The 113,995-nt window shown below is 68.1% G+C and carries 108 protein-coding genes and 1 pseudogene (1 of these 109 only partly in view); 69 read left to right on the forward strand and 40 right to left on the reverse strand.

All coding sequences use genetic code 11. The annotated features are described in order from the left end of the window. Positions 1-148 precede the first annotated feature (148 nt). Entirely contained in the window at positions 149-3,145 is a 2,997-nt protein-coding gene (locus ABD719_RS01090) for a TonB-dependent receptor (RefSeq protein WP_344691439.1), read from the forward strand. 223 nt (positions 3,146-3,368) lie between these two features. After that, the gene (locus tag ABD719_RS01095; protein ID WP_344691441.1) at positions 3,369-6,410 is read left to right on the forward strand and encodes a TonB-dependent receptor; all 3,042 of its coding nucleotides are present in this window, start codon (positions 3,369-3,371) and stop codon (positions 6,408-6,410) included. Positions 6,411-6,558: 148 nt separating this feature from the next. Here ABD719_RS01095 and ABD719_RS01100 read toward each other — a convergent pair whose 3' ends face one another. Next, positions 6,559-8,418 (reverse strand): ABC-F family ATP-binding cassette domain-containing protein, encoded by a 1,860-nt coding sequence (locus tag ABD719_RS01100; protein WP_344691443.1) that lies wholly within the window; start codon positions 8,416-8,418, stop codon positions 6,559-6,561. Between the two features lie 272 nt (positions 8,419-8,690). On the opposite strand from ABD719_RS01100, the gene ABD719_RS01105 reads away from it, so the two are divergent. The 23 genes and pseudogenes from ABD719_RS01105 (at position 8,691) to ABD719_RS01215 (ending at position 28,200) form a co-directional block, all read left to right on the forward strand. Continuing rightward, positions 8,691-9,914 (forward strand): acyltransferase family protein, encoded by a 1,224-nt coding sequence (locus ABD719_RS01105; RefSeq protein ID WP_344691446.1) that lies wholly within the window; start codon positions 8,691-8,693, stop codon positions 9,912-9,914. 69 nt (positions 9,915-9,983) lie between these two features. Beyond that, a complete protein-coding gene (locus ABD719_RS01110; protein ID WP_344691448.1) occupies positions 9,984-11,102 on the forward strand; it encodes an 8-amino-7-oxononanoate synthase in 1,119 nt (372 codons plus the stop codon). Continuing rightward, positions 11,099-11,716 carry a dethiobiotin synthase gene (bioD, locus tag ABD719_RS01115; RefSeq protein ID WP_344691450.1) on the forward strand — a complete coding sequence of 206 codons (618 nt, stop codon included), beginning with the start codon at positions 11,099-11,101 and terminating at the stop codon, positions 11,714-11,716. The genes ABD719_RS01110 and bioD overlap by 4 nt, the downstream gene beginning before the upstream one ends. Next, positions 11,713-12,975 (forward strand): adenosylmethionine--8-amino-7-oxononanoate transaminase, encoded by a 1,263-nt coding sequence (locus ABD719_RS01120; protein WP_344691452.1) that lies wholly within the window; start codon positions 11,713-11,715, stop codon positions 12,973-12,975. Before bioD ends, ABD719_RS01120 begins: the two co-directional genes overlap by 4 nt. 424 nt (positions 12,976-13,399) lie before the next feature. Next, positions 13,400-13,825, forward strand: coding sequence for a hypothetical protein (locus ABD719_RS01125; RefSeq protein ID WP_344691454.1), 426 nt, complete (start codon positions 13,400-13,402; stop codon positions 13,823-13,825). Positions 13,826-13,828: 3 nt separating this feature from the next. Next, positions 13,829-15,139, forward strand: coding sequence for a DNA-packaging protein (locus ABD719_RS01130; RefSeq protein WP_344691456.1), 1,311 nt, complete (start codon positions 13,829-13,831; stop codon positions 15,137-15,139). 60 nt (positions 15,140-15,199) lie between these two features. After that, positions 15,200-16,306 carry a phage portal protein gene (locus ABD719_RS01135; RefSeq protein ID WP_344691458.1) on the forward strand — a complete coding sequence of 369 codons (1,107 nt, stop codon included), beginning with the start codon at positions 15,200-15,202 and terminating at the stop codon, positions 16,304-16,306. Positions 16,307-16,471: 165 nt separating this feature from the next. Next, positions 16,472-16,777, forward strand: coding sequence for a DUF6127 family protein (locus ABD719_RS01140; RefSeq protein ID WP_344691460.1), 306 nt, complete (start codon positions 16,472-16,474; stop codon positions 16,775-16,777). Positions 16,778-16,788: 11 nt separating this feature from the next. Beyond that, positions 16,789-17,172, forward strand: coding sequence for an HK97 family phage prohead protease (locus ABD719_RS01145; protein ID WP_344691462.1), 384 nt, complete (start codon positions 16,789-16,791; stop codon positions 17,170-17,172). Positions 17,173-17,302: 130 nt separating this feature from the next. Then, positions 17,303-18,304, forward strand: a complete 1,002-nt coding sequence (locus ABD719_RS01150) for a phage major capsid protein (RefSeq protein ID WP_344691464.1) — start codon at positions 17,303-17,305, stop codon at positions 18,302-18,304. Between the two features lie 54 nt (positions 18,305-18,358). Then, positions 18,359-18,892, forward strand: coding sequence for a head-tail connector protein (locus ABD719_RS01155; RefSeq protein WP_344691466.1), 534 nt, complete (start codon positions 18,359-18,361; stop codon positions 18,890-18,892). Continuing rightward, positions 18,889-19,038, forward strand: coding sequence for a hypothetical protein (locus ABD719_RS01160; protein ID WP_344691468.1), 150 nt, complete (start codon positions 18,889-18,891; stop codon positions 19,036-19,038). Before ABD719_RS01155 ends, ABD719_RS01160 begins: the two co-directional genes overlap by 4 nt. Further along, positions 19,035-19,436: a DUF3168 domain-containing protein gene (locus ABD719_RS01165; protein WP_344691470.1), complete on the forward strand. Its 402-nt coding sequence runs from the start codon at positions 19,035-19,037 to the stop codon at positions 19,434-19,436. Before ABD719_RS01160 ends, ABD719_RS01165 begins: the two co-directional genes overlap by 4 nt. Beyond that, complete coding sequence (locus ABD719_RS01170; RefSeq protein WP_344691472.1) at positions 19,433-19,837, forward strand: phage major tail protein, TP901-1 family; 405 nt, start codon at positions 19,433-19,435, stop codon at positions 19,835-19,837. The genes ABD719_RS01165 and ABD719_RS01170 overlap by 4 nt, the downstream gene beginning before the upstream one ends. Then, complete coding sequence (locus tag ABD719_RS01175) at positions 19,834-20,148, forward strand: gene transfer agent family protein (RefSeq protein ID WP_344691474.1); 315 nt, start codon at positions 19,834-19,836, stop codon at positions 20,146-20,148. Before ABD719_RS01170 ends, ABD719_RS01175 begins: the two co-directional genes overlap by 4 nt. Beyond that, positions 20,145-20,339 carry a phage tail assembly chaperone gene (locus ABD719_RS01180; protein ID WP_344691476.1) on the forward strand — a complete coding sequence of 65 codons (195 nt, stop codon included), beginning with the start codon at positions 20,145-20,147 and terminating at the stop codon, positions 20,337-20,339. The genes ABD719_RS01175 and ABD719_RS01180 overlap by 4 nt, the downstream gene beginning before the upstream one ends. Continuing rightward, the gene (locus tag ABD719_RS01185; RefSeq protein ID WP_344691477.1) at positions 20,332-20,877 is read left to right on the forward strand and encodes a tail tape measure protein; all 546 of its coding nucleotides are present in this window, start codon (positions 20,332-20,334) and stop codon (positions 20,875-20,877) included. Before ABD719_RS01180 ends, ABD719_RS01185 begins: the two co-directional genes overlap by 8 nt. A 9-nt stretch (positions 20,878-20,886) precedes the next feature. Next, entirely contained in the window at positions 20,887-23,181 is a 2,295-nt protein-coding gene (locus ABD719_RS01190) for a DUF2460 domain-containing protein (RefSeq protein ID WP_344691479.1), read from the forward strand. Beyond that, a pseudogene (locus tag ABD719_RS01195) lies at positions 23,178-23,986 on the forward strand (DUF2163 domain-containing protein). Before ABD719_RS01190 ends, ABD719_RS01195 begins: the two are co-directional and overlap by 4 nt. After that, positions 23,983-24,348 carry an NlpC/P60 family protein gene (locus ABD719_RS01200; RefSeq protein WP_425567097.1) on the forward strand — a complete coding sequence of 122 codons (366 nt, stop codon included), beginning with the start codon at positions 23,983-23,985 and terminating at the stop codon, positions 24,346-24,348. The pseudogene ABD719_RS01195 and the gene ABD719_RS01200 overlap by 4 nt, the downstream one beginning before the upstream one ends. A gap of 23 nt (positions 24,349-24,371) precedes the next feature. Continuing rightward, a complete protein-coding gene (locus tag ABD719_RS01205; RefSeq protein WP_344691483.1) occupies positions 24,372-26,498 on the forward strand; it encodes a GTA baseplate fiber-binding domain-containing protein in 2,127 nt (708 codons plus the stop codon). Between the two features lie 12 nt (positions 26,499-26,510). Next, positions 26,511-26,948 (forward strand): DUF2793 domain-containing protein, encoded by a 438-nt coding sequence (locus tag ABD719_RS01210; protein WP_344691485.1) that lies wholly within the window; start codon positions 26,511-26,513, stop codon positions 26,946-26,948. 112 nt (positions 26,949-27,060) lie between these two features. Continuing rightward, a complete protein-coding gene (locus ABD719_RS01215; RefSeq protein ID WP_344691487.1) occupies positions 27,061-28,200 on the forward strand; it encodes an OmpA family protein in 1,140 nt (379 codons plus the stop codon). Between the two features lie 215 nt (positions 28,201-28,415). Here the strand turns inward: ABD719_RS01215 and ABD719_RS01220 are convergent, their stop codons facing one another. From ABD719_RS01220 to map, 5 genes are all read right to left on the reverse strand, one after another. Beyond that, positions 28,416-29,672 carry a DUF418 domain-containing protein gene (locus tag ABD719_RS01220; RefSeq protein ID WP_344691489.1) on the reverse strand — a complete coding sequence of 419 codons (1,257 nt, stop codon included), beginning with the start codon at positions 29,670-29,672 and terminating at the stop codon, positions 28,416-28,418. Positions 29,673-29,764: 92 nt separating this feature from the next. Beyond that, a complete protein-coding gene (locus ABD719_RS01225; RefSeq protein ID WP_344691491.1) occupies positions 29,765-30,895 on the reverse strand; it encodes a trypsin-like serine protease in 1,131 nt (376 codons plus the stop codon). A 104-nt stretch (positions 30,896-30,999) separates the two neighbouring features. After that, a complete protein-coding gene (locus ABD719_RS01230) occupies positions 31,000-31,245 on the reverse strand; it encodes a hypothetical protein (RefSeq protein ID WP_344691493.1) in 246 nt (81 codons plus the stop codon). A 35-nt stretch (positions 31,246-31,280) separates the two neighbouring features. After that, positions 31,281-33,512 (reverse strand): phosphoribosylformylglycinamidine synthase subunit PurL, encoded by a 2,232-nt coding sequence (purL, locus tag ABD719_RS01235; protein ID WP_344691495.1) that lies wholly within the window; start codon positions 33,510-33,512, stop codon positions 31,281-31,283. A 210-nt stretch (positions 33,513-33,722) separates the two neighbouring features. Continuing rightward, complete coding sequence (map, locus tag ABD719_RS01240; protein WP_344691497.1) at positions 33,723-34,550, reverse strand: type I methionyl aminopeptidase; 828 nt, start codon at positions 34,548-34,550, stop codon at positions 33,723-33,725. A 66-nt stretch (positions 34,551-34,616) separates the two neighbouring features. Between map and ABD719_RS01245 the strand changes: the two genes are divergently transcribed. Further along, positions 34,617-35,372: a competence/damage-inducible protein A gene (locus ABD719_RS01245; protein ID WP_344691942.1), complete on the forward strand. Its 756-nt coding sequence runs from the start codon at positions 34,617-34,619 to the stop codon at positions 35,370-35,372. A 31-nt stretch (positions 35,373-35,403) separates the two neighbouring features. Here ABD719_RS01245 and ABD719_RS01250 read toward each other — a convergent pair whose 3' ends face one another. From ABD719_RS01250 to ABD719_RS01275, 6 genes are read right to left on the reverse strand one after another with little or no spacing between them, the layout of a single operon-like run. Next, the gene (locus tag ABD719_RS01250; RefSeq protein ID WP_344691499.1) at positions 35,404-36,426 is read right to left on the reverse strand and encodes a patatin-like phospholipase family protein; all 1,023 of its coding nucleotides are present in this window, start codon (positions 36,424-36,426) and stop codon (positions 35,404-35,406) included. Then, entirely contained in the window at positions 36,423-37,481 is a 1,059-nt protein-coding gene (locus ABD719_RS01255; protein ID WP_344691500.1) for an SDR family oxidoreductase, read from the reverse strand. The genes ABD719_RS01250 and ABD719_RS01255 overlap by 4 nt, the downstream gene beginning before the upstream one ends. Before the next feature lie 40 nt (positions 37,482-37,521). Continuing rightward, the gene (locus ABD719_RS01260; RefSeq protein ID WP_344691502.1) at positions 37,522-38,673 is read right to left on the reverse strand and encodes a DUF885 family protein; all 1,152 of its coding nucleotides are present in this window, start codon (positions 38,671-38,673) and stop codon (positions 37,522-37,524) included. Continuing rightward, positions 38,670-42,428, reverse strand: coding sequence for a LamG-like jellyroll fold domain-containing protein (locus ABD719_RS01265; RefSeq protein ID WP_344691504.1), 3,759 nt, complete (start codon positions 42,426-42,428; stop codon positions 38,670-38,672). The genes ABD719_RS01260 and ABD719_RS01265 overlap by 4 nt, the downstream gene beginning before the upstream one ends. After that, positions 42,418-43,713 carry an MFS transporter gene (locus tag ABD719_RS01270; protein WP_344691506.1) on the reverse strand — a complete coding sequence of 432 codons (1,296 nt, stop codon included), beginning with the start codon at positions 43,711-43,713 and terminating at the stop codon, positions 42,418-42,420. Before ABD719_RS01270 ends, ABD719_RS01265 begins: the two co-directional genes overlap by 11 nt. 44 nt (positions 43,714-43,757) lie before the next feature. Then, positions 43,758-44,552, reverse strand: a complete 795-nt coding sequence (locus ABD719_RS01275) for a 2-keto-4-pentenoate hydratase (protein ID WP_425567098.1) — start codon at positions 44,550-44,552, stop codon at positions 43,758-43,760. 145 nt (positions 44,553-44,697) lie between these two features. Between ABD719_RS01275 and ABD719_RS01280 the strand changes: the two genes are divergently transcribed. The 3 genes from ABD719_RS01280 (at position 44,698) to ABD719_RS01290 (ending at position 50,648) form a co-directional block, all read left to right on the forward strand. After that, the gene (locus ABD719_RS01280) at positions 44,698-45,717 is read left to right on the forward strand and encodes a LacI family DNA-binding transcriptional regulator (RefSeq protein ID WP_344691510.1); all 1,020 of its coding nucleotides are present in this window, start codon (positions 44,698-44,700) and stop codon (positions 45,715-45,717) included. A 78-nt stretch (positions 45,718-45,795) separates the two neighbouring features. Continuing rightward, entirely contained in the window at positions 45,796-47,400 is a 1,605-nt protein-coding gene (locus tag ABD719_RS01285) for a carboxylesterase/lipase family protein (protein ID WP_344691512.1), read from the forward strand. 254 nt (positions 47,401-47,654) lie between these two features. Next, positions 47,655-50,648, forward strand: a complete 2,994-nt coding sequence (locus ABD719_RS01290; protein ID WP_344691514.1) for a TonB-dependent receptor — start codon at positions 47,655-47,657, stop codon at positions 50,646-50,648. Positions 50,649-50,695: 47 nt separating this feature from the next. On the opposite strand, the gene ABD719_RS01295 is transcribed toward ABD719_RS01290, so the two are convergent. The 4 genes from ABD719_RS01295 to ABD719_RS01310 form a co-directional block, all read right to left on the reverse strand. Continuing rightward, complete coding sequence (locus ABD719_RS01295; RefSeq protein ID WP_344691516.1) at positions 50,696-52,855, reverse strand: TonB-dependent siderophore receptor; 2,160 nt, start codon at positions 52,853-52,855, stop codon at positions 50,696-50,698. Positions 52,856-53,022: 167 nt separating this feature from the next. Continuing rightward, positions 53,023-53,538: a Ros/MucR family transcriptional regulator gene (locus ABD719_RS01300; RefSeq protein WP_192125568.1), complete on the reverse strand. Its 516-nt coding sequence runs from the start codon at positions 53,536-53,538 to the stop codon at positions 53,023-53,025. 156 nt (positions 53,539-53,694) lie between these two features. Next, positions 53,695-53,901, reverse strand: coding sequence for a hypothetical protein (locus tag ABD719_RS01305; protein WP_344691519.1), 207 nt, complete (start codon positions 53,899-53,901; stop codon positions 53,695-53,697). Positions 53,902-53,972: 71 nt separating this feature from the next. Next, entirely contained in the window at positions 53,973-55,232 is a 1,260-nt protein-coding gene (locus ABD719_RS01310) for an MFS transporter (RefSeq protein WP_344691521.1), read from the reverse strand. A 45-nt stretch (positions 55,233-55,277) separates the two neighbouring features. Here ABD719_RS01310 and ABD719_RS01315 point away from each other — a divergent pair, with 45 nt between their 5' ends. The 7 genes from ABD719_RS01315 to ABD719_RS01345 all read left to right on the forward strand — a co-directional run bounded on the left by ABD719_RS01315 (position 55,278) and on the right by ABD719_RS01345 (position 62,387). Then, positions 55,278-55,646, forward strand: coding sequence for a hypothetical protein (locus ABD719_RS01315; protein ID WP_344691523.1), 369 nt, complete (start codon positions 55,278-55,280; stop codon positions 55,644-55,646). A gap of 75 nt (positions 55,647-55,721) precedes the next feature. Next, positions 55,722-57,521, forward strand: a complete 1,800-nt coding sequence (locus tag ABD719_RS01320; protein WP_344691525.1) for a DUF885 domain-containing protein — start codon at positions 55,722-55,724, stop codon at positions 57,519-57,521. A 74-nt stretch (positions 57,522-57,595) separates the two neighbouring features. After that, positions 57,596-58,141 (forward strand): 2Fe-2S iron-sulfur cluster-binding protein, encoded by a 546-nt coding sequence (locus tag ABD719_RS01325; RefSeq protein WP_344691527.1) that lies wholly within the window; start codon positions 57,596-57,598, stop codon positions 58,139-58,141. Continuing rightward, a complete protein-coding gene (locus ABD719_RS01330) occupies positions 58,138-59,124 on the forward strand; it encodes an FAD binding domain-containing protein (protein ID WP_344691528.1) in 987 nt (328 codons plus the stop codon). Before ABD719_RS01325 ends, ABD719_RS01330 begins: the two co-directional genes overlap by 4 nt. Next, positions 59,121-61,454 (forward strand): xanthine dehydrogenase family protein molybdopterin-binding subunit, encoded by a 2,334-nt coding sequence (locus ABD719_RS01335; protein WP_344691530.1) that lies wholly within the window; start codon positions 59,121-59,123, stop codon positions 61,452-61,454. Before ABD719_RS01330 ends, ABD719_RS01335 begins: the two co-directional genes overlap by 4 nt. Before the next feature lie 97 nt (positions 61,455-61,551). Further along, complete coding sequence (locus ABD719_RS01340; protein WP_344691532.1) at positions 61,552-61,716, forward strand: hypothetical protein; 165 nt, start codon at positions 61,552-61,554, stop codon at positions 61,714-61,716. Positions 61,717-61,736: 20 nt separating this feature from the next. Beyond that, complete coding sequence (locus ABD719_RS01345) at positions 61,737-62,387, forward strand: UPF0149 family protein (RefSeq protein ID WP_344691534.1); 651 nt, start codon at positions 61,737-61,739, stop codon at positions 62,385-62,387. A gap of 19 nt (positions 62,388-62,406) precedes the next feature. Here ABD719_RS01345 and ABD719_RS01350 read toward each other — a convergent pair whose 3' ends face one another. Beyond that, a complete protein-coding gene (locus tag ABD719_RS01350; protein ID WP_344691536.1) occupies positions 62,407-62,787 on the reverse strand; it encodes a hypothetical protein in 381 nt (126 codons plus the stop codon). 137 nt (positions 62,788-62,924) lie between these two features. Between ABD719_RS01350 and ABD719_RS01355 the strand changes: the two genes are divergently transcribed. Next, the gene (locus tag ABD719_RS01355; protein ID WP_344691538.1) at positions 62,925-63,425 is read left to right on the forward strand and encodes a GAF domain-containing protein; all 501 of its coding nucleotides are present in this window, start codon (positions 62,925-62,927) and stop codon (positions 63,423-63,425) included. Here the strand turns inward: ABD719_RS01355 and ABD719_RS01360 are convergent. Beyond that, a complete protein-coding gene (locus ABD719_RS01360) occupies positions 63,422-63,811 on the reverse strand; it encodes an acyl-CoA thioesterase (RefSeq protein ID WP_192125578.1) in 390 nt (129 codons plus the stop codon). The genes ABD719_RS01355 and ABD719_RS01360 overlap by 4 nt on opposite strands. Before the next feature lie 90 nt (positions 63,812-63,901). On the opposite strand from ABD719_RS01360, the gene coxB reads away from it, so the two are divergent. Genes coxB through ABD719_RS01395 form a run of 7 tightly spaced genes read left to right on the forward strand, consistent with a single transcriptional unit; the run spans position 63,902 to position 70,226 of the window. Next, the gene (gene coxB, locus ABD719_RS01365; RefSeq protein ID WP_344691541.1) at positions 63,902-64,963 is read left to right on the forward strand and encodes a cytochrome c oxidase subunit II; all 1,062 of its coding nucleotides are present in this window, start codon (positions 63,902-63,904) and stop codon (positions 64,961-64,963) included. Beyond that, the gene (gene ctaD / locus ABD719_RS01370; protein WP_344691543.1) at positions 64,960-67,524 is read left to right on the forward strand and encodes a cytochrome c oxidase subunit I; all 2,565 of its coding nucleotides are present in this window, start codon (positions 64,960-64,962) and stop codon (positions 67,522-67,524) included. The genes coxB and ctaD overlap by 4 nt, the downstream gene beginning before the upstream one ends. Next, positions 67,521-67,898, forward strand: a complete 378-nt coding sequence (locus tag ABD719_RS01375; RefSeq protein WP_344691545.1) for a hypothetical protein — start codon at positions 67,521-67,523, stop codon at positions 67,896-67,898. Before ctaD ends, ABD719_RS01375 begins: the two co-directional genes overlap by 4 nt. Beyond that, complete coding sequence (locus ABD719_RS01380) at positions 67,895-68,473, forward strand: cytochrome c oxidase assembly protein (RefSeq protein WP_344691547.1); 579 nt, start codon at positions 67,895-67,897, stop codon at positions 68,471-68,473. The genes ABD719_RS01375 and ABD719_RS01380 overlap by 4 nt, the downstream gene beginning before the upstream one ends. Continuing rightward, a complete protein-coding gene (locus ABD719_RS01385) occupies positions 68,470-69,531 on the forward strand; it encodes a c-type cytochrome (protein ID WP_344691549.1) in 1,062 nt (353 codons plus the stop codon). The genes ABD719_RS01380 and ABD719_RS01385 overlap by 4 nt, the downstream gene beginning before the upstream one ends. Before the next feature lie 60 nt (positions 69,532-69,591). Continuing rightward, positions 69,592-70,047 carry a GreA/GreB family elongation factor gene (locus tag ABD719_RS01390; protein ID WP_344691551.1) on the forward strand — a complete coding sequence of 152 codons (456 nt, stop codon included), beginning with the start codon at positions 69,592-69,594 and terminating at the stop codon, positions 70,045-70,047. Continuing rightward, positions 70,047-70,226: a hypothetical protein gene (locus ABD719_RS01395; RefSeq protein ID WP_344691553.1), complete on the forward strand. Its 180-nt coding sequence runs from the start codon at positions 70,047-70,049 to the stop codon at positions 70,224-70,226. Before ABD719_RS01390 ends, ABD719_RS01395 begins: the two co-directional genes overlap by 1 nt. A gap of 170 nt (positions 70,227-70,396) precedes the next feature. On the opposite strand, the gene ABD719_RS01400 is transcribed toward ABD719_RS01395, so the two are convergent. The 4 genes from ABD719_RS01400 to ABD719_RS01415 all read right to left on the reverse strand — a co-directional run bounded on the left by ABD719_RS01400 (position 70,397) and on the right by ABD719_RS01415 (position 75,465). After that, entirely contained in the window at positions 70,397-72,496 is a 2,100-nt protein-coding gene (locus ABD719_RS01400; RefSeq protein WP_344691554.1) for a RelA/SpoT family protein, read from the reverse strand. Between the two features lie 68 nt (positions 72,497-72,564). Beyond that, positions 72,565-73,701: a TonB family protein gene (locus ABD719_RS01405; protein ID WP_344691556.1), complete on the reverse strand. Its 1,137-nt coding sequence runs from the start codon at positions 73,699-73,701 to the stop codon at positions 72,565-72,567. A gap of 37 nt (positions 73,702-73,738) precedes the next feature. Then, entirely contained in the window at positions 73,739-74,008 is a 270-nt protein-coding gene (locus ABD719_RS01410; RefSeq protein WP_344691558.1) for a DUF2061 domain-containing protein, read from the reverse strand. A 248-nt stretch (positions 74,009-74,256) separates the two neighbouring features. Continuing rightward, positions 74,257-75,465: an LL-diaminopimelate aminotransferase gene (locus tag ABD719_RS01415; RefSeq protein ID WP_192125587.1), complete on the reverse strand. Its 1,209-nt coding sequence runs from the start codon at positions 75,463-75,465 to the stop codon at positions 74,257-74,259. A gap of 128 nt (positions 75,466-75,593) precedes the next feature. On the opposite strand from ABD719_RS01415, the gene ABD719_RS01420 reads away from it, so the two are divergent. The 3 genes from ABD719_RS01420 (at position 75,594) to clpS (ending at position 78,657) form a co-directional block, all read left to right on the forward strand. Then, the gene (locus ABD719_RS01420; protein ID WP_344691561.1) at positions 75,594-77,303 is read left to right on the forward strand and encodes a PHA/PHB synthase family protein; all 1,710 of its coding nucleotides are present in this window, start codon (positions 75,594-75,596) and stop codon (positions 77,301-77,303) included. Positions 77,304-77,392: 89 nt separating this feature from the next. Further along, positions 77,393-78,130, forward strand: a complete 738-nt coding sequence (locus tag ABD719_RS01425; RefSeq protein WP_344691563.1) for a phasin family protein — start codon at positions 77,393-77,395, stop codon at positions 78,128-78,130. 185 nt (positions 78,131-78,315) lie between these two features. Beyond that, on the forward strand, positions 78,316-78,657 hold the full coding sequence (gene clpS / locus ABD719_RS01430) for an ATP-dependent Clp protease adapter ClpS (RefSeq protein WP_192125768.1): 342 nt from the start codon (positions 78,316-78,318) through the stop codon (positions 78,655-78,657). Between the two features lie 35 nt (positions 78,658-78,692). Here the strand turns inward: clpS and ABD719_RS01435 are convergent, their stop codons facing one another. Then, a complete protein-coding gene (locus tag ABD719_RS01435) occupies positions 78,693-79,739 on the reverse strand; it encodes an SPL family radical SAM protein (RefSeq protein WP_344691565.1) in 1,047 nt (348 codons plus the stop codon). Positions 79,740-79,901: 162 nt separating this feature from the next. On the opposite strand from ABD719_RS01435, the gene ABD719_RS01440 reads away from it, so the two are divergent. From ABD719_RS01440 to ABD719_RS01465, 6 genes are all read left to right on the forward strand, one after another. Continuing rightward, on the forward strand, positions 79,902-80,354 hold the full coding sequence (locus tag ABD719_RS01440; protein WP_344691567.1) for a DUF4126 family protein: 453 nt from the start codon (positions 79,902-79,904) through the stop codon (positions 80,352-80,354). Positions 80,355-80,368: 14 nt separating this feature from the next. Then, complete coding sequence (locus ABD719_RS01445) at positions 80,369-80,878, forward strand: CinA family protein (protein WP_344691569.1); 510 nt, start codon at positions 80,369-80,371, stop codon at positions 80,876-80,878. A 65-nt stretch (positions 80,879-80,943) separates the two neighbouring features. Beyond that, positions 80,944-81,738, forward strand: coding sequence for a glutaminyl-peptide cyclotransferase (locus ABD719_RS01450; RefSeq protein WP_344691571.1), 795 nt, complete (start codon positions 80,944-80,946; stop codon positions 81,736-81,738). A gap of 78 nt (positions 81,739-81,816) precedes the next feature. Then, entirely contained in the window at positions 81,817-82,791 is a 975-nt protein-coding gene (locus ABD719_RS01455; protein WP_344691573.1) for a glutathione S-transferase family protein, read from the forward strand. 13 nt (positions 82,792-82,804) lie between these two features. Further along, positions 82,805-84,367, forward strand: coding sequence for an alpha-amylase family glycosyl hydrolase (locus ABD719_RS01460; RefSeq protein WP_344691575.1), 1,563 nt, complete (start codon positions 82,805-82,807; stop codon positions 84,365-84,367). Further along, positions 84,364-85,377, forward strand: a complete 1,014-nt coding sequence (locus ABD719_RS01465; protein ID WP_344691577.1) for a glycosyltransferase family 4 protein — start codon at positions 84,364-84,366, stop codon at positions 85,375-85,377. The genes ABD719_RS01460 and ABD719_RS01465 overlap by 4 nt, the downstream gene beginning before the upstream one ends. Before the next feature lie 16 nt (positions 85,378-85,393). On the opposite strand, the gene dnaN is transcribed toward ABD719_RS01465, so the two are convergent. After that, positions 85,394-86,512 carry a DNA polymerase III subunit beta gene (gene dnaN, locus ABD719_RS01470; protein ID WP_344691579.1) on the reverse strand — a complete coding sequence of 373 codons (1,119 nt, stop codon included), beginning with the start codon at positions 86,510-86,512 and terminating at the stop codon, positions 85,394-85,396. Between the two features lie 154 nt (positions 86,513-86,666). Between dnaN and rlmN the strand changes: the two genes are divergently transcribed. The 3 genes from rlmN (at position 86,667) to ABD719_RS01485 (ending at position 89,267) form a co-directional block, all read left to right on the forward strand. Beyond that, positions 86,667-87,866, forward strand: a complete 1,200-nt coding sequence (gene rlmN / locus ABD719_RS01475; RefSeq protein WP_344691581.1) for a dual-specificity RNA methyltransferase RlmN — start codon at positions 86,667-86,669, stop codon at positions 87,864-87,866. Further along, positions 87,859-88,626: a sulfite exporter TauE/SafE family protein gene (locus ABD719_RS01480; RefSeq protein WP_344691583.1), complete on the forward strand. Its 768-nt coding sequence runs from the start codon at positions 87,859-87,861 to the stop codon at positions 88,624-88,626. The genes rlmN and ABD719_RS01480 overlap by 8 nt, the downstream gene beginning before the upstream one ends. An 80-nt stretch (positions 88,627-88,706) precedes the next feature. After that, positions 88,707-89,267, forward strand: a complete 561-nt coding sequence (locus ABD719_RS01485) for a type II secretion system protein N (protein ID WP_344691585.1) — start codon at positions 88,707-88,709, stop codon at positions 89,265-89,267. Between the two features lie 42 nt (positions 89,268-89,309). Here ABD719_RS01485 and ABD719_RS01490 read toward each other — a convergent pair whose 3' ends face one another. From ABD719_RS01490 to ABD719_RS01500, 3 genes are all read right to left on the reverse strand, one after another. Next, on the reverse strand, positions 89,310-89,960 hold the full coding sequence (locus tag ABD719_RS01490; protein WP_344691587.1) for a PEPxxWA-CTERM sorting domain-containing protein: 651 nt from the start codon (positions 89,958-89,960) through the stop codon (positions 89,310-89,312). Between the two features lie 87 nt (positions 89,961-90,047). Further along, positions 90,048-91,919, reverse strand: coding sequence for a rhamnogalacturonan lyase (locus ABD719_RS01495; protein WP_344691589.1), 1,872 nt, complete (start codon positions 91,917-91,919; stop codon positions 90,048-90,050). Positions 91,920-92,192: 273 nt separating this feature from the next. Further along, positions 92,193-92,804, reverse strand: a complete 612-nt coding sequence (locus ABD719_RS01500) for a flavin reductase family protein (RefSeq protein ID WP_344691591.1) — start codon at positions 92,802-92,804, stop codon at positions 92,193-92,195. Between the two features lie 26 nt (positions 92,805-92,830). On the opposite strand from ABD719_RS01500, the gene ABD719_RS01505 reads away from it, so the two are divergent. Genes ABD719_RS01505 through ABD719_RS01515 form a run of 3 tightly spaced genes read left to right on the forward strand, consistent with a single transcriptional unit; the run spans position 92,831 to position 95,600 of the window. Continuing rightward, entirely contained in the window at positions 92,831-93,586 is a 756-nt protein-coding gene (locus ABD719_RS01505; protein WP_344691593.1) for a cytochrome b/b6 domain-containing protein, read from the forward strand. Further along, positions 93,583-94,326: a molybdopterin-dependent oxidoreductase gene (locus tag ABD719_RS01510; RefSeq protein ID WP_344691595.1), complete on the forward strand. Its 744-nt coding sequence runs from the start codon at positions 93,583-93,585 to the stop codon at positions 94,324-94,326. The genes ABD719_RS01505 and ABD719_RS01510 overlap by 4 nt, the downstream gene beginning before the upstream one ends. A 47-nt stretch (positions 94,327-94,373) precedes the next feature. Further along, the gene (locus ABD719_RS01515; RefSeq protein ID WP_344691597.1) at positions 94,374-95,600 is read left to right on the forward strand and encodes a class I SAM-dependent methyltransferase; all 1,227 of its coding nucleotides are present in this window, start codon (positions 94,374-94,376) and stop codon (positions 95,598-95,600) included. Between the two features lie 3 nt (positions 95,601-95,603). Here the strand turns inward: ABD719_RS01515 and ABD719_RS01520 are convergent, their stop codons facing one another. Next, positions 95,604-95,966, reverse strand: a complete 363-nt coding sequence (locus ABD719_RS01520) for a hypothetical protein (RefSeq protein ID WP_344691598.1) — start codon at positions 95,964-95,966, stop codon at positions 95,604-95,606. A gap of 113 nt (positions 95,967-96,079) precedes the next feature. On the opposite strand from ABD719_RS01520, the gene ABD719_RS01525 reads away from it, so the two are divergent. Both ABD719_RS01525 and ABD719_RS01530 read left to right on the forward strand, forming a co-directional pair. Continuing rightward, positions 96,080-97,303: an argininosuccinate synthase gene (locus tag ABD719_RS01525; RefSeq protein ID WP_344691600.1), complete on the forward strand. Its 1,224-nt coding sequence runs from the start codon at positions 96,080-96,082 to the stop codon at positions 97,301-97,303. A gap of 68 nt (positions 97,304-97,371) precedes the next feature. Then, the gene (locus ABD719_RS01530) at positions 97,372-98,952 is read left to right on the forward strand and encodes a hypothetical protein (RefSeq protein WP_344691602.1); all 1,581 of its coding nucleotides are present in this window, start codon (positions 97,372-97,374) and stop codon (positions 98,950-98,952) included. Here ABD719_RS01530 and ABD719_RS01535 read toward each other — a convergent pair. The 4 genes from ABD719_RS01535 to ABD719_RS01550 all read right to left on the reverse strand — a co-directional run bounded on the left by ABD719_RS01535 (position 98,936) and on the right by ABD719_RS01550 (position 101,560). Continuing rightward, the gene (locus ABD719_RS01535) at positions 98,936-100,069 is read right to left on the reverse strand and encodes a GNAT family N-acetyltransferase (protein ID WP_344691604.1); all 1,134 of its coding nucleotides are present in this window, start codon (positions 100,067-100,069) and stop codon (positions 98,936-98,938) included. The genes ABD719_RS01530 and ABD719_RS01535 overlap by 17 nt on opposite strands. Positions 100,070-100,142: 73 nt before the next feature. Beyond that, the gene (locus tag ABD719_RS01540) at positions 100,143-100,619 is read right to left on the reverse strand and encodes a RidA family protein (RefSeq protein ID WP_344691606.1); all 477 of its coding nucleotides are present in this window, start codon (positions 100,617-100,619) and stop codon (positions 100,143-100,145) included. A 39-nt stretch (positions 100,620-100,658) separates the two neighbouring features. Then, a complete protein-coding gene (locus tag ABD719_RS01545; protein WP_344691608.1) occupies positions 100,659-101,291 on the reverse strand; it encodes an HAD family hydrolase in 633 nt (210 codons plus the stop codon). Continuing rightward, positions 101,288-101,560: a DUF3572 domain-containing protein gene (locus tag ABD719_RS01550; RefSeq protein ID WP_192125611.1), complete on the reverse strand. Its 273-nt coding sequence runs from the start codon at positions 101,558-101,560 to the stop codon at positions 101,288-101,290. The genes ABD719_RS01545 and ABD719_RS01550 overlap by 4 nt, the downstream gene beginning before the upstream one ends. A gap of 37 nt (positions 101,561-101,597) precedes the next feature. Here ABD719_RS01550 and ABD719_RS01555 point away from each other — a divergent pair, with 37 nt between their 5' ends. After that, a complete protein-coding gene (locus tag ABD719_RS01555) occupies positions 101,598-101,960 on the forward strand; it encodes a response regulator (RefSeq protein ID WP_192125612.1) in 363 nt (120 codons plus the stop codon). Between the two features lie 289 nt (positions 101,961-102,249). Here ABD719_RS01555 and rpmG read toward each other — a convergent pair whose 3' ends face one another. Then, positions 102,250-102,417 carry a 50S ribosomal protein L33 gene (rpmG, locus tag ABD719_RS01560; protein ID WP_017977469.1) on the reverse strand — a complete coding sequence of 56 codons (168 nt, stop codon included), beginning with the start codon at positions 102,415-102,417 and terminating at the stop codon, positions 102,250-102,252. A gap of 210 nt (positions 102,418-102,627) precedes the next feature. Here rpmG and ABD719_RS01565 point away from each other — a divergent pair, with 210 nt between their 5' ends. From ABD719_RS01565 to ABD719_RS01575, 3 genes are all read left to right on the forward strand, one after another. Further along, positions 102,628-102,948, forward strand: a complete 321-nt coding sequence (locus ABD719_RS01565) for a hypothetical protein (protein ID WP_192125613.1) — start codon at positions 102,628-102,630, stop codon at positions 102,946-102,948. Between the two features lie 61 nt (positions 102,949-103,009). After that, positions 103,010-103,507 carry a Dps family protein gene (locus ABD719_RS01570; protein ID WP_344691614.1) on the forward strand — a complete coding sequence of 166 codons (498 nt, stop codon included), beginning with the start codon at positions 103,010-103,012 and terminating at the stop codon, positions 103,505-103,507. 25 nt (positions 103,508-103,532) lie between these two features. Then, positions 103,533-103,718 carry a DUF1328 family protein gene (locus ABD719_RS01575; RefSeq protein WP_344691616.1) on the forward strand — a complete coding sequence of 62 codons (186 nt, stop codon included), beginning with the start codon at positions 103,533-103,535 and terminating at the stop codon, positions 103,716-103,718. On the opposite strand, the gene ABD719_RS01580 is transcribed toward ABD719_RS01575, so the two are convergent. After that, positions 103,699-104,427: a metallophosphoesterase gene (locus ABD719_RS01580; RefSeq protein WP_344691943.1), complete on the reverse strand. Its 729-nt coding sequence runs from the start codon at positions 104,425-104,427 to the stop codon at positions 103,699-103,701. The genes ABD719_RS01575 and ABD719_RS01580 overlap by 20 nt on opposite strands. Positions 104,428-104,626: 199 nt before the next feature. Here ABD719_RS01580 and ABD719_RS01585 point away from each other — a divergent pair, with 199 nt between their 5' ends. After that, the gene (locus ABD719_RS01585; protein ID WP_344691618.1) at positions 104,627-106,222 is read left to right on the forward strand and encodes a cisplatin damage response ATP-dependent DNA ligase; all 1,596 of its coding nucleotides are present in this window, start codon (positions 104,627-104,629) and stop codon (positions 106,220-106,222) included. Positions 106,223-106,283: 61 nt separating this feature from the next. On the opposite strand, the gene ABD719_RS01590 is transcribed toward ABD719_RS01585, so the two are convergent. Genes ABD719_RS01590 through recQ form a run of 4 tightly spaced genes read right to left on the reverse strand, consistent with a single transcriptional unit; the run spans position 106,284 to position 109,387 of the window. Beyond that, positions 106,284-106,631 carry a hypothetical protein gene (locus ABD719_RS01590; protein WP_344691620.1) on the reverse strand — a complete coding sequence of 116 codons (348 nt, stop codon included), beginning with the start codon at positions 106,629-106,631 and terminating at the stop codon, positions 106,284-106,286. After that, positions 106,628-107,137, reverse strand: coding sequence for a hypothetical protein (locus tag ABD719_RS01595; RefSeq protein ID WP_344691621.1), 510 nt, complete (start codon positions 107,135-107,137; stop codon positions 106,628-106,630). Before ABD719_RS01595 ends, ABD719_RS01590 begins: the two co-directional genes overlap by 4 nt. A gap of 2 nt (positions 107,138-107,139) precedes the next feature. After that, on the reverse strand, positions 107,140-107,580 hold the full coding sequence (locus tag ABD719_RS01600) for a protein tyrosine phosphatase family protein (protein WP_192125619.1): 441 nt from the start codon (positions 107,578-107,580) through the stop codon (positions 107,140-107,142). A 34-nt stretch (positions 107,581-107,614) separates the two neighbouring features. Continuing rightward, positions 107,615-109,387 (reverse strand): DNA helicase RecQ, encoded by a 1,773-nt coding sequence (gene recQ, locus ABD719_RS01605; RefSeq protein ID WP_344691624.1) that lies wholly within the window; start codon positions 109,385-109,387, stop codon positions 107,615-107,617. A 116-nt stretch (positions 109,388-109,503) separates the two neighbouring features. Here recQ and ABD719_RS01610 point away from each other — a divergent pair, with 116 nt between their 5' ends. Together ABD719_RS01610 and ABD719_RS01615 are read left to right on the forward strand one after the other, a co-directional pair. Then, the gene (locus ABD719_RS01610) at positions 109,504-110,415 is read left to right on the forward strand and encodes a hypothetical protein (RefSeq protein ID WP_344691626.1); all 912 of its coding nucleotides are present in this window, start codon (positions 109,504-109,506) and stop codon (positions 110,413-110,415) included. Between the two features lie 52 nt (positions 110,416-110,467). Then, the gene (locus tag ABD719_RS01615; protein ID WP_344691628.1) at positions 110,468-111,379 is read left to right on the forward strand and encodes a hypothetical protein; all 912 of its coding nucleotides are present in this window, start codon (positions 110,468-110,470) and stop codon (positions 111,377-111,379) included. A gap of 3 nt (positions 111,380-111,382) precedes the next feature. Here the strand turns inward: ABD719_RS01615 and ABD719_RS01620 are convergent, their stop codons facing one another. Beyond that, on the reverse strand, positions 111,383-113,200 hold the full coding sequence (locus tag ABD719_RS01620) for an ABCB family ABC transporter ATP-binding protein/permease (RefSeq protein ID WP_344691630.1): 1,818 nt from the start codon (positions 113,198-113,200) through the stop codon (positions 111,383-111,385). A 134-nt stretch (positions 113,201-113,334) separates the two neighbouring features. On the opposite strand from ABD719_RS01620, the gene ABD719_RS01625 reads away from it, so the two are divergent. After that, a complete protein-coding gene (locus ABD719_RS01625) occupies positions 113,335-113,568 on the forward strand; it encodes a hypothetical protein (RefSeq protein WP_344691632.1) in 234 nt (77 codons plus the stop codon). An 11-nt stretch (positions 113,569-113,579) separates the two neighbouring features. On the opposite strand, the gene ABD719_RS01630 is transcribed toward ABD719_RS01625, so the two are convergent. After that, a protein-coding gene (locus ABD719_RS01630) for a sensor histidine kinase (protein ID WP_344691634.1) crosses the window boundary here: on the reverse strand, positions 113,580-113,995 show its 3' portion. 937 nt of this gene lie beyond the right edge of the window; 416 of the gene's 1,353 nt are visible here — the last part of the coding sequence; its start codon lies beyond the right edge, outside the window; the stop codon is at positions 113,580-113,582.

The raw sequence follows: 113,995 nt of genomic DNA on the forward strand, positions 1-113,995 counted from the left end.
CTGCCCGGACGATAGTGGCAGGATAACGACAGTCGGACCGAAACAGGACCGTTTCGGTTCCCTATATCTTGACACCCTTCAATAGTCGGACAAGAATGTCCGACATCGATTGTACCGGTAGGAGCCGGCGATCATGGAGGGGATAGAAATGACACGTCACCTGTTGCTGATGTCGGCCGCGCCGTTCGCGCTGACCATCACGCCGGCCAGCGCGCAGGTCGCCACGCCGACGCCGCAGGAACGCCAGCAGGCCGCTGCGCCCGATGCCACCGTCGACGAGCAGGCACCCGTCGCGCAGGAGCGCGCCACCGAGGCGGCACAGGGGCGCAGCCCCGGCACCGCGGCGACCGAGAACCTGACCGACGACACCGCTGCCGCCGCCACGCCGGCCACCGACGAGGACCGCGACGTCCGCGACATCGTGGTCACCGGGTATCGCGCCAGCTTGGGCAGCGCGCAGGCGATCAAGCGCAATTCCGATGCGATCCTGGACGCGGTGGTCGCGCAGGACATCGGCAAGTTGCCCGACAATACCGCCGCCGAGTCGCTGGCGCGCATCACCGGTATCCAGGTCGGCCGGTCCGGCGACGAGGTGAACCAGGTGCTGGTCCGTGGCCTGCCCGACCTGACCACGACCTTCAACGGCCGCGAATTGTTCACCGCCGAAGGACGCGGCGTCGCGTTGCAGGATTTCCCCGCCGGCGCGCTGGCGGGACTGGAAGTCTATAAATCCGGCACCGCCGACCTGCTGGAACCGGGGCTGGCGGGCCTGATCAACGTCCGGTCGCGCCGGCCGTTCGACTTCAGCGAAAAGCTGGTCGTCGCCGGCGGTGTCCGCGGCTCCTACAACGACCAGAGCAAGAAGTACGACCCGCAGGGCAACGTGCTCATCAGCGCGCGGCAGGATACCCCGATCGGCGAGATCGGCGTGTTGCTGAACGCGTCCTATATCCGGACCAAATATCGCAACGCGGTGCGCTTCGCGGTCGGCAACGTGCCCGAGCGGCTGAACGACGGACAGGTCGTCCTGCCCGCCTCGGTCGGGCGCGCGTTCCGCATTCCCGAGCGGGTCGGCGTCTATAACGACAGCGGGACGCGATCGCGCCCGGCGTTCAACGCCAGCGTCCAGTGGAAGCCGGCGTCGAACCTCGAACTCTATTACGACTTCCTCTATCAGGGATATCGCGGACGTGGTGCCAACGACCTGTTCGAGGCGTCGCTGCTGAACAACAATCCGACGCTGAGCAACGTCGTGCTGCGCGACGGCAAGCCCGATCAGGTGCAGACGCTGACCAAGACGGGCGGCGAGCGCGCCCAGATGTATCGCAGCACCAACGTCAACAACACCGATACCTATCAGGCCGCGGGCGGCGCGAAATGGGATACGGGCCGGGCGCACCTGTCGACCGACTTCGCCTATACGCGCAGCCAGTACGACGCGAACGAGTACAGCTTTGACGCCGCGCTGACCACCGCACCGACGATGGACGTCAATTTCTTCATCGACGGCGGATCGGCGTTCAGCCTGCCCGGCTATGACAATGCCAACCCGGCCAATTACAAATGGCGCGGCTATTACGAGAGCAAATATCTGGTGAAGGGGTCCGGCTGGCAATGGCGGGGCGATGTCGATCTCGACACCGATCTCGACTTCCTGCCCAAGTTCCAGTTCGGCGCCCGCGCCACCGATCGCGATGCCTCGCAGGAGCGCGGCAACCGTTATGCCTATACGGAAACGCTGAACATCCCGCTGGCGAACACCCCGGCGGGCACGCTGGAACTCACCCCCAACGCGTTCCGGGGCGATGCACAGGGCTGGACCAGCTGGCTGATGCCGACGCGCAGCGGCATCGCCGGCAATGCGGAGGCATTACGCGTCTTCTCCGTCCAGGCGTTGCAGCAGATCGTTGCCGCCAACCCCAGCGATGGCGGCTATCGCGATGCGCTCACCCGGTTTTCGCAGCCGACGCTCGAACTCGATCCGTTTCAGGGCTTCTCGGCCAAGGAACAGAGCTATGCGTTTTACGGACAGGCCAAATACCAGTTCGATATCGGATCGGTCGGGATCGACGGCCTGATCGGCGCGCGCGTGGTGAACACGGTGGGTGAATATAGCGGCCGGGGGCAGACCCCGGTGGTGGTGAACGGCGTGATCCAGCGCGATGCGAATGGCATCCCCGTGCTGGCCGGACAGATCATCACCACCCGGTCGAACTATCTGGACATCCTGCCCAATGCCAGCCTGCGCATCCGGCCGACCGACAAGCTGCAGATCCGTTTCGGCTTCACCGAAACGCGCACCCGGCCCAGTTTCGGGGCGCTGAACCCCGCAGTGCAGATCACGCCGAACCAGTCGCCGCTGACCAATCCCGATGGTTCGCCGGTCATCATCCCCAACGATCCGCGCTTCGCCGCCGATCTGCAGGGACGGCCCGACTATACCGGCAGCGGCGGCAATCCCAATCTGGTACCGCTGACGTCGACCAACTACGATGCGACGATCGAATATTACTTCTCGAACAACGGGTCGATCACGGCGGCCTTCTTCTATCGCGAACTGTCCGGTTTCCTGTCGCGCTACACGCAGCGGTTCCGCGATCCGGTGTTCGGCCTGCTCCAGATCGATGCCGACGCCAATGCCGGCGCGGGCAAGATCAAGGGTATCGAGGTCGGTGGCCAGACGTTCCTCGATTTCCTGCCCGGACTGCTGAGCGGGTTCGGCGTCCAGGCCAACGTCACCTATCTCGACGGCAAGCAGCGGTTCCCGGTCGATCTGAGCCCCGCCAACACGACCCCGCCCTTTGTCAGCATTCCGGGCCTGTCGAAGTGGAGCTACAACGCCGCACTATTCTATGAAAAGGGAACGGTATCGACCCGGTTGTCGTACAATGGCCGCTCGCGGTTCCTGAACGGCAATACCGTGCGCGATGGCGTGTATTTCGGCGAAGGTACCGAGAAGATCACGCGGCTGGATTATTCGTTCAACTACACGCCGATCAAGCAGATCACGTTGACGTTCGACGTGGCGAATATTCTGGCGCAGCCGTTCCGCAACTTCGCGCAATATGGCGATGACCGTTCCTATCCGCGCGATGTGCGCGACGAGGGACGTTATTATGGACTGGGTGCCCGCTTCCGGTTCTGATCGCCGGAGATGGGATGAGGCCACAGCGCCCGGATGCCACCGGTGGGGTGGCATCCGTGCCTTGTCGTTCCGGTCGGGCGTGCCGCCATGCGGGGCCGGGGTGTCACCGGTTGGCCACAGCCGGCCGGGGATTTCCTGTGCTTGTGTAAGCACGGTTGACGCATCGCTGATATGTATGACAACTATCTGCAGGCCGGTAACAGGCAGGCAAGAGGGGATGGTTGTGAGGAAGTCGATTCTGAAGGGCGCAGTCGCATCCGGTGCGATGGCGGTCATGCTGACGGCGACGGGCGCCGCGGCCCGGACGACCGGCGAACCCGCCGGTCAGGCGGCCCAGTCGGCGACCCAGCCGACGACATCCTCACCGCAAGGCGCGGTACCCACCGGCGTTACCCCCGACAACAGCGCGGCCCCGGCCCAGGCGGCCGATGTGCCGACCGCCACCGGTCCCTCGCCCGGCCCCACCGCGACCGACGGCGCGGATCAGGCGGCGGAGGGAGGCGAGGATATCGTCGTCACCGGTTTCCGCCGCAGTCTGGCCGAAGGGCTGGCCCTGAAGCGCGAGGCGGTCGGCGTGCGCGATTCGATCGTCGCGGAGGATATCGGCAAGTTCCCCGAGGCGAACGTCGCCGATTCGCTGCAGCGCATCCCCGGCGTGATCCTGAGCCGCGACGGCGCGTCCAACGAGGGGCAGCGGATCAGCATCCGCGGCCTGCCGTCCGACTTCGTGGTGACGACGATCAACATGGCGCCGGTGCGCTCCACCTCCTCGCTCGACGCGGGCGGATCGTCGCGCAACTTCAACTACGACGTGTTCCCCTCCGAACTGTTCGGCCGCGTCGACGTGTACAAGACGCCGCTCGCCAATCTGGAAGAGGGCGGGATCGGCGGCAATGTCGACCTGCAGACGCCGCGTCCGTTCGACAGCAAGGGGCGGGTGATCCGCTATACCGGCCAGGCGAACTACAACACCCAGTCGAAGAAATGGGGGCCGCGCGGCTCGCTGTTGCTGAGCGACACGATCGGCAATTTCGGCGCGCTGCTGGGCGTCGCCTATTCGAAGACGGTCAACGAGCGGTCGGGCTTCCAGTCGACCGGTGGCTACAACTCGTCGGAGATCGGGTCGCGCGGCTATCGCACCCCGGCCGGGCAGGCCCGACCGCTGGTCGGCCCGTTCGAGTTCCAGCTGGATACCAGCAATCCGCGCGCCAATCTGGGTGGGCTGACCGCCGCGCAGGTCAATAACGGGCTGCTGCCGCGCTTCTACCGCGTGTTCGCATCGGACAATGATCGCGAGCGGCTGGGACTGGTCGGCTCGCTCCAGTACAAGACCGACCGGCTCGATGTCAGCGTCGACGGCATCTATTCGCAGCTGAAGGATATCGGCGACGAATATACCTGGGGCGTGGCGGTGCGGAACAGCCGCACCACCGCGACCACCACCGACCTGCCGGGGCGCGGCACCAATTCGGGCATCATCCCGCTAGGCGTGCAACTGGACGAGTACAACAATCTGTACGGCACGTTCGGCAACACCAACATCGTCACCGAAAGCCTGTACCGCACCAGCGAGACCAAGTTCCGCTACGGCATCGTGCGGGCCGCCTATGACGTGACCGACCGGTTGAAGGTGTCCGCGCAAGGGAATCTGAGCGACAGCCGGGCCTACAAGGAAGGCAACCGGATCGCGAGCAACATCTATGGCGCGACGACGACGTTCGATCCGACCGGCAACGTCACCTATCCGACGATCACCTCCACGATCGATCCGACCAACCCGCGCAACTATGTGGTGCCGACGCTGGGCTTCGGCCGCGACGACGAACTGGACAAGCAGCGCACCGCGCGGGCGATGGCCGACTGGCGGCTGGTCGACGATAACGACCGGCTGTTCACGCTGCGGCTGGGCGGCAGCTACGTCTCCACGATCAAGCAGATCGAGCGGCGCGACGGCAGCGCCATCGCCCAGGCCCGCACCCTGCCGGGTGGCGGCACGTTCCGCACGATCGACGTATTCGCCAACATGAATCCGACGATCCCGATCGGGCCGCTGCGCAACGGCGGCAACAGCGGTTTCCCGTCGCAGTTCGCCACCTTCCCGCGCAACTTCATCGAGGGAACGCTGGACGCGCACGGATCGAACATCGCGTCGCCGGTGCAGTTGAACGGTGCGTTCAAGGCGGAGGAGCAGGTGGCGACCGGCTTCTTCGAAGTGGATTTCAAGATGCCGCTGCTGGGCAGCGAACTGCGCGGCAATGCCGGTCTGCGGTATTCGGATACGAAGACCGTCGTCGACAATTTCGTGGCGAACGGGCGGGGCGGTTTCAGCCCCGCGACACGGCGCGGCGGGTATGACAATTTCCTGCCGTCTGCCAGCCTGGCGTTCGACCTGCGCGAGAACCTGACGCTGCGCGCCTCGGCGGGGCAGACGATCACGCGCAACGCGCTGTCGACGATCGCGGGCAGCACGCTGATCCCCAACCCGTTCAACGCCGACGTGACGCAGGGCAATCCCGACCTGCGCCCGCAGCTCGCCTCGCAATATGATGCGGTGGTGGAATGGTATTTCGCGCCGGGCGCGCTGTTCAGCGTCGGCGTGTTCAAGAAGGACATCACCGACCGGCCGTTCGCGGTGCAGGATTTCGTGACGTTCGGCTCGCTGGGCGTACCGCCGACGGTGTTCAACGCGGTGTCGCTGGGCTTCCCGAACGGCCAGATCCCCGATGACTTCCTCGTGCGCCGCACGATCATCGTCAACCAGAACCAGCTGTCGCTGAAGGGGCTGGAAGTCGCGTACCAGCAGAACTTCACCTTCCTGCCCAAGCCGTTCGACGGGCTGGGCGTGACGAGCAGCTTCACGCTGATCGACCAGACCGGCACCGATTTCGTCTCGTCGTCGGGCAAGCGGGTGGGCATCCAGGCCGGCGTGCCCGATTATTCGTACAGCATCACCGGTTTCTACGAGAAGGGACCGTTCTCGCTGCGCGGATCGTATAATTACCGCGCAAAGACCGGGCAGACCGACGTCAACCAGGGTAACGACCAGATTCCCTATACCGCGCCGCAGGGGTTCCTGGATGCGACCGCCAGTTTCCGTCTGAACGACTATATCGAGTTCCGGGTCGATGCGCTGAACATCACCAACACCAACGTCTACACCTATTACGACAATCCCGATCAGCCGAACGGCAACGGCAAGACGCGGCGGGACAATTCGTTCTTCAACGGCACCACGATCTCGTTCGGGGTGCGGGGGAAGTTCTGAGGAGCTGACGGTACAGGTTCGACCTGATCCGTCGTTGCGAACGTAGCGAAGCAATCCGGAGCGCCGTGCGCGCGGCCTTTGGATTGCCGCGTCGCTGCGCTCCTCGCAATGACGGATCGGGGGGACGGATCGGGGGGCGGTAGAGCGGTTACGCCGCCTCCAGCGCCTCGGTCGCTTCCAGCCATTTCGCCTCGACCGCGTCGATCCTGGCCTGCACCTCGGCGCGGCGCTTGTTCAGGTCGCCCATGCCCATCTTCGCGAACCGGGGTTCGGCCCCGGCGGGGTCGAACATCGCGCGGTCGATCGCGTTGCGCTCGGTGGTCAGGCGGGCGGTGTCGGCCTCCAGATCGCGGATCGTCTTGCGCAGCGCGGTCTCGCGGTCGCGGGCGTCGGCCACCGCCTTCTTGTTCGCCTTGCGATCCGCCTTGGTCGCGCCCGCCGCGGGCGCATCGCCCTTGAGGACGAAGGCGATGTAATCGTCGAGGCTGCCGTCGAATTCCTTCGCGGTGCCGTTGTCGACCAGCACGAGGCGGTCGGCGGTCAGTTCCAGCATGTGGCGATCGTGGCTGACCAGCACGACGGCGCCGGTATAGGCGTTGAGCGCCTGCACCAGCGCCTCGCGCGCGTCGACGTCGAGGTGGTTGGTCGGTTCGTCGAGGATCAGGAGGTGCGGCGCGTCGCGGGTGATGAGCGCCAGCGCGAGCCGCGCCTTCTCGCCGCCGGACATCTTGCCGACCTTGCCGATCGCCTTGTCGCCGGAAAAGCCGAAACGCCCGAGCTGGCTGCGCACCGCGGCGGGGCTGGACCCCTTCATGATGCGGGTCATGTGTTCGAGCGGGGTATCGTCGGCGTCCAGCTCCTCGACCTGATACTGGGTGAAATAGCCGACCTTCATCTTGCCCGACGCATTCATCTCGCCGTCGATCGGCGTCAGCTGCGCGGCGAGCAGGCGGGCGAGCGTGGTCTTGCCGTTGCCGTTGCGGCCGAGCAGCGCGACGCGGTCGTCCGGGTCGAGACGCATGTTGAGCCGCTTGAGGATCGGGGTTTCGCTGTAACCGACCGACGCCATGTCGAGCGTGATGAGCGGGGGCCTGAGTTCGCTGGGATCGGGGAAGTCGAACGACAGCGAGGGATCGTTGGCGAGTTCGGCGATCGGCTGCATCTTCGCCAGCATCTTCTGCCGGCTCTGCGCCTGCTTGGCGGTGGAGGCGCGGGCGGAATTGCGCGCGACGTAATCCTGCAGCTTGGCGCGCTGCACGTCCTGATTGGCCTTGGCCGCGGCGAGCTGCGCCATGCGTTCGGCGCGCTGACGCTCGAACGCGTCGTAGCCGCCGGGATAGAGCGTGATCTTGCCGCCCTGGAGGTGGAGGATGTGATCGACGACGTTGTTGAGGAAATCGCGTTCGTGGCTGACGACGACGATCGTCGCCTGATAGGATTTCAGGAAATCCTCCAGCCACATGACGGCTTCGAGATCGAGGTGGTTCGACGGTTCGTCGAGCAGCAGCACGTCGGGCTGCGAGAACAGCAGCGCGGCGAGCGCGACGCGCATCTTCCAGCCGCCCGAGAAGCTGTCGAGCGGCTGCGCCTGCATCCCCTCGTCGAAGCCGAGGCCGAGCAGGATCTGCGCGGCGCGGGCGGGGGCGGTATAGGCGTCGATCGCGATCAGCCGCTCGTACACGTCGCCGAGGCGATCGGGGTCCTCGCACGTCTCGCTCTCGATCATCAGCGCGGCGCGTTCCTTGTCGGCGGCCAGCACCGTGTCGAACGGCGTCTCCTGACCGGCCGGTGCCTCCTGCGCGATGTAGCCGAGGCGACTGCCGCGCGGCATTTCGGCCGTGCCCTCGTCGGGTTCGAGCAGGCCGGCGATGACGCGGACCATGGTCGACTTGCCGGCGCCGTTGCGGCCGATCAGGCCGACCCGGCTGCCGGGAGGAAGCGCCGCCGACGCGCCGTCGAGGATCGTGCGGCCGCCGAGGCGCACGGTGATGCCGTTCAGGTTGAGCATGGGCAGGGCCGGTAGCAGATTTGTGCTGCAGGTGCGAGCGGGGATGGGAAAGGGAGCGTCCATCAAGCTGTCAGAATTATTTTCAAGCAGGACAGTGTGTTGGGAACAAAAACGCGAATGCCCCAAAATGGCTTCAAAAAGGTGGTTACTTTATGATAACCATTCGTCATTAAGATGATTAATCAGGCTGCCGGACATCGTCGTTCCCGATCAACGACTCAGTAGCGATAGCCGCCAGGTCATTGTGCGCTGCACCGAAAAAGGGGGTTGGGGTGGACTACAGGAAATGGATCACCGGGCTGGACATGATGCCGGGCTTTACCGCCCGGCGTTCCGGGTATCGCATTGCCGACCTCCCCGATGTGCGACCGCAATTGGCCCGGGCCGATGCAGCTAAGCCATGGCAGCAGCCGATGGAGAGCGACGCCGGCGTCAAGCAGCGAATCCCCTATTTCGATTTCATGCGTGGTCTGACCGTCATCCTCGTGGTGATGTTTCACGCCTGCTGCTGGGGCTATCTTTCGGAAAGCCAGGTTCCGGCGTTGTATGTTCATTTCAACGCCTTCCTCGCCAATATCCGTATGCCGGTCCTGATGATGATCAGCGGCTATCTGATTAAGAACATCGCCCGGAAAGAGCGCCGCGAGGTGATGGGCCGGATCGCGCAGCTCATGTGGCTGTATGCCCTGTGGATGCCGGTGAATCTGGTGGCGCATGTGGTCGCGGCCGGCGATCAGACCGGTATTGCCGATCTTTGCGGGAAGATGATCCTGGAATGGATCAATCCGACATCCGAAATGTGGTTCATCTGGTCGCTGGTGATTTTCACGGGGCTGGCATACGCGCTTCGCGACGTCCCCAAGCATGTCATCATTATCCTTTTGGTCGTCGGCAATGGCCTGACGTATCAATTCGAATGGTTCGCCAACCAGTTGGCGGCCGCCAGTATGCCGCGCATGGCGATGTTCTTCTTCGGTGGGATATTCTTCCATCAGCAGATCAATCGCCTGGTCGCATCCCCCTTTCGTTGGGGCACGCTGTTGACGTTGATGACGGGCACGGTTGGGTTTCATTACTCCGAATCAGTAATTCACGAAGGTCTGGGCATCTATGTGTTCCAGGGCCTGGAAACCGTACTGGTGTCCCTGACGATCATGTACCTGTGCCGTATGCTGACGTGGTCGCATCATCTGGTGGCTGTTTTCGGCAAGATCGGTCGCAATACGCTGCCGATCTATCTCGCCCATGTGCCGATGATCCTGCTGGCGCGCGGCGCCGTGCTGGGCTGGGAGGGGGCAGGCGCCTATCTGGCGCCGGTCGTGCTTGTTGCGGCTGGCGTAGGCGGGGGATTGCTGCTGCACCGCATCGCTGGCGCAGCCGGTGGCTGGTGGCTTTACCGCCGGCCGAACTGGTTCGATGCGCGTTACGCGTATGCATTCCTGTCCGGCTTACGGGACTCCGCCTATCGTTCGGCATCGATAATCCCTTATCGCTGAAGACGCGTAGGCGGGCATGGCTACGTATCCGGGGTCGGCAGTCGCGAGATAATTGCCTAAAGCGCGTCCATGCTGATCGACCATCGCAACGATCTCGCCCGTTTGTCGCTTCAGGATCGTCGGCGGGCGCTGGCGCCGCGGCGGGGCGTGGACTTCTCGTCCAACGATTATCTGGGGCTGGCCGGGTCGGCGCGGTTGCGTGGGGCGGTGGCGGCGGCGCTGGAGCGCGGCGTGGCGGTCGGGTCCGGTGGATCACGGCTGCTGCGTGGCAATGCGCCCGAGCATGAGGCGCTGGAGACGGCGGCGGCGCGTTTCTTCGGAACGGCGGCGACGTTGTTCTTCGCCAGCGGCTTCGCGGCGAATGCGGCGCTGTTCGCGACGCTGCCGCAGCGGGGCGACCTGATCGTCCACGACGCGCTGATCCATGCCAGCGCGCATGAGGGGATGCGGCTGGGCCGGGCGACGTTCGTGGCGGCGGCGCATAACGATGCCGATGCGGTCGAGGATGCGATCGTTCGCTGGCGGCGCGACGACGGCAGAGGGACGCCGTGGATCGCGGTGGAAAGCCTTTACAGTATGGACGGCGACCGCGCGCCGCTGGCCGCACTGGCTGAGATCGCCGACCGGCATGACGCGATACTCCTGATCGACGAGGCCCATGCCACCGGCGTGTTCGGTCCCGACGGACGTGGGCTGGCGGCGGGGCTGGACGGGCGGGAGAACGTCATCACCCTGCGCACTTGTGGCAAGGCGCTGGGGTGCGAGGGCGCGCTGGTGTGCGGGCCGGCGGTGGCATGCGATTTCCTGGTCAACCGGGGGCGGGGCTTCATCTTTTCCACCGCGCCGTCGCCGCTGATGGCCTGCGCGGTCGAGGAGGCGTTGCGGATCGTGGCGGACGAGCCGGACCGGCGCGCGCGGCTGTGGGCGCAGGTGGCGCAGGCCGAAACGCTGCTGGCGCCGGTGGGGGTGGGCGTGACGGGATCGCAGATCATGACGCTGCCGGTGGGGGACGACGGCGCGGCGATGGCAATTGCGGCGGCGGTCCAGGCGGCGGGATATGACGTGCGCGGGATCAGACCGCCGACGGTGCCGGCGGGAACCGCGCGGCTGCGGATTTCGCTGACGCTGAACGTGGGCGAGGCGGATATCGCGGGACTGGCCGATATCCTGCGGGAGGTGCGGGCGTGACGATCGTGGTGACGGGAACCGACACCGATGTCGGCAAGACGGTGTTCGCCACCGCGCTGACGGTGGCGCTGGGCGCGCATTACTGGAAGCCGGTGCAGGCGGGCCTCGAAGACGGCACCGACGCCGGCACGGTGGTGCGGCTGGGGGTGCCGGGGGACCGCGTGCTGCCCGAGGCGTATCGGCTGCGGACGCCGTGTTCGCCGCACCACGCCGCCGAGATCGACGGGGTGACGATCGATCCGGCCCGGCTGGCGTTGCCAAAGGTGGACGGGCGGCTGGTGGTGGAGGGCGCGGGCGGGGTGCTGGTGCCGGTGACGCGGGACCTGTCGTTTGCGGACCTGTTCGCGCGCTGGGGCGCGCCGGTGGTGCTGGTGGCGCGGACCGGGCTGGGCACGATCAGCCACAGCCTGTTGTCGATCGAGGCGTTGCGCACGCGCGGACTGGCGGTGCGGGGCATCGCGTTCGTCGGCGAAGCGGTGGCGGACAGCGAGGCGACGATCGCGGCGATCGGCGGGGTGAAGCGGCTGGGGCGGTTGCCACGGCTCGACCGGCTGGACGCGGGGACGCTGGCGGCAGCGTTCGCGGCGCATTTCGACGTAGAGGATTTCCGGTGAGCGCGGTCTGGCATCCGTTCACGCAGCATGGGCTGGGCGAACCGATCCCGCTGGTGACCCATGCCGAGGGGGCGGCGATTTTCACGGGCGCGGATAAAGTCGGGGGCGGGCGGCGGATCGTCGATGCGATCTCGTCATGGTGGGTGACGACGCACGGGCATCGCCACCCTCGCATCGTCGCGGCGATGCGCGAGCAGGCGGAACGGCTGGACCAGATCATCTTCGCCGGCTGGACGCACGAACCCGCCGAAGAACTGGCGCGGGGGTTGCGGGCGATCATGCCCGAGCAACTGACGCGGGTATTCTATTCCGATTCGGGATCGACCGCGGTCGAGGTCGCGCTGAAGATGGCGCTGGGTTACTGGCAGGCACGGGGCGAGGCGCGGCACCGCATCCTGGTGCTGGAACATGGCTATCACGGCGACACGATCGGCGCGATGTCGGTGGGGCAGCGCGGCGTGTTCAACCGCGCCTATGCGCCGTTGCTGTTCGACGTCGCGACGATCCCGTTTCCTGCTGCCGGCCATGAGCAGGCGACGCTGGAGGCGCTGGCGCGGGCCTGTGTGGACCAGCATGCGGCGGCGTTCATCGTCGAGCCGCTGGTGCTGGGGGCGGGCGGGATGCTGACGTACCCGCCGGCGGTGCTGGCCGCGATGCGGGCGATCTGCGCGGACGCCGGCGTGCTGTTCATCAGCGACGAGGTGATGACCGGCTGGGGCCGGACGGGCACGCTGCTGGCGGGCGAGCAGGCGGGGATCGTGCCCGACATCCTGTGCCTGTCCAAGGGGCTGACCGGGGGCGCGGTACCGCTGGCGGTGACGATGGCGAGCGAGGCGGTGTGGGACGCGCATTTCGATGCGGACCGGACACGGATGTTCTTCCACTCGTCCAGCTACACCGCCAACCCGCTGGCCTGCGCGGCGGCGGTGGCGAATCTGGCGATCTGGCGGGACGAGCCGGTGCGGGAACGGATCGCGACGCTGGCGACGCGGCAGGCGGTGCGGGTCGCGGCGCTGGTCGACCATCCACGGGTGACGGGCGTGCGGACGCTGGGCACGATCGCGGCGCTGGAGATCGGCGGGGGCGGGGACGGCTATCTCGCGGCGTTGGGACCGCGGCTGCTGGCGTTCTTCCGCGAGCGGGACCTGTTGCTGCGGCCGCTGGGGAATACGGTGTACGTGATGCCGCCCTATTGCATCGGCGAGGATGATCTGGACCGGGTGTATGCGGCGATCGGGGAGGCTTGCGACGCGCTGTAGGGGCGGGCGGGTGCGGAGTCGAAGAAGGGTTGTTCGCGCGGAGGCGCGGAGACGCGGAGACGCGGAGAAGAAGTGGCGGCGAGGGCCGGCCCGGTGGATGGGGCCGCGTAGTCCGGCGATGATGTTAGGACGCCTGCGGCGTCGGGCGAGACGTGCGTGATACCGCGACTTTTCTTCTGCTCCGCGTCTCCGCGTGAACCCATCTTGTTACGCGTTGCGGGACGATCCGGGCGATGACGCTTGAAGTCATGGATTGCTTCGCTGTGCTCGCAATGACGGACTTTGAACCAAATGGGTACATTTCTCTTGACACCGGCCGGCTATTTGGGTACATAACGGGAACGCTGAGGAACGGCGGTGCGGACGGCGGAACGGGGGGTTCCGGGGTCCGCCCGTCGCCTCGGCGGCTCGGGGGAGCGGGTGCATGGGTGGGGAAACGGGGGCGGCGACCGGACGGTTGCCGGGCAGGGCGGTGCGGCGGCGCTTTCTGGAAGTGCTGGGGATGACGGCGAACGTCACCCGCGCGGCGCGCGAGGCCGGGATGGGCACCCGCTGCTTCTATCGGTTGCGGCTGGGCGACGAGGCGTTCCGCACCGCGTGGGATACCGCGCTGGAGGAGGGCTGCCGGCAGGTCGAGACGATGCTGCTGGCCGCGGCACTGGGCGAACCGCTGGCGGCGGGGGTCGACCGCAAGCAGGTGCTGGAGATGCTGGCGCGGCGCGAGGCGCGGGGGAAGGGCGCGCCCGCGACGGTGCGCGGGCGGCAGGTGGCGATCGAGACGGTGGAACGGTCGCTGCTGCGCAAGCTGGACGCGCTCGACCGGCGACGGCGGCGGGGCAAGGAGGGGTGAGGCATGAGGGGGGCGATGCTGCGCGCGCTGGTCGGGCAACTGGCGGCGTACCCGCGCGAGGAATGGCCGGGCGCGTTGAAGAAATTGAGCGAGGACGAGCGGCGCGTGCTCGACGATCACTGGCCGATCTGGGCGCATGACGGGCAGCTGCCGGTCGGCGACGACTGGACGGTGTGGCTGATCCGGGCGGGGCGCGGCTTCGGCAAGACGCGGGCCGGCGCGGAGTGGGTGAGCGCGATGGCGCGGGCGCGGCCCGAGGCGCGGATCGCGCTGGTCGGCGCGACGATGGACGAGGTGCGCGCGGTGATGGTGGAGGGGGCGAGCGGGCTGATCGCGCTGTGCCGGCACGGCGAACACCATGAATGGCGCAGCGGCACCGGCGAATTCACCTTCGCGTCGGGCGCCCGCGCCTTCGTCTATTCGGCGGAGGCGCCGGAGAAGCTGCGCGGCCCCGAACACGATGTCGCGTGGTGCGACGAACTGGCGAAATGGCGACATGCGGAGGCGACATGGGACAATCTGATGCTCGGCCTGCGGATCGGGGACCGGCCGCAGACGGTGGTGACGACGACGCCGCGCCCGACGCGCCTGATGCGGCGGATCATGGCGATGCCGGGACTGATCGAGACGCGGGGGCGGACCAGCGACAACACCAACTTGTCCGATACCGTGCAGGCGACGTTCCACGCGCAATATGCGGGCACGCGGCTGGGCCGGCAGGAACTGGAGGGCGATCTGGTGGAGGAGGTGGCGGACGCGTTCTGGACCCGCGACCTGCTGGACGCGCACCGCGTGATCGCGCCGCCGCCGCTTGTGCGGGTAGTGGTGGGCGTCGATCCGCCGGCGGGGACGAAGGGCGATGCCTGCGGGATCGTGGCGATCGGCCGGTGCGAAGGCGGGATTGGTTACGTGCTGGAGGATGCCAGCGTGCGCGGGATGACGCCGGAGGGCTGGGCGCGCGCGGTGGCGGCCTGCGCGGCGCGGCACGGCGCCGACCGGGTGGTGGCGGAATCGAACCAGGGCGGGGCGATGGTCGAGAGCGTGCTGCGCTCCGTCTGGCCCGACATGCCGGTGAAGCTGGCCTTCGCGCATCAGGGCAAGGGCGCGCGGGCCGAGCCGGTGTCGGCGCTGTATCCGTCGGGGCGCATCCGGCATTGCGGGCAATGGCCCGAGCTGGAGGACGAACTCTGCGGGTTGAGCCCGGCGGGCTATGACGGGCCGGGGCGATCGCCCGACCGCGCGGATGCGCTGGTGTGGGCGGCGTCGTTCCTGATGGAGCCGCCAAAGGCCGTGGCGTCGGTGCGGGAACTCTGACGACGTTGCTGCTCCCCACCCCGTCAGGGGGAGGGGCGTGAAGATGGAAAGGACGAAGACATGAGACTGTTCGGTCGCAAGGCCGGGCGCGGGGAGTCGCGTCCGGCGTTATCGGGGTCCGTCTCGCGGTCGGGGGTGCCGATCGTGGGGGAATGGCCGCGCAGCTACGAGGCGCAGTTGCGCGACGCCTATGCCGGCAATGCGGTGGCGCAGCGCGCAGTGCGGCTGGTGGCGGAGGGCGTGGGCGCGGCACCGCTGACCGGGTCCGATCCGGGACTGGTCGCGCTGGTGACGGCTCGGTCGGGCGGGCAGGCGCTGCTGGAGACGGTGTCGGCGCAACTGCTGCTGCACGGCAACGCCTATATCCAGGTGCTGCGCGATGCGGAGGGGCAGGCGGCCGAACTCTATGCGCTGCGGCCCGAGCGGGTGACGGTGGAGACGGATGCGGGCGGCTGGCCGGCGGCATACCGGTACCGGGTGGGCGAGCGCACGGCGCGGCTGTCGGCGGACCCGGTGCGGCCGGAGGTGATCCACCTGAAGCGGTTCAACCCGCTGGACGATCATTACGGGCAGGGGTGCCTGGGCGCGGCGGCGGGGGCGGTGGCGATCCACAATGCCGCCACCCGCTGGGCCAAGGCGCTGCTGGACAATGCGGCGCGGCCATCGGGTGCGCTGGTCTACGATCCGGGTGACGGCAGCGCGCTGTCGGCGGAACAGTACGACCGGCTGAAGGGCGAGATGGATGCGTTCAGCGGCGCGGGCAATGCCGGGCGGCCGATGCTGCTGGAAGGGGGCCTACGCTGGCAGGCGATGAGCCTGTCGCCGGCGGACATGGACTTTGCGGGCACCAGGGCGGCGGCGGCGCGGGAGATCGCGCTGGCCTTCGGAGTGCCGCCGATGCTGCTGGGATTGGCCGGGGATTCGACCCACGCCAATTACCGCGAGGCGAACCGCGCGCTGTGGCGGCTGGCGGTGCTGCCGCTGGCGGCGACGGTGCTGGAGGGATTGGCGCAGGGGCTGGCGGGCTGGTTCGACGAGGCGCGGCTGGCGGTCGACATGGACCGGGTGCCGGCGCTGGCGGAGGACCGCGAGACGCAATGGCGCGCGGTGTCTGGCGCGGATTTCCTGACCGGGAAGGAGAAGCGGGCGCTTCTGGGCCTGTCGTGAGGGGGATCGCCGGGGTTGTCGGCGCTCCCCGTCAAATACCTCCCCGGCGGACGCCGGGGTCCAGTTGGGCGAACGTTTACGATCGACGATCCAAGCCTCCCCAACTGGGCCCCGGCGTCCGCCGGGGAAGTAGGGAGGGTGACGCACTAAAGGGAGGGGCGGGACATGACCGGGGCGGTACTGGCGGAACTGATGGCGCAGGTGACGCGCGAGGGGGGCGACCTGCTGTCCCTGCGCGCGATCGCGGAGGAGGCGGGCGAACTGGGCGCGACGCGCGCGATGACGCGGCTGGGGCTGGCCGACGAGAAGGCGCAGGCCGATCTGGCCGAACTGCGCGACCTGCTGGGCGCGTGGCGCGACGCCAAGAAATCGGCGTGGAAGGCGGTGCTGGGCTGGGCGATGCGGCTGGTGATGGCGCTGCTGCTGGCGGGCCTCGCGATGCGGCTGGGTTTCGCGGCGTGGCTGGAGTGAGCGTGGCTGGAGTGAGCGTGCGGTTTGAGGGCTATGCCGCGCGGTTCGACCGGGTGGACCGGGCGGGCGACGTGATGCGGGCCGGCGCCTTTGGTCCGGTCGATCCGGTGCCGCTGCTGCTGGCGCATCATGGGCATCCGGTGGGGGCGATCGAGGCGATCGGCGAGGATGCGGACGGCCTGCGCGTGACGGGACGGGTCGACGATCCCGAGCTGGCGCTGCTGGTGCGGCGGGGCGCGGTGGCGGGGTTGTCGGTGGGATACCGGCCGCTGGCGGTGCGGCAGGGCGCGCGGCGCGAACTGCTGCGCGTGACGCTGGTCGAGGTGAGTCTGGTCGCGGTGCCGATGCAGCCGCACGCGCGGATTTCGCGGGTTTTCGAAACCGACGACCGCTGAACCCCGGCCGTTCGTGCCGAGCGCAGTCGAAGCACCTTGAGGAGAGGGGGCCTTCGACCGCGCTCAGGCCGAACGGAGGGGGCGGAAGGTTTCACGGGTTTTCTGACAGTTTCATCAAGGGGGGAATGACATGGACGTGGTCGACAGGCCGGCGCTGGATGGCGCACGGGTGCAGGAAACGGGTGCGGCGTTCGCGGGGTTCGTGCGGACGGGCGCGACGATCGAGATGAAGGCGTTCACCGGCGTATCGGGGGATGCCGGCGGTTATGCGGTCCCGCGTGAGATCGATGCGACGATCGACCGCGCGCTGGTGACGGCCTCGCCGATCCGGCAGATCGCCAACGTGGTGAAGGTCGGCTCGGCGGGGTATCGCAAGCTGGTGACGACGGGGGGCACGCCGTCCGGCTGGGCATCGGAGGTGGCGGCGCGGCCGGGCACCGCGACGCCGGTGTTCCAGGAGATCGCGCCGCCATCGGGCGAGCTCTATGCCAATCCCAGCGCCAGCCAGGCGATGCTGGACGATGCCGCGTTCGACGTGGAGGAATGGCTGGCCGGGGAGATCGCGACCGAGTTCGGCCGGGCCGAGGGCGCGGCGTTCGTCAACGGCAATGGCGTGAACCAGCCAAAGGGGTTCCTGGCCGGGCCGACCTCGCCGGCGGGGGACGGGGTGCGCCCGTTCGGGACGATCCAGCATCTGATCAGCGGGACGACGGGCGATTTCGGCGCCAACCCCCAGGACCGGCTGATCGACCTCGTCCAGTTGTTGCGTGCGCCGTACCGGCAGGGGGCGTGCTTCGTGATGAACGCCGGCACGCTGGCGCGCATCCGCAAGTTCAAGACCAATGATGGCGCGTTCGTGTGGCAACCGTCGCTGAGTGCGGGGCAACCGGCAACGCTGCTCGGCTATCCGGTGGTCGAGGCGGAGGAGATGCCCGATATCGCCGCGGGTACGCCGTCGGTCGCGTTCGGCAATTTCCGCGCGGGATATCTGATCGCGGAACGGGGCGAGACCGCGATCCTGCGCGATCCCTATTCGAACAAGCCGTTCGTCAGCTTCTACGCGACCAAGCGGATCGGCGGCTGCGTGATGAACGCGGAGGCGATCAAGCTGCTGAAATTCGCCGCGAACTGACGATGACGGGCACCCCCGTTCCGGTGGAGCGGGGGTCGCCGGGGGGAGACGGGCATGGCTGAGACGGGGGTGACCGAGACGGGGTTGGCTGACACGGGGGTCCCGGCGGCCACGATCGCAGGGGCGGTCGGGGCGGCGCGGGAATTGCTGCGCCTGACGGGGCATGACGAGGACGGGCTGCTGACCCGCCTCGTCCGTACCGCGCTGGAGGCGGCGGAGATCTGGTGCGGCGTGGCGCTGGCGGCGCGGCCCTGCGAGGAGGTGCTGACCGGCACCGGCGGCTGGCAGGTGCTGCGGCAGCGGCCGGTGACAGCGATCACCGAGGTCACCGGCGTCGGGCTGGCAGATCATGCGATCGACATCGATGCGGCGGGGCGGGGGCGGGTGATGCTGCCCGCCGGCACGACCGCGACGGTGCGCTACGCCGCGGGCACGGCGGCGCGGTGGGGCGCGGTGCCGGGGCCGGTGGCGCAGGGCGTGGTGATGCTGGCGGTGCATCTGTGGGAACATCGCGGCGGCGGGGCCGCGCCGCCGGCGGCGGTGGCGGCGCTGTGGCGGCCGTACCGGCGGCTGGGGATCGGGGCGTGAGCGCGGTCGAGCGTATCGCCGAGCGGGCGATGGCGCGGGTGCGCGCACGGCTGATCGCGGCGCTGCCGGTGACGGAGCGGGGCGACGATCTGGTGCTGCAGGGGCCGCGATCAGTGCTGCGCTGGCCGGCGGGGGCGCTGCGGTGAGGGCGTTGCTGATCGCGGGGGTGGTCGCCCGGCTGCGCGCCGCGCCGGCGTTGCGCGACGTGGCGGTGTTCGATGCGCCGCCGGTGCGTGCCGCCCTGCCCCATGCGCTGGTCGAGGAACCGGTGCTGGCGGACTGGGGCACGAAGGACTGGCGCGGGCGGGAGGGGCGGCTGGCGGTGACGCTGGCCGATGGCGGCGAACGGCCGGTGCGGCTGCGCGGGCTGCTGGCGGCGGTCGAGGACTGGCTGCCGGAGATGCCGTCCGACCTGGGGGCGGGATGGCGGCTGGTGCAGTTGCGGTTCCTGCGCAGCCGGATGGCCCGCAGCGGGCAGGGGTCGGGGGAGCGGTGGACGGGCACCGCGGAGTTCATGGTCAGGATGGGGGAGACGGAACGATGATCGAGAAGGGCAGCGCATTCCTGCTGAAGGTGGGCGACGGGGCGACGCCTCCCGTTTTTGCAACCGTGGCGGGGCTGCGCACGACGCAGCTGTCCGTCAACGGCGAGGCGGTGGTGGTGACCAACAAGGATTCGGGCGGCTGGCGGCAATTGCTGTCGGGCGCGGGGGTGCGATCGGTCAGCGTGTCGGGCGCGGGGGTGTTCACCGGATCGGCGGCGGAAGCGCGGCTGCGCGGCCATGCGCTGTCGGGCATGCTGGACGATTACCGGCTGAGCTTCGAGGGCGGCGAGACGATGACCGGGCGGTTCCTGGTCACGCGGCTGGACTATGCCGGGGATTTCAACGGCGAGCGGTCGTACACCTTGTCGCTGGAGAGTTCCGGTCAGGTGGTGGCGGCGTGAGCGCGGCGGCGAACCCGGTGCGGGGCGAGGCGGATCTGCGGGTGAACGGCGAGGCGGTGGTGCTGCGCCCGTCCTTCGCGGCGCTGGTCGCGGCGGAGGGCGAACTGGGGTCGCTGTTTGAACTGGTCGAGCGGGCGGCGGCCGGGCGGCTGTCGCTGGCCGAGACGGTGGCGTTGTTCTGGCACTGCGTCGTCGATCGGCCCGACTGGCTGACGCGCGCGGCGCTGGGTGAGGCGGTGGCGGCGCGTGGGCTGGCGATGGCGACGCCGCCGCTGCGGGTGCTGCTGGGGCAGATACTGGCGGGGCGATGACGACCTTCGCGCAAGCCGCCGGGCGGCTGGCGGGACAGGCGGGAGCGGTGCTGGGCTGGTCGCCCGCCGCATTCTGGGCCGCGACGCCGGCGGAGGTGGCGGCGGTGGTCGGGGCGCTGGCGGGCGAGATGGCGGCGCCGCCCGACCCGGCGACGATCGCACGATTGAGGGAGGCGTTTCCGGATGGATGAGGAAATCGAGCGGCTGGTGATCGCGGTGCGCGCGGACACCGCCGGCTTCGCCCGCGACGTGGCGCAGATGCGCGGCGAGCTGGGCGGCGGGCTGGGCGAGGGCGCGGAGCGGGCGGGGCGGCTGATCGAGGGATCGCTGCTGCGCGCGGTGCGCGGCGGCAAGCTGGGGTTCGACGACCTGCGCGCCACGGCGTTGCGCGCGCTGGACGATATCGCCGGGGCGGCGCTGCGCGGGGGCGTGCGGGCGTTGCTGGGGGATGGCGGATTGGGATCGGCCTTGGCCGGGCTGCTGGGCGCGCCGGGGCGGGCGACGGGCGGGCCGGTGACGGCGGGCCGCGCCTATACGGTCGGCGAGCGGGGACCGGAGCTGTTCGTGCCCACGGGGTACGGACGGATCGAGTCGATCGCGGCGGCATCCCCGCGCGAGGTGCGGGTGGCGATCACCGTCAACGCCGCAGCCGGCACGGCGCCGGGGGTGCTGATGCAGTCCAGCCGGCAGGTGGCGCGCGCGGTGCGGGCGGCGCTGGCCGAGGGGTGAGGGAGCGATATGGGGCATTGGCTGGCGCGGGCACGGACGGTGCAGGCGGAGGATGTGATCGCGCGGTTCGATCCGCGGTTCTGGACGGTGAACTTCCCCCGGCCGATGATGGCGTCGGTCGTCACGACCGCGCCGGATGCGTTGCGGGTGGAGGCGGTGTTCCACCGAGGGGACGATCTGGCGGGGCTGATCTGGGCATCGGAGGACCGGGTCGACCATGTCCTGCTGCGGTACGAGACGGCGCGCGATTTCCGCGACTGCCGCCTGCGGTTCCGGTGGCGGTCGGGCGGGATCATACCGTTGGACGCGGTGAACGGCCCGGTGCTGACGATCGAGGGGCGCGACGAGCAGGGCGTGGCGCGGGCGTGGTATGTGCGGCTGTGGAACTATGCGACCGGCACGCCCGAGGATGCGGCGGTGGCGATCGATTTCGCGCAGGTCGCCGGCGGGTTCCTGCACCCGCAGGAGGCCGATCCGGTCTGGGCGGGGGACATCGACCGGATGTTCGTGTCGCTGGTGCCGCCGGGGCATACCGGCTCGGCCGAACCGCTGGCGATGCCGGCGGAGGGCTGGGCGGAGCTGAGCGACATGGTGTGCGAGGGACCGGGATCGGTGCTGGCGATCGGCGCGGCGGTGGTGCCCGAACACGGGCTGGCGATCGCCAGCGGCTATGACGACAGTTACGACCTGACGCCGGCCCGGCTGCTGCGCAACGCGCTGCATCTGGGGTATCGCGGGGCGATCGTCCATTATGTCGGGATGAGCCATTATTTCCGGCTCGAACGGCAGGGTGACGGGTTTTACGTCAGTCTGGCGGGTGGCGTGCTGAACGGGCCGTGCGCGGCGTGGCATCGCGATTTCGCGGGCCGGGCGCGGGCGCTGGGTTATGACGTGATCTGGTCGCTGTCGTACGAACTGTTCGACGCGCATTGCTGGCAGGACTGGAAGCAGCGGGCGGCGGACGGATCGCCGGCGCTGACCGGGTGGGAACCGCCGTCGACGCTGCTCAGCCCGGCGCATGACGGGGCGATGGCGTATCTGCGGGCCGTGGCGGCGGCGTTCATGGCGATCGCGGTGGCGGCGGGACTGTCGCCGAAGTTTCAGGTCGGCGAGCCGTGGTGGTGGGTGCAGCCGGACGGGCACCGGCCCTGCCTGTACGACGCGGCGGCGGTGGTGGCGTTCGCGCCGGTGCCGATCGCGTCGATGCGAGGGGCAATGACGGCGGCGCAGCGCGAGACGCTGGATCGGGCGGGGGCGTGCCTGGCGGCATCGACCGCGGCGCTGGTGGCGGCGGCGAAAAGCGCTGTGATCGACGCGGGCGGTGGCGGCTGCGTCAGCCATCTGCTGACCTATCTGCCGACCGTGCTCGATCCCGCCGCGCCCGAGGCGAAGCGCGCGAACATGCCGGTCGGCTGGGCGAGCCCCGCCTTCGACGTGCTGCAACTGGAGGATTACGACTGGGCGGCGGCGGGCGATGCGGTGTCGACCGCGCGCGGGGTCGCGGCGGCGGAAGCGCGGCTGGGCTATCCGGCGACCCGCCAGCATTACCTGTCGGGCTTCGTGTTGCGGCCCGACCAGTCCGCGCAGTGGCGGGCGATCGAGGCGGCGGCGGAGACGGCGCGGGCACGGGGCGTCGCGATGACGGTGCTGTGGGCGCTGCCGCAGGTGATGCGCGACGGCTTCGTCCATTTCGACACATCGGGGGAGGACACCGTGCAGGCATTCGACGACGTGGCGTTTCCGCTGGCGCTGGGGCGCGAGGCGGAGGTGGCGCCGACCTTTTCGACTCAGGTGATGACCGCGGGCGGCGGCGCGGAACAGCGCAACGCGGCGTGGGCGGAGGCGCGGGCGACGTATGATGTCGGGCCGGGGCTGCGATCGGAGGAGGATATCGCCGCGCTGCTCGACTTCTACCGAGCGCGGATAGGGCCGGCGCGCGGGTTTCGCCTGCGCGACCCGTTCGACTGGCAGGCGGCGGGCGTGCTGATCGGCACGGGCGATGGCGCGGGGCGGCGGTTCGCGCTGGTGAAGCGGTATGGCGACAGCGTGCGGCGGATCACCCGGCCGGAGGCGGGCAGCGTCGTGGTGCAGGTGGACGGGATCGCGACCGGCTTTGCGATGGAGCCGGGGGGATGGGCGGTGCTGGACGTGCCACCGGCGGCGGGGGCGGCGGTGACCGCGTCGTTCCGCTTCGACGTGCCGGTGCGCTTCGCCGAGGACCGGCTGGCTGTGAGCCGTGCGACCTTCCGGGCGGGAATGGCCGCGTCGGTGCCGCTGATCGAACTGCGCGAGGTGGCCGCGTGAGCTGGCTGGACGCGGAACTGGCGACGGTGGCGTTGTGCTGGCGGATCGAGCGGCGCGACGGAGTGGCGATCGGGCTGACCGCGCACCATCGCGATCTGGATATCGACGGGCTGATCCACCGCGCCGCGCCCGGCATGGTGCCCTCCGCCGTCCGCCGCGAGATCGGGCTGGAGGCGGACACGATGGAGGTGGCCGGCGCGCTGGACGGCGCGGCGATCGACGGGCGCGACCTGCTGGCAGGGCGCTGGGACGGCGCGCGGGTGGCGGTGTTCGCGGTCGACTGGACCGGGGGTGCAAGCAGGGTCGATCTGGGCGAGGGCGTGATCGGGGCGGTGGAGATGGCGGACGGCCGCTTCTCCGCCGAACTGACCGGGCCGGGCGCGGCGCTGGACCGGCGGCGGTGGAGGACACCTCGCCCGAATGTCGCGCCACGCTGGGCGACCGGCGGTGCCGGGTGGCGATGGCGGCGCGGCGGCGGTTCGCGCGGGTGGTGTCGGCAGACGGCGCGACGCTGGTGCTGGATGCCGAAGAACCGGTGGCGGATGGCTGGGGCGGCGGCACGCTGCGCTGGTTCGGCGGTGCGAATGGCGGGCTGGAGAGCGCCGTCGCCCGATCGGCGGGGGCGGTGGTGACGCTGCGCTCGCCACCGGTGTTCGCAGTGGTGGCGGGGGTGCTCGTGGAAGTGGCGGAGGGGTGCGACAAGTCGCTGGCGACCTGCGCGACCCGGTTCGGCAACGCCGCGAACTTTCGAGGGGAACCGCATTTGCCGGGGATCGACCTGCTGACGCGGTGGCCCGGCAATTGAGCGCGGTGACGCGCGCCAGGGCGCTGCTGGGGGTGCGGTTCCGGTGGCAGGGACGGGATGGGGACGGGCTGGACTGCGTGGGGCTGGCGGCGCTGGCGCTGGGATTGCGGGGGGTGCCGGGCGGGTATCGGCTGCGGGGGGGCGATGCGGCGGTGGCGGCGGCGTGGCTCGACGCGCGGCTGATGCGGGTGGCGGCGTGGGCGGCGGGCGACCTGCTGCTGGTCCGCTCCGGCCCGGGACAGCTGCACTGCGCGATCTGGACGGGTGACGGGATGATCCATGCCGATGCCGGCTTGGGCCGGGTGGTGGAGCGGCCGGGGATGCCGCCCTGGCCGGTGATCGGGGCGTGGCGGCAGGCTTAGGGCGAAAACGGGGGAAATAAGCGATGGCGACGCTGGTGTTGACGGCGCTGGGCACGGCGGTGGGCGGGCCGATCGGGGGCGCGATCGGCGGCGTGCTGGGCAATCTGGTCGACCGGCGGGTGCTGGGTACGGCGCGCGAGGGACCACGGCTGACCGAACTGGCGGTGCAGACCTCGTCCTATGGCACGCCGATTCCGCAGCTGTTCGGGGCGATCCGGGTCGCCGGCACGGTGATCTGGGCGACGGACCTGAAGGAAGCCCGCGGCGGCGGCGGCGGCGGCGGCGGCAAGGGGCAGCCGACGACGACGACCTACAGCTATTCGGCATCGTTCGCAGTGCTGCTGTCGGCGCGGGCGATCCGGCGGGTGGGGCGAATCTGGGCGGACGGGCGGCTGATCCGGGGCGCGGCCGGCGACCTGAAGGTGAAGGCGACCTTGCGCGTCCATACCGGCGGCGAGGACCAGCCGGTCGATCCCCTGATCGCCAGCGCGGAAGGGGCGGCGCCTGCGTATCGCGGCATGGCCTATCTGGTGTGGGAGGACCTGCCGCTCGCGGAGTTCGGCAACCGCCTGCCGTCGCTGACGGTCGAGGTGGTGGCGGACGATGCGCCGGTATCGACCGCCACCGTGGCGGCGGCGATGGTGGCGGGGGCGGCCGGGGGCACGGCGACGGTGGCGGGCTTCGCGGCCAGCGGCAGCGTGCGTGGGGTGCTGGCGGTGCTGGCCGGGCTGGAGGATGGCTGGTGGATGCCGGTCGGCGCGGGGTTGCGGCTGGCGACGGCCAGCGACGAGGCGCGGTCGATCGAGGATGCCGGCGTCGGGGTGGCGGCGCTGGAGGGTCCGGCACGGGGGCGGTCGATCGCGCCGCTCGACCGGGTGCCGCGGACGATCGAGATCGGCCATTACGAGGCGGCGCGCGATTATCAGGCGGGGTTGCAGCGTGCGGTGCGGCCGGGGCCGGGCCGCTCGACGCAGCGCACCGAGATGCCGGTGGTACTGACCGCGCCCGGCGCCAAGACGCTGGCGGACCGGATGCTGGCCCGCGCCGAGGCGGACCGGACGCGGCGGACGATGACGCTGGGGCTTGCCGGCATGGAAATCGTGCCGGGCATGGTGGCGGCGATCGCGGGGGAAGCCGGGCGCTGGCGGGTGCTGGACGCGACGGTGACGGGCATGGCGACGCGGCTGACGCTGGCGCCGGTCGCGCCGACGATGCTGCCGTCGACGCGGGCCAGCGGCGGCCGGGTGGCGGCGGCGGTGGATGCGCCGATCGGCGCGACGCTGCTGCATGTCGCCGAACTGCCGGCCCTGGACGATACGCTGCTCGCCGCGCCGCGGCTGACGGTACTGGCGGGCGGTGCGGGCGCGGGCTGGCGGCAGGCGGCGCTGTTGTGGAGCGCGGACGGCGGCGCCAGCTGGACACCGGCGGGGACGACCGGCGCGCCCGCCGTGATCGGTACGGTCGAGGCGATCGCGCCGGTCGCTACCACCACTGTCCGGGACATGGCGGGGGCGATCGTGGTGCAACTGGCGCGCGCCGACACGATGCTGGACGATGCCGATGACGCGGGGCTGGTCGATGGTGCCAATCTGGCGGTGATCGGCGGCGAACTGATGCAGTTCGGCCACGCGGAACCGCTGGGCGACCGGCGCTGGCGGCTGACACGATTGTTGCGGGCGCGGCGCGGCAGCGATGCCGGCGCGGCGGGGGGTCGCTTCGCGCTGATCGAGCCGGCGGCGGTGCGGACGATCGACCTGCCATTGGCGGCGATCGGCGCGGAAATCCGGGTGCTGGCGAGCGGCGTCGGCGATGCCGATCCGGTCGAGGTGCGGACCCGGCTGACCGGTGCATCGGTGCGCCCGCCCGCCCCGGTGCATCTCCACTATGCGGATGGTGTGCTGCGCTGGACGCGGCGGAGCCGGGCCGGATGGCGCTGGAGCGACGGCGTGGAGGCGCCGCTGGTCGAGGAGACGGAAGCGTACCGGGTGACGGTGACCGCTGGCGACGTGGCGGGCGGCGACGTGGTGAGCGACGTTGCGACCGACCGGCCGTGGCTGGCGATCCCGACGATGGCGGACGCGACCGTGACGGTGCGGCAAGTCGGCACCTGGGCGGAATCCGCCGCGGTATCGCTGCGATGGGATGGGTGAGGGGGGATGACGATGACGACGACACCACGGTTGAGCCTGCCGCTGATCGAGCCGGGGCAGGCGCAGAAGGAACTGTTCCACAACGAATCGCTGCTGCTGATCGACGCCGCCGTGCAGGCGGGCGTGGTCGCGGTCGGCACGGAACCGCCCGCGCCCGATCCGGTGGAGGGCGATTGCTGGGTGATCGGGCCCGCACCGATCGGGGTATGGGAGGGACATGGCCAGAAACTGGCGATGTGGACGGCGGGCGGCTGGCGATTTCTGAATCCGCCCGAGGGCATGGCCGTATGGGACCGGGCGACGGGATGCCTGTGGCGGCATCGTTCGGGTATGTGGTTGCGCGGAAACACAATCCCGGCCGCGACCGGCGGCACGACGATCGACGAGGGTGCGCGCCAGATGCTGGCGGCGGTGATCGAGGTGCTGCGCGGCCATGGTCTGGTCGCGTGAAAACCTGTGGCGCCAGGGCAACAGTCGCGAAAGTTTGTCGCCTTGCCGTGAAACCATCCGTTCGATAGTGGGTTTGCGCACTCCGTAGTGACACTCAAGAAAGGGGATTATGATGCGGAAGGTTGCCATTGTTCTGGCACTTGCCTCCACAGCGATTGCTGCTCCCGCCCTCGCCCGCGACAAGTCGTGGTACGTAGGCGTGGAAGGCGGCGCGATGATTGTCGAGGATATCGATTATGATATCACCGGCGCCACCGCGGCTGCCACCGGCACCGGTACGGTCGATCACGATTACGGCTTCGATGTCGATGGCGTGGTCGGTTATGACTTCGGTGGTTTCCGTCTGGAAACCGAAGTCGGCTACCGTCGCGCCACCGTCGACGGCTTCTCGTCGACCACCACCACCCCGCGCTTCAATGCGGCCGGCGTTCGCAGCGATGCGGCCGCAGGTTCGTATGACGTTGCCGGCGGTCGCAGCTCGGCGCTCAGCTTCATGCTGAACGGCCTGCTCGACTTCGGCGATGACGATGCGATCCAGGGCTTTGTCGGCGGCGGCGTGGGCGTCGCCCGCGTGCAGGTCAACTATGGCCTGAACACGCAGCGCGACTTCGTCGACGACAGCGACACCGTGTTCGCATGGCAGGCGCTGGCGGGTATCCGTGCACCGCTGACCGAGAACATCGACGCGACGCTGAAGTATCGTTTCTTCAACGCCGAGAACGTCAAGCTGGTCGACGTCGCCAACCGTACGCTGGACGGCCGGTTCCGCTCGCACAGCGTGCTGGGTGGCCTGACGTACAACTTCGGTTCGCCGACCCCGCCGCCGCCGCCGCCGCCGCCCCCCGCGGACGTGCCGCCGCCCCCGCCCCCGCCGCCGGCTCCTGTGCCGGAAGCGGTTCCCTGCTCGCCGGGTCCGTTCATCGTGTTCTTCGAGTGGAACAAGTCGGACATTACCCCGGAAGCGGCGTCGATCCTCGACAACGCCGTGACGCAGTATCAGAGCTGCGGCAGTGCGCAGGTCCAGCTGGCGGGTTACACCGACACCTCGGGCGCCGCGTCCTACAACCAGGGCCTGTCGCAGCGTCGCGCAGACGCGGTGAAGGCGTACATGAGCTCGCGCTCGATCCCGGACAGCGTCATCACGACCAGCGCGTTCGGCGAAACCAACCTGCGCGTGCAGACCGCCGATGGCGTCCGCGAAGTGCAGAACCGTCGCGTGGAAATCACGTACGGTCAGGGCGCAGGCCAGTAAGGCTTACGTTCTACGTAAAAGAGGGGAGGTCGGTGCAAGCCGGCCTCCCTTTTTTGTTGTCCGTCGTGGAGCGACATCGCTGCGGGACAGAGGCCGCGGGACAGGGATGGTTGCGGCATTGCCCCGGCAAGCGGGCCGGCTATCGATCGATCCGGCAGGGGGACGGCGGCAGGCGGGGGCCGACCGCCATATCCGATCCCATGCCCATCAGGACGTCAGGTCGACCGACGCAGGGGCTGCCATTCCAGCCGCGCGATGCTGCGCCATAGCCATTCGAACGGACCGTACCGATAGCGGTGCAGCCATGACGTCGACCAGCCGAGCATCAGCCCCCAGGCGACCGGCACCAATCCATAGAGCGCGGCACGATGCCATTCGCCGAACTGCCCGAACCCCCAGCCGAACAGGCAGGTCATGGCGATGCTGGTCACCAGATAGTTGCTGAACGCGGTCCGGCCGGTGGCGGCGAACCATGCGCTCCAGCGGCCACCGGGGCGGACGAGCAACAGGATCAGCGCCGCATAACCGACGGCGCCCGCCATCCGCAGCGGCTCCGCCCCGACCAGCGATGCGCCGTACACCCATGGAAGGGCGAAGCGATGGTGCAGGACGAGCAGGCCGAGCGCCGCATAGCCGGCCAGCGACAGGCCGAGGCACGTCACCGCCCAGCGGCGGTAGCGTGCGCGCGACCATGCGCCGGTCAGAAAGCCGGTGCGATACGCCGCCATGCCGAGCAGGATCGCCCCCAGCGTCTGCGGACCGACCACCAGCAGGCCGATCAGCGGGCTGGTGGCATGATGCCAGCGCCATGCGACGCCGGTCAGCCAGCCGCCATTCTGCGCCGCGACCTCTGCAAGGATCGTCGCGGCGGGTGGCGTGCCGAACACCGCCGCATAGCCGTTCCATGTCGCGATCGCCCGGGGCGTATCGCGCGCGGCGGCGGCGATCAGCATGGCCAGTCCGCTTGCCGACATCGCCAGTCCCAATAACGTGACGGCGATACCGATCGCGATCAGCGGGCGGGGGGACAGGCGCCTGAAGGGCCAGGCGATCAGCCCGACCAGCGCATAATGGCTGAGGATATCGCCCCACCAGACCAGCCACAGATGCATGCAGCCGATCGCGAACAGGGCCGCCATCCGGGCGATATGGATCTGGCCCGGATCGTCCCCTGACAGACAGGCCCGATCCGCGACGATCAGCATCGACGCGCCGAACAGGAACGAGAACAACCCGCGCATCCGCCCTTCGACGAGGACGAAGTTGGCGAACCAGACCGCGATATCGGCCGGCCCCGTGCCCCCCGCCGCGGCCGGCGAGAAATAGGCCGCGCCCGGCAGCGCGAAGGCGGGCAGGTTGGCGACGAGGATGCCCATCACCGCCACCCCGCGGATCACGTCGAGCGAGACGATCCGGTCCACCGGTCGACCGGCGGCGTCAATAGGGGTGGCGGCAGGGTCGGCAGGGGCCATGGTGTCGGCCCTTGCCCTGCACCACCCGCCCCGACAAGCCGGAGCAGGCGATGGCAGGGCGGTCCCCGGATGGCGACCGCCCTGCCTCCGGATCAGGCGAAGACGACCCGCACGCGGCGACGGTTGCGGCGCAGCGCGATGCCGGTCATGCCGAACCCGGTCAGCATCAGCGCCCAGGTGCCGGGTTCCGGCACCGCGAGGACGCTTTTGATCCAGTCGGCATGGTAGGCGGTCGACACATAGCCACCGAACTCGCCGAACGTGGAGTTCAGATCGTCGTCGATATCGCCATATTCCGACCCGAAGCTCAATCCGAACGAGGTCACCGCCGCGACCTTGCCATCGATGAAGCTGGCTCCGCCGGAATCGCCGCCGGCCGTCATCGCCTCGGTCGCGCCGCGTCCGAGGTTGCAATAGCGGCCGGAGGTCACGCCGACCGCGTCTGCGATGATGCAGGACGAATCGTTGGCGGCCAGGCCATTGTCGAAGTCGGACAGCAGGACGTTGTCGATCTCCACGCCGTTTCCGGCCAGAAAATCGAGCCCGCCGTCGAGCCCTTCGTCACCCAGCGCGAAATCGAACAGGTTATCGCCCTGTCGCTTGCGACCGGTGCCAAGATTGTCGCCGACCAGTCCGCCCCCATCGGACCGGGCGCCGACGCCCGTCACGTTGAAATTCTGGCCGCTGGCATTGCCGGTATAGAGTTCGTAGCTGGTGGCGAACAGCGGCGCCGCCTGCGACAGGCGCAGCACGGCGATGTCGTTCTGGTCGATCACTTCGCCGCTGTAACCGGCATTGACGAAATAGTCGCTGATCGCAATCGCGGTGGATTGGGCACCGGTCATGACATAATCGGGATCGGTGCCGTTGTAGAAATAGGCGGTCGTCGACACCGGATTGGCGGTGCCCGCGCCGCCGCTGACGCAGTGCCCGGCGGTCAGGATCGACTGGCGATCGGCCATCAGCGAACCCGAACAGATGAACCGGTCGCCATTGCCGTAGGCCATGATGAGCGCGACGGTGCCGTTATAGCGCGACGCATTGGCGAAGAATGCAGGATTGCCGCCGCCAAAGACGGTTGCCGTCGAAGTGGTGCCGACGATGCTGTTGGTGGCGGTGAAATTCAGGCCGTTATGCGTACCGGTTATCGTCGCGGCGGCGGCAGGCATCGCGGCACCCATCACCAGCGCAGCCGCCAAGGTGCGGTAAACCATTCGATTCATGAAAGTCTCCCCGTTTAGCGACCACTTACCCCCCTGCGTTCTGCATCGGTCGGTTTTGGTGCGCTGCGGAAAGCTATCACGGCTTTTGGGATAGTAAACGAGTTTTAATGTCTTGTTCGAAACAGATAGCGAAAGATCAAGCAAGCGGGGGAAGGGAACGGGGCGATGCCGGTCATGCCGACGCCCGCCAGCATCGGCTCCCGGTTACGGGGTTCCGGTACCGGCAGCATCACGCCGGTAATCCAGTCGGCCTGAAACCCGGTCGAACCGGTGTCGGGCATGGGATGATCCGGATCCGGACCGCCATGGGAATGGATGGCCGCCATATCGCGCAGCACGGGCACGGGCATGAGAGCGGGGATCACCCCGCCCCCGGCACGGGATTTCAAGCCAGGGCGGCGTCCGCCCCCATCAGCGCGGGGAAGAACCCCTCATGCGCGGTCCGCAGCGCATCCAGCGTGACGACGTCGTCGCGGTTCGGCCGTTCGAAGATCAGGCGCCTGCCGCCGGTGCGACCCATCGGCTCCGCCTCCACGCCGGCGGCATGGGCGGCACCGAGGAAGTCTAGCAGCGCGGCATCGTCGACCGTGACGATGTAGACGCCCTGATCCTCCGCGAAGAAGCTGTGCGCGCAGTCATAGGGTTGCTTGCGGTCGATCATCGCACCGATATTGCTGGCCAGTGCCATCTCCGCGATGGTCACCGCGATGCCACCATCGGATACGTCGTGAACGGCGGTGAGTTGGCCCGCCGTGATCGCGGCGCGGATCAGATCGCCGGTACGGCGTTCGGCGTCGAGGTCGACGCGCGGCGGCGGGCCTTCCTCGCGGCCATGGCATTCGCGCAGCCACAGGCTCTGGCCCAGATCGCCGCGCCGGGTACCGATGACGAGGATGATGTCGCCGGTGCCCTTGAACGCGATCGTCGCGTTCTTCTGCCAGTCCGCCAGCAGCCCGATCGCGCCGATCGCCGGGGTCGGCAGGATCGCGGAGCCGCCACCGGTCGCCTTGGATTCATTGTAGAGCGAGACGTTGCCCGACACGATCGGGAAGTCGAGCGCGCGGCATGCGTCCGACATGCCCTCCAGACACCCGACGATCTGGCCCATGATCTCGGGCCGCTGCGGGTTGGCGAAGTTCAGACAGTTGGTGATCGCCAGTGGCGTCGCGCCGACCGCGGTCAGATTCCGCCATGCCTCCGCCACCGCCTGCTTGCCGCCCTCGACCGGGTCGGCGAAGCAGTAACGTGGCGTGCAGTCGGTGGTGATCGCCAGCGCCTTGTCCGTGCCGTGGACGCGGACCACCGCGGCGTCGCCGCCGGGACGCTGCACGGTGTCGGCACCGACCATGTGGTCATATTGTTCCCAGATCCAGCGACGGCTGGCGATGTCGGGCGAGCCCATCAGGGTCAGCAGATCGGCACCGATATCGCGGCTTTCGGGCACGTCGACCAACGCCTTGGCCGGCGGGGTCGACACGTGCGGCCGATCGTAGAGCGGCGCATCGTCGGCCAGCGGGCCGAGCGGAATGTCGCACACCACCTCGCCGTGGTGACGCAGCACCATGCGGCCGGTATCGGTGACATGGCCGATCACCGCGAAGTCGAGTTCCCATTTGCGGAAGATCGCCTCCGCCTCCGCCTCGCGGCCGGGCTTCAGCACCATCAACATGCGCTCCTGCGATTCGGACAGCATCATCTCGTAGGCGGTCATGCCCTCCTCGCGCTGGGGAACGTCGTCCATCACCAGTTCGATACCGACGCCGCCCTTCGATGCCATCTCGACGCTGGACGAGGTGAGGCCGGCGGCGCCCATGTCCTGGATCGCGACGATCACGTCGGTCGCCATCAGTTCGAGGCACGCCTCGATCAACAGCTTCTCGGTGAAGGGATCGCCGACCTGCACGGTGGGGCGCTTGGCATCGGCATCCTCGCCGAAATCGGCCGAGGCCATGGTGGCGCCGTGGATGCCATCGCGTCCGGTCTTCGACCCGACATAGACGATCGGATTGCCGATGCCGCTGGCGGCGGAATAGAAGATCCTGTCCTGATCGGCGATGCCGACCGTCATCGCGTTGACCAGGATGTTGCCGTCATACGCCTTGTGGAAATTGACCTCGCCACCCACGGTCGGCACGCCGACGCAATTGCCGTAGCCGCCGATCCCGGAGACGACGCCACTGATGAGGTGACGCATCTTCGGATGATCGGGCCGGCCGAATCGCAGCGCGTTCATGTTGGCGATCGGCCGCGCGCCCATCGTGAACACGTCGCGCAGGATGCCGCCGACCCCCGTCGCCGCACCTTGATAGGGTTCGATGTAGGAGGGGTGGTTGTGCGATTCCATCTTGAAGATCGCCGCCTGATTGTCCCCGATATCGACCACACCGGCATTCTCGCCGGGGCCGCAGATCACCTGCGGGCCGGTGGTCGGCAGCTTCTTCAGATGGATGCGGCTGGATTTATAGCTGCAATGTTCCGACCACATCACGGAGAAGATGCCGAGTTCGACGAGGTTCGGCTCCCGTCCCAGCGCGTGCAGCACGCGATCATATTCCTCTGGGGACAGGCCGTGCTCGGCAACGACGTCGGGGGTGATCGCGGCGATGGTCTGGGTCATGGCGTGCAGATAGCGGCGCGTCGTCCGTCCGTCACCCCGGCAGCGTCATCAGGCCACGCATTGTGGCAGGATGGTCATAATTTTTCGACGTTTGCCCGATAGACAGGCAACGACTGCCGATCTTGGCAGTTGTCATTCCGTGTCACTACGGGGCCAGGGGCGGCGTTCGAACCGGACGCCGCCTTTGGTTTGTCAGTCGTGAGGGGGTTGTCAGCCGTAAGGCGGCTGGGTGAAGCCGGCCGGACTGGCGGTGAAGATTTCGCAGCCATCCTCGGTAATGCCGATCGAATGTTCGAACTGCGCGGACAGGGAGCGATCGCGCGTCACCGCCGTCCAGCCATCGTCGAGCAGCTTCACGTCGGGACGACCGATGTTGATCATCGGTTCGATCGTGAAGATCATGCCGGGCCGCAGTTCCGGGCCGGTGCCGGGACGACCGACATGCACCACTTCCGGCGCGTCGTGGAACAGGCGGCCGACGCCGTGACCGCAGAAATCGCGGACCACACCGTAACGATGCGCCTCGGCATGGCGCTGGATCGCGTTGGCCACGTCGCCCATGCGGTTGCCGGGCCTTGCCTGTTCGATCCCGATCATCAGGCATTCATACGTCACCTCGACCAGACGACGCGCCTTCAGCGGCACATCGCCGATCAGGTACATCCGGCTGGAATCGCCATGCCAGCCATCGACGATCGGCGTCACGTCGACATTGACGATATCGCCGGATTTCAATGTCTTGTCCGACGGGATGCCGTGGCAGACGACATGGTTGATCGAAATGCAGCTGCTATGGGTATAGCCGCGATAGCCCAACGTGGCGGGCACGCCGCCGTTCGCCATCACGAAATCATAGATCATCCGATCGATCTCGCCGGTGGCGACGCCGGGCACCATATGCGGGGCGATCATGTCCAGCGTTTCGGCGGCGAGGCGGCCTGCCTTGTGCATCCCGGCAAAGGCGGCGGGGCCGTGCAGCTTGATCGCGCCGGTGCGGCCGCCGGGGGCGTCGGAGGTTACGGTGACATAGTCGGTCATGCCCGTAATATAGCGTGGCGGCCGCGCTTTGGCGAGGCTAAGGCCGGATGCATGGACAGCGACGATATGGGCGAACGCATCTGGACCGCCGCGCTGGTGGTGATCGGCGACGAGATCCTGTCGGGCCGGACGCAGGACCGCAACGTCGCGCAACTGGCGACGTGGCTGAACGTGCAGGGCATCCGACTGGCCGAGGTGCGCGTGGTCGCCGACCGCGAGGAAGCGATCGTAGAGGCGGTGAATACGTTGCGCACGCGCAACGATTACCTGTTCACCACCGGTGGCATCGGCCCGACGCATGACGACATCACCGTCGATGCGATCGCCGTGGCGCTGGGCGTGGGGGTGGAGCATCATCCGGACGCGATGGCGACGCTGGAGGCCTATTACGCGACGCGCGGCGGGCTGACCGAGGCGCGGGCACGGATGGCGCGGGTGCCGGCGGGCGCGGGGCTGATCGAGAACCGCGTGTCGGGTGCGCCGGGTATTCATGTCGCCAACATCTTCATCATGGCCGGCGTGCCGCACATCACCGCCGGGATGCTCGACATGCTGACCGGGACGCTGGAGGGCGGACGCCCGGTGGTGTCGCGGACGATCGGCTGCTGGGTCGCGGAAAGCGAGGTCGCCGACCTGCTGCGCGATGCGGAGAAGACGCATGCGGGTGTGTCGATCGGCAGCTACCCGTTCTTCCGCGAGGGGCGGACCGGCGCCAATTTCGTGGTACGCAGCCCCGATGCGACGCTGGCCGACACCTGCATCGCCGATCTTGCCGCCGCGCTGACCGCGACCGGGCGGACGGTGGTGTCCGAGGGAATCTGAGGGTCCGGCCCCGGCATGGGGTGGTAAAGCGTTATCCGGTTTCGACGACGTGCAGCCCCGGTCGGCCGATCGGCAGCGATCCGGCGGCGAGGTCCGCGATCAGGCGTTCGGCGGCGGTGCGGCCGGCGGCCCAGCGCCGGGCGATCGTGGGGCCGGAGAAATCCATCGCCTTGCCCGCGACCTCGATCCGCTGGTCGGTATAGACGATCGGCGCCAGCGTGACGGCGATGTCATCGCGCCCGGCATGGATCGCTTGCCAGTGCGCGATGGTGCGGCGGGACTGGGCGGCGAAGATCAGATCCTGCATCCGCGTCGCGGTGTCGCCCAGCGTGCGCGGCAGCGGCTGCGCCAGTGGCAGCAGGTCGACCGCGATGCACAGCATCGGCCGCGCGGAGGGCGCCGCCAGCACCGGATCGAGCGGCAGGTTCGCAGACAGCCCGCCATCGACCAGCCATCGCCCCTCGATCCCGACCGCCGGATAGGCGACCGGCAACGCCGCGCTCGCCCGGATATGCTGCGCCCCGATCCGGGTGTCGCGACTGTCGAACACCACGTCCAGCCCGGTTTCGAGATCGAGCGCGGTTGCGGTGAAGCGGCAATGCCCGGCGTTCAGTTCGTCCGGATCGATCAGTCGCGCCAGCGTGGCGGCCAGTTGCTCCGTCTCGAACAGCGAGGGGCGATGGTCGGCCCAGGGGGCGAGCGACGACAGTAGCGGCCCGAACATGCCGGGCCGCCCCGCCGCCAGCGTCCATGTCGCCGCGGCGGTGCGGCGCGCCACTTCGGAAGACCAGGGCGATCCCTGCGGAACGCCGGATGCCGGCCAGTCCGCCATCGTCCCGTCCGGTCGCCACATGGACCGCAACGCATCGATCCGGCGCGGTGCGGCATTGCCGGCGATGATGCCGCCGTTGATCGCCCCGATCGAGGTGCCGACGATCCAGTCGGGCAGCAGGTCATGATCGTGCAGGGCCTGATAGACCCCGGCCTCGAACGCGCCGAGCGCGTTGCCGCCGCCCAGCACCAGAACGACATCGAACGCCCGGGTTGCCGTCATCGCCGGCCCGCGTTCCGCCGGGCGGCGGTGAGGGCGATACCGATCAGGCCCGCGACCAGCACCGCCCCCCGGCGCTTCTGCACCTGCAACGCGATGCTCGATCGCCGGGCATGGACGGGGCGGCTGCCACGCAGGCCATCGGCACGGGGACGGTGAAGATTATCGTGCCGGGCGGGATCGCCGGCATCGCCCGGCTGCTGTTGCGCGCGGGTGCCGGCGGCCTCCATGATGAAGTCGGTGACCCGCGGCGCGGCGCGCGCCAGGATCGCCGACAACAGGCCGCCGCCGCCAGCATAGAGCGTGCGGCGTGGATGCGCACAGACGAACAGCACCGCGTCGGCCACCACCGCCGGCGTGTAGAGCGGCTGCGGCAGGCGCGGTGGCTGGCCCATGTAATTGCGGGCATGTTCGGGGAAGGGCGTGTCGATCGGCCCCGGCTTGACCAGGGTAACGGAGATGCCGTCGCCCTCCACCTCCATGCGCAGCGTATCGGTCAGCGCCTGCACGGCATGTTTGGTCGCGCTGTACGGCCCCTGTTGCAGGATCGCGCGATCACCCAGGATCGAGCCGATATTGACGATCGCGCCGCCGCCGCGCCGGCGCAGATGCCGTGCGGCGACCAGCGAGCCGTGCAGCACCCCGAAATAATTGACGTCGAACACGCGGCGATGGTCCGCCACCGGCACCTGTTCCAGCGTGCCGTAGGTGCCCGTGCCGGCATTGTTGATCCAGCTGTCGAACCCGCCGAACGCGCTGGTCGCCACCCCGGCGATGCGTTCCACCGCGACCGGATCGGCGACATCCGCGACACAGACCGCGATCCGTGCGCCCTCCGCCGCCAGCCGGGTGCGCAGCGCCGCCAGCGCCGCCTCGTTCCGCGCCACCGCGACGACTGCTGCGCCCGTCTTCACCGCGCGCTCGACGATCGCGAGGCCGTTGCCGCTGGTGGCGCCGGTGACGACGATCACCTGTTGGTCCAGAGGTTTCAATGCGATCGCCATGCCCGTGTCCCACCATGCCGCCGGGTGGTGGCGACCTCGTTGGGAACGGCGCATGGCCGGGATCGATCCAGAAATAACGTCAGTAATTAAGACCTTATGGCAGCGCGTCCAGCCGCTTGCGGCCATTCGCCAGCACGGCGGCATGCCAGCGGCGACGGGCGGCGGCGGTGCGGGGTGCGTGGTCGGCCAGCGCGAGCCAGGCGAGCGCCTCGGCGGCGCGCGTGCCCGGTTCCTTCGCGATCCGCGCGAGATCGGCGTCGAATGTCGCGAAATAGACCGGCACGCCCTGCCATGCGGCCAGCCGCGTGCGCGCATCCCCCGAGGACCAGCCCTCGGCATGGATGCCCAGATCGATCCGGCCACGCGCGGCGCGGAAGATCAGCCAGTGGAGATGGCCGAGCATCGTGCGCGGATCGCGGAAATCGGGCGCGGCGAGCGTTTCGGCATAGGTCGCCCAGCCTTCGACGAACGCGGCGGCATAGGTGGCGCGCAGGGGATGCGGCGGGCTGGTCTGCTCGATGCCGAGCTGGATCATGTGGCCGGGCAGCAGTTCGTGCGCGACCACGCTGGGCAACGACCAGGCGGGGCGGCGGCCGATATCGGCAAGATCGACGATATAGGCACCTGGTCGGCCGGGGGCGGGGGGCGTGCGGTATCCCTGCCGGCCGGCGGCGACCTCCGCCGGGGTCAAAACGCGGACGGTTACGTCGAGGCAGAAGGGGGGCACGTCGGCGATCGTGCGCGCCACGGCAGCGCGGTGGATGGCGAGATCGCGGTTCATGTCGGCGACCGCCTGCCGGCGTCCGGCGGCGGTGTCGGTGTAAAGGCCGTCCGCTTCCGCGAACAGCCGGACATATCGCGCACCGATCGTGTCACCGGCGATACCGATCCGGTCGAACAGCCGCGCGGAACGGGCGTGAAGATCGGCCAGCGCACGGTCGAGCCGGCGACGGGCGGCGCGCGGGTCCGCACTGCCCAGCGTGCGGCGCAGGCGCAGCCCATAGTCGCCCGGCCGGGTCGCCAGCCCGGCGTCGATCGCCAGCCCGGTCCGCGCGGTCAGCAGGTCGAGCCGGTGGCCGGGGGCCAGTCCACGCGGATCGAGCCCGGCCAGCATCGCGAGGCCCTCCGCCGGGGCGGCCTTCGCGGCGGCGTCGAGCGCGAGGCGGACGCGATCATCGTCGCTGTCAGCGAAGGCGGGGAGGGCGGTTGCGGCGATCCCGGCGAGCAAGGCGCGCCGGTCGATCACCGGACCAGCGCCGCCCGGTTGTTGCGGCGCGTGACCTCCGATGCGTCGCCGGGCAGCGCCACCGTCGCCGCGACGGTGCGCGGGTCGATCCCGGCGGGCAGCGTCAGCGTGACGCGGGTGGTGCGCGGCAGCAGGTCGACGGGGGCCGCCATCGGCGCGATGGCGGCGGTGGCGAGGGTGCGCCCGTCCGCGACCAGCGCGGCGGTGCCGCCCGTCGCCGCCTGCGCGCCGAGGCTGTGGATCGTCAGCGTCACGCGCCGGCCCTTCACCGCCACGTCGTCGGCGCCGATGCCCAGATCGGGTCGACGATCGACCGGATCGCCGGGACGGACCAGTTCGAGGTCGATCACGCTTTCGCCCGGCGCGAAGGTGACGGCGGTGGCCGCGCCGCGTTCCAGCGGTAGCGTCGTCGCACCGCCGGCCGTGGTGATCCGCCACTCGCCCGCCGCGATGTTCCACGTCGACAGCTCGGCCCGCTGCGCGGTCGTGGCGGTGTTGAAGCCGGTGATGCGTATCCGGGTCGGGGTGGCGTGGGCCAGCAGCGCCACCCGCTCCGCCGCGCCGGGTTCGACGAAGCGCCAGCTTACGGCGTTGGCGGGCCAGCTTTGGTTACGGCGCAACGCGATGCCGCCCAGCCGCTCGCGTTGCAACCATTCGCTCGGCGCCTCGACCCGGTCGGACCACCAATGCCCCTCGGTCTGCATGTAGCGGCGGGCGGCCTTGTCGCGCGCGGCGCTGTCGTGAAGCGCGGCAAGCGGGGCGGTGTCGCCGGTGGCGTGCCAGCGTGCGTAGCGGGCGAAGGGATCGTCCCCCTTGCCGGCGGCCAGCGCAGCACGCCAGCCGGGGCCGGCGGGGAGCAGGCCGAACACGTCGTCGTTGATCTCAGTCAGCGCGCCCGGCCCGGCCTTGGTGACCCGGCCCTCCAGCGGGCGGAGATAACGCGTATCGCCGGTCCAGTGCCACGCCGCCCACGCGGCCTGCAGCGGCAGGGTGGCGCCGCCACCATCGCCCGCCCGTTCCTGGTCCGACCCCCAGTTGATCTCGTTGGGAAAGGACCAGAGGCTGTCCGGCCCCTGTTTCCCATGCGCCAGCCAGCCGTCGACGGTGCCGGTCACCAGACCGCGCGCCGCCGGGTTGCCATTATACAGGCCGAGCAGCGTCGGGCCGTGCAACACGGTGAAGGCATAGGGTTTCTGCCACGCCCAGGCATCGTCGCGGTAGATCGTGCGGCCGCCATACCATGACGAGGCGAAATGCAGGTGGCCGGCGGGATTGGGCAGGATCACCCGGCGGAGCGCGCGGGTATTGGCCATCAGCCGCTCCACCGCGCGCGGTTCACCCCAGTTGAGGTACAGGCGCGCGGCGTTGCTGTTGAGCCCTTCCTCATAAGCGTGGAGTTCGTCGGTGGTGATCGTGCCGAGTCCGTCGGTGATCATCCCGTTCCTGTAGACCGCATCTGACACCGCATTGAGCGAGGCGGTGATCTTGTCGGGGATCAGCCCCATCAGCGCCGCGCCGGGCCATTGCTGCACCAGATCGCTGTCGTCGGACAGGCCGCCGCCGAAATCGCCGTACGGCACCTGCCGATGGTCGATCCACCATTCGACGAAGCGGCGCACCTCGGCCAGATCCTGCAACTGGCGATGCGCCCAGGCCGGTACGTCGGCCGGCACCGGCGCCAGCGCGACCGGCGGCAGGTTTTCCGGCCGGTAGTTGATGTCGGCCCAATAGGCGCGGCCCTCGACATGATCGGGATCGACACGCAACAGGTCGGTCGCGTCGGCGAAGAGCCGCGCATAGAGGCCCGCGCGTTTCGAGGCGGTATGCTCCTCGACCAGAAAGCCCCAATTGTCCTTCACCTGATTGAAGCGGTCGGCAACATGCTCGCGGGCCGCCTCGGCGCGCGGCTTGAAGACGAGGCGGAGGCGGGCGCCGTCGAGGCTGCGCGCCCCGAAATCGGGGGCGGCGCTGGCGATGGTCAGGTACAGGCTGTCGTGAGGCAGGATGCGGTCGCGCAGGTCGAGCCACAGCGTGCGCGCCTCGTTCGGCCGGACCGAGACGGACAGGTCGATCAGGTCGCGGCCCGGCCAGATCGGGTCCTTCACCCGGATGTTGAGCGGTACCAGCCCGCGGGCATCGGGGGTCAGTGCCATCGCCGGCAGGTCGATCGCGATCCCGTCGAGCCCGTCATGGATGTTCTGCCAGCCATAGTCCCAGGCGCGCGCGACCGGCCGGTCAGCGGCGGCATCGCCGAAGCTGGCGGGGACGAGGATGTGGACGATCGGTTGCGCACCCGCCATGCGGACGACATTGCCGCTGCCGCCGGCCGCGCCGGCGCCGACCGCCGCCTTCACGCCCGAGGTCGGCATGGCGAGCATCGTCGTCCGCTCGTCGGGTGCGAACCGGCCGGCGATGAAGGCGTTGAGCGGGGCGAGCGCGGCCAGCGTCGGTGCGGCATCGGCACGGATCGTATAGTCGAGCTTCATCGTACCGGCCGGCTCCGCGCCGGGTGCGATATCGTAGGCCCAGAGTTCCTGGATCGGCTGTTCGGCCATGCGGTTGACGAAGCGCAACGCGCCGCCGGTATGCGTGGGCAGGCGCATGACGCTGCGCACCACGCCCTGCGGCCGTTCGCCCAGCCGTTCGCCGTTCCAGTCGAGCGTGCCGTAGGCGGCGCCGCGAATCTCGATCTGGTTGAATCGCTCGGTCGCGGGCAGCGTCAGGTCGTAGGCGCGACCGCCCTCGACATAGGTGTTCCAGTCGGGCAGCTCGAAATAATCGTGGCGGCCGGGCAGGGCGGAACGGTTGTACACGCCGGGCCAGGTCGTCTCGGCGATGCCGTCGACGCCCTTCCACATCCATGATTTCAGGTCCTTGGCATCGGCGAATTCGACCTTGCGCACGCGGGTGACGGCGGTGTCGAGCAGCGGCGGCGCGCCGGTGTCCCAACCATAGCGGTGCAGCCAGGCGGCGCGGCGGGCGGCGGCCATGACGGGGGCGGGGGCAGCGGGCGCGGCCACCGGCTCCCGCTTAGCTGCGAGGGTCGCGACCGCGGGCGTGTCCAGCAAACGGTCGTAGACGCGGATCTCGTCGAGGTCGGAGCCGCGCATGAAATTGTAGCGACTCTGCACCTGATGCGGCGACAGCACGCGGCCGGCCATGCCGAACTGGTCCAGCCCGGCGTCGAGGTCGGCACGCTGGTCCTTGCGCGCCACCTCCCGCCCATCCACGAACAGGCGCACGCCCGTGGTCTCGTCCCACCCGAAGGCGATGTGGTGCCATGCGTCCGGTGCGGGTGTCGCGGACATCCGCCACGATACGCGCACCCGCGACAGATTGGCGTCGGTGACGAAGCCGTCGAAGCCGTGGCCGTTCCAGTCGATCCGCAGGAACGCCATGTCCCAGCTGCTATGGTCCGCGAAACCCACGCGGAAAATGTTGAACGGTGCGATGCCGACGGCCGTGTGAGGCCGCCAGAAGAAAGCCAGCGTCCCGCGTTGCGCATGGATGTTGCCCGGTGCGCGCCACGCGACATAGCCATCGTCCGCCCAGCGCGCCGCGCGGCCGATCGCACCGTTCGGCGCCACGGTCACGCCGCTGCGGAAATTGGGTACCGCATCGCCACCGGCGACCTCGGCGGTCAGGTCGCGGTCGGCGGAGGCGCGGAACAGCAGGCCGTCCAGTGCCGCGTCATGGGCGTGCGCCGGAACAGCCAGCGCCGCCAGTGATGCGGCGATCGCCAGCCTAGCGCGCATCGATCCGCGCCAGCCGCGGCGACAGCAGGTGGACGAGCAGCAGCGCCACGAAATAGGCGCTGCCGGCGATCCCGAACAACACCGAGTAATTGTTGCCGGTGGCATCGAGGATGTAACCGGTGAACAGCGCCATCCCCATGCCGCCGACCGCGCCGATCATGCCGCCGATCCCGATCACCGAACCGACCGCGCCGCGCGGGAACATGTCGGAGGGCAGCGCATAGAGGTTGGCGGAGAATGCCTGATGCGCCGCGGTCGCCAGCCCGATCACCGCCACCGCGCCCCATACGCTGGCGATGTTCTGCGCGAAGAAGACCGGCAACACGCAGAAGGCGCAGATCAGCATCGTGATCTTGCGCGCGAAATTGGGCGTCTTTCCCTGCGCGATCAGCTTCGACGACAGCCAGCCGCCGGCGATGCTGCCGAAATCGGAGATCAGATAGATCGCCGCCAGCGGCAACCCGAACGTCTTCAGGTCCATGTCGTACCGCTCGAACAGGTAACCCGGCAGCCAGAACAGGAAGAACCACCAGATCGGGTCGATGCAGAACTTGCCGAGCGCGAATGCCCAAGTCTCGCGATAGGTGGCGACGCGTGCCCATGGCAGCGGCTCGACCGGATCGGCCGGGTCCTGCCGGATATAGGCGAGCTCGGCCGCCGAGACATGCGGGTGCTGGTCTGGATGGCGATACAGCGCCAGCCACGCGATCAGCCACAGCACGCCGAACACACCGGTCACGTAGAAGGCGACCCGCCAGTTGAAGGTCAGGACGAGGAAGGGGACGAGCAGCGGCGTGACGATCGCGCCGATATTGGCACCGGCGTTGAACAACCCGATCGCATAGGCGCGCTCGCGTTGCGGAAACCACTCGGTCACCGCCTTGATCCCGGCGGGGAAATTGCCGGATTCGCCGACGCCCAGCCCGAACCGCGCCATCGCGAAGGTGGTGATGCTGGTGGCAAGGCCATGCGCCATGTGGCTGACCGTCCAGATCAGGATCGCGATCACGTATCCGGCGCGCGCGCCCAGCACGTCGACGATCCGCCCGAACCCGACATAGCCGATCGCATAGGCGAGCTGGAACCAGAAGATGATGGTGGCGAAGTCGCTTTCCGACCAGCCGAACTCCGCCTTCAGCGTCGGCTTCAGCACGCCGATCATCTGCCGGTCGACGTAGTTGATCGCGGTCGCCGCGAATAGCAGCGCGCAGATGACCCAGCGATAGCGGCCGACGCGGGCGACCGCGCCGTCAGGTCCCTGATCCGTGGCGATGGTGCCCATCATATCCTCTTCCTGATCGACCTCTTTGACGGGTCCTTGGTGGGTGGTCAGCGGGCCTGCATGGTGCAGGCGACGGTCCAGCGGCCGTCGAAGCCGGCGACCACTCTATCGCCGGGCGATACCGGGTGGACGCCGGTGACCGCGCCACTCGATATCCACTGCCCCGCCTCCATCGCGATACCACGCCGGGCGAGATGTTCGAGCAGGAAACGTGCCGCGCCGAACGGGCCGTCGAGCATCGTCGCGGTCGTCGCGTGGCCGATTTCCTCGCCGTTGATCGTCAGCGTCACCGGCCAGGCGTCGACATCCGCCGTCTGCCATCCGTCCGCCGCCGGCCCGATGACGAGGCCGTTATTGTTGCCGAAATCCGATACCGTCGCGGTCGGCCCATGGCTGTTGATGCCGGGGAAGGGCGAACTCGCCACCTCGATCCCGACATGCACCGCGTCGATCAGCGCGGTCGCCTCCTCGATCGTGTAATTCGTCTTGGCGGGATCGGGCGTGGTGCCGATCCGCAGCAGGAACTCCGCCTCCGCCGCGGCGAAGCCGTCGCCGAACACCGGCATCGCGGGGGGCGTGTCGCCTGCCGCCACGATCGAATCGGCGAAGATCGGGCCGGCCAGCCGGTCGATGCCGTCGACCGGCGGCGCGATCTTGCCGACCTTCCATCCGGCGATGCGGCCATCGGCCAGGCGGATCGCGGCGTCCTGCACCCGGTAGGCATCGGCCAGGGTGGCCGGAATCGCACCGGGGAAATCGGGCAGTGCCGATCCGTCGCGCCGTGCCGTCACGAAGGCGCGGGCGATGGCGCCCGTCCCGTCGGAACCCGTCCCGTCGTCGATTGCCGTCACGCATCCCTCCCTTATCGTTCCCCCGGGATTATGGGAAACCGGTGTCATAGGCAAGCGGTGGTGATGCGCGGATTTCGCGCGCCATGCCGCCCGGGACGGTGGCGGCGGCGGCGACGCGCGGCTATGCCGGTGGACGATGCGCAGGACCGGCCAACCCACGATCAACGATGTCGCCCGCGTCGCCGCGGTATCGAAGAAGACGGTCAGCCGCGTCATCAACCGGTCGCCGCTGCTGGGCGACGACACCCGCGCCCGCGTGCAGGCGGTGATCGACGAACTGGGCTACATCCCCAATCCACAGGCGCGCGCACTGGCGCTGCGCCGCAATTTCCTGATCGGCCTGGTCCACGACAATCCCAATGCGCAGACGGTGATGAACGTGCAGCAGGGGATGCTGGAGGCGCTGCACGATACCGAGTTCGAGATGGTGGTGCGCCCGGTCGATCGCGGATCGGCGACGATGCTGGCCGACCTGCGCCATTTCCTCGAACGGCAGCGCCCGTACGGCGTGTTGCTGATGCCGCCGATCAGCGAAAACGATCTGGTCGCCCACGCCTGTCGGGAGATCGGTTGCCGATACGTCCGGATGGGGTCGGCGATGCTGGACGAGGCCGAACATATGGTCGCGTCCAACGACCGGGAGGCGGTGCGCGGGGCGGTCGACCATCTGATCGCGCAGGGGCATCGCCGGATCGGGCTGATCTGCGGGCCGCACGGCTTCCGGTCCGCCCGCGAACGCCGTTCGGGATTCGAGGACGCATTGGCGGGTGCCGGCATCACGCTGCCGCGCAGCTTCATCGCCGATGGCAACTACACGTTCGAATCGGGGCTGACCGCAGCGGAGCGATTGCTCGACCTGATGCCGCGCCCGACCGCGATCTTTTCCAGCAACGACGAAATGGCGGCGGGCGTCGTCCACGCGGCGCGGATGCGCGGGCTGGACGTGCCGCGCGACCTGTCGATCGTCGGGTTCGACGATACGCCGATCGCCGCGCACGTCTGGCCCCCACTGACGACGGTGCGCTGGCCGATCGCGTCGATGGCGCGCTCCGCCACGCTGAAGCTGATCGCCGACAGCCATCCGGAGGTGGAGGAACCGTCGCTGTTCCTGTCGACCCTGATCCGCCGCGCCTCGGTGATGGCGCCCCATGGCTGACGCCGATTGACCTAATCCGCTGACACCGGTTACCAAATCATCATCGCAGTCAAAGGCGCGAGCGGGGAGGAGGATGACATGGCAGTGTATCATTCATGGCCATCGGCCGGACGACCCGCCGATCCACCGCCGGTGACGAGCCGCCGCACCCTGCTCGCCGGCGGGCTCGCGCTGGCGATCGCGGGTCCGGCGCGTGGTCAGAGCGGGGTGGCACGCGCGACCTGTAGCGCAGGGGCCTTTATCGGCGAGCGAACGGGTGGTGTCGCCGCGTTTCGCGGCATCCGCTACGGCCGCGCCGCGCGTTTCATGACGCCCCGCCCCGAACCGGTCGCGCGCGATGCGGTGCGGGCGACCGCGTTCGGTCCGTCCTGCCCGCAGGCCGGCGATGCGGGGGGCGAGGGACTGGCCTTTGCCGAGGATTGCCTGACGCTCAACGTCTGGACGCCCGATCCCGATGCGCGCGCCGCGCGGCCAGTGATGGTCTATATCCATGGCGGCGCCTATTCGTCGGGCAGCGCGAATCTGGAACGGCAGGACGGACAGGTGCTGGCGGCGACGGGCGATGTCGTGGTGGTCACCGTCAACCACCGGCTCAATGCGTTCGGCTATCTCTATCTCGCCCGGCTCGATCCGCGTTTCGCCGACAGCGGCAATGCCGGCCAGCTCGACCTGATCCTGGCGCTGCAGTGGGTGCGCGACAATATCGCCGGATTCGGTGGTGACCCGGCACGCGTCATGGTGTTCGGCCAGTCGGGCGGTGGCGCGAAGATCGCCACGCTGATGGCGACGCCCGCCGCCGCCGGGCTGTTCCACCGCGCCGCGACGATGAGCGGGCAGCAGGTGACCGCGTCCGGCCCGCTCAACGCCACCGCGCGGACGCGGGCGTATCTCGGCGCGCTGGGTATCGATCCGCGCGATCTGTCGCCGCTGGCGACGATGTCGACCGCACGGCTGGTCGAAGGGCTGGCGGCGGTCGATCCGGTGCTGGGCGGCGGGGTGTATTTAGGGCCGGTACTCGACATGCGCGTGCTGCCGCGCCACCCGTTCTGGCCCGATGCCGCGCCGCAGTCGCTGGGCATACCGTTGATGCTGGGTAATACCGCGGGCGAGACGCGGGGCTTCATCGCACCGGGATCGCCCAGGATGACGGGGCTGAACTGGGACAATCTGGTCGAGCGGCTCGCACCGGAGTTGCGGATCGATATCCTGCCCGAATGGGTGGTGCGAGAATACCGGCTGCGTTTCCCAGCATGGTCGCCGGTGGAGGTGTTCTACGATGCCACCACCTGCGGGCGAAGCTGGCGTGGACAGGTGATCGAGGCGGAGGCGCGGGCGCGTAGCGGGGCACCGGCCTGGGTCTATCAGGTCGATTTCGCCGCGCGGACGGAGCCGGCGCGCGGGGCGTTTCATTCGATCGACATCGCACTGGTGTTCGGCACGCTGGCCGCGAAGGGCGCATTGACCGGTACGGGCGCGGATGCCCGTGCGGCGAGTGCGGCGATGCAGCAGGCGTTCGTCGCCTTCGCACGGACCGGTGATCCGGGGGTGGCGGCATGGCCACGCTACGACCAGGCACGGCGCGCGACGATGATCTTCGATGCCCGTTCCCGGGTCGAGGACGATCCCCGCCGTTGGCAGCGCGAGCTGTTCGCCCGCGTGCCCTACATCCAGCCGGGCAGCTGACGAACCCGCTGCTTGACAGGAGGTTGCGACGGTTTCATCAATGGTGACACCGGTTACCTTGGGATAAGCAAGGGTCGGAAGATCGCCGGACAACGGCGACGACAGGAGGGGGTGGCGGCACGCGTACAGCTGTGCCGAGGGCTCTTCCCACCTTTCACGCGGGCATCGGCCCGGATTGGCATCTGCCGATCCGGCGATGTCGCCACCGAAGACGAGGCACCCGCAACGACGGGGTCCGACAAGGGAGTTGAGGGATGCGGATCGACGGGACGAAGCTGGGAAGTGCCTCCGCGGCGGTACTGGCGCTGGCGATGATGATGCCGGCGACGGCATGGGGGCAGGCCGCGCGGATTCCCGCCACCGACACGCCGGGCACGCCCGCGCAGGTCGACCCTGCGCCGGTCCAGTCGGCGATCGTGCCGAATACCGACACCACCGCCCCCGATCCGGCCGCCACCGTCGCGCAGGATACGGCCGTCGATGCGGCGGAGGGCGCCGACATCATCGTCACCGGTTTCCGCAAATCGCTCGACGCGGCGCTCAGCGTGAAGCGCGAGTCGGTATCGGCGGTGGATGCGATCGTCGCCGAGGATATCGCCAAGTTCCCCGACCAGAATCTGGCGGAATCGTTGCAGCGCATCCCCGGCATCTCGATCCAGCGCGACGCGGGCGAGGGACGGGCGATCACCGTGCGCGGGCTTGGCGCACAGTTCACCCGCGTGCGCGTCAACGGGCTGGAGACGGTCGCGACCTCGACCGACGGCGCCAGCGCCAATCGCGACCGTGCGTTCGATTTCAATGTCTTCGCATCCGAACTCTTCAATTCGATCGTCGTCCACAAGACCGCGGAAGCCTCGCTCGACGAGGGGTCGCTGGGCGCGGTGGTCGATCTCAACACCGGCAATCCGCTGGGCGGCAAGCGTGGCTTCACGCTCGTCGGCTCGGCGGTGGCGACCTATAACGACCTGTCGGACAAGGTGCGGCCGCGGCTGGCGGGGCTGCTGTCGTGGAAATCACCCGACGGCACGTTCGGGGCGGCGGTGTCGGCGGCCTATCAGAAGACCGCGAACCTCGAACTGGGCAACAACACGGTGCGCTGGGCGCAGGCACGGTTCGATTCTGTGAACGGCACGCCCTGCTTCACCACCACCGCCACCGGCACGGTCCGCGCCAACAACGCGGGCGGCTTCTATCGCCCGAACGCGGCGTGCGATCAGGCCGCGCTCGCCTTCCACCCGCGCATCCCGCGCTACGGCTATATCCTGCACGACCGCGAGCGGCTGGGCCTGACCGGCAGCGTGCAGTGGCAGCCGAGCGAATCGAGCAAATTCTCGGTCGACGCGCTCTATTCCCGCTTCAAGGAGACGCGCGAGGAGAAATATGGCGAGGTGCTGCTCCGCTCCAACGAACGGTCGATCGATGTCGTCAATCCGGTCTATGACAGCAACAACAACCTGATCGCCGCGACGCTGAACGATGCCTGGGTGCGGACCGAACATTATCTGCGCCGGTCGAAGACCGAATTCTATCAGGTCGGCGGCAGCTGGGATCAGGACGTCACCGACAAGCTGCGCTTCACGCTGCTGGGTGGCATCTCGCAGTCCGACGCGACGATCCCGGTCGAGACGACGTTCGTCTTCGACGACCGCGATGCGCAGGGGTACAGCTATGACTATCGCGACTCGCGCAGTCCGCTGCTGACGTTCGGCACCAGCGTGACCGATCCGGCCAATTTCCAGCTGGCCGAAATCCGCGATCGTCCGTCGAGCACGGTCAACAAGTTCCGCACGGTGCAACTGCGCACCGAATACGACCTGGCGGAGGGGTACAAGCTGAAGCTGGGCGGGCTGTACCGCAAATTCTCGTTCGCGTCGGAAGCGTTCACCCGCGATGCGGTGGTATGTCCGGCGGCGGGGCGTGACGTGGTGCTGGGTGCCATCACCTGTTCGGCGCCGTCGCTGTTCGGCCCGACCGCGATCTATGGTTTTCCGGCGGCAGGACTGGGTGAGACGTTCAACATCGGCGGCGCCGGCCAGCCAGCCGGCAACACCAACGAATTCTACATCCCCAACATCGCCGCCTCCGCCGCCTATACCGGTCTCTATGGCCGACCGCTGGTCGTCGATGCCGGGCAGGTACGCAGCGTGAGCGAGGAGGTGAGCGGCGGTTACGGCGAGATCGACGTGAAGGGTACGGTGTTCGGACTGGATTATGCCGCCAATGGCGGGATGCGCTACGTCCACACGCATCAGGTTTCGACCGGGCTGAACAACGGCGTGGCGGTGACGATCGCGCGTAATTATGCGGATTGGCTGCCCGCACTCAACGTCGCATTGTTCCCGACCGACAAGATCATCCTGCGCGGTGCGATCGCCAAGGTGCTGACGCGCCCGACCCTCGGCAATCTGACGCCGGGCGGGTCGGTCGACGGGTTCAACTACCGGGTCACCTTCGGCAATCCACAGCTCGATCCGTTCCGCGCCACCGCGTTCGATCTGGCCGCCGAATGGTATTTCGCGCCGCAGTCGATCTTCTCGGTCGCGGTGTTCAAGAAGAATGTCGAGAGTTTCCCGGTATCGCAGGCGACCACCGGCACGTTCGATTCGACCGGTCTGCCGCGATCGGTGATCCCGCCGTCGAGCCCTGCAGCGCTGCCACAGAATGCCGATGTGCTGTACACGATCACCTCACCGGTGAACGGGCAGGGTGCCTCGCTGAAAGGCGTCGAGATCGCATTGCAGACGACGTTCCGGTTCCTGCCGGGTTTCCTGAAGAACTTCGGCGCGATCGCCAATGCCACGCTGATCGATTCCAGTGCGACCTATACGGTGCAGGGACCGACCGTGAACCCGTGCGTACCCGCGGCCAATCCGGCCGCCGCCTGCGGGTTCGGGCCGAACGTCACGACAACGCGGACAGGTACGCTGTTCGGCCTGTCGAAGCGGCAGTATAACGGCACGCTCTATTACGAGGATCGCAAGTTCTCCGCGCGTGGGTCGATCAGCTATCGCGGGCCGTATGTCGATCAGAACAGTGCCACCGGCAACATCTTCGAAGGGTACAACTCGACGATCAACGTCGATGCCTCGATCCGGTATCGCGTGACCGAGAACCTCGAAGTATCGCTGGAAGGCACCAACCTGACCGACGAGTATCGCGATCGCTACACCGATCTCGATACCAACCGGAACTACGAGTACAACCACTTCGGCCGCACCTTCTTCGCCGGGGCGCGGGTGAAGCTGTAAGGGCATCGTGACCGTGCGGCCCGGCCGATGGGCCGGGCCGCACCCCGTCAGTACCGCACGCTGACCGTCCCCAGCACGGTGCGCGGCACGCCGTAGAAACTCTGGTCATAGGTCAGCCCGGTCAGATAGCGCGTACCGGTCACGTTGCGGACATTGGCGCTCACCGCCACCCGATCGGTCAGGCGATAGCTGGCGAGCAGATCGAGCAGTGCGTAATCGCCCTGCGTGATCCGGGCGCGGACGCCGGTCGCGGTGGTCGCATCGTAATAGATGCGGCTCTGATATTGCAGCGAGGCACCCAGTTTCAGCCGGTCGAGCGCGGGCGGCGCATAGCTGACGTTGAGGCGGCCGGTGTTGCGCGGCACGAAGGTGCGGACGGGGTCGCCGTCATTGCCGTCGACGCGCATCAGCGTGTAGCCGCCCGTCACCTGCAAGCCGGTGGCGATCCGCCCGCCGACATCGAGTTCGATCCCCTGCGCGCGGGCATCGACCCCGATATAGGTGTTGCGGGATATGATGGTGCCGTCTCCTTGTGTGAACGGCAGGAACGCGTCGAACTGCGCGGTATTGTCCTGCCGCGTCTGGAACAGCGCGGCGGTCGCGTTCAACCGGCCGCCGAACCATTCGCCCTTCAGCCCGATTTCGAAGTTGTTGCCCTTGATCGGTGCCAGCACGCGGTTGGCGGCATCGATCTCGACCTGCGGATTGAAGATGGTGGCGAAGCTGGCATAGGCGCTGATCGTCGGTGACAGGTCGAGCGTCGAGCCGACGAACGGCAGGAAGCGCGTATTGTCGAAGTTCACCGCCGTCCCGTAGGACGTACCCCGGCTGGTCGCATGGGTGACATTGCCGCCGACCATCAGCTTCCAAGGATCGGCCAGATTGAAGCGGACGAGGCCATAGCCGGTTTCGCGCCGGGTATGTCGGTCCAGGCTGAGATCGTAGGTGGTCGGAAAATCCGGGCGGACGGCATTGCCGGCCAGGATCGTGTCCAGCATGACCGGCTGATCGATCGCGCCGTAGCTGGAATATTGGCGATATTGCTGCGCGCTGCGGTTGATGCCGAGCATGACGTCGTGGTCGCGCCCGAACAGCGATACCTGTCCGGTCAGATACGCCTCCAGCGTCAGGTTGCGCGTGGGCGCGCGAAACGCGCCGGGATAGGTGCGCAACCCCGCGCCGGTCGTCCGGTCGGGATTGCCATAGACGTAGAACAATTCGTTGTCCTCGTCGGTCGCGCGGCGGATCGCGCTAACCCGGGCGACCCAGCCATTGCCGAACTTGTGCGTCAGATCGCCGAATATCTGCCGGTCGATCACCCCCCAGCTGGACCAGTCGGGCGCGGTGCTGTTCGATCGGTCAAGCTCGGTGCGGGTGCCGTCGGTATAGAGGAGCGGCACCGCGCCCCACAGCGCGCCGTTGCTCTTGTGATCCTGATGGCCGTACCCGCCACTGATGACCGTATCGGGACCCAGATCGGCCTCGACGATGCCATAGCCGGTCCAGCGGCGCAGATGGTTGCGGTCGAGATAGCTGTCGGTATCGAAATACACGCCCACCGCCCGCGCCCGGATGCTGCCGTTGGCGGTCAGGGGGATGCTGACGTCACCTTCCAGCCGGAGATTGTCGTAGGAGCCATATTGCGCGCTGGCCCGTGCGGTCAGGGTACGGGTCGGGCGCTTGCGGATGAAGTTGATGACCGCCGCAGGATTGCCGGTCGACGACAACAGGCCGGGAGCGCCGCGCACCACCTCGATATGGTCATAGATCGCGGTATCGATCGACCCGGTCTGGATGCCGAACGCGAAGGGGACGCCGATGCCGTCGATCTGGAAGGTCTGGATGTCGAAGCCGCGGGCGGAATAATAGACGCGGTCGGTATCGGAGAGCTGGACGTTGATCCCCGGCACCGTCGTCAGCAGCGCATTGATGTCGTTGAGCTGGAAATCCTCGATCTGCGCACGGGTGACGATGCTGACCGATTGTGGCGTATCGCGCAGACTGAGCGGCAGGCGGGTCGCCGTCGTCTGGCCGTTGATCGTGTAATCGTCGCTGCCCGCAGTCTGCGCACCGGTGACGACGATCTCGTCGGCGGTTTGCGGATCGGCCGAGCGTTGCGGTTCGGCACTGCGGGGCGGCATGGGGGCCGGGGCAGGCGTGGTGGAAACGGCAGCGGCAGTTGCCAGCAGCGCCATGATCGCGGTCATTATTCTGAACTCCCTGAACGGAGGCGCTCCTACCGGTCAGGTTGTCGTTATTGCAAGTCATTATCGAAAAAGATCGGCGCCGGATCATAGCCTTGCCGCGATGCGGGTGCCGATCGGTCGCAAAGCGGCATCCGGGGCGACGATACCGTCGCCCCGGACACAAGGCATCAATCGTTGGTGCCGAGCGCTTCCTTGGCAGCATCGAGAGCGGCCTTGCCGCCACGCTTCGCCTTGGTGGCGACGCCTTCCGCTGCCTGTTCGACCTTGTGGCCGGCCTTGCGGCCGAGACCGATCGACTTGGCCATCGCGCGACGTGCCTCGCTATAGGATTCGGCGACCATCGGATAATCGGGCTTCAGATTGTAGCGCGCCCGATATTCTTCCGGCGTCAGGCCGTTGCTGGTCAGATGGCGGCGCAACGTGCGGTAAGGCTTGCCGTCGATCAGGCTGATGATGTGATCCCGGCCGGCCAGCGACTTGCGCACCGTCACCGCGGGAACATATTCCTGCGTATCCTGCTCGGGGGCTTCCGCGGCAGGCGATCCGCCAAGCTTTTCGACGGCGGCATACATCGACTGCAGGAATGCAGGCACGTCGTCAGCCGACGTCCGGGTGTTGGGATTGCTCAGCCAGGCGATGGTAAGGTCGGTGGCAAGTTCTACGCTGTTGATCTCGGTGGTCATGGATAGTCCGATAGTCAGAAAAAGAAGGTATGGCGCACCGAAGATGTTTCGGTTGCCGCGTAAGTGGTAATATCTCCGTCACTGTCAATGATCGGCGACGAACATCGTGCCGCGATATCGACGTGATCGGTCATAAAAAACGAATAATCGCGAATGCTACAGGCGATCGTCGCCCTGTGGTTCGCACCATTCGGTAGGTGTGGCGCCAAGCAGCGTCGACGAGTTCTGCACCATGGCGCCGCCGGCATACCAGATCCGTTCCGCACTCAGGAACGCGACGACGGGTTCGTCGCCCTCGACGGTGCGGACAAGAACCGGGCGGTTGATCGGCACGGTCGCCTCGTCGATCTTCGTCCAGCCCATCGTCCTGTCCTCATTATTGTGTGCATCAACGGCGGAGCGGCGCGGTGGTTGCTTCGATGTCTGTCCGTGCATCAGGGTTCGACCGGTTCCGGCAGCGCGGGGGTCGATCCCAGCGGCTCCACCCGGCGGAGCAGCAACCCGCCAGCCAGCGCCAGGGCGCCCAGCACCAGGCAGAAGCCGACGACCCCCGGCCAGCCGGCGCGTGTCCACGCCACCCCGCCCACTGATCCCAGCACGCTCGACCCCAGATAATAGAAGAACAGATACCAGGCGGCGGCCTGCCCGCGCGCGGCGCCGCCCCGGCGACCGACCCAGGCGCTGGCGATCGAATGGCTGCCGAAGAACCCGATCGTCACCACTGCGATCCCCGACACCACCAGCCACAATGGCTGCGCGGCGGTGAGCGCGATGCCCGCCATCAGGATGGTCGCGGGTATCCAGAAGACCCGCCGCCGCCCGACCCGCCCGGCCAGCGCCCCGAACCAGCCCGAACTGATCGACCCCAACGCATAGAGCAGGAACACCGCCCCCACCGCGCCCTGTCCCAGCGAATAGGGCGGGGCGAGTAGATGGAACCCGGCATAATTGTAGATGGTGACGAACGCCCCCATCAGCACGAACGCCTCGGCATAGAGCAGCCGCAGCCCTGCATCCCGGAACAGCATCGGCGCCCCGCGCGGCAGGGCGAGCCAGCCGCCCGCGCTGGCGACGAAGCGGCGCGACGGCGGCGCCAGTCGCCGGAACGTCTCCGCCATCGCCAGCCCCGCCAGCCCGACCACGGCCAGCGCCCAGCGCCAGTCCGCGACCGCGGCGACCAGGCTGGCGATCAGCCGCCCGCCCATGCCGCCGAGCGCGCTGCCCGCGATGTAGAGCCCCATCGCCGACCCCACCGAGGCGGCGTCCACCTCCTCCGCGACATAGGCCATCGCCACCGCGGGCACGCCCGCCAGTGCCAGTCCGGCCAGCAGCCGCAGCGCGAGCAGCATATACCATCCCGGTGCGACGGCGGCGGCCAGCGTCAGGATGCCCGCCGCCATCATCGCCGCGACCATCAGCGGCCGTCGCCCCACCCGGTCGGACAGTGCACCCGCCACCAGGATGCCCAGCGCCAGCGGACCGGTGGCGAGCGACACCGCCAGCGACGCGGCCTCCGCGCTGAGCGCGTAATGCGCCGCCAGCAGGGGAAGCAGCGGCTGTACCGCATAGAGCGTGGAAAAGGTCGCGAAGCCGGCGAACAGCATCGCCAGCGTCAACCGTCGATAGGCGACGGACCCCGCCGCCAGCGCGGTGGCGGCGGTTGCATCACCGGAAGACCCGGAAGACATCGTCATGATCGCGGCCCTACCCCCGCGGGGCCGATCCACCAAGCCGGCCCGATGCCGGCCACGCGGCCGACCAGGCCACGCAACCCCGTCGCCCGCCGCTCGTTCGGGCGGCGAGGGAGACGTACGATCGGCCACGCCAGCAACATCGTCCATTGCGACGGACCGGACAGTCCCCACGCATTCGACATCATCCCGCTGCAACCGCGCAACGGCAGCCTCGATGCGAAATGCCCGGTCTGCCGCGGCCATGGCCAATGGAACACCGAGATCGATCTGATCAGTTTCCGCTGCAAGCGCGCGATCTGCGACCATTGCCATGGCGCCGGCTGGATCGAGACGGGCAGCGATCCCGTCGCGCGCGCCGATATCGTGATGACGCCGGACGGCTATCCGCAATGGGTGGTCGCCTTCGACTCCTGAGACGCCGCACTCGATTTCCCGTGACGATGCGGTAGGGTGGTACGACAGGATCGCTAACCCATCGAAGGAACAGTCATGGATCGTCGCAACTTTCTCGCCGGTGCCGCGGCGGTGTCGGCTGCCGGAACGTTGCCGATTCAGGCCGCTGCCGCCCCGGCGGATCGCAACGCGGCGCTGCGCGCGATGCTCGACCGGTTCTTCTACGTGCGGCTCGATTCATCGCCCGAACAGGCGACGCGGCTCGGCCTCGACAGCGGTACGCGTGCCGGGCTGAAGGCGAAGCTGGACGACGTGTCGGCGGCGGGGCAGGCGGAGGACGTGGCGCGGGCCAAGGCGGAACTGGCCGAACTGCGCGCGTTCGGCACGGCGGGCCTGTCGCCCGCCGCCGCGCTCGACCATGAGATCGTGACCTATCAACTGACCCGCGCGGTCGCGGGGGCGCAGCGGTTCACCTATGGCGACAGCCTCGGCCGGTTCGCGCCTTATGTGCTCAGCCAGTTGACCGGCCCGTATCGTGACGTGCCCGATTTCCTCGAATCGCAGGCGCGGGTGCGCGACGCGGGCGAGGCCGACGCCTATCTGGCGCGGCTCGCCGCCTTTCCCAGGACGATCGACGACAGTACCGACCGGCAGCGCCGCGACGCCGCGCGCGGCGTGTTCGCCCCCGACTACATCCTCGATACGACGCTGAAGCAGCTGGGCAGCGCGATGGAGCGCCCCGCCGAGCAGACGGTGATGGTCGCCAGCTTCGCCGCCAAGCTGAAGGCGGCGAACCTGCCCGCCGATCGGGTGGCCCGCGCCACGGCGATCGTCGCGCGCGAGGTGTTCCCGGCGCTGGAGCGCCAGCGCGCCTTCGTGCAGGAACTGCGGGGCAAGGCGGTGCATGACGCCGGCTGCTGGCGCCTGCCCGATGGCGATGCCTATTATGCGGCGGCGGCGGAGGCCGCGACGACGGTGGCGATGGGCGGAGACGAGATCCATCGTCTGGGGCTGGCGCAGGTGGCGGAGATCTCGGCGCGGATCGATACCATCCTGAGGGCGCAGGGCATGAGCCAGGGCAGCGTCGGCCAGCGGCTGGTCGCGCTCAACCAGCGGCCCGACCAGCTCTATCCCAACACCGATCCGGGGCGCGAGGCGCTGCTGGCGCAGCTCAACCGCCAGATCGTCGCGATGCAGGCGCGGCTGCCCGAGGCGTTCGACACGCTGCCCAAGGCGCCGGTCGAGGTGCGGCGGGTGCCGCCGACGATCCAGGCGGGCGCGCCGGGCGGCTATTACCAGAACGCTTCGCTCGACGGGTCCCGGCCGGCGATCTATTACATCAACCTGCGCGACACGTTCGACCGGCCGAAGTTCGGCCTCGCCACGCTGACCCATCACGAGGCGATGCCCGGCCATCACCTGCAGGTCAGTCTGGCGCTGGAAAGCACCGAGATTCCGCTGATCCGCCGTCGCGGGTTCTTCAGCGGCTATTCGGAGGGCTGGGCGCTCTATGCCGAGCAACTGGCGGACGAGATGGGGATGTATCAGGGCGATCCGCTGGGGCAGGTCGGCTATCTGCAATCGCTGCTGTTCCGCGCGACGCGGCTGGTGGTCGACAGCGGGATGCACGCCAAACGGTGGAGCCGCGAGCAGGCGACCGATTACCTGATCGCTACCACCGGCATCGCGCGCGGGCGCAGTCAGGGCGAGATCGACCGCTACACCGTCTGGCCGGGGCAGGCGTGCAGCTACAAGATCGGCCAAACCGTCTGGACGCGGTTGCGCGCCGAGGCGCAGAAGCGGCCGGGCTTCACCCTGAAGCAGTTCCATGGTGTGCTGCTGAAGGGGGCGATGCCGCTCGCCATTCTGGAACGGGTGATCCGGCGCGGCGGATGAACCCCACGCCTGCGTGATTGCGGGAGCGATATCATTGATCTAGGCTGCGATCATATCATCGGGAGGAATGCGTCATGCCTATCACGGTCAACGGATCGTCGGTGCCGCTGCCCGATGATCCCCGCGTGTCGCTGCTGGATATGCTGCGTGACCGGATGGGCCTGACGGGCACCAAGAAGGGCTGCAATCAGGGTGCCTGCGGGGCGTGTACCGTGCTGGTCGATGGCCGGCGGATCGTGTCCTGCCTCGCGCTGGCGGTGCAGTATGACGGGGCCGAGGTGACGACGATCGAGGGACTGGCCGGGGCGGGCGCGCTGCACCCGTTGCAGGCCGCGTTCGTCGAGCATGACGGGTTCCAGTGTGGTTACTGTACCCCTGGCCAGATCTGTTCGGCGATCGGCATGGCGGCGGAGGTGCGGCGGGGGATGCCCAGCCATGTCACCGCCGACCTGTCCGCCGCGACGATCGCGCTCGACCGCGACGAACTGCGCGAACGGATGAGCGGCAACCTGTGCCGCTGCGGCGCGCATAACGGCATCGTCGATGCGATCATGGACGTGTACGCCGGGGCACCGGTGCCGGCCCGCGACGCAGCGCTGGTCGGGGAGGACGCGGCATGACCCCGTTCGATTTCCACCGCGCCGGCGATATCGCGACGGCGCTGCGTTTTTCCGAAGCGCCGAACGGCCGATATCTGGGTGGCGGCACCAATCTGGTCGACCTGATGCGCGAGACGGTGGAGCGGCCCGACCGGCTGATCGACGTGACCGGACTGTCGAGCGCGATCGAGGAAACGGAGGAGGGCGGCCTGCTGATCGGCGCGGCCGCGACCAACGCCGCGCTTGCCGAACATCGCGCGGTGCGCACCCGTTATCCGGTGCTGGCGCGGGCGATCCTGGCGGGGGCGTCGGCGCAAATCCGCAACATGGCGACGACGGGCGGCAACCTGCTTCAGCGGACGCGCTGCACCTATTTCTACGATACGCAAGGATCGGCCTGCAACAAGCGCACGCCGGGCACAGGGTGCGATGCGATCGGCGGGTTCAACCGCATCCACGCGATCCTCGGCGCGTCGCCCGACTGCGTCGCAACGCATCCGTCCGACATGGCGGTGGCGCTGGTCGCGCTGGACGCGGTGGTGCATCTGGCCGCCGCCACCGGGACGCGCAGCGTGAAGCTGGCGGACCTGCACCGTCTGCCGGGGGATCGCCCCGATCTCGATACGGTGCTGGCGCCCGGCGAGCTTATCACCGCGATCGAACTGCCGGCGATGCCGATCGCGGCCCGTTCGACCTATCGCAAGGTGCGGGACCGGGCGAGCTACGCCTTCGCGCTGGTGTCGGTGGCGGCGGCGCTGGAGGTGCGGGACGGCCGCGTCGCCGATGTGCGGCTGGCGCTGGGCGGGGTGGCGCACAAGCCGTGGCGGGCGCTGACGGCGGAGGCGGTGCTGCGCGGCGGCCCCGCGACCATCGACGCGTTCCGGGCGGCGGCGGCGGCCGAACTCGCCGACGCGCGCGCGCTGCGCGACAATGGCTTCAAGATCGAACTGGCGAAGCGGACGATCGCGGCCGTGCTGGCCGAACTGGGGGGAGTGGACGCATGAGCATCCTCGACGACGCGAAACAGGCGGTACAGGGCGCCGTGCAGGGCGTGATGCAGAAGGCGATCCAGCTCGCTCCCGACAGCTTCATGCCGGGCGGGCGCTCCGATCCGCTGATCCGCGCGCAGCATGGCCATATCGGCAAGCCGATCTCCCGCCTCGACGGCCCGGTCAAGGTCCGGGGCGAGGCGACCTATGCGGCGGAGTTTCCGCTCGACGGGATGCTCTATGCCGCTTTGGTGTTCAGCACGATCGCCAAGGGGCGGATCGCGACGCTGGATACGGCGACGGCGGAGGCTGCGCCCGGCGTCGCGTTGGTGATGACGTATCGCAATGCGCCGCGCATGGCGCCGATGCCATTGTTCATGACGTCCGAAAAGGCGTGCGGCGGCAACGACCTGCCGATCATGCAGGACGACCGCATCTACTGGAATGGCGAGCCGCTCGCGCTGGTGCTGGCGGACAGCCAGGAACAGGCGGATCACGCCGCCTCGCTGATCCACATCGCCTATGATGTCGATCCGTCGGTGACCGCGATGGCGGCGGCCAAGGCGAAGGGCACGGAACCGGGCACCTTCATGGGCCAGCCGCTGAAATTCGCGAGCGGCGATGCGGGCAAGGCGCTGGCGGCGGCGGTGCATCAGGTCGACCGGACCTATACGACGCCGCGGCACAGCCACAACGCGATCGAACTGCACGCGGTGACGGTGACGTGGACGGGCGATACGCTGCGTGTCCACGATGCGTCGCAGATGGTGGCGCATATGGCGTGGTCGCTGGGGCATGTGTTCGGGATCGACGAGGACAAGGTACACGTCACCTCGCCGTTCGTCGGCGGCGGGTTCGGCGGCAAGGGGTTGTGGCAGCATCAGGTGCTGGCCGCCGCCGCGTCGAAACTGGCGGGCCGCCCGGTGCGGCTGATGCTGACGCGCGAGGGCGTGTACCGGATCGTCGGCGGGCGCACCGTGACCGAACAGCGGGTGGCGATCGGTGCGGCGGCGGACGGCCGGTTCGAAGCGCTGATCCATACCGGCACCGTGGCGATGAGCCATCACAACGTGCTGCCCGAACCCTTCATCCTGCCGACCCGCAGCGCCTATGCCGCGGGCACGATGGCACTGGATGTCGAGGTCGCGTATCTCGACATGGTCGCCAACACCTTCATGCGCGCGCCGGGCGAGGCGGTCGGTACCTTCGCGCTGGAAAGCGCGATCGACGAACTGGCGGTCGACATGGGCATCGATCCGATCGAGCTGCGCCTGCGCAACGAGCCCGACAAGGACCCGACCACCGGCGCCCCCTTTTCCTCGCGCGAGGTGGAGAAGGCGTACCGCGATGGCGCGGTACGGTTCGGCTGGGACGCGCGCGGCGCGCCCGGCAGCCGGTGCGAGGGCGAATGGCTGATCGGCACCGGCGTCGCCACCGCGACCTATCCCTATTACCGGATGCCCGGCGGCGCGGCGCGGATCACGCTGGCCCGGGATGGTCACGCCACGATCGACATCGCCGCGCACGACATGGGCATGGGCACCGCCACCGCGCAGACCCAAGTCGCCGCCGACCGGCTGGGCCTCGCGATGGAGCAGGTGACGTTCCGTTACGGCGACAGCACGCTGCCCGGCACGGTGATGGCAGGCGGATCGCAGCAGACCGCGGCGATCGGCGCCTCGGTGATGGCGGCGTACCGCGCGCTGGTGACCGAGTTGCTGAAGCTGGCGGGCAATGACTCGCCGCTGGCAGGTCTCGATGCGGACGCGGTCGTCGGGGTGGACGGTGGCCTCGCCCGGATCGATGATCCGGCCGCACGCGAAAGCTATGCCTCGATCCTGTCGCGCGCGCAGCGCGACGAGGTGGTGGTGGAGGCGACTCCGCCCGCGCCGCTGGAGACGATGCATTGGTCGATGCATTCGCATGGTGCGATGTTCTGCGAGGTGCGGGTGAACGCCGTGACGGGCGAGGTGCGGGTCAGCCGTTTCCTCGGCTCGTTCGACTGCGGCCGTATCCTCAACCCCAAGACGGCGGCCAGCCAGTTCCGCGGCGGCATCATCATGGGCCTCGGCCTCGCGCTGATGGAGGAGACGCAGTTCGACGAGCGCAGCGGCCGGATCATGAATCCCAGTCTCGCCGAATATCATGTGCCGGTACATATGGACGTGCCCGACATCGAGGTGATGTGGACCGACATTCCCGATCCGCACACGCCGATGGGCGCGCGCGGCGTCGGCGAGATCGGCATCACCGGTGTCGGCGCGGCGGTCGCCAACGCGGTGTTCAACGCGACCGGCAAGCGTATCCGCGACCTGCCCATCACGCTCGACAAATTGCTGGCATAGCACGGGGTCGCATGGGGCGGCTTCCGCTCTGTCGCCTCTGGCGCGATGCTGCTATCCAGCGGCGATGTTAAGAAGTCGGATCAGGCGGCAGACGGCCGTGGCGGAGCAGGCGGTCACGCGGCTGGGTGAAATACAGGCGTCGATCGTGGCGCTGGGTGACGAGGACCTGCTCGACTTCGCCGATATATTCCGGGGCGCGACGCCGACGCCGCTATGGGAGATGGCGTCGGCCGAGATGCGCAAGCGCGATCTCCGCCTGTAACGCTCAAGGTCGCCCGGACGATGAAACAGCTTCCCTCCCACTATCGCCGGCTCGACGGGGCGCTCGCCGACCTGCCGGTCGAGGAGCCGATGCTGCTCACCGAGCTGGACGGTTTTCTGACCGGCGTCATCCTGTGTCCCGATCCGGTGCTGCCGACGGAATGGATGCAGAATGTCTGGGGTATCGACGATGGCGGCGTCGCGCCGTTCGACGATCCGATCGACGTGCAATGGTTCGCCGATGCGGTGATGGCGCGGCACGACGCGATCGTCCGCGACCTGGATCGCGGCAAGCTGCAGCCGATCTTCGACATCGACGAGCGTAACGGCGATGTGCTGTGGGAGCTGTGGATCGACGGCTTCGCCGAGGCGATGGCGCTGCGCCCCGACGCCTGGATCGCGCCGACCGACGACGCGTCGGTGGTGGAGGCGAGGGCGCGGCTGTCGCTGCTGATCGACGTGGCGCGTCAGGAAAGCACGCTCGACAGCATGGAGCTCAACGCGCTGGAGGTGGAGGCGCCCGGCCTGTTGATCGACGCGGTGCTACGCCTTGACGCCTCACGCCCGCGTAACGGTATTGCGGCCATACCGATCCCGTCACCGGCCAAGGTCGGGCGCAACGATCCCTGTCCCTGCGGATCGGGCAGGAAGGCCAAACGCTGCTGCCCCTGACAGGTTCGTCCTCCCCGCCTTATTGATAATGGCCCGTCCGGTCGAACCCGGTGGTCGTCTTCGCCATCTTCACGAGCTTGCGGACATAGGTGCGGACATGGCGGTCGAACCGGGCGTCGTCATACACGCCGCGCCAGATATATTCGTCGCGGTCGAGCAGCGCGCGCAGTGCCGCCACGAACGTCGCCTGATCGTCGAGCGACGCCTTGCCGCGCAACAGGGTGCAGACCATCTCCTCCGCCGTCGCCTGATCGCAATCGTCCTGCCGGGCGCGGCCGCCGCGTTCGGCGACGACCTGATCCGCCCGGGATGCGGCGATGCGGCCATCGAGCCACGCCCGCACGCCGTCCGCATTCCATGCCGTCGAAGCCTTGTCGGTCGTCAACGTCTTGTCGGTCATCCGGTCATCGTCCTTCGCCCTGTTGGCGCCATCCGCCGGTCGAACCGAAACGGTAGCCGATTTCGCTAGGCTGGCGGCGGTCATCACCGTTAGATTGATATCCCCTATCACATGGTCAGGATATCATGGGGATAACGATGTTCACGCCGGCGCCGCTGCCGCTCAACGAGCGCCAGCGGAGCGACGCCGCCAGGGCATCGGGGCTGATGAACCGCATCGCCGATCCCGACCTGACACAGATCACCAACCATGTCCGTCATGTCATGGATGCCCGGTGGTGCGGTATCACGCTGATCCTCCACGAGACGATGTACGTCATCGCATCATCGGGCGGCCTGCTCGGCATGTATCGGCGATCGACCTCGCTGTGCAGCTATGTCGTCGGCGATCCCGATCATGTGTTCGTGGTGCTCGATGCCCCCAACGACGAACGGTTCGCGGGCAATCCCTGGGTCGATAACGGGCAGGTGAATTTCTTCGCCGGCGCGGCGATACGGGATCGCGCCGGCTATGCGATCGGCGTGCTGTGCGTCAGCGACAACATTCCCCGTGCCGTCTTCACCGACGAGGAGGCGATGCTGCTGCGCGATTTCGCGCACGACATCGGCACCACCCAGATCCGGCCGGGATCGATCTAGAAGAAGCGGTCGACCACGCTACGCGCCAGCCGGGCCGGGCGCAGCGTTTCGGCGTCGAGGCAGCACCAGCTCGATTTCACCTCGGCCAGTACCTCTTCGCCGCGCCGGATGATCGTTTCGTAGAAGGCGCGGGCGCCCTGCACCTTTTCGAGGATGACGGTCGCGATCACCTCGTCATCGAGAAAGGCGGGCTTGCGATAGGTGATCTCGTGACGGATCGCGACCCACAGATGCGCGGCGACGGCATCGGCGGGGGCCAGCTTCTGCCAATGGCTGACGACCGCCTCCTGCACCCATTTCAGGTAGCTGGCATTGTTGACATGCCCCATGAAATCGATGTCCGCCGGATCGACCGCGATGGCATAGGCATGGGGGATCGTCGTCATGGTCGCATCATAGCATGGCGGCACCGCCGGCGCTAACGCCATCGCCTGCCTGCCAGAGGCCCGCCCGTACCATGCAATCGACTGGTAGATATGGTATTTCCGCGGGGTGGACGGGAACGCGCCACCCCGGCTAGACCCCCTTGGTCAGCCGGGAGTGACACCATCTCGATCAATCTTGCCTCCATCCTGCGGGGTGCCGGGACAGCAGGGGCGTGCCTCGCCATATCCGCCTGCAACCGCCACCAGTCGACGCTCGCGCCGTTCGGGGTGGAAGCGCGGGACACGCGCACGCTGATGATCGTGCTGCTCGTCGCCGCGGTGGTGATCGCGGGGGGGCTGACCGCGCTGATCCGGTTCGCGATCCGCACGCCGGGCGGGCGGCTGACGCACCGGCAGGGGATGCGGCTGGTGCTGTGGCTGGGCGCGGTGGTGCCGACGATCCTGTTGTTCACGCTGCTGGTGTCGGAACTGCCGGCGATGCGGCCGTTGCCGGTCGCCCCTGCCGACCTGCGCGTGAAGGTGGAGGGCGAGCAATTCTGGTGGCGCGTCACCTATGCCCCGCCGGGACAGGCACCGGTGGTCGCCGCCAACGAGATCCGAATCCCCGTCGGCCGTACCGTGCAGTTCGATCTGGACGGCGGCGACGTGATCCACAGCTTCTGGATTCCCGGCCTCGCCGGCAAGATGGACATGATCCCCGGTCGCACCAACACGCTGGTCGCGCGTGCGACGAAGCCGGGGCGGTATCGCGGCGTCTGCACCGAATTCTGCGGGCTTTCCCACGCCCTGATGGCGTTCGACGTGGTGGCGATGCCCGCCGCCGCCTTCGACGCATGGCTGACGGCGGAGCGGCGGCCGGCACTGGCGACTGCGACCGCGCATCCCGGCGCGGCGCTGTTCGCGCAATATGGCTGCGGCGGGTGCCACGCGATCCGCGGCACCGCCCAGGCCGGCGCGATCGGCCCCGACCTGACCCGGTTCGGCGCGCGCGCCACGCTGGCCGCCGGCGTCCTGCCGATGACCACCGCCAATATCGCGGGCTTCGTCCGCCACCCCGAACGTACCAAGCCGGGGGTGCGGATGCCCGCCTTCCCCCAGATGACGGACGCCGAGGCGATCCGCATCGCGCGCTATCTCGAAGGTCTGAAATGAGCGCGCCCGCCGATACCCCCAACGACACGCTGTATGCGGAGGACCGGACCGACCAGAGCGATCCCGCTGTCCGCGCCGCGCAGGAGGAACGGCTGCGCGCGGTATGGAAGCCGCCATCGGGCCTGTTCCTGCGCTGGACCGACGTGAACAACAACCGGGTCGGCGTGTGGTACACGCTGACCGCGTTCGCCTTCATGCTGTTCGCCGGGGTGCTGGCGCTCGTCATGCGCACGCAGCTGGCGGTGCCGGAGAACGACCTCGTCTCCGCGAACACCTTCAACCAGCTGTTCACGCTGCACGGCTCGATGATGATGTTCCTGTTCGCGGTGCCGATGTTCGAGGCGGTGTCGATCATCCTGCTGCCGCAGTTGCTGGGCGCGCGCGACCTGCCGTTCCCGCGCCTGTCGGCGTTCGGCTACTGGAGCTTCCTGCTGGGCGGCGTGTTCGTCGGCGGATCGATCTTCTTCAACGCCGCGCCCGATGGCGGCTGGTTCATGTATCCGCCGCTGACGACGCGTACCGACCTGTCCGGTCTCGGCGCGGACATCTGGATGCTGGGGCTGTCGTTCATCGAGGTGTCGTCGGTGGCAGCGGCGGTCGAACTGATCGTCGGCGTGCTGAAATGCCGGCCGCCGGGGATGCGACTGAACCTGATGCCGCTGTACGCCTGGTACATTCTGGTCGTGGCGGTGATGATCCTGTTCGCGTTCCCGCCGCTGATCGCGGGCGATGTGCTGTTCGAGATGGAGCGCCTGCTCGGCTGGCCGTTCTTCGATGCCAGCAAGGGCGGCGATCCGCTGTTGTGGCAGCACCTGTTCTGGATCTTCGGCCATCCCGAGGTCTATATCGTCTTCCTGCCCTCGATCGCGCTGTTCGCGATGATGATCCCCACCTTCGCGCAGCGTCACCTGCTGGGCTATCCGTGGATAGTGCTGGCGGCGGTGGGCACCGCGTTCCTCAGCTTCGGTCTGTGGGTCCACCACATGTTCGCGACCGGGCTACCCAAGATCAGCCTCGCCTTCTTCTCCGCCGCGTCCGAAGCGGTGGCGATCCCGACCGGCGTGCAGATCTTCGCGTTCATCGCCACCCTGTGGGCGGGCAAGGTGAAATGGTCGACGCCGCTGCTCTACGCGGTCGGCAGCCTCGCGATCTTCACGATCGGCGGGCTGACCGGCGTGATGGTCGCGGTCGCGCCGTTCGACTGGCAGGCGCACGATACCTATTTCGTCGTCGCGCATCTTCACTACGTGCTGATCGGCGGCACGTTGCTGCCGTTGTTCGGCGGTCTTTATTATTACTGGCCGCTGGTCACGGGCAAGCGATTGAGCGACCGGATCGGGCGCACCGCCTTCTGGGTGATGTTCGTCGGCGCCAATCTCGCCTTCATGCCGATGCACCTGTCGGGGCTGGAGGGGATGCCGCGCCGCGTGTTCACCTATCCGGCCGCCCTCGGCATCGGCGGGCTCAACATGGCCTCGACGCTGGGCGCGTTCCTGTTCGCGTCGGGCGTGCTGATGGTGTGCATCGATCTCGCGCTGTCGCCGACCCGTGCGAAGGCCCCGCGCAATCCATGGGCGGCGGGGACGCTGGAATGGCTGGCCAGGCCCGATGACGAGAATTGGGGTATCCGCTCGGTCCCGCTGATCGAGACGCGCTATCCGATCTGGGACCAGCCCGATTTCGTGCGCAAGGTGGACGAGGGCCGCTTCTTCCTGCCCGATGCGCCGGAAATGCGACGCGAGACGATCATCACCTCCGTCATCGATGCGCGGCCGATCCAGGTCGCGCGGCTGGGCACGCCCAGCGTGGTGCCGATGCTGACCGCGATATCGCTGGGCAGCGTGTTCATCCTGACCACCTATCACCTGTACTGGGCGGCGCTGGTCGGCGGCGTCGTGACGCTGGCGTGCGTGCTGTACTGGCTGTGGACCGGCACCGCCGAAATCCCCGAGAAACCGGCCAAGTCGATCGGCCACGGCATCACCGTGCTACTGTACCTGTCGGGACCATCGGCCAGCGGCTGGTGGGCGATGTTCATTACGATGATGGCCGATGCCACCGCCTTTTCGGGCCTCGTCTTCGGCTATTATTTCTTCTGGACGGTCCATGCCGATTTCCCGCCGCCGGATGCGATGGGGCCGGGCGTGTTCTGGCCGATGACGGCATTGGCGCTGACTGCCGCCGGCTGGGGTGCGACGGTGGCGGCGCGCGACATCCATGCGAGCGGGCGGGTCGGGCCGGCACGGGTGCTGCTGGCGGTCGCGCTGGTTGCGACGCTGGGCAGCGCGGTGGCCGGGCTGGCGGGGCCGTGGACGACGGGGCTGGATCCCAAATCCCATGTCTACCCCGCGATCGTGTGGACGCTGGCGATCTGGACCGCGGTCCATGCCGGCATCGGCGGCATCGCGCAGGCCTATACGCTGGCGCGCAGCCTGGCGGGCAAGATGACGCCCGCCTATGACGCGGACCTGCGCAACATCACCGTCTATCTCCATTTCCTGCTGTTCACCGGCATCGTCGCCTATGCGACGATCGGGCTGTTTCCGGGGGCGGCATCATGAAGCGGCTGGCTGACCGGGTACGCAAGCTCAGCGTCTCGCTGTGGACGCTGATCGTGCCGCCGACCGTTTGGGCGGCGCATTTCCTGTTTTCGTACCTTTGGGCGGCGCTGCGCTGCGCCAAGGTGGGGCGGTTCGCCGAATTCCCGACGCTCTACGCGGTGGCCACGGTGGCGGCGCTGATCGTCATCCTCGCGGCGGGCGCGGTGGCATGGGTGCAGCAGCGTACCCCCGGCGACGATCCGCCGCACGAACAGGGCACCGATGTCGACCGGCTGCGCTTCCTCGCCAAATCGACGCTGTTGCTGGCGGGGCTCAGCTTCGTCGCGGTCGTCTTCACCGCCGCGCCGGTCGTGTTCCTGACGGATTGCCGATGAGGCGGGGCGCGACGATCGCGGGCATCGCACTGCTGCTCGTCGGCTGGGCGATGGCGGCGGCGGGGGGCATGACCGGGCATATGGCCGGGCACATGATCGCGGTCGCGGTCGCCGCGCCGCTGATCGCCTGGGGGATCGGCGGCGGCCGGTTCGATCCCGCGCGGGCGTTCCCCCGCCACGTCACGCCGATGGCGATGATGGTGGTGGAGCTGGCGGTGGTGTGGGGCTGGCACCTGCCGGTGTTGCGGGCGCTGGCCGATACCTCAGTCGCGATGCTGGTGGTGGAACAGGCGATGTTCGTCGCCTCCGGGCTGTTGCTGTGGGCGGCGGTGCTGGGGACGGGGCCGGAACGGCGTGCGGGCGGGGTCGGCGCGCTGCTGCTCACCTCGATGCACATGACGTTGCTGGGGGCGCTGGTCGGGCTGGCGCCGCGACCGCTCTATGCGCATCATCACGGGATCGAGGATCAGCAGATCGGCGGCGTCGTGATGCTGATGGTCGGCGCGGCCAGTTATTTCGCAGGCGGGCTGGCGATGCTCGGCACGCTGCTGCGCAGCGGGGAAGGGCACGCATGACGATCCGGATCACGTGGGCGCGCGCGGTGGCGACTCTGGTCGCGCTGGCGGCGGCGGGATTGCTGTTCGCCTGGTCGGGGGTGTTCAACATCGCCGCCTCGTCAGGGCACTGGCCGATCACCGACTGGTTCCTGCATTGGACGATGCGCAATTCGGTGCGGACCCATGCCGCTTTCTCCGCCCCGTCGAACCCCCGCGCGGATCAGGAACTGGTCAGCGCGGCGGGGCATTTCGCCGCGTCCTGCGCCGCCTGTCATGGCGCGCCGGGCCGTCGCCCCTCACCGGTGATGCACGCCGCCACGCCACCCGCGCCCGACCTGTCGGTGAATGCGAAAGAATGGACCGACAAGCAGCTGTTCTGGATCTTGGAACACGGCGTCAAATATACCGGGATGCCGGCCTGGGGGGCGAAGGACCGGCCCGACGAAATCCGTCGCATGGTGGCCTTCGTCCGTCGCCTGCCGACGATGTCGCCGGCGGAATATCGCGCGCTGAGCGGGGCCGCGCGGGGTGCCGGCACCACGGGTGCGGCGGCGCTGGGAGACGGGGTGTTGGCCGGTTGCGTCGCCTGCCACGGCGCGGACGGACGTGGGCGGGGCCAGCCGGATATCCCGGTGCTGGGCGGCCAGCGTCCCGCATATCTGCTCACCGCACTGAACGCCTATGCCAGCGGCGCGCGGGCCAGTGCGGTGATGGGCAACGCCGCCGCCGACCTGACCGACGACCAGAAGCGCGCGCTCGCTGAGCATTTCGCAGCGCTGCCCGGGATCGGCACCGTCGCGCCCCGGGGTGCGGCCGGTGCCCGGCGGATCGTCGAGCAGGGCCTGCCCGCGGTGCAGCTACCCGCCTGTGCCAGCTGCCATGCCAGCGGCAAGCCCTATCCCGTGCTGGCCGGGCAACGCGCCCCCTATCTGGCGCAGCGACTGCGCCAGTGGCGCGGCGAGAAGGAGGTGGTCGATGCCCGCAAGAGCCATGCGACCATGCCCGTCATCGCGCGGCGCATCCCGGAGGAGATGATCGAGCCGCTCGCCGCCTATCTCGCCGGCACCGGTCGCTGACGGGCGGCTTCCGTTCGGGCGGTGGCGTGCCTATCTCTCCACGATGAACGGAACATCCCCATGAGCGTCGCCTTCCGCCGCGAAAGCGACGAGGAACATCGCGAGCCGCGGTTCGAACTGCCGATCCCGGCGGGCGCCAACCTCGTCACCGCCGCCGGCCCTGCGCTGATCGCGGCACGGGTGAGCGAACTGGAGGCGGCGGTCGCCGCTGCGACCGGCGAGGATCGCGAACGGCTGCTGCGCGAGTTGCGCTACTGGCACACCCGTGCCGCCACCGCCGAGGTCGTCGCCCCACCCGCCGACGACGAGGCAGGGATCGGCAGCCGGGTGACGTTCCGCCTGAATGGCGCGACGCGCACCATCACCATCGTCGGCCATGACGAGGCGGATGCGGAGGCGCGCATCGCCTTCGCCGCGCCGCTGGCCCGTGCGCTGATGGGCACCGGCCCCGGCGACCTCGCCGATTTCCAGGGACATAGCGAGGCGATCGAGGTGATCGCCGTGGAGAATCATTGATGGCCGAAAAGTTCGAACGCCACCGCCAGCCATGGAAGGTCGACGAGGTGCAGAAGCTGCATCAGTTCGCCAAGAAGGACATGTCGTTGAAGGCGATCGCCAAGGCACTGACCCGCAGCGAGGAATCGGTAAAGGACCGTGCCAAGGCGGACGGGCTGACCATCGCCAAGCTTCGATAGGGCGTGGTGGGCATCGATCGTTCGTTTTGTCTGTAGCGGAACGCCATTGGCCTGACTCAATCCGTCATTGCGAGTGCAGCGAAGCAATCCAGCGCCGGATCAGGACGCCCTGGATTGCTTCGCTACGCTCGCAATGACGGACATCCGGTGCAACATGGTGTCATCCGACCCTAGATCCGCTCCACCGCGTTTACCGCGTCGAGCGCGCGGAGTGCGGCGATCAGGCGCATCAGTTGCTGGACGTCGTGGACCTCCACGTCGATCATGTTGGTGTGGAAGCGCATGTCGCGGGTATCGAGCCGCAGGTTGATGATGTTCGCCTTGTGCTGGCCGATCACCGTCGCCAGCAGGCCGAGCACGCCGGGTTCGTTCTTCACCGTGACGGAGATGCGCGCCACCGCGCCCTCGGTCCGTTCGCCCCATGACACATCGACCCAGTCGGTTTCCTCGTCCGACCGGTCGGCCAGGTCGGCAAGGACCGCGCAGTCGATCGAATGGACCTCGATCCCCGCATCGGGGCGGCGCAGGCCGACGATGCGGTCGCCCGGTACCGGATGGCAGCAATGCGCGAGATCATAGGCGACGCCGGGGGTCAGCCCCTTGATCGACAGCGCGCTGGACTGCGGCGCCAGTGCGGCCATATCCGCGCCCGCCGATCCCGGCATCAACGCCTCCAGCACATCGGCATCGGACAGGGTCCGCCGCGCGATCGCGACCATCAGCGCCGGCTCGTCGGGCAGCTTCAGCCGTTTCAGCGCATGGCCCATCGCATCCGGCCCGAGCGGGGCGGGCAGGCGGGCGGCGATCCCCTCGTACAGCTTGCTGCCCAGCGCCACCTGTTCTGCGCGTTCGGCCTGGCGAAGATGGCGGCGGATCGCAGCCAGCGCCTTGCCGGTGACCGCGACGTTCAGCCAGCCGGGTTGCGGGGTCTGTCCGGCGGAACGCAATATCTGTACCTGATCGCCATTCTCGATCACGGTCGACAGCGGCACGACGCGGCCGTTGATCTTGGCACCGACCGCCTGATCGCCCAGATCGGTGTGGACCGCATAGGAGAAATCGATCGGGGTCGCGCCCTTGGGCAACTGGATCAGTTCGCCCTTCGGCGTGAAGGCGAAGATGCGATCCTGGTACATCGCCATGCGGGTATGTTCGAGCAGCTCCTCCGGCGTGTCGGCGGTGTCGAGGATTTCGACGAGGTCGCGAATCCAGCTGACCTGCGCGTCGTGGCGGGTCGCCTGCTTGTAGCTCCAGTGCGCCGCCAGCCCGAAATCGGCCTCGGCATGCATCGATTCTGTCCTGATCTGGATTTCGACGCGGGTCTGTTCGGCGGTGATGATCGTGGTGTGGAGCGAGCGATAGCCGTTGCGTTTCGGGGTGGAGATGTAATCCTTGAACCGTCCCGGCACCATCGGCCAGCGGCGATGGATCACGCCCAGCGCGCGGTAGCAATCCTCCTCGGTCGGCACGATCGCGCGGAACGCCATCACGTCGGACAGTTGTTCGAAGCTGATGTGCCGCTCGTTCATCTTGCGGAAGATCGAATAGGGATGCTTCTCGCGCCCCGTCACGCTCGAATCGATCCCGTCGCGCTGCAGCAGCAGGTTCACGCCCGACGCGATCCGGGCGATCCGGTCGCCCCCGCCCAGCTTCAGCTGGTCGAGGCGGCGCACGATGCTTTCATATGCTTCCGGTTCGAGCTGCTGGAAGGCGAGCGTCTGCATCTCCTTCATGAACTCGTACATGCCCACCCGCTCGGCGAGGGGGGCGTAGATATCCATCGTCTCGCGCGCGATCCGCCGGCGCTTTTCCGGCTTGGCGATGTGATGCAGCGTCCGCATGTTGTGGAGGCGATCGGCCAGCTTCACCAGCAGCACGCGGATATCGTCCGACATGGCGAGCAGGAACTTGCGCAGATTCTCCGCCGCGCGCTCGTTGTCGGTCTGTGCCTCGATCCGCGACAGTTTCGTCACGCCGTCCACCAGCCGCGCGACGTTGGCGCCGAACAGCCGTTCGATCTCCTCCGGCGTGGCCACGGTATCCTCTACCGTGTCGTGGAGGATCGCGGTGGCGATCGTCTCGTCGTCCAGCCTGAGGTCGGTCAGGATGCCCGCCACCTCGATCGGATGACTGAAATAGGGATCGCCGGACGCGCGCTTCTGCGACCCGTGCGCGTGCATCGAGAAGACATAGGCGCGGTTCAGCAGCGCCTCGTCGGCGTCGGGATCGTAGTCCAGGACCCGATCGACCAGTTCATATTGCCTGAGCACTTACCCTAGATGGCGGGTGCGCGCGTTGTTTTGCAACATAATTGATCCGCTTGGTGCAATCGGCTGCGTCAATCGTACGTCACGACCGGATCGGCAGGCGCGGGGGTCTTCGCCTTCATGACGAAATAGATGCGTTCGACACAGCCGACATGGCCGGTCGCCGACACCGGCTTGCGCGCGCCGCGCAGCAGCCGCAGCGCCTCCACGCCGAAATCGGCACCGGGTTCGCTGGCGACGACGCGGACATTGCCGATATCACCCCATGGCGCGACATCGAAGGCGACAACCGCCCAGCCCTCGATCGCGCGACGATGCCATGGCTGGGGATAGATGGGCGCCGGTCGATAGGTCCAGTTACCGGCTGGGCACCGGTTCGCCGTATCGACAGTCCCGATCCGGTCGGGCAGCGGTGGGGCCGCGATCGTCGCCGGGTTCTGCCAATAGGGATAGAGGCATCCCGCCCGCGCGCCCGGCGTGAAGCGCGACGCCGCCACCGCCTTCACCGAGGCCGTATCGAGCGCGGGATTGCCGGTGCCGCCGACGGTACGGACCCTGATCGGCCGGCCGCGCGCATCGAGGTCGTAGCCGACCATCGACCAGCCCCGCACCCCCGGCGTCGGGGGGAATGCGAGGAAATCGGGATAGGCGCGCAGCAGGATGCGCGGGGGCGGATCGGTACGGCAACTGGTGCCGACGGGCATGATCCGGTCCCAGCCGGCGGGGGGCAGCGCCCCCGTCATGGGGGTGATGCTGTAGGACATCAGATCGGCGACCGGCGCCTCGGCCAGCGGCGTCGACCTTGTGGTATAGGTGATCGCGCAATCAGCCCGCGCCACCCCGGCGGGAAAGCGCGACGCGGCGAGCGACGGGGCGATATCCTCCGTCCGGATGTTCTGGCCGCCGACGTCCTTCGCGATCGACAAGGGCCGGCCGGCGGCGTCGATCCGGAAGCGGTACGTAACGGTGCGGGCGATGTCGGCGCCTGGCCAGGACAGCGAGGTGAGCGGCCGCCGCATCGCCACCGGTGCCACCGTCATCCCGTCGCAGGCCACCGTACCCGGCATCCAGGCGAACAGGGTCCGGGCTGCGCCCACGGGCTGCGTCGAGACGATCGGCGGCGGCACATATGCGGCCGGAGAAGCGGCAGGGCGCGGGGGGGCGGCAAGCTGGGCGGTGGCCACCGCGGCGGACAGGACGGCGATCATACGCGGCAGGATGGCCCGCGTTCATGACCGGCGCAAGTCAGCCGGCGGGCGCGATGCCCTCGGCCGGTCCTTCGGCGGGCGTGGCGGGGCGGCGGCCCCAATGGACCAGCGACCACGCGCGTTCGTGGAAATAGAACAGCGCGATCTTGGTGATGACCTCGGTCCCGGCGATCGATCCGGCGATCTTCGCGTCGCCGCCGGTGAACAGCAGGCCGAGTACGAAGGTGTCGATCGATCCCACCGTCCGCCACGACACCGCCTTCACCAGCGACCGCGGGTGGCTTTCCAGACCGTTGAACAGGAACATCGTTATGTCTCCTCCTTACAGGCCGATAGGGCGGGAGAGATGGTGAGGCGAACAATGGCGGCGATGGGGCGGCCAAGATAAACCATCGCGCGGGCGTGGGTCTTGGGGATGACCGATACCGACTCCGCTCATCCCGTGTTTGCGATCGTAGCGAAGCAGTCCAGTGTCAAGCGCGTGACGCCCTGGATTGCTTCGCTACGTCCGCAACGATGAAAGGGATTGTCGTCCCGGCGCGACGATGGCGGCGCTTATCCCGCCCCCTGCGCCGGGGTGTTGACCCCCATGGATTGCAGGTAGCGGCGCACGTTGCGGGCGGCCTGCCGCAGGCGCTGTTCGTTTTCCACCATCGCGATGCGGACGAAACCCTCGCCATTCTCGCCGTAGCCGACGCCGGGGGCGACCGCGACCTTGGCCTCCGTCAGCAACTGCTTGGAGAATTCGAGGCTGCCGAGATGCGCGAGCGCGGGGGGCAGCGGTGCCCAGGCGAACATCGACGCGCGCGGGGCGGGGATGTCCCAGCCCGCGCGGCCGAAGCTTTCGACCAGCACGTCGCGGCGCTTGTGATAGAGCAGGCGGTTCTTCTCGACGATGTCCTGCGGGCCGTTCAGCGCGGCGCAGGCGGCGGCCTGGATCGGGGTGAACGCACCGTAATCGAGATAGGACTTCACCCGCGTCATCGCGGCGATCAGCTTCGCGTTGCCGACCGCGAAGCCGATCCGCCAGCCGGCCATGCTGTAGGTCTTGGACAGCGAGGTGAATTCCACCGCCACGTCCTTGCCGCCCTTGGCCTGCAGGATCGAGACGGTCGGCTTGCCGTCGTAATAGAGTTCCGAATAGGCGAGGTCGGACAGGATCCACAGCCCCTGATCCTTCGCGAATGCGACGAGGCGTTCGTAGAAGGCGAGGTCGACCGTCTCGGCGGTCGGGTTGGACGGATAGTTCACCACCAATACCGACGGGCGCGGGATGGTGAATTCCATCGCGCGCTTCAGGCTTTCGAAATACGCCTCGTCCGGGGTGGTCGGCACCGCGCGGATGGTGGCGCCCGCGATGATGAAGCCGAAGGTGTGGATTGGGTAGCTGGGGTTGGGCGCCAGCACCACGTCGCCCGGTGCGGTGATCGCGGTGGCGAGGCTGGCCAGCCCCTCCTTCGACCCCATCGTCACCACCACCTCGGTTTCGGGGTCGAGATCGACGCCGAAGCGGCGGCCGTAATAGTTGGCCTGCGCGCGGCGAAGGCCGGGAATGCCCTTGGACTGGGAATAGCCGTGCGCGTCGGGCTTCCGCGTCACCTCGATCAGTTTCTCGATGACGTGGTCGGGCGGCGGCAGATCGGGATTGCCCATGCCCAGATCGATGATGTCCTCGCCCCCCGCGCGCGCCGCGGCCCGCATCGCGTTGACTTCGGCGATGACATAGGGCGGCAGGCGCTTGATGCGGTAGAAGTCGTCGGACATGGTTCACCTTCTTCGTGAGGCCCGTCTCCTACGCCCGAAAGTCGCCCTGTGAAAGCGACCGGATGAAAGCGAGTGTAGGCGCGCGCGTCCGACTGGGTTAAACCCCTGGCATCAGTGAAGAGGATGCCATGGCCGACCAGACCGACGCCGCCGGGGCCGCCGCCCCGAGCCTCGACGAGATGCAGCACTGGACGTGGGTGATGGGCCGCGCGCAGCAGATGATGATGGAACAGGGCATGGCGGCGATGCCGGTGGTACCCGGTCTCAACGATCCCGCCACGCTGGAGCGGGTGCGCGATTTCTGGGCCGACAGCATGACGCTGTGGAGCCGGTTCCTGTCGCCCGACGCCGCCGCCGCCCCGGCGTCACCGTCGGCGGACAAGCGGTTCCGCGCGCCGGCATGGCGCGAGCCGGTGTTCGACATGGTCCGCCAGAGTTATGAGACGATCGCCGACCATATGCTGCGGCAGGTCGATGCGGTGGAGGGGGTGGACCCCAAACAGAAGGAGCAGCTGCGCTTCGCCACCCGGACCTTCGTCGATGCGATGAGCCCGACCAACTTCGCGTGGACCAACCCGGAGGTGATCGAGAAGACGATCGAGACGCGCGGCGACAATCTGCTGAAGGGGATGCAGAACATGCTCGCCGATATCGGGCGCCGGCAGATGACGCATACCGACGGCACCTCGTTCGAACTGGGCCGCAACTTGGCGATGACTCCGGGGCAGGTGGTGAAACGCACCGACCTGTTCGAACTGATCCAGTATACGCCGGTCACGCCGCAGGTACTGGCGACGCCGCTCATCATCTTTCCGCCGTGGATCAACCGGTTCTACATCCTCGACCTGACGCCGGAGAAGAGCTTCATCCGCTGGGCGGTGGAGCAGGGGATCACCGTGTTCATGGTGTCGTGGCGCTCCGCGGACGCCAGCATGAAGGACGTGGCGTGGGATGATTACGTCCGTGCGCAACTCGACGCGATCGATACCGTGCGCGATCTGTTGGACGTGCCGGCGGTCCATGCGATCGGCTATTGCGTCGCGGGCACCACGCTGGCGGCGACGCTGGCGGTGCTGGCCGCACGCGGACAGGCGGACCGGGTGGCCAGCGCCACCTTCTTCACCGCGCAGGTGGATTTCGCGGCGGCGGGCGACCTGCTCCACTTCGTCGATGACGAACAGCTGAAGATGGTGGAAAAGCTGTCGCCCGACGGGTTCCTCGACGGCCGCTACATGGCGATGACGTTCAACCTGCTGCGCGGGCGAGACCTGATCTGGAACTACGTCACCAACAATTACCTGCTGGGCAAGGATTATGCCCCATTCGATCTGCTCCACTGGAACGGCGACACCACCAACCTGCCGTCGCGCTGGCACCTGTCGTATCTGACCGACCTGTACCGCGACAACCGGCTGGTGCAGCCGGGCGCGATGACGGTCGATGGCACGCCGCTGGACCTGTCGACGGTCCGCACCCCCAGCTATGTGCAGGCGGGGCGAGAGGATCATATCGCCCCGGCCGAAAGCGTGTGGAAGCTGACGCATCACTTCGCCGGTCCGCTGAAGTTCGTACTAGCCGGATCGGGGCATATCGCCGGCGTCGTCAACCCGCCCTCGGCGGGCAAATACCAGTATTGGACGGGTGATTCGAAGGCGGCCTCGCTCGCCGACTTCGTGGCCGGCGCGACCGAGACGAAGGGTAGCTGGTGGCCGGACTGGCGCGGCTGGCTGGCCGAGCGGGGGGCCGACATGGTCGATGCAACGGGTGCGCGTATTCCCGGTGAAGGGACGCTGCCTGCAATCGAACCCGCACCGGGCTTGTACGTCAGGACGCGCTAACCATATTTGGTGCAGTGCACAATAAATGTTGTGGAACCTAATCGGTCCGTCGTTTATTGTGCGCTGCAACAAAGGAGTGGAAGACGGACATGGCGACCTATGGTGCCAAGCGGCCTGCGCGCAAGCTGCCCCCCAAGGCGGTGGTGACACCCCCGAAGGCTGCAGCCCCAATTCTGCCGGCCGATATGCCCGTCGATGCGATGACCGCGGTCGAGGCGGCCCCGGCGATGCCGTTGACCGACATCGCCGCCGCGCCACTTGCCGCCATTCCCGATCCCGCGCCCGTCACGATTGCCCCTGCCGAGGCCGAAACCGTCGTCGAGCAGGTCGAGCCGGTCACCCCCGCCATCACCCCCATCGTCATCACGCAGAAGGATACCATCATGGACGTCAACAACGCCGCTGCCGCCACGACCGAGAAGACCCAGGCATTCTTCGCCGATGCCAGCGACCGCACCCGTGGCGCGGTCGAGAAGAGCACGAAGTTCTTCCAGGAAGTGACCGAATTCTCCAAGGGCAATGTCGAGGCGATCGTCGAATCGTCGAAGATCGCGGCACGCGGTTTCGAGACGATGGGCCAGGATGCGGCCGCCTATGCCAAGACCTCGTTCGAGAGCGCGTCGGAAGCGATGCGCACGATGGCGACGCTGAAGTCGCCGACCGAGTTCATGAAGTTCCAGGCCGACTATGTCCGCTCGATGTTCGATTCGATGGTCGCACACACCTCGCGTGGGACCGAGGCGTCGCTGAAGCTGGCCGGCGACGTCGCGCAGCCGATCTCTAACCGCGTCGCGGTGGCTGCCGAGAAGATGAAGGTCGTCGCGTAACACCGCGGATTACCCATCGGGTCTGAAGGGGCGGTCCGCGATCCAGTCGCGGGCCGCCCTTTTCGTATCGGACTTTCCTGTCCACAGGGCTTGCCCCGGGACGATGGCGTGCCATATTTCCGCGATACATGCACAGCCCAGCACACATCCCCGCGCCGACGCCTGCGATCATGCCCGCGACCATGATGGCCGAACGGCGCGATGGCGACGGGAACGGCGGCCCTGACGATGGGACGGGCACCGGCCTCGCCACCAAGACGCGCACCCGCACCAAGCAGCCGACGCCTTACCGCGTATTGATGCTGAACGACGATTACACGCCGATGGAGTTCGTCGTCCTGTGCCTGCAGCGGTTCTTCCGCATGGACATGGACGAGGCGACCCGGGTGATGCTTCATGTCCACCAGCGTGGGGTCGGCGTGTGCGGCGTCTTCTCCTACGAAGTCGCCGAGACGAAAGTCGGGCAGGTCATGGACTTCGCCCGTCAGAACCAGCATCCGCTGCAATGCACGCTGGAGAAGGCGTAGGCGGCAGTGCCACGTCGGCATCGCGGTTCGGATCGTCACGTCCAGTAGAGGATGCGCGCGGCGGGTAGCGCCGCCGCCAGTCTGTCTTCGAAGAACCGGCGTAGGGTGCGCATCGTATCGGCGTCGTAGACCTGCTTTTCGGTACCAAACTTTGTCCGCTTCGTCACCCGGTTCGCACCGGTCATGTCGAGGGCGGAGCCGGGATACCAGCTATCCAGCACGGCGCGCGATCCGGTGGTGAAACGGTGGGTGATGAGTTCGATCGTCAGGTCGAGGGCGGGTAGCGTGGCAAGCGCCGCCGCCGTGTCGTCGATCAGGTCGCCATAGGCCATTTCCCAACCCGGCGCGGCAATGATCGGCGCGATCGTTAGCCCGATCGGATAGCCTGCCCGTGCCATCCGGGCGAGCGCGGCGAGCCGATCGGCGACCGGCGCGGTGCCGCCTTCGAACCGGGCAAAGGCACGCGGGTTGATCGAGGCGCGCATCCGCGCCCGTCCGCCATGATCCAGCATCAGCAGGGGCGCGACATCGGCGAACTTGGTGGTGAAGCGCAGTTGCGCATCGGCATCCCAGCGTCCGAACCACGCGATCGCCGCCGACAGCGATCCCGTCAGCGCTTCGATGCCGAGAGGATCGGTATAGCAGGACGCTTCGAACGTCGTGCCCTCCGCGATGCGCGCCGCATTGCGCGAGGTGATCGTGCCCTGCCCCAGATAGGCCGGCAGGCCGTCCAGTATCTCGTCGAGATTGGCATAGACGCGGGTGATCGGTGGCCCTTTCAGCGACCCGGCGAGATAACAATAGCTGCAATGCGCCGGACATCCCTCGGCCAGGTCGACCCGCCAGTCCGCGCTGGGCGCGATCGGTTGCAGCCGCCGCTTCGACGGCGGCGCGACGACCACCGCGAGCGTCGCCTTCGCTTCGCGATAGGCGGTGGCGGGATCGTCGGCCGGGGCCAGCCCCAGCCGGTCGAGGCCCAGTCGGTCGCCGGCCAGTTCCACCACCTCGATCCCCGCCGCTGCCGCTCGCGCCATGATCGCGCGGCCATGGTCGAAGCCACGCGCGGCATGGGTGACGATCACGCGGCGCGGGCGCCACACGGCACTGCGGCGGGAGGGGGCGGGGGTCGGAACAAGGGAAGCCACATCAGTCGAACGAGCGGCGGGCCGGCTTGTTCAGGCCGCCGGAGCGGAACGCCGCATCTGCGCGTTGCTGGTTCTGCGTTGATTATCAGGAGGATGGCGATGCTGGCGACAATGCAGATGGGGTTGATCGGCGGGCAGCGGGCGATGACGCCGCTCGCCACCGTCGCGGTGGCGGCCGCACGGGGCGAATTGCCGGCAGACAATGGCGCGCCGAAACTGCTGGGCCATCCGCTGGTCGCGGCGGGGGCGGTACTGCTCGCGATCGGCGAGATGGCGGGCGACAAGCAGAAGACCGCGCCCGATCGCATCGTACCGATCGGGCTGGCCGCGCGCTTCGTCACCTCCGCGATAGCAGGAGCGGCGTTGGCGCCCCGGCGGCAACGCTGGCTGGCGGCGGCGGTCGGCGGCGTGGTGGCGGTGGCGGCGTCCTATCCCGGCTGGCGGCTGCGGATGACATCCATGCGGCGGTACGGACAGACGCCGACCGGCTTCGCCGAGGACGCGGCGGTGCTCGCCGGGGCGGCGGCGATCGTGCGCCGGGCAGGTGCGTGATGGGAGACGCCGGCATGATCGAGACCCTGTCGGCGGCCTTGCCCGACCGGATCGAACGGCTGACGGCGACGTTGCTGGAACGCGCCGATGCCGCCGGCGTGACGCTGGCGACCGCTGAAAGCTGCACTGGCGGGATGCTCGCGTCGTTGCTGACCGATGTCGATGGGTACGGCCATGTCTTCGACCGCGGCTTCGTCGTCTATAGCGAGGCGGCCAAGTGCCAATTGCTGGGGCTGGCGCCCGAGCAGGTCGACCGGTGCGGCGCGGTCAGCCGGCCGGTGGCGGTGGCGATGGCGGAGGGGGCGCTGGCCGCCTCCGACGCGCAGATTACCCTCGCCGTCACCGGTTTCGCCGGCCCCGGCGCGCCAGACGACGAACCCGGCCTCGTCCATTTCGCCTGCGCGCGCGAGGGCCGCAAGACGGGCCATCGGGAGGAGCATTTCGGCGATATCGGTCGCGGCGAGGTCCGGGTGGCGTGTCTGGGCGTGGCATTGGAGATGATGATCGCCGCGCTGGATGCATGACGGCGGCGTTCGATCGGGGTAGGAGCGGAGCCAAGCCTTTCAGCGCCTTTTAGCGGATCACCCCCATGCCCTTTGCTCGCCTCGCCGCCCTGTTCCTTGCGCTTGCTCCGGCGGGGGCGATCCCGCAGGCGCAACGGGCACCCGCCCCTGCGGCGGCGGCGGACCGGGCGCCCATCGTCGGCGTCGCGATCGTCGCGCGCTTCCCGCACGATCGCACCGCCTTCACCGAAGGGCTGATCTGGCACGGCGAGGCCCTGTACGAAAGCGTCGGGCGCGAGGGCGAATCGGACGTGCGGCGGGTCCGCCTGTCGGACGGCAAGGTCGTCGCCCGCGCCACCATCCCGCCGCAGCAGTTCGGCGAGGGGCTGGCGGCGTGGGGGCGCGAACTCGTCAGCCTGACCTGGCATGACGGGATCGCCCATCGCTGGGATGCCGCGACGCTGGCGAAGCGCGGCGAATCACGCTTCACCGGCGAAGGCTGGGGCCTGACCGGGGACGGTCGCGCGCTGATCCAGTCGGACGGGACGTCGACGCTGCGCTTTCTCGATCCCGTCACGCTGAAGGAACGGCGGCGGATCACCGTGACGCTGAACGGCCGCCCGCTCGACCAGATCAACGAACTGGAATGGATGGACGGTACGATCCTGGCCAATGTCTGGCACCAGCCCTTCATCGTCCGCATCGATCCCGCCAGCGGCGCGATCACCCGCATCTACGACCTGCGCGCCTTGGTGAAAGAGGTCGGTGCCCGCGATCCGGAGGCGGTGGCCAACGGCATCGCGTGGGACGCGCGCGACAAGCGGCTGTTCGTCACCGGCAAGCTGTGGCCGACGCTGTTCGAGATCAAACTGGATCGTTGAGCGGCGCTGGGGCGTATTCCCTGCCGACAACCTCTTTACGGCGCCGGCCTTGGCCGGGAGTATGATCGGGACGGACGCATGGGCAGGATGATCGACGGCCGCTGGCACGCGGGCAAGGTGACGGACGACGCGAAGGGCGGCAGCTTCAAACGGCAGGACGCGGGGTTTCGCGACTGGGTGACGGCGGATGGCGGGCCGGGGCCGGACGGGCAGCAGGGCTGGCCTGCGGCGGCCGGGCGTTATCACCTCTATGTCAGCTATGCCTGCCCCTGGGCGCACCGCACGCTGATCGTTCGGGCGCTGAAAGGGCTGGAAGAGGCGATCGGCGTATCGGTGGTCGATCCGCTGATGCTGGAGGATGGTTGGACGTTCCATACCGCGCGCGGCGGCACCGGCGATCCGCTGCACGACGTGGAATATCTGTGGGAGCTCTACGCCCGCGCCCGTCCCGACTATACCGGCAAGGTGACGGTGCCGGTGTTGTGGGACAAGGAACGCGAGGCGATCGTCAGCAACGAATCGTCCGAGATCATCCGGATGCTGACGGGCGCATGGGACGATGCCGGCGCGACGCCGGGCGATTTCTATCCCCCCGCGCTGCGCGCCGACATCGATACGGTGAACGCGGAGATCTACGACCGGGTCAACAACGGCGTCTACAAGGCGGGCTTCGCGACCACGCAGGATGCTTATGAGGCAGCGGTCGGGCCGTTGTTCGCGACGCTCGACACGCTGGAGAAGCGGTTGGCGACGCGCGACTGGCTGGTCGGTAACGCGATGACGGAGGCGGATATCCGCCTGTTCACCACGCTGGCGCGGTTCGATCCGGTCTATGTCGGCCATTTCAAATGCAACATTCGCCGGATCGCCGACTATCCCGTGCTGGAGGCGTATCTGGAACGGATGCTGGCCGATCCCGCGATCGCGGCGACGGTGCATCTCGATCACATCAAGACGCATTATTATGGCAGCCACCGCGATCTGAACCCTGGCGGCATCGTGCCGGTCGGGCCGGCATTGCCATGGGCGGGGCTGGTGCGGAACGGCGAATGACGGAGCCCCGGGCATGACGGCCAGCCGCCCCTGGTGGGAACGCGGCGTGATCTACCAGATCTATCCGCGCTCCTTTCAGGACAGTGACGGCGACGGCATCGGCGATCTCGCCGGAATCGAGGCGCGGCTGGATCATGTTGCGGCCCTTGGCGTCGATGCGATCTGGCTGTCGCCGATCTTTCCCTCGCCGATGGCCGATTTCGGATACGACGTGGCGGATTATTGCGGGATCGAGCCGATGTTCGGCGATCTCGCCGGGTTCGACCGGTTGCTCGCCGCCGTCCATGCACGCGGGCTGAAACTGCTGCTCGATTTCGTCCCCAACCATAGTTCGGACCGGCACCCGTGGTTTGTCGCCAGCCGGTCGTCGCGCGACGATCCGAAGCGTGACTGGTATATCTGGCGCGATCCCGGACCCCATGGCGGCCCGCCCAACAACTGGATCAGCGACTTCGGCGGATCGGCATGGACATGGGATGCGGCGACCGGGCAATATTACCTCCACGCCTTCCTGAAGGAACAGCCCGACCTCAACTGGCGGAACCCCGACCTGCGGCACGCGATGATGGAGGCGATGCGATTCTGGTTCGATCGCGGCGTCGACGGGTTCCGGATCGACGTGCTGTGGCACATCGTGAAGGCGGAAGGACTGCCCGACAATCCACCCAATCTCGACTGGAGCCCCGACCGCACCGAACGCGACCGCGTGATCCAGCGTCACTCCACCGATCAGCCGGAGGCCCATGCGATCTCGGCGGACATGCGTGCACTGGCCGACAGTTACGGGGGCCGTGTGCTGGTCGGCGAAATCTTCCTGCCCAATGACCGCCACGCGCGCTGGTACGGCACGCCGGAACGGCCACAGGTGCATCTGCCGTTCAATTTCCAGCTGATCGAGAACGACTGGAATGCTGAAATGCTGCGCAGCATGATTGCAGCATATGAAGCGTCGCTACCCTCGCATGGCTGGCCCAACTGGGTGATCGGCAGTCATGATGCCCCGCGCATCGCCGCCCGGATCGGTGAGGCGCAGGCGCGCGTCGCGGCGATGTTGCTCCTGACGCTGCGCGGCACGCCGACCCTGTATCAGGGCGACGAGATCGGTATAGGGCGTGTCATCATCCCGCAGGATCGTATCTGCGATCCGCAGGATTTACGTCAGCCCGGTCTCGGTATCGGGCGCGACCGATCCCGCACGCCGATAGCGTGGGACGCCGGGCCTCATGCCGGCTTCTCGACCGCCGAACCATGGCTGCCGCTCCATCCCGACTGGTCGACGCGCAACGTTGCCGCGCAGGCCGGCGATCCGGGATCGATGCTGACGCTCTATCGTGATCTGCTAGCGCTGCGTCGGGCGGAGCCGGCATTGGCGGTGGGATCATTCGCACTGGTCGACGCGCCGGCCGGGGTGCTGGCCTATGACCGCATCGAGGGGGATCGACGCTTGGGCATCCTGCTCAACCTTCGCGATACCGCCGTCATGGTCGACTGGCAGGGAATGGTCATGCTGTCGACGCAGGATGGTGAACCGGAGCCGGGGATGCTCCGCGCCAACGAAGGACTGATCCTGTCATGAAAGTCGCGATGCTCGCCCCGATCGCGTGGCGCACGCCGCCGCGCCAGTACGGGCCATGGGAGCTCGTCACCAGTCTGCTGACCGAGGCATTGGTCGCGCGCGGGGTAGATGTGACGTTGTTCGCGACGCTCGACAGCCTCACCGCCGCGACGCTCGACGGGGTGGTGCCCGCGCCTTATTCCGAGGACCCGTCGATCGACGCCAAGGTGTGGGAGTTCCGCCACCTTGCCCATCTGTTCGCACAGGCCAACCGGTTCGACCTGATTCACAATCAGGCGGATTTCCCCGCCCATGCCTTTGCGCCGCTGGTCGATACGCCGATGGTCACCACGATCCACGGCTTCTCGTCCGATCGGATCATGCCGATGTACCGGCCGTATCAGGAACGGGTCCATTATGTCGCGATCAGTGAGGCGGACCGGCATCCCGACCTCCGGTACGCCGCGACGATCCATCACGGTATCCCGCTGGACGACTTTCCCTTCGATGCGGATGGCGCGGAGGGCCTTCTATTCTTTGGCCGCATCCATCCCGACAAGGGGGCCGCGGCGGCGATCGCCGCCGCGCGCGCCAGCGGCCGGGGGCTTGATATGTACGGAATCGTACAGGACACCGGTTATCACGAGCGCGAGGTGATGCCGGGGGTGGATGGCGCCACCATCCGCTATCATGGGCCCGTCGGTGGCGCGGACCGGTTACACGCGCTGGGCCATGCCCGCGCGCTCCTCCACCTGATCGATTTCGAGGAGCCGTTCGGCCTGTCGGTGGTGGAGGCGATGGCGTGCGGCACCCCGGTCATCGCCACCCGGCGCGGATCGATGCCCGAACTGATCGACCACGGCGTGACCGGCTTTCTGGTCGATACGCCGGCCGAGGCGGTGACGGCGATCGAACGTGCCGCCGATCTCGACCGTCACGCCTGCCGCCGTGCGGTGGCGGCGCGTTTCTCGGTCGAGCGGATGGCGGACGATTATCTGGCGCTGTACCGGACGGTGACGGGGCTTCCCTGATCGTGGGGAGCCTTCGTCACACCCGCATCGGCATCAGCACGTACAATGCCGCGCTCTGGTCGTTCTCGCGGATCAGCGTCGGGGCGGCGGCGTCGGCGAGGTGGACCTCCACCAGATCGCTGTCGATCTGGCCGAGGATGTCGAGCAGGTAGCGGCTGTTGAAGCCGATCTCGAACGGTGCCGCGGCATAGTCGCCCGGCACTTCCTCGGCGGCGGTGCCGTTTTCGGGGCTGGTAACCGACAGCGTGATCTTGTCGCGATCCAGCGCCATCTTCACCGCGCGGGTCTTTTCGGTCGCGATGGTCGACACGCGATCGACGCCCTCCATGAAGCTTTTGGGATCGAGCTTGAGGATCTTGTCGTTGCCGGTCGGAATGACGCGCGAGTAATCGGGGAAGGTGCCGTCGATCAGCTTCGACGTCAGCAGCGCCCGGCCCAGATCGAAGCGGATCTTGGTGCCCGACAGCGAGACGCCGACTGAGCCATCGACCTCGTCGAGCAGCTTGCGCAGTTCCGCCACGCATTTGCGCGGCACGATCACGTCGGGCATCCCCTCCGCGCCCTCGGGCCGGGGCAGGGTGACGCGCGCGAGGCGATGGCCGTCGGTGGCGGCGGCCTTCAGCACCGGCTGCGCGCTGTCGGCATCGGCGACGTGCAGGAAGATGCCGTTCAGATAATAGCGCGTCTCCTCGGTCGAGATCGCGAAGCGGGTCTTGTCGATGATCTGCTTCAGCGTTTCGGCGGGCAATTCGAACTTGGTCGGCAATTCGCCCTCGGCGATCACCGGGAAATCGTCGCGCGGCAGGGTGCCGAGCGAAAAGCGCGCGCGCCCCGCCATGATCGCCATCCGCCCCTCGGCGGCGGACAGCTGGACCTGCGATCCCTCGGGCAGCTTGCGGGCGATATCGAACAAGGTGTGGGCGGAGACGGTGGTCGCACCCGGCTGGTCGACCGCGGCAGGTACCGATTCGTTGATTTGCAGGTCGAGATCGGTCGCCATCATCTTCAGCGTGCCCTCGGCGGTCGCCTCCAGCAGCACGTTCGACAGGATGGGAATGGTGTTGCGCCGTTCCACCACGGACTGGACATGGCTCAGCCCCTTGAGGAGCGTCGCGCGTTCGATCGTCGCCTTCATGCGGTATCCCCCACGGCCCGAATCCTTAGGGCCGGAAAATTGACCGTCAGTCCTAGCCGAAAAAGGACACGGGGCAAGCGCCTGCGGCAGGAGTAGGGAGCGGCACGCGACGGGGGAGTGGAAAATCGCCGCATTTTGCGCTATCGCCGCGACCATGCAGACAGCCGCGAACCTGATGCCCATCCCGGGGCACGTCGACCCCGTGCCCGTGCCGCGCGCACCCTCGTTGCGGGCGGACGGGCGGATCGATCTGATCGGGCTGACCAAGGACCAGTTGCGCCAGACGCTGCTGGATGCGGGCATGGAGCTGAAACAGGCCAAGCTGCGCGGCAAGCAGATCTGGCACTGGCTGTACAATCGCGGCGCGACCGAGTTCGCGCAGATGACCGATATCGCCAAGGCGCAGCACCCGTGGCTGACCGAACGCTTCGTGGTCGGCCGGCCGGAAGTGGTGGAAGCGCAGGTATCGACCGACGGCACGCGCAAATGGCTGCTCCGCTCGCCCGACGGGCAGGATTATGAGGCGGTGTTCATCCCCGATGCCGATCGCGGCACGCTGTGCGTGTCGAGCCAGGTGGGCTGCACGCTCAACTGCACCTTCTGCCACACCGGCACGATGCGGCTGGTGCGCAACCTGACCGCGGGCGAGATCGTGGGGCAGGTGATGCTGGCGCGCGACGCGCTGGGCGAATGGCCCAGCCAGCCCGAGGGGCGGATGTTGACCAACATCGTGATGATGGGGATGGGCGAGCCGCTGTATAATTTCGATGCGGTCCGCGATGCGCTGAAGCTGGTGATGGACGGCGACGGCCTTGCCCTGTCGAAGCGGCGGATCACGCTGTCGACCAGCGGTGTGGTGCCGATGATGGCGCGCGCGGGCGCGGAGATCGGGGTCAACCTGGCGGTGTCGCTGCACGCGGTGACCAAGGAGGTCCGCGACGAGATCGTGCCGCTTAACCGCAAATACGGCATCGAGCAGCTGTTGCAGGCATGCGCCGACTATCCCGGCGCCAACAACGCGCGCCGGATCACGTTTGAATATGTGATGCTGAAGGACAAGAACGATTCGGACGCGGACGCGCACGAACTCGTCCGGTTGCTGCGCCATTACGACCTGCCCGCCAAGGTGAACCTGATCCCGTTCAATCCTTGGCCGGGCGCCAATTACGAATGCTCGACGCCGGATCGCATCCGCTCGTTTTCCGATATCGTGTTCGAGGGCGGCATCTCCGCCCCCGTCCGCACCCCGCGCGGGCGTGACATCGATGCGGCCTGCGGCCAGTTGAAGACCGCCGCCGAGAAGAAGAGCCGGGCGGAGCGCGATCGCGAGGCGGCGGCCCTGACGGTTGCTTGATCCGGCGTCGCTGGCGCTGGCGGCGACGGCGGGGCTGGTCGGCGGCGCGATGAACGCGCTGGCGGGGGGCGGCACCTTCGCGACGATGCCCGCGCTGCTGGCGCTGGGCACACCCGCCAACATCGCCAACGCCACCTCCAACCTGGCGCTGATGCCGGGGGCGGCGGCAAGTGCGTGGAGTTTCCGCGACGAACTGGCGCCGGTCGGCGGCGTGCCGGTGCGGTTGCTGGCGGGGATCACCTTTGCGGCGGCGCTGGTCGGCAGCGCGCTGCTGGCGTGGACGCCGGGGGCGGCGTTCGACCAGATCGTGCCGTGGCTGCTGCTGGTGGCGACGCTGGCGATCGTGTTCGGGCCGCGCGTGGCGGTGTGGCTGCGCCAACGGGTGACGATCGGGCCACGTATGCTGGTCGCGGCGCAGGCGGTGCTGGGCGTCTATGGCGGCTATTTCGGGGGCGGCATCGGCATGATGATGACCGCAACCTATGGCCTGCTGGCGGGCGCCAGCCCGCGGACGATGTTCGCGCCGCGCACGCTGATGCTGGCGACCGCCAATTTCGCCGCGGCGATCGTGTTCGTCATCGCCGGGCTGGTGCGGTGGGAAGCGTGCCTGCCGATGCTGGCGGGCGGAATCGTCGGTGGCTGGCTGGGGGCGATGGTGGGCAAGCGGTTGTCGCCCGGGCTAGTGCGCGGCTGGACGATCCTGGTCACCGCGACCACGACGCTGGTCTTCTTCCACCGTGCCTATGCTGGCCTTCTATAGTCTTGCCCGGTCCGGATGAAGCCCGTAGCGTCAATGATACAGGCGGGAATTAACCGCCGGGAGGACAGGAGAGCGATGGGATGCGGGTGAACCATGCATTGCGAACCGGATCGCTGCCGCCACGGCGCGGCCGGCGCTCGCTGCCGCTGGTGGTAATACTGGGCGGCGCATTGGCCGCGCTGGTCACCTATTGGCATCAGACCCCGGCCGAAACGCCCGCGACCGGTGACGGTGTCGTCGTGGTGGCGGGCGATGCACCGGCGGCGGCGCTGCCCGCCACCAATGTCGGGCTGGAACTGCGCGGCGTGTTCGTCGGCGGGTCCCCCTCCGCCTCGTCCGCGACGATCGCGGCGGGCGGCCAGCCGGCGGCGACCTGGCGAATCGGGCAGGAGGTGGCCCCCGGCATCACCCTGGCCGCGGTGCTGGACGATCATGTCGTGCTGGTCGAGAACGGCGTGTCGACCGACCTGTATCTGGCCGGCGGCGCGCGCACGGTGGCCAATCCGGCGCGGCAGGGGCTGGACCCCGACCCGACCCGTCCTTCCGGCGAACTGAGCGCCGAGGAACTGGTGGCGCGCACCACCGCTGCCGGTGCCGAACCGGTCCGCAAGACGCCCGAGGAGGAAGCCGCGGGGCGGTAGGGCGGATTGCTCCCCTCCCCGGCGGGAAGGGGAGCGGCGGGATCAACCGAACCCGACCCGCACCGACCGGGCGCGTACCGACCGGCGACGCATCGCCGCGCCGACCAGTCCGAACCCGGCGATCATCAGCGCCCAGCTTGCAGGTTCCGGCACCACGGTGGCGTAGGAGAGCGTGCCGTTGAACGCCCGTGGCGACGACGCCTCGCCGAACTCTCCAGTCACGCCGTAGCCGACCCGGACCGCCAGCGCGTCGTCCGCCGCCAGCACATCGCCCACCGCACCCGCGCTGGTGGTGTATTGGACCGAAAACGCTCCGGAATCGGTGACGTAGAAACCATAGGTCGCGCCGCCGGCCAGATCGATGTCGGCGATGTCGAGCAAGGTCGCCACCCCCGGCCCGGCGGTGGTCAGCGCGGCGAAACTGCCCAGCAGCGTCCAGGCCGAGGGCGTGTTCACGGCATCGCCGATCCCGCCGGCGCGATAATAGACGCTATAGTCGAACGTGCCGGCATCGGCGTTGATGCCAATGCTCTGCAGCGACAGCGGGCCGCCCAGCACCGATACGTCGAACATCACGCCGTCGTTGAAATTGTCCGCATCGAACGCGGTGGTGAGCGTCGCCGCCGATGCCGGTGCGGCGAGGGCAAGGCCGGCGAGCAGGCCGAGCGTCGTCAGGCCCCTGAAATGGGTCATCGCATGTCTCCCGAATATCCGGCCATGGTGCCGGTGGTGATGATGAAGCGGCGCGCCCATCGCCGGGCGCGCCGGGGTCGCGTCCGGTCAGCGGGCGCTCGTCTCACCCAGGTAAAAGCCGGTGTGGGTCGGCTGGTTGTAGGCGACGTTCTGCCACGCCACGCTGTTGCGATAGACCGGATCGTGCATCAGCGTGACGAGCCGGGTGTCGGTGGCATAGGGCGTGGCGTAGATGCGCAGCGACTGGTTGTCGGCGGCGGCCATCACCACCTCCTCGCGCCAGTCGCCCAGGATGTCGGCGGCCAGCGCCGGCGTCGCCTTGGTGCCGTTGGCGGAGATGGTGCCGGTCATGCTGAGCACGGTCTTCGTGGTGCCCGTGGTCCAGTCCCATTTGCTGATCGTGGTGCCGTCGAGGAATTCGCGCAGACGATCGCCGTCCCACCAGATCGCGAAGTTGGTCTGGGCGGGCTTGGCCGAACTGATGACGGTGCCGTTCGCGGTCATCAGGCCGACATGGCGCGCGGACCAGTTCTCCTCCCCGACATAGCGGGGATCGATATCGGCGGAGACGCCGCGGCCATTGTCGCGGTTGCCCGACACGGTCCACAGCACCTGCCCGGTGCGCGCGTCCATCATCGTCGCGGCGATGCCGCCGTTGCCAGCGAAATCCTCGTGTACGCCGAACCGCTCCAGCCCCGGCCGGTTCGGATCGAGATCACCGACGTGGAGCGCGTCGCCGTGCCCGACCTTGATGCCGTTGACCCTGGCCGACCACATCGGCGTGCCGTCGTCGTTGATCGCCATCGATCCGTAGATCACCTCGTCGCGGCCGTCATTGTCGACATCGGCGATCGATAGGTTGTGGTTGCCCTGCCCGGCATAGTCGCTGTTGTTCTGCGCGGCGGAATCGAAGAACCAGCGCTGGGTCAGCTGACCGTTCCGAAAGTCGAACGCGGCGATCGTGGAGCGGGTATAATAACCGCGGCCCATGATGATGCTGGGGCGCGATCCGTCCAGATAGGCGACACCGGCGAGGAACCGGTCGCTCCGGTTGCCGTAATTGTCACCCCAGATCTGGCTGAGCTGCGTCGGCGTGGGGTTCTCGGTGTTGGGATGACGGCCAGGCACGTACTTGATCGTGCTGAGCGCGCGGCCGGTGGTGCCCTGGAACACGGTCAGGAATTCGGGACCGCGCAGGATGTAGCCACCGGCGTTGCGATGGTCGGCGGCGGCGTCGCCGATCACGCGGCCCTCGCCGTCGGTGGTGCCGTCGGCGGTCTTCATCACCACCTCGGCGCGGCCATCACCGTCGAAATCCTGCACCATGAACTGCGTATAGTGCGCACCGGCCCGGATGTTGCGACCCAGATTGATCCGCCACAGCCGCCGGCCGTCGAGCGTATAGGCATCCAGGATCACCGGCCCGGTGACGCCGCTCTGCGCATTGTCCTTGGAGTTGCTCGGGTCCCACTTCAGCACGATCTCGTACCGGCCGTCGCCATCCAGATCGCCGACGCTGGCGTCGTTGGCCGTGTAGGTGAAGGCGCTGCCGTCCGGGTTCGTGCCGGCGGCGGGCTGCTGGATCGGGATATTGCCATAGCCCGCCTGCCAGACGCGGGCGGAGAAGGCGCGATCCTGCTCGCGGCCATTCACCACGACCTTGATCGCATAGGTGGCGGCGGCAGTGCCCGTCGTGTCGCGATAGTTGGTCGCGCCGGTCAGCGGCGCGGCGTTCAGCTTCACGCCGTCGCGATAGAGATTGAAGCCGACCGCCTGAGCGTCGGTCGCCAGCAACCGCCAGCTCACCAGATTGCCGCCATCGATCGCGGGCACCGCAACCACGCCGCGATCGAGCCGTTCGATCTGCCGCGCACCCGTTGCGGGTACGGCGGCCAGGGCGCCGCTCATCGCCACGATCGATACGCACGCACCGATCCTCCAGAGACGTTTGTTCGTCATGCTCATCCTCTCCCGGTCGTTGCCTCGTGGCATGGCGCCCGGGCAACGGTCTCAGCCGGCGATGCAGAATGTCCGCCTCGCTCGACCGGATGATGACGTATGGTTAACGTGCGTTCAAGAAGTGAATTATGCTTTCACATCGTGGATTAAGATGATCTGGACGTTGCAATCGAGTGCTGACGAATAATGCGAAATGATTGAAACATTGAGCCTGTTGTTTCGGGCTTGCCGGTGGATGCGAATCGATGGACGCCATGCGTGTCCAGACGCCGCTCAACCCGGTCGGTGGATCTTGAACAGCGCATCCTCGCGCGTTTCGAAATAGTCGGCAGGGCCGCCGCCGCGGCTGATAGGGCGGGCGCGCGCGGTCTGGTAGATGCCGCCTTCCAGCATCGCCGTGTCGATATGGATACCCACCGCTTCACCCATCACCAGCCACTGGTCGAGCGCGCGGCCCTCCTTCGTCTCCAGCCGGATCAACTGGGTCAGCTTGCATTCGAACGCCACCGGACTGGCCGCGACGCGCGGCGGCGCGACGAGGCGGGAGGGGGCGGTCTCCACCCCCGCCAGGGCGAATTCGTCCTGATCGGTGGTCGCCGAACTGGCGTTCACCGCTTCCGCCTGCGACCGGGTCGCGAGGTTCCAGACGAACTCGCCCGTCGCCTCGACATTGGCGACCGAATCCTTCCAGCCGGTCGAGGCGAAGCCGATCAGCGGCGGACGATAGCCGAACAGATTGAAGAAGCTGTAGGGTGCCAGATTGCGCTGCCCCGTCGCCGACACCGTCGAAATCCACCCGATCGGGCGCGGCGCGACGATCGCGTTCAGGGGATCGTGCGGCAGGCGGTGGCCCGCGGCGGGTTCGTAGAAATGCCATTCGGTCATGGCGGCTTAACTGCTAGAGCGGGGGAATGGATACAAGCCCCGTCCCGGTCGGCCCGCCTGCCGCCGGCACCTTCGCCGACGACCCCGTGCCCCCGGGTACCGCGATCCGCCGCCATGGGCTGGGCACGCGGTTGTGGCACTGGGTCAATGCGGTCGCGGTGATCGTGCTGCTCGGCTCCGGCCTCGGCATCTCCAATGCGCATCCCCGGTTATACTGGGGGCGATATGGCGCGAACTTCGATCCGGCATGGCTGGAACTGCCACGCTTTCCGGCGTGGATCACGATTCCCGCCAGCTACAACCTCGCCATCTCGCGCCGCTGGCACCTGTTCTTCGCGCTGGTGCTGGGGTTCGGGCTGCTCGGCTACATGATCTGGGGCATCGCCAACCGTCATTTCCGGCGCGACCTGACGCTGCGCCGCCGGGAACTGAGTCCCGCGCATCTGTGGGCGGACGTCCGCGCGCACTGGAACTTCCGGTTCCACGATCCGGCGCGGCCGCGCGACTACAACGTCTTCCAGAAGCTGTCCTATATCGGCATCCTGTTCGTACTGCTGCCGCTGGCGATCCTGACCGGGATCGCGCTGTCGCCGGGGATGAATGCGGGCTGGCCCTGGGTGCTGGATCTGCTGGGCGGGCGGCAATCGGCGCGGTCGATCCATTTCGTCGCGGCGACTGCGATCGGGCTGTTCACCATCGTCCACCTCGTCCTCGTTATCCTGGCGGGAGCGGGCAACGAGATGCGATCGATGGTCACCGGCTGGTGGCGGGTGCCCGAATGATCGCGCGGCGTTCCCTCCTGGCTGGCGGTGCGGGCCTGCTGCTCGCCGGATGCGACCGGATCGTGCAGATTCCGGCGGCGCGAAAAATCCTGTTCGCGGGTGAAGAGATGCAGCGTGGCCTGCAACGCGCGCTGGTCGACCGGGCCGCGCTGGCGCCCGAATACACCGTGGCGCAGATGTCGCCGGTGTTCCGGTCGAACGGCACGCGCGATCCCGGCACACCCGAATATGGCGCGATGGTCGCCAACCGGTTCGCCGACTGGCGGCTGGGCATCGGTGGGCTGGTCGCGACGCCGCTGTCGTTGTCGCTGGCGGACCTGCGTGCGCTGCCCAATCGCCGCCAGATCACCCGGCACGACTGCGTGGAGGGGTGGAGCGCGATCGGGCAATGGACCGGGCCGATGCTGGGTAATGTGCTGAAGGCGGCGGGGGTGAGCGAGCGGGCGCGCTACATCGTCTTCACCTGTGCGGACCTGTACGGCGGCCAGCCCTATTATGAATCGATCGACCTGATCGATGCCTTCCACCCGCAGACGATTCTGGCGTGGGCGCTGAACGGCCGCCCGCTCGACGTGGCGCACGGGGCGCCGGTGCGGCTGCGCGTCGAGCGGCAGCTCGGCTACAAGCATGCCAAATACCTGATGCGGATCGATGCGGTCGCCAGCCTGACCGGAATCGGCAAGGGGAAGGGCGGATACTGGGAGGACAATGTCGACTACGATTGGTATGCAGGAATCTGATATACATCAAGGAAAGGGGCGGTCCGCGTCTCTAGCACCGATATCGCATGGCATTGATCGATCGTTTTCTCGCCGCCCAGGTCAAGCGCGGTCAGCTTGTCGTAACCCATGCCGACGGCATGGTCCGGACCTTCGGCGCCCCTGATCCGGTCTTGCCGGACGTGGCGATCCGCTTCACCGATCGCAGTGCAGCCAACCGTATCGTCCGCCATCCCGCGCTGGGCGCGGCGGAGGCGTTCATGGACGGGCGGCTGGTGATCGACCGGGGCGACATCCGCGATCTCGTCAATTTGCTCAAGGGCAACAGCCCGTGGGAACGTGGGAGCAGCCTGCGCCCGACGCTGCCGATCCGGATGTTTGGGGCAGTCGCGCACCGGCTCGACCGGATCAACATGGCCCGCCGCTCGAAGCGCAATGTCGCGCATCACTACGATCTGTCGGACCGGCTCTACGATCTGTTCCTAGATGCCGACCGGCAATATAGCTGCGCCTATTTTACCGATCCCGGCAACACGCTGGAACACGCGCAGGCCGACAAGAAAGCGCACATCGCCGCCAAGCTGCTGCTGCGACCGGGGATGCGCGTGCTCGACATCGGCTGCGGCTGGGGCGGGCTGGCGCTGTATCTTCACGCGAAGACGGGGGCGGAGGTGCTGGGCGTCACCTTGTCGGAGGAACAGCTGAAGGTCGCGCGTCGCCGGGCCGAGGAGGCGGGCGTCGCGGACAAGGTGCGGTTCGAACTGATCGACTATCGCAGCCTGGGCGGCACGTTCGACCGGATCGTGTCGGTCGGCATGTTCGAGCATGTCGGGCCGGCGCATTACGGCACGTTCTTCCGCAAGTGCCGCGATCTGCTGGTCGATGACGGGGTGATGCTGCTCCACACGATCGGGCGGATGGGCGGGCCGGGGGTGACCGACACCTTCACGACGAAGTACATCTTCCCCGGCGGCTATAACCCGGCCCTGTCGGAAATCGTGCGCGGCTATGAGGGGACGAAGCTGATCCCCACCGATATCGAGGTGCTGCGACTGCATTACGCGATGACGATCGACCATTGGTACGACCGTACCGTGGCGGCGAGGGACCAGATCGTCGCGCTGTATGACGAGCGCTTCTATCGCCTGTGGACCTTCTACCTGGCCGGTGCGGCGGCGGCGTTCCGCACCGGCGGCATGGTCAATTATCAGGTGCAATTGAGCAAGAGCCGCACCGCCGTCCCGCTGACCCGCGACTATATGGGCGAGGCGGAACGGGCGCTTCGGCGCGACTGACCGTTACCGGCCGCCCTTCGCCGCCGGGCCGGCGGCCCCGGCCTTCTGGGTCGCCTCGTACCGGTCGAACGTCTTGCTCAGCAGCGCCTGCGCCTCCGCCTTGGTCGCCTTGCCGTCCTTGTTCACATCGGCGCTGGTGAACCACAGGTCGGTCAGCCGCTTGGCGCGGACGGGATCGATCTTCTTCGGACCGGCTGCCATCCGTCCGATTCGGGCCTGCACCTCGGCGCGGGTCAGCGCGCCGTCCTTGTTGGTGTCCGATGCGGTGAATTCCGCGTCGAACTTCGCGGCGGCGGAGGCGCGCGTGTCCTGCGCGGCGGCGGGTACGGCAAGCGTGGCGGCAAGCAGGCAGGCAAGGATACGCATCGGGAATCTCTCCGGGAAAAGGCCGCCGCCGGATAGCGGCGACGGGCTGCACCGCGACTGAACGCACGTTTGTGCTGTTGCGCCCCGCGCGCAGCTTCCGTAGGGGCGCGGACATGACCGACAAGCCCGCCATCAACAAGGTCGTCCTCGCCTATTCGGGCGGGCTCGACACCAGCGTCATCCTGAAATGGCTCCAGCAGCATTATGGCTGCGAGGTGGTGACCTTCACCGCCGATCTGGGGCAGGGCGAGGAACTGGAACCCGCCCGCGCCAAGGCGGAACTGATGGGCGTCCGCCCCGAGAACATCTTCATCGACGATCTGCGCGAGGAATTCGTCGCCGATTACGTCTTCCCGATGATGCGCGCCAACGCGCTGTATGAGGGGACGTACCTGCTCGGCACCTCGATCGCGCGGCCGCTGATCGCCAAGCGCCAGATCGAGATCGCCAAGCAGGTCGGCGCCGACGCGGTCAGCCATGGCGCGACCGGCAAGGGCAACGACCAGGTCCGCTTCGAACTGGGCTATTACGCCTTGTCGCCCGACATCAAGGTAATCGCGCCGTGGCGCGAATGGGACCTGACCAGCCGTACGAAGCTGATCGAGTTCGCCGAGGCGCACCAGATTCCTGTCAGCAAGGACAAGCGCGGCGAGGCGCCGTTCTCGACCGACGCGAACCTGCTCCACACCTCGTCCGAGGGCAAGGTGCTGGAAGATCCGTGGGACGAGGTGCCCGAATATGTCTATTCGCGCACGGTGAACCCCGAGGACGCGCCCGACGTGCCCGAGACGATCACGATCGATTTCGAGCGTGGTGACGGCGTTGCGCTGAACGGCGAGGGGATGAGCCCCGCGACGCTGCTGGCGAAGCTGAACGATCTGGGCCGCGCGCACGGCATCGGCCGGCTCGATCTGGTCGAGAATCGCTTCGTCGGCATGAAGAGCCGTGGCATGTACGAGACGCCGGGCGGCACCATCTATGCGATGGCGCACCGGGGTATCGAGCAGATCACGCTGGATCGCGGCGCCGCGCATCTGAAGGACGAACTGGCGCCGCGTTATGCCGAATTGGTCTATAACGGCTTCTGGTTCTCGCCCGAGCGCGAGATGCTGCAGGCCGCCGTCAACTACAGCCAGGAAAAGGTGACCGGCACCGTCCGGCTGAAGCTGTACAAAGGATCGTGCATCGTCACCGGCCGCCGTTCGCCCCATTCGCTGTACAGCGAGAAGGTCGTGACCTTCGAGGACGATCAGGGCGCCTACGACCAGCGCGACGCGGCCGGCTTCATCAAGCTGAACGCGCTGCGGCTGCGCCTGCTCGGCCGGCGCGACCGCTGATCGCGTTTCGCCGCACGGCACCCCGGCGATGCGTTGCGTCGCAGGGGCGCCGCGCCTAAGGCATCGGCATGGGGGAAAAGCTGCACTGGTGGCAGACGCGGATGTTCGTGGCGGCGATGGTAATCGCGGCGACCATCCCGTTGCTGTGGCCCGATATTCCGCCGCTGGTCGATCTGCCCGGCCACATGGCGCGCTACCGCGTGCAACTGGCGATCGGTGATAATCCCTGGCTGCATCGCTGGTTCGATTTCAGTTGGTCGCTGATCGGCAATCTCGGCATCGACCTGCTGATCGAACCGCTCGCGCCGCTGTTCGGGCTGGAACTGGCGGTCAAGCTGATCGTCATCGCGATCCCCGCACTGACCGTCGCCGGGCTGTTGTGGATCGCGCGCGAGGTGCATGGCCGCATCCCCGCCACCGCGCTGTTTGCGCTGCCGCTGGCGTACAGCTATCCCTTCCAGTTCGGCTTCATCAACTTCGCGCTGTCGATGGCGCTGGCGCTCAATCTGTTCGCGTGGTGGCTGCGGCTGGCGCGGCTCGGCCGGCTGCGGTTCCGGGCGATCATATTCGTGCCGCTCTCCTGCGCCCTGTGGGTGTGCCACACCTTCGGCTGGGGCGTGCTGGGCGTGCTGGCGCTGTCGGCGGAACTGATCCGCCAGCACGACCTGCGCCGCGACGCAGGTAGCGGCCACTGGTTCGCCTCGCTGGTCCGCGCCGGGTTGGGTTGTCTGCCGCTGGCGCTGCCGATGGTGCTGATGGTCTTCTGGCGATCGGGCGATCACGTCACCGGGCAGACTGCGGACTGGTTCAACTGGCAGGCGAAATACAACTGGGTCATGATGGTCCTGCGCGACCGCTGGCAATGGTGGGACGTGGCGTCGGCGACGGTGCTGTTCCTGATCCTGGTGAAGGGCGTGCGCGATCGGCGCATCGAATATTCGCGTAATCTGGGGCTGTCGGCGGCGTTGCTGTTCGCGGTGTTCCTGATCCTGCCGCGCATCGTGTTCGGCTCCGCCTATGCCGACATGCGGCTGGCCCCGTTCGCGCTGGCGATCGCGGTGATCGCGCTGCGTCCGCGTGGCGGCCTGTCGTTCCGGGGGGCGGCGACCTTCGCGACGCTGGGGCTGGTGTTCTTCGGCGCGCGGCTGGCGGGGACGACGTGGAGCTACTGGCTCTACGACCGCAGCTATGATCGCACGCTGGCCGCGCTGGCGCATGTGCCCGAACGGGCACGTGTCGTCAGCTTCGTCGGCCGGCGGTGCCAGGACGACTGGGCCTATTCGCGGCTGGAGCATATTCCGGGGATGCTGATGGTGCGCAAGCTGGCCTATACCAACGACCAATGGTCGATGGCCGGCGCGCAGCAATTGACCGCGCGCTATTATGCCGCGCGGGGCTTCGCGCATGATCCCTCGCAGATCGTCACCGACCGGCGGTGTCGCGGAGAATGGTGGCGGCCGATCGACATGGCGCTGGAAAAACTGCCACGCGATGCCTTCGATTATGTCTGGCTACTTCAGCCGCCGCGATACGATCCGGCGCTGGTCAGGGGCATGACGCCGGTATGGCGCGACGGGACGAGCACGCTGTTCCGGATCGACGATCGGCGTCCACCGGTTGCCCGGGCGCCGGTCAATCCGCCCGTTTGAACGGCGTCATTGTCGCCAGATAGTCCGCCTCGGCCGCCACGCCCTCGCGCTCGCGGGTCAGGAAATCGGCGACCGCGCGGCGGAAGTTCGGATCGGGCAGATAATGCGCCGACCAGGTCGGCACCGGTTCATAGCCACGCGCCAGCTTGTGCTCGCCCTGTGCCCCCGCCTCGACCCGCGCCAGCCCGCGCGCGATCGCGGCATCGATGGCCTGATAATAACACAGCTCGAAATGGAGGAACGGCACCTCCTCGGTCGCGCCCCAATAGCGGCCGTAGAGCGCATCGTCGCCGATCAGGTTGAGCGCGCCGGCGATCGGCACCCCGTCCCGCTCCGCCAGGATCAGCAGCACCCGCTCGCCGAGCGAGGCCCCCAGCAACGGAAAGAACGGCCGTGTCAGATAGGGCTGCCCCCATTTGCGCGCACCGGTATCCTGATAGAATTGCCAGAACGCGTCCCAGTGGCGTGGCTCGATCGCCTGGCCGGTCAGGTGACGGATCGTCAGCCCCTCGACGGCGGCGGCGCGTTCCTTGCGGATCGCCTTGCGCTTGCGGGAGGCAAGGGCGCCGAGGAAGTCGGCGAATGTGCCATAACCACGGTTGGCCCAGTGGAACTGCGTTCCCTGCCGGATCAGCCAGCCCGCCGCCTCGAACGCCGGCACCTGATCCGCCTCGACGAACGTGGCGTGCGCGGAGGACAGGCCGTGTCGGTCCACCACCGCCTCCAGCGCACCGAGCAGCGCAGGGGCATGGGCGGGGTCGCGCAGCAGCAGCCGGGGGCCGGGCACCGGGCTGAACGGACTCGCGATCTGAAGTTTGGGGTAATAATCGCCGCCCGCGCGCGTCCATGCATCCGCCCAGCCATGATCGAACACATATTCGCCCTGACTGTGCGTCTTGGCATAGGCGGGCGCGATGGCGAGGGGGCGGCCATCGGCATCGTCGACCACGATCGGGATCGGTTGCCACCCGGATCCTCCGCCGACGCTGCCCGATTCCTCCAGCGCGGCGAGGAAGGCATGGCTGACGAACGGATTGCCGGTCCCCGCACACGCATCCCAGTCCGCCGCCGGGATCGAACGGACACCATCGGCGAGGCGGGCGGTGATGCTGGTCATCGGACCCTAATTGGGGTGGCGGACGGGTCGTGGGAAGACGTCATGCCATTCCATTATCAGGGAACGACCGGCTTCACCCGGCGAGCGGTTCGCCGATCTCGACGATCGCATCGATTTCGACCGCCGCGCCCAGGGGCAGCACCGGCACGCCGACCGCGGAGCGGGCATGGCGACCGGCATCGCCGAACAGCGCGACCATCAGTTCCGACGCGCCGTTGGCGACCTTGGGCTGATCGGTGAAGTCGCCCGCCGAGTTGACGAACACGCCCAGCTTCACGATCCGGCGTACCCGCGACAGATCGCCGAGATGCTTCTTCAACTGCGCGACGATCATCAGCCCGCACAGCTTCGCGGCCTCCTGCCCCTCTTCCAGCGACACGGTCTCGCCGAGCCGGCCGGTGACGAGCGCGCCGTCCCTGAACGGTAGCTGGCCCGACAGATGGAGCACATTGCCCACTGCCACGACGGGGACATAGGCGGCGACGGGCGCTGCGGCTTGCGGTAGCGTCAGGCCGAGATCGGCGAGCGTGCGGTCGATTTGGGTCGTCATGCCGCCACGGGTGCCCGCCGGCGCGGATGCGGTCAAGCCTTAGGCGGGTACCCCTGCGGCGAAGCGGTCGACGATCCACCCGCGTGCCTCGCGCCAGTCGTCGATCCGGTCATGGGCGGCGGGGGCGGCAGGCGTCGCCACCGCCAGTTCGGGTTCGGAAATCATGTGCAGCCGGTGGACACCCGGCGCATGGCGCGCGACCGAATCATGGTGGACCGCCAGATCGTCGACGAACACCGTGACGGGGTTGCCATATTCGGCAACCAGGCGCGCGACCGGCTCGCCCTTCCCGCCCTGGTTGCAAACCACCCGGTGATCGATGCCGAACGCGACGAGCTGATCGATCCGGGCCTGCTGGCAGGCATCGGTCAGGTTGGTGAGGATGACGATGTCCGCGGTTGCTGCCAGTTCGGCGATCGCCTCGGCGGCATGGGGCACCAGCGTCTGCCGGGCCATCTCCGCCGGAAAGAAGCCGCCGAGCAGCCCCCACATCTCGGTCTGATCGAGAACGGGGCCGCCATCGCGACGCGACATGCTGGCCGCGAAATCGCCTGCGCCGATGCGGAAATCGATCGCGTGGTGTTCGTCCAGCCAGCTACGGAAATGGCGGACCATATGGACCAGCACCTCGTCGCAATCGGTGATGAGCAGCGGCTTGATCGGGGGGGTCATGCGTTTTCCAGCAGATGATGGGCGGCGACCAGCGTTTCCGGCGCCTCGTCCAGGGCGGCGGCGCAGGCGATCAGATCGGGTTCGTGCGCCAGAAGGAACCCAAGTACCGCAGCAAGCATTTGAGGATGTTCGATTCGTGCACGCAGGTCTGCGGGTGTAAGACCGGTCGTCGCCAGCAGGCGTTCTGCCCGGTCCGGTTCAGCCAAGGTCCATCCCAGTGCATGCAGGGCGACCGCGCGAGCGGCGTCGATTGTAACGGGGCCGCGCATTGCGTATCATCCGGATATAGAAAGGGTCGGTCACCGCGTGGCGAAAAAGGTACTCGTTGTCGAGGACAACGAATTGAACCTGAAGCTGTTCTGCGATCTTTTGCGCGCGCATGAGTGGGTGGCGGAGCCTGTGCGCGACGGTCGCACGGCGGTGGCGCGGGCAGCGGAAATCCTGCCCGACCTGATCGTGATGGACATCCAGATGCCCCACGTCACCGGGTACGAACTGATCTTGGCGCTGAAGGCCGACCCGACGTTGAAGGCGATCCCGATCATGGCGGTGACCGCCTATTCGGGGCGGGAGGACGAGGAGCGCATCCGCGGTGCGGGCGCCGACGCCTATGTCTCCAAGCCCATCAGCCTGGCGCGCTTCATGGAGGCGGTGAACGCGCTGACGTGACGGGCGGGGTGGCGGCGGTCTTCGGATCACCCGCCCTGACCGTGTGTCCGTTGGCATCGTCGAGGGGGAGCGACATCAACCCCTCAACTACCTCGCAATGACGATAGGGCGGCTGCCACGTCATCGCGCTCGGGACCGAGCGCCATTGCGGTGTCAATGAATATGCGCGCTCGATCGCCCCCGAAACGAACGGGTCCAGCCGACGGTAACATGTAACGATAAAAGCCGCGGGGGTCGCCCGCGGCTTTCGTATCGGTAATCCAGCGTGGCGGCGGACCGCCAGCGCGGCTTACTTGATCTTGGCTTCCTTGAACTCGACATGCTTGCGCACGACGGGATCGTACTTGCTGAAGCTCAGCTTTTCCGTCTTGGTGCGCGGGTTCTTCTTGGTGACGTAGAAGAAGCCGGTGTCGGCGGTGCTGACGAGCTTGATCTTGACGGTGGTCGGCTTGGCCATGAGCCCTAATCCTGAAAAAGAAGAGAGCGGCCAGCCGCAAGGCCCCCGCTCGATCAGTCGCCGCCAATGATGCAATCGCGCGCCTGAGTCAACCGTGCAGTCAACCGTGCACGTCACTCGTGCGGACCGATCGTGCCGGTCGGTTCACGGCCCTTTAACCTAAAGGGTGCAGCATCCACGCCATCGCAACGACGAACGGACGAGGACGAGATGGCACAGATGGGCGAACTGGATGCGGTACGAGCCGAACTGGCCTCGCGACTGGCGGCGATCGACGTGCGGGCGCCTTATGCGCGCTCCTGTGAACTGGCACCGGATGTCGATGCGATCCGGGTGATCGCGCACCGCAATGGCCTGAACCCCGCCGTCACCGTGGCGCACTTCCTCGATTCGGCATTGTCGCGGGGCGAGAGTGGGCCGTTGGTGCATGGCTGGCTGTCGCTGCTCGCCGACGCGATCGGCAGCGAGCGACAGGATGTCGCCGCGTGCGAGACGTTCGCCGCCGCCTGTTCGGTGCGACTGGCGGGGTAGAAGCGCGGGAGCCATTTGCCGGGCGGATCGTTGCGCAACCGAACCCGATCCGGAGCTTTGCATGGCTGACATCAATCCCGCACTCGATACCCCGAGCGACCTGAACAGCAACGACACCCGCACCGTCGCCGATGCGCTGAACATCGCGCTGGCGGACTGCTATGCGATCTACCTGAAGACCAAGAACTTCCACTGGCACGTTTCCGGTCCGCACTTCCGCGACTATCACCTGATGCTCGACGATCAGGCGACGCAGGTGCTGGGCGTCACCGACGCCATCGCCGAGCGCGTCCGCAAGACCGGCAACACCACGCTGCGCTCGATCGGCGATATCGCCCGTCGCCAGCAGATCGCCGACAACGATCGCGATTTCGTCGGCCCTACCGAGATGCTGGCCGAACTGCGTGACGACAATCTGAAGCTGGTCGAGGCGCTTCGCGATGCGCGCGAACGGGCGGAGTCGGCGGGCGACACCGCTACCTCGTCACTGGCGGACGATTGGATCGACCAGGCGGAGGAACGGGCGTGGTTCCTGTTCGAGGCGAGCCGCAAGGGCTGAACCACGCGGCTGAAGGAGTTACGACATGCTGAAACTGGCCATCATCTTCCTCGTCGCCGGGCTGGTGCTCGGTGCGCTCGGCTTCGGCGGGATCGGGGGTGCCTTTGTCGGCATCGCCAAAATCCTGTTCTTCATCGCGCTGGCGCTGTTCGTGATCTTCCTCGTGCTGGGGTTGATCGCGGGCAAGAAGGTCAAGAACGCGATAGACTGACCGGCCGCCGCAGGCGCACCAGCCACAGATCGGGTGGTGCGCCGAAGCGGAACGGCAGGACGCTGGTACCCAGCCCGGCACCGATGACGACGGTACGTGGCCCTTCGCGGACCACGCCGCAAGCATAGCGCCGACCATAGCGCGAGGCGGTGTGGATGGCACCGGCAAAGGGCAGCACGATCTGGCCGCAATGTGTATGCCCCGCCAGCATCAATGCGATATCAGCAGGCATGGTTGAAGTGCTGTCCGGCGAATGGCCAAGCAGCAGCTTCGCGCCAGACAACCCGCGCATCGCCGCCACGGTATCGTCCATTCTGTCATGCCCGGTCGGCTCGTCGTCTATCCCCCCGATCACCAGTGGCCCGCGCTTCACCGCCTCATTGGTGAGCAACGTGACGCCGGCACGGTGCAACGTCGCGGCAACGCGTGCCGGATCGGTCCAGTAATCGTGATTGCCCAGTACCGCGACGGTTCCGAGCGGAGCGATCAGGCCGGCGAGCGGCGCAAGCTGCGGTGCGGCATCGGCGTCGACCGGCATGTGCCCGGCGATGAAGTCACCGGCCAGCACCACCAGATCGGGGTGCAGCGCGTTCACCTGCGCGACGATCCGTGTCAGCCGCGCCTCGTCCATGCTCAGGCTGCCGACATGCAGGTCGCTCAGCAGAGCCACGGTGACCGGGTGGGCACCGGCGGGCCAATCGGGCAGCATCACCGTCGTTTCCCGTATCCGCGGCGCTGATCGTGCCTGCCATAGCATCGCGGCGGCCAGGATCATCGTGATCGATAAGAGCGCGGCCCCCGCCGCCAGCAACCTGCGCATTATCACCGGATAGCGGGGTGTAGCGCACGATGCCAATGCCCGGCACGTCCGGGTGGAGCGCAATCCCCATCATGCGCGTTGGCACCGGATGCACGCTTTCGCCGCGCTTCTCGATTCGTTGATCTACACGCGCAGCCGACTGGCGAAGCTCAAGCTGATCGCCGGTTATCTGCGGGAAACGCCCGATCCCGATCGCGGCTGGGCGATGGCGGCGCTGACCGGCGATCTCGACCTGCCCGGCGTCAAGCCGGCGTTGATTCGCGCACTGATCGAGGAGCGGGTCGATCCGGTGCTGTTCCGGATGAGCCGCGACTATGTCGGCGATACCGCGGAGACGGTGGCGCTGCTGTGGCCGGCGCCCGTCGTCCCGCCCGAGGCCGCAGAGCCGCTGACGGTGGCAGGGGCGGTCGACCGGCTGCGGCACCTGTCGCGGGCCGACGCGCCGGCCGAACTGGCACGGATGCTCGACCGGCTGGATGCGGAGGAACGTTTCGCCCTGCTCAAGATGGCGACCGGGGGCCTGCGCATCGGTGTGTCCGCGCGGCTGGCCAAGACCGCGCTGGCCGATGCGTTCGAGCTCGATCTCGACCGGATCGAGGAACTCTGGCACGCGCTGAAGCCGCCCTATGCGCCGCTGTTTGCCTGGATCGAGGGGCAGGGCGACGAACCGACCGCCGAGGACGTGCCGGTGTTCCGCCCCTTCATGCTGGCGCACGGGCTGGAGGATGCGCGCGTCGATCTGGCCGACTACGCGGCGGAATGGAAATGGGACGGCATCCGCGTCCAGATCGTCCATGTCGCCGGGCAGACCCGCCTCTACAGCCGGACCGGCGACGACGTGACCGGCAGCTTCCCCGATGTCGCCGCCGCCTTTGCCGAGGCGGGCGCGGTCGACGGCGAATTGCTGGTGCGGGGCGAGGCGCAGGGCGGCACGCTGGAGGACGGCGGCGGCGCGGCCAGCTTCAACGCGCTGCAACAGCGGCTGGGGCGCAAGACGGTATCGGCGAAGATGCTGGCCGAATATCCCGCCTTCGTCCGCCTCTACGACATATTGGTCGACGGGACAGAGGATGTCCGCGCGCTGCCCTGGACCGAGCGTCGTGCCCGGCTGGAGGCGTTCGTGCCGCGTCTCGACCCCGACCGGTTCGACCTGAGCCAGGTCATCGCCGCCGCCGATTTCACCGAGCTGGAAGCGATCCGCGCCGGCGCGCGCGATGCCGCGATCGAGGGGGTGATGCTGAAACGGCGCGATTCGCCCTATGTCGGCGGCCGCCGCGTCGGGCTGTGGTACAAGTGGAAGCGCGATCCGCTGACCGCGGATTGCGTGATGATGTACGCGCAGCGCGGCAACGGCCGGCGATCCTCCTATTACAGCGACTACACCTTTGGCTGCTGGACGGAGGAGGGTGAGCTGGCCCCGGTCGGCAAGGCCTATTCGGGCATCACGGATGAAGAACTGAAGATGCTCGACAGGTTCGTCCGCAACCATACCCTCAACCGCTTTGGCCCGGTGCGCGAGGTGGAGAAGACGCTGGTGCTGGAGATCGCGTTCGATTCGGTCCATGCCTCCACCCGGCATAAGTCGGGGGTGGCGATGCGCTTTCCCCGCATCGCGCGGATCAGGCTCGACAAGCCCGCCGCGGAGGCGGACCGGCTGGCGACCCTGCAAAAGCTGGTGACATGAAATCCCCCTGCCGTCGCTACGCTCGCAACGACAGGGTGGGTCCTGTCGATGTCATCGCGCTTTAGCGCCAGCGCCGCTCGATCATCGGGCGCAGGCGGATCGCCAGGCAGATGGCCAGCGGCCAGAACAGCGTGTTGGCGATATCCCCCAATGTATCGGACCAGCGCCACGATCCGTAATGGAGCCGGTCCATCACCTCGTTGAACAGTTCCGCCACCACGACCACCGACAGGGGTATGAGGCTACCGAGCGAGCGGCGGGTGACGATCCGGGCCAGCATCAGCACCGCCATCCCGGCATGGATGTGCAGCACGGTATCCGACAGGCCGGTGCCATCGCCCAGCCACAGGATGAACCGCGCATAGAAGGCGGGGGCGTCCGCCGCCCCCGCAACGGAATTGTCGATCAATGCGCGATCGCTTTCGAATTGGAGAAAGAGGGGCCGGCGAGCGAGGGAGACGCCGTCGCGCACGCAGCACGGAAGCGCGACCCCAGTTGCGGCGCAAGCCGGCGGATGTCGAGCACGTTGACCCCGGCCAGTGCGATCGTACCTAGGCGGGGGTCGTCGGTCTCGATCAGGATGCCGGTCGCGGTGGACCGCACGCTGCGCCACCCGATCTCCCGCGCGATCAGCCGGGCGCCCAGCCGCTTCACCGCCGCGACCCGGCCATCGTCGGTGACGGCAAGCGCACCGGTACCGTCCGCGCCCACTACCGCGCCTGCGACCCGGACGCCGGTCAGCGCGGCCTCCACCGCTTCGGCGGCATCCTCGGGTGTACCGATGCGATGGCCATGGCGACCACGTCGCCACAGCCAGCCGAGCGACATCGCCAGCCCCAGCACGACCACGCCGATGGTGGCATAAACCACTACTGCCGGCACCGCGACGCCGGCAACCGCCAGCGACGCCGTCATGGTCATGCTCCTCCGGCCTTGCCCGCCGCCAGCGTATCCAGCATCGGCCGGATGCCCGACAGGTCGTAGCCCGCGCCCGCCGCCTGTGCGACGAGCAGCGTTGGATCGCGCCCCACCCGCGCCGCCGCCAGCGCCCACAGGTTGCACGAGCGCGTGCCCGACCGGCAATAGGCCAGCACCGGCCCGTCCGCCGCCGCCAGCGCGGCGGCCATCGCCTCCAGCTGGGGATGGCTGAACCCCGCCTGCGTCACGGGGATGGCGTGATAGGCGAGCCCGGCGGCCTCCGCGCTGGCGCGGATCTCGTCACCGGTCGGCTGGCCCGGTTCCTCGCCATCGGGACGGTTGTTGACGATCGCGACAAAGCCGGCGGCGGCGATCGCGGGCACGTCGGCGGGGGCGATCTGGGGCGCCACGGCGACGCGGTCGTTGAGGGGGCGGATCATGATAACGCGACCTTAGGCGAGCTTTGTCGCGCCGTCAGCCCTCATGGTCGCGAATCACGTCGAGAAACGCGTCGCCATACGCATCCAGCTTGCGTGCCCCTATTCCCGACAGGATCGACAGCTTGGCCCGGCTGTCCGGCCGCTGCGCCGCCATGTCGCGCAATACCGAATCGTGGAAGATCACATAGGGCGGGACGCCCGCCGCCTGCGCCAGTTCGCGCCGACGCGCGCGCAGCGCCTCGAACAGGGGATTGTCGGCGGGGTTGGCGGTGACCGGCGTCTCGCCGCGACGGCGGCGTTCGCGTTTGGGCGGGATCACGATCGACAGTCGCGCCTCGCCCTTCAGCAGCGGTTTCGCCGCGGGGCCGAATTCCAGCCCGCCATGCGCGTTGGTGCGCAGCGCGTCGCGCAGCAGCAGCGCGCGCGCCACCGGCTTGATCAGTGCGGTCTCTTCGCCGTCGACGATGCCCCAGACCGACAGCCCTTCATGCCCGCGATCGACGCTGCGGTCGGTCGACTGGCCCAGCAGCACCTGCTCGATATAGGTGGCGCCGAACAACTGCCCGGTGCGGAACACCGCCGACAGGAACTTGCGCGCCGTCTCGGTGGCATCGACCGCGTCGGGGCTGCCCAGGCAATTGTCGCAATTGCCGCAGTCCTCGGCCAGGGTTTCGCCGAAATGCTGGAGCAGGATGCGCCGCCGGCATCCCCCCGTCTCGACCAGCGCGCCGAGCGCGGCCAGCCGCTGCCGCTCGCCCGGCTGGCGTTCCGGCTCCACCTCGCCGATCCGCTGGCGGGCACGGGCGAAATCCTCCGCCCCCCAGAACAGGTGCGCGACCGACGGGTCGCCGTCGCGCCCGGCACGGCCGGTTTCCTGATAATAGGCCTCGATCGATTTCGGCAGGCCGGCATGGGCGACGAAGCGCACGTCGGGTTTGTCGATCCCCATCCCGAACGCCACCGTGGCGCAGATCACCATGTCCTCCGACGCGACGAAATCCGCCTGGTTCTTCGCGCGAATGTGCGCTTCCAGCCCGGCGTGATAGGCGCGGGTCGGGCGCCCGGTCTTCGCCAGCGTTTCCGCCAGTTTCTCGGTCGCGGCGCGGGTCTGGGCATAGACGATGCCGGGGCCGGGGGTGGCGGCGATCAGGTCGGCGATCTGTTTCGACGTGTTCGCCTTCGGGCTGATCGAATAGCGGATGTTGGGCCGGTCGAACCCCGACACGATCATGCCCTCGGTCGGGATGCCCAGCTGCTTGACGATATCGGCGCGGGTATGCGCGTCGGCGGTCGCGGTCAGTGCGAGGCGGGGTACGTCCGGAAACGCATCCATCAGCGGTTCGAGCAGGCGGTAATCGGGGCGGAAATCATGGCCCCATTCGCTGACGCAATGCGCCTCGTCGATCGCGAACAGGCTGAGTTTCGATTCGCTCAGCAACTCGCGAAAATGCCCGGTCGAGGCGCGTTCGGGGGCAATGTAGAGTAGATCGAGCTCGCCCGCGCGGAACCGGGCCAGCGTCTCGCCCCGGTTCTGGTCGACCGAGGTCAGGGTGGCGGCGCGGATGCCGACCGCCTCGGCCGCGCGCAACTGGTCGTGCATCAGCGCGATTAGCGGGCTGACGACGACGCACGTCCCCTCCATCATCACCGACGGCAGCTGATAGCAGAGCGACTTGCCCGCGCCGGTCGGCATCACCGCCAGCGTGCGTTTCCGGTCAAGCACGCGCGCGACGACATCCGCCTGCACGCCGCGAAAGCCGTTGAAACCGAAGACGCGCTGGAGAACGGGAAGGGGGTCTGCGACCATCGACGTGTCTGTAGGGACATGCGCGTGCGCGGTCGAGCCGGCTCGAGGGATCGTTTCGCCTCCGTGCTGACATGATTGCCGCTCAGGCTGCCGCTTCGGCGTGTGGGGGACAGGATATGCGGGCGGGAATCATGATCGGCGCGGTGGTGGTGCTGACGCCCGCGGCGACCCCACCCGGCGAACGGATCGTGCGGATCGACACGACGATCCCGATGACGGTGCAGGGAGTGGCGGGCCGCCTGCGGATCGATCCGGGTGCGCCGGGGCGGCCGGTGCTGGCACCGGGCTATGCCGAGCAGGTGGGGCTGAAGGGCGGCGGCCTGATGGGCTTCGGCGTCATCTATCATGTCGGGCGGGAGAAGGTGCCAGCCCGGACCGAGGTCGCGGCGGTCGTGCTGGATGGCGGCAAGGTGCACAAGCACCGGGTAATATGGGCGCCCCGCGCTTTCGCTGCCGGGGTGGAAGGGGCGATGGGGCCGGGCGGCCTCGACGAACCGGTCGTCCGTTTCGTGCTGCGTCCGGCCATGGCGGGCGAACGGACGGTGGCGATCCCCGTCGCGCCGGCGGGTGGATTGTTCGGCAGCTGGTCGCCAATGGCGGGGCAGGTCGATGTCGGCGGCCTGCCGCTGCGTGTCCGCTTCGCGCCCTATCTCGTGAAATCGGTGGCGACCGCCGGGGCGGCGGCGCAGATGGCAGAAGCGTTGGGCGGGCGGCTGGAAGACGGGACGGGCACGGCAGAAATCGCCTTCGGCCTGATGCGGCCGGTACGTGGCATGGCGCTGGCCCAGCCGCTGGCGATCGGCCCGCTCGCGCTGCCCAGGGTGGCGGTGCGGACTGCGGACATCGGCAGCGTGAACGGGCTGCCGACCACCGGCGAGGCCGCCGAGGCCGATCCCGACGAGATCGTCGTCGTCGCCAAGGGCAAGCGTGCGCCCGGATCGATGACGCTCGGCGCGGACTATCTTGGGCGCTGTTCGTCGATCGTGTTCGACAAGCCCGCCCGGGTGATCCGCCTGACCTGCGCCTGATTGCCCTGGCCGTCGATCCGGATAGGATGGCGGCAACAGACGGGAGAGGGCGATGCGCAGGGCGGCCATGATGCTGGGTACGATGCTGGGCGCGACCGCCATCGCGGCGGACCGGCCCGTCACCGAACGGATGGTGCCCGGGCTTGGCGAGGTCGAGGTGCGGATCAACCGCCAGCCGATGCGGTGGCGGATCGATCCGGCGGCGTTCAACATGCCGTTCCTGTCTGCCGAGGCCGCGCGCCGCGCCAAGCTGCGGGCGGGGGATGTGACGCTGCTCTATGCGGTCGGGCCGGAGATCGTGCGGGGCGATACCGGGCAGGCGACGGTGCAGGGCGCGCGGCGATCGACCGTCGCCTGGTTCCCGCGCCCTTATGCCGCGGGGCTGGACGGCGTGGTCGGGCCGGGCGGGCTGGCGGAACAGCGCGTGCGCTTCGTCTTCCGCCATCCCCGCCCCGGTGAACGGACGGTGACGTTGCCGATGATCGGGCAGGACGGACCGCTGGGCAACTGGGGGAGCCTGTTCGCGATGATCGAGGTGGGGGGCGAGCCAATGCGGGTGCGCTTCGATCCGCACCATCCCCACACGCTGGCCACCGCCAATGCCGGGCGGCGGTTGGCGGAGGCCTATGGCGGGCAGTTCGTGGGCGGCCCGTTCACCACCGAGATCGCCTTCGGGATCGAACGGCCGGTGCGACCGATGCGGCTGGCACGCGCCGTGGCGGTCGGGCCGCTGGCCCTGACCATGATCGGCGTACGCACCAAGGATGTCGGCAGCAGCGCAGCGGTGCCGGAAGCGGGTACGCCACCCCCCGATCCGGACGAGATCGTCGTCGTCGCGCGCGACAAGCGCTATGATCCCGAACGCGACCGGCTGTCGCTGGGGGCGGACGTGTTGCGGCCCTGCTCGACTCTGGTGTTCGACAAGCGGGCGCGGACGATCGAACTGAGCTGTCTGGTGAAGTAGCGGTTATTCCGCCGCAGCCAGCGCCTCGTCCCGCTCGCTGGCCTGCCGGGCCCACATCGCCGCATATAGGCCGCCACGACGCAGCAGCTCGGCATGGCTGCCGCGTTCCGCCACCTGGCCGCCATCCAGCACCACGATCTGGTCGGCGTGGACCACGGTGGACAGGCGGTGCGCGATGACGATGGTGGTGCGGCCGCGCTCCACCTGTTCCAGCGTGGCGAGGATATCCGCCTCGGTCCTGCTGTCGAGCGCACTGGTCGCCTCGTCCAGGATCAGGATCGGCGGGTTTTTGAGCAGGGTACGCGCGATCGCCACCCGCTGTTTCTCGCCACCCGACAGTTTCAGGCCGCGTTCGCCGACGCGGGTGTCGTAGCCGTCGGGCTGGCGTTCGATGAAGCCGGCAATCGCGGCCCCGGCGGCGGCGCGGCGCACCTCGTCCTCGCCCGATCCCTCGCGGCCATAGGCGATGTTGTAACCGATCGTGTCGTTGAACAGCACGGTGTCCTGCGGCACGATGCCGATCGTGGCGCGCAACGAGGCTTGGGTGACGGCGGCGATATCCTGCCCGTCGATGGTGATCCGGCCGCCATCCACGTCGTAAAAACGGTAGAGCAGCCGCGCGAGCGTCGACTTGCCCGCGCCCGATGATCCGACCACCGCCAGCGTGGTGCCAGCCGGCACGTCGAGGTCGAGCCCGTGCAGGATCGGCCGACCGGCATCATAGCCGAACGACACGCCTTCGAAGCGGACATGCCCGCGCGCCACCGCCAGCGCGGGCGCCCCGGGCGCGTCGACGATCTCGGCTGGCGTATCGACCAGCGCGAACATGCTGCCCATGTCGATCGCGCCCTGCCGGATGGTGCGATAGACCATGCCGAGCAGATCGAGCGGGCGGAACAACTGCGCCAGCAGCGTCGACACGAACACCACGTCGCCCGCCGAAAAGCTGCCCCGGCTCCACCCCCAGGCGACATAGGCCATGCCGCCACCCAGCATCGTGTTGGTGATCGCCGCCTGCCCGACATTGAGCCACGCCAGCGAGTTCTCGGACTTGGTGGCAGCGCGGGCATAGGCATCGACCGCGGTTTCATAGCGGCGCGCCTCGCGCTCCTCCGCCCCGAAATACTTGACCGTCTCGAAATTGAGCAGCGAATCGACCGCGTGCGCCACCGCGCCGGTGTCGAGATCGTTCATCTTCACGCGCAGCGCGTTGCGCCAGTCGGTGACCATCCGGGTGAACCAGATGTAGACCGCGACCATCGCGACGGTCGCCGCGACCAGCCACACGCCGAAGCTGTGCCAGAAGATGCCAAGCACCAGCACCAGTTCCAGCAGCGTCGGGGCGATGTTGAACAGCAGGAAATACAGCATCGTATCGATGCTCTTGGTGCCGCGCTCCACCACCTTGGTCACCGCGCCGGTGCGGCGTTCCAGATGGAAGCGCAGCGACAGGCCGTGCAGATGGCGGAACACGTCGGCGGCCAGACGGCGGGTGGCGTCCTGCCCGACCCGTTCGAACACCGCGTTGCGCAGATTGTCGAACAACGTCGTCCCAAATCGCGACGCAGCATAGGCGACGACCAGTAGCACGACGAGCGTGGCGACACCTCGATCCCCGCCCGCCATCCGGTCGACCGCGTATTTCAGCGTATAGGCCGCGCCGAACACCTGCACGAGCTTGGAGCACAGTACGAGCATCATCGCCGCGGCGATGCGCAGCCGTGCCCCCGGCTGATCCTTCGGCCACAAATAGGGCAGGAAGCGGCGGAGCGTGGGGATCAGCGGCTGATCGAGGGTGGCGGGACCGGTGACGGGAGGCATCTGCATCCCATGTCGGGGGTGCGGGGCGTGGGCGCAACACCCGACAGCATCATCGTTGCCGGTCAAGCCGCTCCATCGCACGGGCGGAACATCCGGACGACGCTATCCGTTCTATCCGGCGACTGGAGAAGCACATGGAACCGATGTTCTTCGTGATGGCGATTCTGGGATGCGGCGATGGCAACGGCCAATGCACCGACGCGCGGATCGTGCCGACCCATTATACCACGATGGCACAGTGCCGTGCCGCGCTGCCGACGCAGCTGGCGGCGAATACCGACGTGCCGTTTCCCGTGATCGGCGCGGATTGCCGGCGCAACGGGGTTGAGATGGCGCAGGCCGTCGGTAAACCACGCAACCGCGGATAATCGGTCGCCGGTCAGGCCGGCAGCGTCACGATCGCGGTTAGCCCGCCCCCCGGTGTCGCTTCCAGTATCATCGTTCCGCCATGCAGCGTCGTGATATCGCGTACGATGCTCAACCCGAAGCCGTGGCCGTCTCCCCGTTCATCGAGGCGTATACCGGGTTCCATGGCACGGGTCCGGTCTGCGTCGGGGATGCCGGGGCCATCGTCGATCACCCGCAACGTCACCATCCGGGCATCGCGATCGGCGGTCACGCGCACGTGGTGGCGGGCATGGCGGGCGGCGTTGTCGATCAGGTTGCCGGCAACCTCGTCCAGATCGTGCGGATCAAGCCGGACGGTCAGGTCGGGACCGATGTCATGGATGACGGCGATGCCACGATCGGCATGCAGCCTTGTTACGACCTGCGCCAGATCGGTCAGCGCGGGGG

Origin of the sequence: Sphingomonas cynarae, from assembly GCF_039537815.1 — a bacterium.
GTDB lineage: Bacteria > Pseudomonadota > Alphaproteobacteria > Sphingomonadales > Sphingomonadaceae > Sphingomonas > Sphingomonas cynarae.

Bases quoted from the DNA above. Each gene is read 5' to 3' on its own strand.
- ABD719_RS01090 (WP_344691439.1), top strand. From the start codon at position 149: ATGACACGTCACCTGTTGCTGATGTCGGCCGCGCCGTTCGCGCTGACC.
- ABD719_RS01100 (WP_344691443.1), bottom strand. From the start codon at position 8,418: ATGCTCAACCTGAACGGCATCACCGTGCGCCTCGGCGGCCGCACGATC.
- ABD719_RS01110 (WP_344691448.1), top strand. From the start codon at position 9,984: ATGCTGATCGACCATCGCAACGATCTCGCCCGTTTGTCGCTTCAGGAT.
- ABD719_RS01125 (WP_344691454.1), top strand. From the start codon at position 13,400: ATGGGTGGGGAAACGGGGGCGGCGACCGGACGGTTGCCGGGCAGGGCG.
- ABD719_RS01130 (WP_344691456.1), top strand. From the start codon at position 13,829: ATGAGGGGGGCGATGCTGCGCGCGCTGGTCGGGCAACTGGCGGCGTAC.
- ABD719_RS01135 (WP_344691458.1), top strand. From the start codon at position 15,200: ATGAGACTGTTCGGTCGCAAGGCCGGGCGCGGGGAGTCGCGTCCGGCG.
- ABD719_RS01140 (WP_344691460.1), top strand. From the start codon at position 16,472: ATGACCGGGGCGGTACTGGCGGAACTGATGGCGCAGGTGACGCGCGAG.
- ABD719_RS01150 (WP_344691464.1), top strand. From the start codon at position 17,303: ATGGACGTGGTCGACAGGCCGGCGCTGGATGGCGCACGGGTGCAGGAA.
- ABD719_RS01155 (WP_344691466.1), top strand. From the start codon at position 18,359: ATGGCTGAGACGGGGGTGACCGAGACGGGGTTGGCTGACACGGGGGTC.
- ABD719_RS01170 (WP_344691472.1), top strand. From the start codon at position 19,433: ATGATCGAGAAGGGCAGCGCATTCCTGCTGAAGGTGGGCGACGGGGCG.
- ABD719_RS01180 (WP_344691476.1), top strand. From the start codon at position 20,145: ATGACGACCTTCGCGCAAGCCGCCGGGCGGCTGGCGGGACAGGCGGGA.
- ABD719_RS01185 (WP_344691477.1), top strand. From the start codon at position 20,332: ATGGATGAGGAAATCGAGCGGCTGGTGATCGCGGTGCGCGCGGACACC.
- ABD719_RS01190 (WP_344691479.1), top strand. From the start codon at position 20,887: ATGGGGCATTGGCTGGCGCGGGCACGGACGGTGCAGGCGGAGGATGTG.
- ABD719_RS01205 (WP_344691483.1), top strand. From the start codon at position 24,372: ATGGCGACGCTGGTGTTGACGGCGCTGGGCACGGCGGTGGGCGGGCCG.
- ABD719_RS01210 (WP_344691485.1), top strand. From the start codon at position 26,511: ATGACGACGACACCACGGTTGAGCCTGCCGCTGATCGAGCCGGGGCAG.
- ABD719_RS01215 (WP_344691487.1), top strand. From the start codon at position 27,061: ATGCGGAAGGTTGCCATTGTTCTGGCACTTGCCTCCACAGCGATTGCT.
- ABD719_RS01220 (WP_344691489.1), bottom strand. From the start codon at position 29,672: ATGGCCCCTGCCGACCCTGCCGCCACCCCTATTGACGCCGCCGGTCGA.
- ABD719_RS01225 (WP_344691491.1), bottom strand. From the start codon at position 30,895: ATGAATCGAATGGTTTACCGCACCTTGGCGGCTGCGCTGGTGATGGGT.
- ABD719_RS01230 (WP_344691493.1), bottom strand. From the start codon at position 31,245: ATGCCCGTGCCCGTGCTGCGCGATATGGCGGCCATCCATTCCCATGGC.
- purL (WP_344691495.1), bottom strand. From the start codon at position 33,512: ATGACCCAGACCATCGCCGCGATCACCCCCGACGTCGTTGCCGAGCAC.
- map (WP_344691497.1), bottom strand. From the start codon at position 34,550: ATGACCGACTATGTCACCGTAACCTCCGACGCCCCCGGCGGCCGCACC.
- ABD719_RS01245 (WP_344691942.1), top strand. From the start codon at position 34,617: ATGGGCGAACGCATCTGGACCGCCGCGCTGGTGGTGATCGGCGACGAG.
- ABD719_RS01250 (WP_344691499.1), bottom strand. From the start codon at position 36,426: ATGACGGCAACCCGGGCGTTCGATGTCGTTCTGGTGCTGGGCGGCGGC.
- ABD719_RS01255 (WP_344691500.1), bottom strand. From the start codon at position 37,481: ATGCGCCGTTCCCAACGAGGTCGCCACCACCCGGCGGCATGGTGGGAC.
- ABD719_RS01265 (WP_344691504.1), bottom strand. From the start codon at position 42,428: ATGCGCGCTAGGCTGGCGATCGCCGCATCACTGGCGGCGCTGGCTGTT.
- ABD719_RS01270 (WP_344691506.1), bottom strand. From the start codon at position 43,713: ATGATGGGCACCATCGCCACGGATCAGGGACCTGACGGCGCGGTCGCC.
- ABD719_RS01280 (WP_344691510.1), top strand. From the start codon at position 44,698: ATGCGCAGGACCGGCCAACCCACGATCAACGATGTCGCCCGCGTCGCC.
- ABD719_RS01285 (WP_344691512.1), top strand. From the start codon at position 45,796: ATGGCAGTGTATCATTCATGGCCATCGGCCGGACGACCCGCCGATCCA.
- ABD719_RS01290 (WP_344691514.1), top strand. From the start codon at position 47,655: ATGCGGATCGACGGGACGAAGCTGGGAAGTGCCTCCGCGGCGGTACTG.
- ABD719_RS01295 (WP_344691516.1), bottom strand. From the start codon at position 52,855: ATGACCGCGATCATGGCGCTGCTGGCAACTGCCGCTGCCGTTTCCACC.
- ABD719_RS01300 (WP_192125568.1), bottom strand. From the start codon at position 53,538: ATGACCACCGAGATCAACAGCGTAGAACTTGCCACCGACCTTACCATC.
- ABD719_RS01305 (WP_344691519.1), bottom strand. From the start codon at position 53,901: ATGGGCTGGACGAAGATCGACGAGGCGACCGTGCCGATCAACCGCCCG.
- ABD719_RS01310 (WP_344691521.1), bottom strand. From the start codon at position 55,232: ATGACGATGTCTTCCGGGTCTTCCGGTGATGCAACCGCCGCCACCGCG.
- ABD719_RS01315 (WP_344691523.1), top strand. From the start codon at position 55,278: ATGCCGGCCACGCGGCCGACCAGGCCACGCAACCCCGTCGCCCGCCGC.
- ABD719_RS01320 (WP_344691525.1), top strand. From the start codon at position 55,722: ATGGATCGTCGCAACTTTCTCGCCGGTGCCGCGGCGGTGTCGGCTGCC.
- ABD719_RS01325 (WP_344691527.1), top strand. From the start codon at position 57,596: ATGCCTATCACGGTCAACGGATCGTCGGTGCCGCTGCCCGATGATCCC.
- ABD719_RS01330 (WP_344691528.1), top strand. From the start codon at position 58,138: ATGACCCCGTTCGATTTCCACCGCGCCGGCGATATCGCGACGGCGCTG.
- ABD719_RS01335 (WP_344691530.1), top strand. From the start codon at position 59,121: ATGAGCATCCTCGACGACGCGAAACAGGCGGTACAGGGCGCCGTGCAG.
- ABD719_RS01345 (WP_344691534.1), top strand. From the start codon at position 61,737: ATGAAACAGCTTCCCTCCCACTATCGCCGGCTCGACGGGGCGCTCGCC.
- ABD719_RS01350 (WP_344691536.1), bottom strand. From the start codon at position 62,787: ATGACCGACAAGACGTTGACGACCGACAAGGCTTCGACGGCATGGAAT.
- ABD719_RS01355 (WP_344691538.1), top strand. From the start codon at position 62,925: ATGTTCACGCCGGCGCCGCTGCCGCTCAACGAGCGCCAGCGGAGCGAC.
- ABD719_RS01360 (WP_192125578.1), bottom strand. From the start codon at position 63,811: ATGACGACGATCCCCCATGCCTATGCCATCGCGGTCGATCCGGCGGAC.
- coxB (WP_344691541.1), top strand. From the start codon at position 63,902: ATGGTATTTCCGCGGGGTGGACGGGAACGCGCCACCCCGGCTAGACCC.
- ctaD (WP_344691543.1), top strand. From the start codon at position 64,960: ATGAGCGCGCCCGCCGATACCCCCAACGACACGCTGTATGCGGAGGAC.
- ABD719_RS01375 (WP_344691545.1), top strand. From the start codon at position 67,521: ATGAAGCGGCTGGCTGACCGGGTACGCAAGCTCAGCGTCTCGCTGTGG.
- ABD719_RS01380 (WP_344691547.1), top strand. From the start codon at position 67,895: ATGAGGCGGGGCGCGACGATCGCGGGCATCGCACTGCTGCTCGTCGGC.
- ABD719_RS01385 (WP_344691549.1), top strand. From the start codon at position 68,470: ATGACGATCCGGATCACGTGGGCGCGCGCGGTGGCGACTCTGGTCGCG.
- ABD719_RS01390 (WP_344691551.1), top strand. From the start codon at position 69,592: ATGAGCGTCGCCTTCCGCCGCGAAAGCGACGAGGAACATCGCGAGCCG.
- ABD719_RS01395 (WP_344691553.1), top strand. From the start codon at position 70,047: ATGGCCGAAAAGTTCGAACGCCACCGCCAGCCATGGAAGGTCGACGAG.
- ABD719_RS01405 (WP_344691556.1), bottom strand. From the start codon at position 73,701: ATGATCGCCGTCCTGTCCGCCGCGGTGGCCACCGCCCAGCTTGCCGCC.
- ABD719_RS01410 (WP_344691558.1), bottom strand. From the start codon at position 74,008: ATGTTCCTGTTCAACGGTCTGGAAAGCCACCCGCGGTCGCTGGTGAAG.
- ABD719_RS01415 (WP_192125587.1), bottom strand. From the start codon at position 75,465: ATGTCCGACGACTTCTACCGCATCAAGCGCCTGCCGCCCTATGTCATC.
- ABD719_RS01420 (WP_344691561.1), top strand. From the start codon at position 75,594: ATGGCCGACCAGACCGACGCCGCCGGGGCCGCCGCCCCGAGCCTCGAC.
- ABD719_RS01425 (WP_344691563.1), top strand. From the start codon at position 77,393: ATGGCGACCTATGGTGCCAAGCGGCCTGCGCGCAAGCTGCCCCCCAAG.
- clpS (WP_192125768.1), top strand. From the start codon at position 78,316: ATGGCCGAACGGCGCGATGGCGACGGGAACGGCGGCCCTGACGATGGG.
- ABD719_RS01440 (WP_344691567.1), top strand. From the start codon at position 79,902: ATGCTGGCGACAATGCAGATGGGGTTGATCGGCGGGCAGCGGGCGATG.
- ABD719_RS01445 (WP_344691569.1), top strand. From the start codon at position 80,369: ATGATCGAGACCCTGTCGGCGGCCTTGCCCGACCGGATCGAACGGCTG.
- ABD719_RS01450 (WP_344691571.1), top strand. From the start codon at position 80,944: ATGCCCTTTGCTCGCCTCGCCGCCCTGTTCCTTGCGCTTGCTCCGGCG.
- ABD719_RS01455 (WP_344691573.1), top strand. From the start codon at position 81,817: ATGGGCAGGATGATCGACGGCCGCTGGCACGCGGGCAAGGTGACGGAC.
- ABD719_RS01460 (WP_344691575.1), top strand. From the start codon at position 82,805: ATGACGGCCAGCCGCCCCTGGTGGGAACGCGGCGTGATCTACCAGATC.
- ABD719_RS01465 (WP_344691577.1), top strand. From the start codon at position 84,364: ATGAAAGTCGCGATGCTCGCCCCGATCGCGTGGCGCACGCCGCCGCGC.
- dnaN (WP_344691579.1), bottom strand. From the start codon at position 86,512: ATGAAGGCGACGATCGAACGCGCGACGCTCCTCAAGGGGCTGAGCCAT.
- rlmN (WP_344691581.1), top strand. From the start codon at position 86,667: ATGCAGACAGCCGCGAACCTGATGCCCATCCCGGGGCACGTCGACCCC.
- ABD719_RS01485 (WP_344691585.1), top strand. From the start codon at position 88,707: ATGCGGGTGAACCATGCATTGCGAACCGGATCGCTGCCGCCACGGCGC.
- ABD719_RS01490 (WP_344691587.1), bottom strand. From the start codon at position 89,960: ATGACCCATTTCAGGGGCCTGACGACGCTCGGCCTGCTCGCCGGCCTT.
- ABD719_RS01495 (WP_344691589.1), bottom strand. From the start codon at position 91,919: ATGACGAACAAACGTCTCTGGAGGATCGGTGCGTGCGTATCGATCGTG.
- ABD719_RS01500 (WP_344691591.1), bottom strand. From the start codon at position 92,804: ATGACCGAATGGCATTTCTACGAACCCGCCGCGGGCCACCGCCTGCCG.
- ABD719_RS01505 (WP_344691593.1), top strand. From the start codon at position 92,831: ATGGATACAAGCCCCGTCCCGGTCGGCCCGCCTGCCGCCGGCACCTTC.
- ABD719_RS01510 (WP_344691595.1), top strand. From the start codon at position 93,583: ATGATCGCGCGGCGTTCCCTCCTGGCTGGCGGTGCGGGCCTGCTGCTC.
- ABD719_RS01515 (WP_344691597.1), top strand. From the start codon at position 94,374: ATGGCATTGATCGATCGTTTTCTCGCCGCCCAGGTCAAGCGCGGTCAG.
- ABD719_RS01520 (WP_344691598.1), bottom strand. From the start codon at position 95,966: ATGCGTATCCTTGCCTGCCTGCTTGCCGCCACGCTTGCCGTACCCGCC.
- ABD719_RS01525 (WP_344691600.1), top strand. From the start codon at position 96,080: ATGACCGACAAGCCCGCCATCAACAAGGTCGTCCTCGCCTATTCGGGC.
- ABD719_RS01530 (WP_344691602.1), top strand. From the start codon at position 97,372: ATGGGGGAAAAGCTGCACTGGTGGCAGACGCGGATGTTCGTGGCGGCG.
- ABD719_RS01535 (WP_344691604.1), bottom strand. From the start codon at position 100,069: ATGACCAGCATCACCGCCCGCCTCGCCGATGGTGTCCGTTCGATCCCG.
- ABD719_RS01540 (WP_344691606.1), bottom strand. From the start codon at position 100,619: ATGACGACCCAAATCGACCGCACGCTCGCCGATCTCGGCCTGACGCTA.
- ABD719_RS01545 (WP_344691608.1), bottom strand. From the start codon at position 101,291: ATGACCCCCCCGATCAAGCCGCTGCTCATCACCGATTGCGACGAGGTG.
- ABD719_RS01550 (WP_192125611.1), bottom strand. From the start codon at position 101,560: ATGCGCGGCCCCGTTACAATCGACGCCGCTCGCGCGGTCGCCCTGCAT.
- rpmG (WP_017977469.1), bottom strand. From the start codon at position 102,417: ATGGCCAAGCCGACCACCGTCAAGATCAAGCTCGTCAGCACCGCCGAC.
- ABD719_RS01565 (WP_192125613.1), top strand. From the start codon at position 102,628: ATGGCACAGATGGGCGAACTGGATGCGGTACGAGCCGAACTGGCCTCG.
- ABD719_RS01570 (WP_344691614.1), top strand. From the start codon at position 103,010: ATGGCTGACATCAATCCCGCACTCGATACCCCGAGCGACCTGAACAGC.
- ABD719_RS01575 (WP_344691616.1), top strand. From the start codon at position 103,533: ATGCTGAAACTGGCCATCATCTTCCTCGTCGCCGGGCTGGTGCTCGGT.
- ABD719_RS01580 (WP_344691943.1), bottom strand. From the start codon at position 104,427: ATGCTGCCCGATTGGCCCGCCGGTGCCCACCCGGTCACCGTGGCTCTG.
- ABD719_RS01585 (WP_344691618.1), top strand. From the start codon at position 104,627: ATGCACGCTTTCGCCGCGCTTCTCGATTCGTTGATCTACACGCGCAGC.
- ABD719_RS01595 (WP_344691621.1), bottom strand. From the start codon at position 107,137: ATGACGGCGTCGCTGGCGGTTGCCGGCGTCGCGGTGCCGGCAGTAGTG.
- ABD719_RS01600 (WP_192125619.1), bottom strand. From the start codon at position 107,580: ATGATCCGCCCCCTCAACGACCGCGTCGCCGTGGCGCCCCAGATCGCC.
- recQ (WP_344691624.1), bottom strand. From the start codon at position 109,387: ATGGTCGCAGACCCCCTTCCCGTTCTCCAGCGCGTCTTCGGTTTCAAC.
- ABD719_RS01610 (WP_344691626.1), top strand. From the start codon at position 109,504: ATGCGGGCGGGAATCATGATCGGCGCGGTGGTGGTGCTGACGCCCGCG.
- ABD719_RS01615 (WP_344691628.1), top strand. From the start codon at position 110,468: ATGCGCAGGGCGGCCATGATGCTGGGTACGATGCTGGGCGCGACCGCC.
- ABD719_RS01620 (WP_344691630.1), bottom strand. From the start codon at position 113,200: ATGCCTCCCGTCACCGGTCCCGCCACCCTCGATCAGCCGCTGATCCCC.
- ABD719_RS01625 (WP_344691632.1), top strand. From the start codon at position 113,335: ATGGAACCGATGTTCTTCGTGATGGCGATTCTGGGATGCGGCGATGGC.